The following is a 115,343-nucleotide window of genomic DNA, read 5'->3' on the forward strand; positions in this document are numbered from 1 at the left end:
GTGGTTGGCAAATGTCGACGTGCCCATGTAGTGGAAGATCGGCTTGCCGTCGATGGAAAAGCGCGAGGTGCCGTCCGGCATCAGGCCCTTGCCCTGCGTCGCGCGGATGGCCTGGCACAGGTTGGTCTTGCGCGACAGGCAGAACTTGCACTGGCGGCATTCCGGCGTGTAGAGCGGAATGACATGGTCGCCGGGCTTGAGCGAGGTCACGCCCGGGCCCACGTCGGTGACGATGCCCGCGCCCTCATGGCCCAGGATTGCGGGGAAGATGCCTTCCGGATCGGCGCCGGACAGCGTGTAGTAGTCGGTGTGGCAGATGCCGGTGGCCTTGATTTCCACCAGCACTTCACCGGCACGGGGGCCGTCCAGGTCCACGTCTTCGATGGTCAGCGGCTTTCCCGCACCCCAGGCAACTGCTGCGCGTGTTTTCATTGATCCTTCTCTCGATATAAGCTTTTGGCGCCAAACTATAGGCGGACCGACGATGGTCATGGTCCGTTGGGCGTGCACTTGTCCGAAGACAGAGGTAAGTTGGCCGACGACCGTCATGGCGATCAGGGGTACCGGAATGCCGAGACATGTCGTTTCATTATCATGAAACTACAAGTTCAACCCTCGCTTTCACTTTCAGTGAGCGCCAACACATCGCCGGCATCGCCATCGGGGAGCATTGACTCGGCCGGATCTGCGCCCTTGTCGCGGTAGGTTGCAGGCGGTACTCCAAACTGTTTGCGAAATTCACGGCCCAGGTGCGATGCGTCGGCAAAACCGCAGCTCAACGCGATGTCGGCGACCGTGCGGTCCGAGCTGGTCAACAACCACGCGGCGGTCCGCAGCCGCACATGCTTGGCGAATGCCTGCGGGCTCTTGCCGGTCTCCGCCTTGAACAGGCGCTCGAGCTGACGTGGCGACAGGTCGAGCTTGGAGGCGAGCGCCTCAAGCGGGAGCGCGCGGCCGACGTGCTGCTCCATCAGCAGAATCGCGCGCTTGACCTTTGGATGCGTCGCGGGCTCGAGGCCTGGCGGATGCGGCTGCGGCGCATTGCCCTTTTGCATCTCGCCGACGAGCAGGATCCGCAGCGCCTTCTGTACGGTGGCGTGATCGAAGTGGCGCAGCAGAATGGCGGCAGCGACGTCGATCGACGCGCGTCCGCCTGAGCAGGTGATGCGCCGGCGGTCAATCACGAACAGCCGGTCGGCAATCAGCAGGTCCGGATCCACCGACGGGAAACGCTCCATGAAATCCCAGTAATGGAACCAGCTGACGCAGGCGCGGTGCCCCTCGAGCACACCGGCGCGCATCAGCGCGAATACGCCGGTGCAGATGCCGACGATGGTCGCGCCGCCGCGCGCCGCGCGACGGATGAAGTCAATCGTCTCAGGTCCGGCCTGTGGTCCCGAGTGCAGTAGCCCGCCGACAACGACCACGTAATCGAACGGCTCCGCGTCGTCGAAAGTCTCCCATGGCGCGACCTGGATCCCGCAGCTCGCGCGTACCGGCGCGAGTGTGTTTCCGATCACGTTCCAGACGCACCGCACCGGCTTGCTGTAGTCGCCATCGTCCGCCGACAGCCGCAGCATGTCGACGAAACCCGAAAACGCGGTCAGCGTGAAGTTCGGCAGCAGCACGATGCCGAAGCGCACGCGCCGCGGCGCCGGCTCGGCGACAGGGGAAATGGGAACGTCGGGTGTCATGGCGGCATCCATCTTGACAGGCGCAAGCGCGCGGATCTGGGTTGCGGGGCGGCTGCGCTTCGGTGGCGATGCGGGTGATGCATACGGCATCCATGGAGCTCTCGCCGCCTATCCGCTCGACGCGGCTCCGTCACAGACAGCGTCGCCGATCAACCTGTCGCGGACTTGCACATTTCCGACGCGAATCATCGCCAAAGCGAATTTTCAGCCTGTTGGGACCCCCGCCTGACGGCGTCGTCCCACGTTGATGCCGCTTTTGTTCTATCAGCAAATTCTACGCTTTGATGTACTGACGTCCAACGACACCTACCAGCCAAGAGCAAAGAGGCAGCCAGATGAATGTCAGCGTTTTCGACCTGTTCAAAATCGGCATCGGTCCATCGAGTTCGCATACGGTCGGCCCAATGATCGCCGCATGCCGATTCGTATCGCATCTTGAAGACGCAAACCTGCTCGGCTTCGTGCGCCGTGTGCGGGCCGAATTGTACGGTTCGCTCGGCGCGACCGGCAAGGGCCATGGCAGCGACAAGGCGGTGCTGCTCGGCCTCGAGGGGAGCCTGCCCGACCGGATCGACCCGGACGGGATTGCGCCGCGCCTCGCGCAGATCCGCAAGGACAAGCGCCTGTTCCTGCTTGGCAAGCATGAGATCGCCTTCGACGAAAAGGAGCACATCGGCTTCTTTCGCCGTCTGATGAGCGGCACGGGCAACGTCGTGCATCCGAACGGCATGCGTTTCCAGGCGTTCGACGAGCAGGGGCAGTTGCTCGTCGAAAAGGAGTACTACTCGATCGGCGGCGGCTTCGTGGTCAATCGCGACGGCGATCGCGTGAACGGCGTGCGCGCGGCGGCCGAGGTGCCGTATCCGTTCCGCACCGGCGCCGACCTGATGCAAGCATGCGGCGACAGCGGGCTGTCGATCGCGGAGCTGATCTTTCGCAATGAATGCGCGCTGCGCCCCGCCGAAGACGTGCGCGCCGGGCTGCTGGCGATCTGGCAAACGATGGCCGCGTGCGTCGAGCGTGGCTGCAAGGTCGAGGGCGAGCTGCCCGGGCCGATGCGCGTGAAACGCCGCGCGGCCGAGCTCAACCACCGCTTGCGCACACGTTCCGAGGAGTCACTGCGTGATCCGCTGTCGATGCTTGACTGGGTCAACCTGTATGCGATGGCCGTCAACGAGGAGAACGCGGCGGGCGGCCGCGTCGTCACCGCGCCGACGAACGGCGCGGCTGGCGTGATCCCGGCGGTGCTCCACTACTACGTGAAGTTCGTGCCAGGTTCGAATGACGACGGCATCGTCGAGTTCCTGCTGACGGCAGCCGCGATCGGGATGATCTACAAGGAGACGGCCTCCATCTCCGGTGCCGAGGTCGGTTGCCAGGGAGAAGTCGGCGTCGCGTGCTCGATGGCCGCGGCCGCGCTCGCCGCCGTGATGGGCGGTACGCCCGATCAGGTCGAGAACGCCGCCGAAATCGGCATGGAGCACAACCTCGGAATGACCTGCGACCCGGTCGGCGGACTGGTGCAGATTCCGTGTATCGAGCGCAATGCGATGGGCGCGATCAAGGCGCTCAACGCATCCCGCATGGCGCTTAAGGGCGACGGCCAGCACTACGTGTCGCTCGACTCGGTGATCAAGACCATGCGCGAGACCGGCGCCGACATGAAGACGAAGTACAAGGAGACGTCGCGCGGCGGCCTGGCCGTGAACGTCATTGAATGCTAACGAGGGTCCATGAAATGAGCCGCTATTCGATATTCAGTCTGTTCCGCAACGGCCTGTCCTATCACGAGAACTGGGAGAAGCAATGGAAGAGCCCGGAGCCCAGGCGTGAGTATGACGTGGTGATCGTCGGCGGCGGCGGGCACGGTCTCGCGACCGCGTACTACCTTGCGAAGGAGCACGGGATCACGAACGTCGCGGTGCTCGAGAAGGGCTGGATCGGCGGCGGCAATACCGCGCGCAACACGACGATCGTCCGCTCGAACTATCTGTGGGATGAGTCCGCGGGGCTCTATGAAAAGGCGATGAAACTGTGGGAGGGGTTGTCGCAGGACCTGAACTACAACGTGATGTTCAGCCAGCGCGGCGTGATGAACCTGGCCCACACGCTGCAGGACGTGCGCGATACCGAGCGCAGGGTGAACGCGAACCGCCTGAACGGCGTCGACGCGGAGTTCCTGACGCCGCAGCAGATCAAGGAGATCGAACCGACGATCAACCTGAACAGCCGCTATCCCGTGCTTGGCGCGTCGATCCAGCGCCGTGCCGGCGTGGCCCGGCACGACGCGGTCGCGTGGGGCTTCGCGCGAGGCGCCGATCGCGCCGGCGTAGACATCATCCAGAACTGCCAGGTGACCGGCATCCGCCGCGACCGCGGCGCGGTCGTCGGCGTCGAGACGGTGAAGGGCTTCATCAAGGCGAAGAAGGTCGCGGTGGTCGCGGCCGGCAACACGTCGACACTCGCGGACATGGCCGGCGTGCGTCTGCCGATCGAGAGCCATCCGCTGCAGGCGCTGGTGTCGGAGCCGATCAAGCCAGTCGTCAATTCGGTGATCATGTCGAACGCGGTGCACGCGTACATCAGCCAGTCCGACAAGGGCGACCTGGTGATCGGCGCGGGCATCGACCAGTACACCGGCTTCGGCCAGCGTGGCAGCTTCCACATCATCGAGGGGACCTTGCAGGCAATCGTCGAAATGTTCCCGGTGTTCTCGCGTGTGCGGATGAACCGCCAGTGGGGCGGCATCGTCGACGTGTCGCCAGATGCCTGCCCGATCATCAGCAAGACCGACGTGAAGGGCCTCTATTTCAACTGCGGCTGGGGCACGGGCGGCTTCAAGGCGACGCCGGGATCGGGCTGGGTATTCGCGCACACGATCGCGCGCGACGAGCCGCATCCGCTGAACGCGCCATTCGCACTGGATCGCTTCTATACCGGCCACCTGATCGATGAGCACGGCGCTGCCGCCGTCGCGCACTGAACGCCCCGAGGAGAAAGAAATGTTGCTGATCGAATGTCCGTGGTGCGGCCCGCGCGCCGAATCAGAATTCTCGTGTGGCGGCGAGGCCGACATCGCGCGCCCGCTCGAAACCGACAAGCTGTCTGACCGCGAATGGGGAGACTACCTGTTCATGCGTACCAATACCCGCGGCATGCATCGCGAGCAATGGATCCATGCCCAAGGCTGCCGCCGGTGGTTCAAGGTCGAGCGCGACACCGTCACCTACGACATCAAGGGCTACGAAACCTTCGTCCAGCCCACCGCCAACGCACCGCAGAAAGGGGCCAAGCAATGAGCCAGAAAGACCGTCTCGGCACGGGCGGCCGCATCAATCGCGGCCAGCCGCTGGCCTTCACGTTCAACGGACGCGCATATCAGGGCTACCAGGGCGACACGCTGGCTTCGGCGCTGCTCGCCAACGGCGTGCGCTTCGTCGCGCGCAGCTTCAAGTACCATCGTCCGCGCGGCATTATGACCGCCGACGTCGCCGAGCCAAATGCCGTGGTGCAACTGGAACGCGGCGCGTACACCGTGCCGAATGCGCGCGCAACGGAGATTGAGTTGTATGAGGGACTCGTCGCGACGAGCGTGAACGCGGAGCCGGACCTGGAGCGCGACCGCATGGCGGTTAACCAGAAGTTTGCACGCTTCATGCCGGCTGGCTTCTACTACAAGACCTTCATGTGGCCGCGCAAGATGTGGCCGAAGTATGAGGAGAAGATCCGCGAGGCGGCGGGCCTGGGCAAGGCGCCCACGACGCTGGACGCCGATCGCTACGACAAATGCTACGCGCATTGCGACGTGCTCGTGGTCGGCGGCGGCCCTGCCGGCCTTGCGGCCGCGCATGCGGCGGCAGAGACAGGCGCGCGCGTGATCCTCGTCGACGACCAGCGGGAGCTCGGCGGCAGCCTGCTGTCCGGGCGGACCGAGATCAACGGCAAGGCCGCACTGCAGTGGGTTGGCGAGATCGAGAGCAAGCTGCGCAAGCTGCCGGACGTGACGATCCTGACGCGCAGCAACGCGTTCGGTTACCAGGACCACAATCTTGTCACCGTTACGCAACGCCTCACTGACCACTTGTCTGTATCGATGCGTCATGGCTCGCGCGAGTTACTGTGGAAAATCCGCGCAAAACGGGTGATCCTCGCGACCGGCGCACACGAGCGACCGATCGTCTTCGGTAACAACGACCTGCCGGGCGTAATGATGGCGTCTGCGGTGTCGACCTACGTCCATCGCTACGGCGTGCTGCCAGGGCGTGACGCGGTCGTGTTTACGAACAACGATCGCGGCTATCAGGCGGCGCTCGACCTGAAGGCGTGCGGCGCCAAGGTGACGGTCGTCGATCCGCGCACCGCGACCAATGGCGCGCTGCCCGCCTTCGCGAAGCGGCAGGGCGTGACCGTCATGAACGGAGCGGTCGTGATAGCCGCGTCCGGCAAGCGGCAGGTCACGTCGGTCAAGGTGACCTCCTATGCGAACGGACAGGCAGGCGGCAAGGTGTCGACGATCCCTTGCGATCTCGTCGCCATGTCGGGCGGCCTGAGCCCGGTGCTTCACCTGTTCGCGCAGTCGGGCGGCAAGGCGCAGTGGAGCGATGAGAAGGTGTGCTTTGTGCCGGGCAAGTCGCTGCAGGCCGAGGTGAGCGTTGGTGCGGCGGCGGGGGAGTTCGACCTTGCGCTGGCGCTGCCGCTCGCACTGGAAGCGGGGGCCGAAGCGGCGAAAGCCGCCGGCTTCAGTACCGCAAAGCGGCTGGCCGCGCCGAAGGTCACGCCGGTCGCCGAGGGTGCCCTGCTGCCACTTTGGCTCGTCGGCAGCCGCGCGGCCGCGGCGCGCGGGCCGAAGCAGTTCGTCGACTTCCAGAACGACGTCGCTGCGTCGGACATCCTGCTCGCCGCGCGCGAAGGCTTCGAGTCGGTCGAACATGTCAAGCGCTACACCGCGATGGGCTTCGGTACCGACCAGGGCAAGCTCGGCAACATCAACGGGATGGCGATCCTGGCACAGGCGCTCGGCAAGTCGATACCCGAGACCGGCACGACCACCTTCCGCCCGAACTACACGCCGGTCACGTTCGGCACGTTCGCCGGGCGGGAAGTCGGCGACTTCCTTGACCCGGTCCGCAAGACCTGCATCCACGAATGGCACGTCGAGCATGGCGCGCTGTTCGAAGACGTCGGCAACTGGAAGCGTCCATGGTACTTCCCGAAGAAGGGCGAGAACCTGCACGCGGCGGTGAAGCGCGAGTGCCTCGCGGTGCGCAACAGCGTCGGCATCCTCGATGCGTCGACGCTCGGCAAGATCGACATCCAGGGCCCGGACGCGGTGACGCTGCTGAACTGGATGTACACCAACCCGTGGAACAAGCTTGAAGTCGGCAAGTGCCGTTATGGCCTGATGCTTGACGAGAACGGCATGGTCTTCGACGACGGCGTGACGGTGCGGCTCGGCGAGCAGCATTTCATGATGACGACGACGACGGGCGGCGCCGCGCGCGTGCTGACCTGGCTGGAGCGCTGGCTGCAGACCGAATGGCCGCACATGAAGGTCCGGCTTTCATCGGTGACCGATCACTGGGCGACGTTCGCGGTGGTCGGGCCGAACAGCCGCAAGGTGCTGCGCAAGGTCTGCGATGACATCGACTTCGCCAACGACGCGTTCCCGTTCATGAGCTATCGGAACGGCACCGTCGCCGGCGCAAAGGCACGCGTGATGCGGATCAGCTTCTCGGGCGAGCTGGCGTACGAAGTGAACATTCCCGCGAACGCCGGCCGTGCCGTGTGGGAAGCGCTGATGGCCGCTGGCGCCGAGTTCGACATCACGCCGTACGGCACGGAAACGATGCACGTGCTGCGCGCGGAGAAGGGCTACATCATCGTCGGCCAGGACACAGACGGTTCGGTCACGCCGTATGACCTCGGGATGGGAGGCGTCGTCGCGAAGTCGAAGGACTTCCTCGGCAAGCGCTCGCTGACGCGCTCGGATACCGCGAAGGAAGGCCGCAAGCAGTTCGTCGGCCTGCTGACCGACGACGCGGAGTTCGTCCTGCCCGAGGGCGCTCAGATCCTCGCGCCGGGCACGCGCGTGTCGACGACCGAGCCAACGCCGATGATCGGCCATGTGACGTCGAGCTACTACAGTCCGATCCTGAAGCGTTCGATCGCGCTCGCCGTGGTGAAGGGCGGCCTGGGCAAGATGGGCCAGAGCGTTGCGATCCCGCTGGCCAATGGCCGGCGCGTGATGGCGAAGATCTCCAGCCCCGTTTTCTACGATACCGAAGGAGTGCGCCAGAATGTGGAATGAAACGGGTAATGCTACGCCGGTCGCAGACATGCCGGCGACGGATGCGCGCCAGCGCGGCGTCCGACTCGAGTCGCCGTTCATCGGCGCGACCGATCTGCTGAACGCGCAGCAGGCGCGCGCATCGAAGCACTTCGTGATGCGCGAGCGCGCCTTCCTTGATCTCGTCAACGTGCGCGGCGATCTGTCCGATCCTGTATTCGTCGACGCGTTTGAGGGCGTGGTCGGGTGCTGTCCGCCAGCCGCCCCTAACACAGTCGCGCGCAGTACCAACTATGACGTGCTGTGGCTCGGCCCCGACGAGTGGCTCGTGCGGTCGAACGGCCCCGTGCCGGCGGGCGTACTCGAGCCGAAGCTCGCTCAGGCGATCGCCGGAGCTTACGCGGCGGCGGTCGACGTCGGCAGCGGCTATACGGTCGTCGAGATCAGTGGGGGCCGCGTGCGCGACGTGCTGGCGCGCGGCTGCCCGCTCGATCTGCATCCGCGCGTGCTCAAGCCGGGGCAGTGTTTGCAGAGCCACTACTTCAAGGCCTCGATCGTGCTCGTGCCGACCGGCGTCGACCGCTTCGAGATCGTGGTGCGCCGCAGTTTTGCCGATTACTTCTGCCGCATCATGCTCGACGCGGCGCAGCCGCTGACATCATGAAGCTCGTCGATAACGCGTTCAACGGACCACTCGGTGCACTCGACGCGCCGCTCCTGCCGGGCAGGGGATGGAGCGTGTTCATCGATGCGTTGGCGGTGCCGGTGCGGATTGGCATCCATCCGCATGAGCACGACGCACCGCAGCCGCTCGTCATCGACGCACGACTCGGCTATCGTTGCGAGCCGCGCGAGGAAGGCGAGTGGATCGATTACGAGGGCTATTGTGCTCGCCTCGCCGCGTTTCTCGCGCACAAGCCGCATACTCGGCTGCTCGAGACGCTGGTGGCCGAAATCGCGGAGCTGTCGTTTCGCGAATGGCCGGCGCTCGACACGCTGACGCTTGCCGTGCACAAGCCGAAGATCCGGCCTGGCACGCAACGCGTCGGTGTCGCACTCGAGTGGACACGCGCCGATTACCTGAGGCGCAGCGGGAAGGCGGGATAGTCGTTGCCCGAGCCGTGTCGGCGTTGTTCAAACGCGTGTCGGTATTGGACATAGGCTTTCCCGTCTCGCGAACTACTCTCGAAGACGCTGCCGCACATGCCGCGCCGACCGGCGCGGCAGCGGCGCGAGTCACGATAATACAAGGAGAGAATCCAATGAAAATGGGAGCGACTGCGGGCCCGGCTCTGGCGCTGATGTTTTCCGCGTCCGCCTTTGCCCAAAGCGGCGTCACGCTGTACGGTGTGATCGACGAAGGCATCAACTATACGAATAACGTCGGCGGGCATAGCCTGACCGAACTGGCAAGCGGCTTTGCGCAAGGCAGCCGTTGGGGCCTGAAGGGGACGGAGGATCTGGGCGGCGGCCTCAAGGCGTTGTTTCAGCTCGAGAACGGTTTCAATGCAAGCAACGGCAAGGCGGCACAGGGCGGGCTGATGTTCGGTCGGCAGGCCTACGTCGGGCTTTCCGACAATCAATGGGGGAGCGTCACGCTCGGGCGCCAGTATGATTCGGTGATCGACTATCTCGCGCCGACGACCGTTGCCGGCAATTGGGGGGGAACCATGTTCGGCCACCCCTACGATAACGACAACCTGATCTACTCGTTCCGCGTCAACAACACCGTCAAGTACACGAGTCCCTCGCTTGGCGGGTTCCAGTTCGGCGGCACCTACAGTTTCAGCAACGACACCAACTTTGCCAACAACCGCCAGTACGGTGCGGGGATGCAGTACGCGAACGGAGGCTTGTTGCTGGCTGCAGCCTATCTCCAGGCGGACAACCCGTCGGCGACGGCGGGGGGCGCCATCAATAACGGCGGCGACCAGAACTTCCTTGCCAAGCGTTTGCGCATCTTCGGAGCCGGCATCAACTACACGTTCGGCGCGGCGACGGCAGGCTTCGCTTACTCCAACTCGAATCTGACCGAACCGCTGTCCACTTCGTACATCTCCGGCTCGATCCTGCCGGCCAGCGGCACGTTGAACTCGCTCCGGTTCCAGAACCTGGAAGTAAATTTCAAGTATCAGTTCACGCCCGCCTTCTACGCGGGCGGGGCGTATACGCTCACCCTGGAAAACTTCAACGCGTCGTCGGGCGAGGCGAAGCCGAAAGTTCATTCCGTCGGCCTGATGGCGGACTACAGCTTCTCGAAGCGCACGGACGTCTATATCCAGGGTGCCTACCAGCATGTCGCCGGCGGCAAGACCGGCACCGCATTGGACATGGCTGACTTGCCCGGGGCGTCGAACGCTTCATCGACGTCGAATCAGTTCCAGGTCCGTGCGGCGATTCGCCACAAGTTCTAAACCTGTTCCCTCCCGGCGGTCGCCACGAGTCGCGACAGCGACTCGTGGCAGGCGGCCTGGACCGGCACTTCTCGCGAGAACCGGACCTGCGCGTCAGGAGGACTTGTCCGCTACAGCGGGATAAAGCGCCGTCTCACCTGTTGCGTCCTCGGACGCCAGCGCTTCCAGTGCGACGCCACGGGTCTCGATACCCAGCACCCACACAGCGAGTGCCGCCACCGCGAACGACAGCGCGCCGAGCGTGAACACGCCGCCCTGTCCGAATACCGGTAACACCACGCCAACCACGTAGGGGCCGATCAGCGAGCCGATCCGCCCGACCGCCGAGGCGAAACCCGATCCCGTCGCACGCGAGCCGGTACCATACTGCTCCGGCGTGTAGGTGTATAGCACCGCCCACATGCCGAACAGGAAGAACTGCATCGCCAGGCCGGTGCCGACGAGCAGCGCGACACTGCCGCCATACAGCGCACTCTGGCCATACAGGTACGCCATCATGCCGCCGCCGAGCAGCGACGCGATGCAGGTTGGCTTGCGCCCCCAGCGCTCGACGAGCCACGCTGCGCACAGGAAGCCCGGTACGCCTCCGAGGGAGATCAGTACCGTGTAGTACACCGATTGCGTGACCGCAAAGCCGGCCTGCTGCAGCAGCGCGCCAAGCCAGGACGTCAGTCCGTAGAAGCCGAGCAGCGCGAAGAACCACAGTAGCCAGACCATCGTCGTGCGGCGGCGGTATGCGCCGCTCCAGATCTCGCGCAGCGCGCCGCGCCCGCGCACTGTCGCGGCCATTGGCTGCTGCGACGGTCGCGGCAGCATCGCGACGCCGGCCGAACGCATTACCCTGGCCTCGATGCCACGCATCACCGCGTCGGCCTCGGCGTGCCTGCCCGCATGCTCGAGCCAGCGCGGCGACTCGGGCACGATGCGGCGAACGATCAGCACGAACACGGCCGGGATCGCGAGCAGCGCGAACACGGTGCGCCAGCCGAACTGCGGCAGCACGAAGTAAGAGACAACCCCGCGGTGATAAAACCGAGCGGCCAGAAACCGTCCATCAGTGCGATCAGGCGGCCGCGATTCGCGGTGGGGACGAATTCGGACAACAGCGTTTGCGCGACCGGAAACTCCATGCCCATGCCGATGCCGAGCAATACGCGCCAGGCGATGAGCGCGTCGACGCTTTGCGCAGTCGAGCAAAGATACGACGCTATGCCCCACAGCACCATGCTCCACTGGAACACAGGTCGTCGTCCGAAGCGGTCCGCGAGCAGGCCGGCGAGCGCCGCGCCGACCACCATCCCGAAGAAGCTTGCGCTGGCGACGACGCCGGTCATTGCGGTGGACAGCCCGAACTCCTGCTTGATCGAGCCCAGTATGAACGTCATGGTGGCGAGATCGACCGAGTCGAAGAAGAAGGCAATCGCGACGATGACGAAGATCAGCTTGTGGTAGCCGGAAAACGGCAGACGTTCGAGCCGCGCGGCGGCGTTCGAGCGCGTGGGTGAGGTGGTGGGAGTTGGCATGGCGTCCTTGAAAAAATGAGGACCTCTTAGCGGGTTGCTTTCAGGCCCCAATCTTCAGTAGACGTGGTTATCGCCGCACGCTCTGGAGAATACCCGTCGCCGGTCTGTGCAAATCCGACATCGGCAGACCAGTGTCGGGGCGGTACCGCCCGGCTCGCGCGGTGGGCGCGCGCGGCGTACCCAATGCCGAGGTCGGAGCCGACGCTCACCGATGTCGGCGCTGTGCAAGCGCCTGTCGGGTTTTGGACATAGCGGCCTGGTGTCCCGGAATACGCTCGAAGACGCTGCCGCGCATGCCGCGCCGATCGGCGTGGCTGCGGCACGATTCAACGAGACATGGAGACAATGCGATGAGCAGCAACCGAGGTGTCGTATATCTTGGCCCGGGCCAGGTCGAGGTGCAGAAGATCGACTATCCGAAAATGGTCGATCCCAGCGGCCGGGCAATTGGCCACGGCGTGATCCTCAAGGTCGTCAGCACGAACATCTGCGGCTCGGACCAGCACATGGTGCGCGGCCGCACGACCGCACCGACCGGCCTCGTGCTCGGTCACGAGATCACCGGCGAGGTCATCGAAATCGGCCGCGACGTCGAGACATTGAGGATCGGTGATCTGGTGTCGGTGCCGTTCAACGTCGCGTGCGGCCGCTGCGCGATGTGCAAGGAGCAGCACACCGGCGTATGCCTGAGTGTCAACCCGTCGCGCGCGGGCGGGGCGTACGGCTATGTCGACATGGGCGGCTGGATCGGCGGGCAGTCCGAGTACGTGATGGTGCCGTATGCCGACTTCAACCTGCTGAGGTTCCCCGACCGCGACCAGGCGATGGCAAAGATCCGCGATCTCACCTGCCTGTCGGACATCCTGCCAACGGGCTATCACGGCGCCGTGACCGCGGGCGTGAAGCCGGGGTCGACGGTCTACATCGCCGGCGCGGGCCCGGTCGGCATGGCGGCTGCCGCTTCGGCGCGCCTGCTCGGCGCGGCCTGCACGATCGTCGGCGACATGAACCCGGCGCGTCTCGCGCATGCGAAGGCGATGGGCTTTGAGGTCGTCGATCTGTCGAAGGACGCGACCCTAGGCGAGCAGATCGCAGAGATTCTCGGCACGCCCGAGATCGACTCCGCTGTGGACTGCGTCGGCTTCGAAGCACACGGCCACGGCTCGTCAGGCTATGTGGAGGAGGCGCCCGCCACCGTGCTCAATTCGCTGATGGAAATCACGCGGCCAGCCGGTGCGATCGGGATTCCGGGTCTCTACGTGACCGACGATCCTGGCGCCAAGGAGGCTGCAGCGCAGCGCGGCAGCCTCAGTATCCGCTTTGGCCTCGGGTGGGCGAAGTCGCACTCTTTCCATACGGGTCAGACGCCCGTGCTTAAGTACAACCGCAACCTGATGCAGGCGATCCTGCACAATCGTTTGCCGATCGCGGAGATCGTCAATGTGTCGGTAATTTCGCTCGACCAGGCGCCGGAAGGCTACAAGCAGTTTGATGGCGGCGCGCCCCGCAAATTTGTCATCGATCCGCACGGGCTGATGGCGGCCTGACCGGCCAGTCGGAAACGACACGGGCGGCCTTTACCGGCCGCCCGTTTTTCGGTCCCTCGGCACAGCAGTGGTTCGCTGCCGCGCCGCCAGGCCGCTCACGCGTGCAGCACCGTCGATGGTGATGCGTACGCCGAGCCGCCTTTTCCCGACAACTTCGCCAGCGGCGCGCCCTGCGCCCTGCGCTCGCGCGTCGGGGCGACGCCGAACGCGTCGCGGTAGCTCTTGCTGAAATGGCACGCGGACTGGAAGCCGCATGCCATCGTGATGTGCATGATCGACATATCTGTTTGCAGCAGCAGCTCGCGCGCGCGGCGCAGGCGCAGCGTCAGGTAGTAATGGGTCGGCGTCATCCCAAGATGGTCGCGGAACAGGCGCTGCAATTGCCGTTGCGACAGGCTTGCCAGCCGTGCGAGCTCTTCGCGCGACAGCGGCTCCTCGATGTTGTTCTCCATCAGCGAGACCACCTCGAACAGCGACTTCTTCGCTGAGCCTAGCCGCGCAACCAATGGCATCTTCTGCTGCGCGGTCGTGTCGCGTACGTGCTCGACGATGAACTGCTCAGCGATCTGCGTGACGCGCGCGGTACCGACGCGACGTGTGATCAGGTTCAGCATCATGTCCAACGGCGCAACGCCGCCCGTGCACGTGACGCGGTCGCGGTCGATCACGAACAATTCCTTCAGGAAGCGCGTGTCGGGAAACTCCTCCTTGAGTGCGGACATGTTCTCCCAGTGGATCGCGCAGGCATAACCGGCCAGCAGCCCCGATTTCGCGAGCGCATACGTGCCGGTGCAGAGGCTCCCCAGCATGATGCCCTCGCGCGCCGCGCGGCGCAGCGTGGACAGGTGCTCCGCTGTCGTCGAACGCTGCACGTCGATGCCGCCGCAGACGAACATGATGTCCGGACGCCCGACGCTGTCCGCCCGGTGGGTGTCGATCGCCAGGCCATTGCTTGCCGTCACCAATCCGCCTTCCGGGCTGATGACGGTCCAGCGGTACAGCTCCTGGCCGCTCAGGTAATTGGCCATCCGCAGCACTTCTATCGCATTAGTGAACGCGATCATGGTGAAGTTGGGTAGCGGCATGAACGCGAAGTGAGATAACGACGCGGTGCGATCGATCGACATGGGGGGCGTCCTTCGGATTTTTAAGGTGCATTTCCAGCCCAGAGGGAAAGGCTGGATGCTGTTTTTATTTATTGTTAAGTTAGCCGCAACAAACATGCCATACGGCGAAACCCTAGCTCTTTAGTAGGGTGCCCGACTGGAGGCATGGCGGGCGCCGCTTTCGTTGCACCGCAATCGGGACACGCCGCACCTGTGATGCGCGTCGGGCACCGCCGCAGTGCCGTCCCAGGGCCACTTGTGCAAATCGGACGCAAATGGCGGAAATGGAAAAGAACGCGTCTGAATTCATCAATCGGGCCAAAACACGAACGACAAGAATAGAGCCGTCGGCAACGCTGCGCCGACCAGTCGGAAAGGCCTGGCGCAGCGGGCCTCTCGCCCCCAGTCAGGTATCTCCATCCCACACGGACCTCTATGTCGAACACCCAGTCTTTCTTCTCGCAGCCCCTGGCCGAGCGCGATGCGCTGGTTCGCGGCGCCCTTTCGAAGGAACTCGAACGTCAGCAGTCGCAAGTCGAGCTGATCGCCTCGGAAAACATCGTGTCGCGTGCGGTCCTCGAAGCACAAGGCTCGGTACTGACCAACAAGTACGCCGAGGGTTACCCGGGCAAGCGCTACTACGGCGGCTGCGAATTTGCGGACGAAGTCGAATCGCTCGCGATCGAGCGCGTGAAGCAGTTGTTCAACGCCGGCTTTGCCAACGTGCAGCCGCACTCGGGGGCGCAGGCGAACGGCTCGGTGATGCTCGCGCTGACCAAGCCAGGCGACACCGTGCTCGGCATGTCGCTCGACGCCGGCGGTCACCTGACCCATGGCGCGAAGCCGGCCCTGTCGGGCAAGTGGTTCAACGCCGTGCAGTATGGCGTGAACCGCGAGTCGATGCTGATCGACTACGACCAGGTCGAAGCGCTCGCGAAGGAGCACAAGCCAAGCCTGATCATCGCCGGCTTCTCCGCGTATCCGCGCCAGCTCGACTTCGCCCGCTTCCGCGCGATTGCCGACAGCGTAGGCGCCAAGCTGATGGTCGACATGGCGCACATCGCCGGCGTCATCGCTGCGGGCCGCCATTCGAATCCGGTCGAGCACGCCCACGTCGTCACCTCGACCACGCACAAGACCCTGCGCGGCCCGCGCGGCGGCTTCGTGCTGACCAACGACGAGGAGATCGCCAAGAAGATCAACTCGGCCGTGTTCCCCGGCCTGCAGGGCGGCCCTTTGATGCACGTGATCGCCGGCAAGGCGGTCGCGTTCGGCGAAGCCCTGACATCGGAGTTCAGGACCTACATCGACAACGTGCTCGCGAACGCGAAGGCGCTCGGCGAGGTGTTGAAGGAGGGCGGCGTCGACCTCGTGACCGGCGGCACCGACAACCACCTGCTGCTGGTCGATCTGCGTCCCAAGGGGCTCAAGGGCACGCAGGTCGAGCAGGCGCTCGAGCGCGCCGGCATCACCTGCAACAAGAACGGCATCCCGTTCGACACCGAGAAGCCGACGATCACGTCGGGGATCCGGCTCGGCACACCGGCTGCCACGACGCGCGGTTTCGGCGTTACGGAGTTTCGCGAGATCGGCCGCCTGATCCTCGAGGTGTTCGAAGCGCTACGCGCGAATCCGGACGGTGACGCCGCCACCGAGCAGCGCGTGCGCCGCCAGATCTTCGCGCTGTGCGACCGCTTCCCGATCTATTGATCTGACCGAACGAAAAGACTGGAGCCCCTATGAGCCCGCTGCATCAGGACAGCATCATCATCGACGGCCTGAACATCTCGAAGTTCGAGCGGTCGGTGTTCGAAGACATGAAGAAGGGCGGCGTCACGGCCGCGAACTGCACCGTCTCGGTCTGGGACAACTTCACCAGGACCGTCGACAACATTGCGCTGATGAAAAAGCAGATCCGCGACAATAGCGAACTGCTGACGCTGGTGCGCACCACCGACGACATACACCGCGCGAAGCATGAAGGCAAGACCGGCGTCATCCTCGGCTTCCAGAACGCCCACGCGTTCGAGGACAACCTCGGCTACGTCGAAGCCTTCGCCGATATGGGTGTGCGCGTCGTGCAACTCTGCTACAACACGCAGAACCTCGTGGGCACAGGGTGCTACGAGCGCGATGGCGGGCTGTCGGACTTCGGCCGCGAGGTGATCACCGAGATGAACCGCGTCGGGATCATGGTCGACCTGTCGCATGTCGGCGGCAACACCTCGTCCGAGGCGATCGCGTTTTCGAAGAAGCCGGTCTGCTACTCGCACTGTCTGCCATCGGGCCTCAAGGAGCACCCGCGCAACAAGAGCGACGCGCAGCTGAAGGAGATCGCCGATGCGGGCGGCTTCGTCGGCGTGACGATGTTCGCGCCGTTCCTCAAGCGCGGGATCGAGGCGACGGTCGAGGACTACATCGAGGCGATCGGCTATGTCGTCAACCTGATCGGCGAGGACGCGGTCGGCATTGGCACCGACTTCACGCAGGGCTACAGCACCGAGTTCTTCGACATGCTGACGCACGACAAGGGCCGCTATCGGCGCCTGACCAATTTTGGCAAGGTGATCAACCCGGAAGGCATCCGGACGATCGGCGATTTCCCCAACCTGACCGCGGCGATGGAGCGCGCAGGCTGGAAGCCGTCGCGCATCCGCAAGATCATGGGCGAGAACTGGGTGCGCGTCTTCAAGGAAGTCTGGGGCGCTTGATTCCAGCGCCATCTTTCACGCAAATCCCACAAACGGGACGGGCGCGCGCGATACGCGCGTGCTCGCGGGCGATGCCGCGTCCGCACAACGATTCAAGCGGCTTTCTTCTTTTTCGGAGTTACCACGTGCAACCACAACTGCCGATCGACGTTGATCCCGAAACCGGTGTCTGGACCACCGACGCGCTGCCCATGCTTTACGTGCCGCGCCATTTCTTCACCAACAACCATGTCGCTGTCGAAGAGGCGCTCGGCCGCGATGCGTACGAAGAGATCCTCTACAAGGCCGGCTACAAGTCGGCCTACCACTGGTGCGACAAGGAAGCGCAGTTGCACGGCATCAGCGGGATGGCCGTGTTCGAGCACTACCTGAAGCGCCTGTCGCAGCGCGGCTGGGGGCTGTTCTCGATCCTTGAGGCCGATCCGGCGACGGCGAGCGCGCGCATTGCGCTGCGCCACTCATCATTCGTGCTGCAGCAGCCGGAGAAGAGCGGCAAGCTTTGCTACATGTTCGCGGGCTGGTTCGCCGGCGCGATGGACTGGGTCAACGACACCGCACCCGCGGGCAAGGACGCGCCGCGCGCGCAGTCGAAGGAAGTGCAGTGCGCAGCCGATGGCCACGATCACTGCGTGTTCGCAGTGTCGCCGATCGCGCGCTGACACCGAAGCCCGTCCGCACTACGACAAATACGAGACACACCAACGCCAGAGGCCGTCCGCGATGCGTTATCCCCACTTGTTCAAACCTTTGCAGCTCAATCAGCTGACGCTGCGCAACCGCATCGTCAGCACGGCGCACGCGGAAGTGTATGCCGAACCGGGCGGCCTGCCCGGCGACCGCTACATTCGCTATTACGAAGAAAAAGCCAAGGGCGGCGTTGGCCTGGCGATTTGCGGCGGCTCGAGCCCGGTGTCGATCGACAGTCCCCAGGGCTGGTGGAAGTCGGTCAATCTCTCGACCGACAAGATCATTGATCCGCTGTCCCGTCTCGCCGAAACGATGCACCGGCACGGCGCCAAGATCATGATCCAGGCCACGCACATGGGACGCCGCTCGGCGTTCCACGGCGAACACTGGCCGCACCTGATGACGCCGTCGGGCGTGCGCGAGCCCGTGCACCGCGGCAACGCGAAGATCATCGAGGTCGAGGAGATCCGCCGCATCATCGCGGACTTCGCGGCCGCTGCCAGGCGCGTGAAGGACGCGGGCATGGACGGCATCGAGATCTCGGCGGCGCACCAGCATCTGATCGACCAGTTCTGGAGCCCGCGCACGAATTTCCGCACCGACGAGTGGGGCGGTAGCCTCGAGAACCGCATGCGCTTCGGCGTGGAGGTGCTCCAGGCGGTGCGAGAAGTGGTCGGCAAGGATTTCTGTGTTGGTCTGCGCATGTGCGGCGACGAGTTCCATGAAGACGGTCTCGATCACGAGCAACTGAAGGAGATCGCGCAGGCGATGTCCGAGTCGGGGCTTGTCGACTATATCGGCGTGGTGGGCTCCGGCGCCGATACGCACAACACGCTCGCAAACTGCATGCCGCCGATGGCGCTGCCACCCGAGCCGTTCGTGCATCTCGCGGCGGGCATCAAGTCGGTGATCAAGGTACCGTTGATGCACGCGCAGAGCATCCGCGACGCGGGCCAGGCCGAGCGCCTGCTCGCCAACGGCATGGTCGACCTGGTCGGCATGACGCGCGCTCAGATCGCCGACCCGCACATGGTCATCAAGATTCGCGACGGCCGCGAGGACGAGATCAAGCAATGCGTCGGCGCGAACTACTGCATCGACCGCCAGTACAACGGCCTCGACGTGCTGTGCGTGCAGAACGCCGCGACCTCGCGCGAGGCGACGATGCCGCACATCATCGAGAAGTCGCGCGGCCCGAAGCGCAAGGTCGTCGTGGTCGGTGCCGGGCCGGCGGGCCTGGAGGCGGCGCGAGTCGCGCGTTCGCGCGGCCATGACGTCGTGCTGTTCGAGAAGAACACCGAAGTGGGCGGGCAGATCCTGCTCGCCGCCAAGGCACCGCAGCGCGAGCAGATGCAGGGCATCGTGCGCTGGTTCGACATGGAGACCAAGCGCCTCGGCGTCGACCGGAGGCTGGGCGTCGAAGCGGATGCGAAGATGATCATGGCGGAGAAGCCGGACATTATCGTGCTCGCGACGGGCGGACGCGCATTCTCCGATCAGGTGCCCGGCTGGGCCGTCGCCGAAGGGCTCGCGGTCAGTTCGTGGGAAGTGCTGGCCGGCCGCGTCGAGGCGAAGGAGAACGTGCTCGTCTACGACGGCGTCAGCACGCACGCAGGCGCGGGCGTTGCCGACTACCTGGCGAGCCGCGGTGCGAAGGTCGAAATCGTGACGCCGGACGTCAAGGTGGCCGACGACTGCGGCGGCACCACCTTCCCGATCTTCTATCGCCGCCTGTACGCGCAGGGTGTGATTCATACGCCGAACTACTGGCTCGATCGCGTCTACGAGGAAGGCGGCAAGAAGATCGCGGTGCTGCGCAACGAGTACACGGAAGAGCTCGAGGAGCGCGCGGTCGACCAGGTCGTGATCGAGAACGGCTCGACGCCGAACGACGCGCTGTACTGGAAGCTCAAGCCGGAATCGGTCAACCGCGGCCAGGTCGACGTACACAAGCTGTTTGCGTCTGAGCCGCAGCCGAGTCTTTCGGAAACGCTTGGCAACGGCCGCTTCCTGTTGTTCCGCGTCGGCGACTGCATCTCGATGCACAACATCCACGGCGCCATCTATGACGCGCTGCGGCTCGTGAAGGATTTCTGACGATGAATCCGTCCCTCCTGATTACCGTTCTGCTCTGGCTGTCGGTGGCGGGGCTCGCGTTCGCGGTCGTGAAGCGCGCGTCTTACTGGCGGCTCGGCCGGGCGACCGCGCCCGGGTCGTTCGGCATCGCGAACCTGCTGGCAATCCCGAAGCGCTATTTCGTCGACCTGCACCACGTCGTCGCCCGCGATCCGTACATCGCCAGGACGCACGTCGCCACGGCTGGCGGCGCGATTGCCGCGCTGGCGCTCGTGTTCGTCAACTACGGTCTCGCAATCTACTCGCCATGGCTCGACCGGGCAATCTTCGCCGCGGCGGTCGCGATGCTGATTGGCGCGGTGTTCGTCTGGCGCCGGCGGGCCGCCAAGGACGTGCCCGCGCGCCTGTCGAAGGGACCATGGAACACGCTGCCGTGGCTGCTCGGTTCGTTCGCGCTCGGCCTCGTGCTGTTCGTGGTCGTGCCGGCTGGCGTCATGTCCGGTGCGTTCGCGGTGGTCTGCGCGCTGCTGATCGGCGCCGGCGCGTTCGCGATGACGTTCGGCGCGGCAAAAGGCGGGCCGATGAAGCACGCGATCGCGGGCCTCATGCATCTGGCGTTTCATCCGCGCCAGGAACGGTTTGCCGGCAAGCCTGACTCATACACCGGCAGCGGCACCGCCACGCCGCCGACCGCGCTCAAGCTGCCCGAGATCGAAAAGCAGGAGTACGGCGTCGCCCGGCCCGTGGAGTTCCGCTGGAACCAGTTGCTGAGCTTTGACGCCTGCGTGCAGTGCGGCAAGTGCGAGGCCGCGTGTCCCGCGTTCGCCTCGGGCCAGCCGCTCAATCCGAAGAAACTGATCCAGGATCTCGTTGTCGGCATGGCGGGCGGCACCGATGCCGCGTACGCCGGCAGCCCGACGCCGGGCATCCCCGTCGGCCGCCATCGCGGCGAGCCGAATGGCCCGATCGTGTCGGGCCTGATCGATGCGCAGACGCTGTGGTCGTGCACGACCTGCCGAGCCTGCGTGCAGGAGTGCCCGATGCTGATCGAGCACGTCGATGCGATCGTCGATATGCGCCGCAACCAGACGCTTGTGCACGGCACCGTGCCGGGCAAAGGCGCCGAAGTGCTCGCGAACCTGCGCGAGACCGGCACGATGGGCGGCTACGACACCGCGGCGCGCTATGACTGGTCGGTCGACCTCAGTGCACCGGTCGCGCAGCGTGGCAAGGCGGTGGACGTGCTGATCGTTGCCGGCGAGGGCGCCTTCGACATGCGCTATCAGCGCACGCTGCGGGCCTTCGTGAAGGTGCTGAACAAGGCTGGCGTCGATTATGCGGTGCTCGGTAGCGTGGAAACTGACACCGGCGATGTGGCCCGCCGTCTCGGCGACGAGGCGACGTTCCAGCAGATGGCCAAGCGCCTGATCGGCACGCTCGGCACGCTGTCCTTCGGGCAGATCGTGACAGCAGATCCGCATGTGATGCACAGCCTGCGCAACGAGTATCGCGCCCTGGGCCTGCGCGTCACGGTCAAGCATCACACGAGCTATCTTTCCGAGCTTGCCGACAGCGGCCGTATCGCGCCGAAGGCGGTCGAGGCGCTGCGCGAGAAGGTCACCACCTATCACGACCCGTGCTATCTCGGCCGCTATAACGGCGAGATAGAGGCGCCGCGCAAGCTGCTGAAGACGATCGGCATCAAGGTGGTCGAGATGGAGCGCCATGGCATGCGCGGCCGCTGTTGCGGCGGCGGGGGCGGCGCGCCGTTGACCGATATCCCGGGCAAGCAGCGCATCCCGGATATCCGCATCGCCGATGCGCGTGCCGTGGGCGCGGAAGTGGTCGCGGTCGGGTGTCCGAACTGCACGGCAATGCTCGAAGGCGTGGTCGGCCCGCGCCCGGACGTGCTCGATGTGGCCGAACTTGTTGCGGCCTCGCTGGAGTGAATCGATGAACAAGATCCCCCGTATCGATCCGCGCCGGCCGTTCGTGATAACGGCGGCGGGCCTGAGAAGGATCACGCTCGGCGAAACCGGCAGCGCGGATCCGAACGCCGCGCACTGGCCCGGGCAGGGCCACGGCGCGACGGTGGCGAGGCCGCGCCGGGCGGTCAGCGATCCGCGGCAGGTACTGCTCGTCGCCGCGCACAGCGAGCGCGGAGCGCTCGACGATCATGCGTGCCAGGCGCTCGCCGCGGCCGCGCTGCTTGCCGATGCGCAGACTGAGGTCGCGCTGCTGGTGTTCGGCGAGCTGAAGGACGACGCGGCGGCGCTCGGCGCCGACAAGGTCATCGCGCTGCCCGCATTCGATCGCCGCGCATTTGCGCCCGATGCCGAGCTGCGGGCGCTGCTGGCCTGCGCGGCCGCGCTGTCGCCGAAGCATCTCTTCCTGCCTGATAACGCCACCGGCGACGGCGATCTTGGCCGCCGCTACGTGGCTGCGACCGGCGCGAGCGTCGCGACGCACGTCGACGAGATCGACGCGCGCCACGTCGGCACCTATGCACAGGCGAAACGCGCGTTTGCGACCCGCTCGCTGCCCGACGTGATCCTGCTTGCACCCGGTGCGGTCGACACGAAGCTGCCGTTCACTGGCGCGGGACAGGCCCTGTCCGGCGATTTCCTGCTCGGGATCGGCGACAGCTCGCAGCCGTACCGCGACCTGGGCCTCGAGGAGATCGATGCCGCACAGGTCGCGCTCGAAGAGGCGGACTTCATCGTGTCTGCCGGCAACGGCGTGGCCGATATCAGCGCGTTCGGGCAGCTCGCCGGCGTGTTCGGCGCGGCGATCGCCGCGAGCCGCGTCGCCGTCGACAACGGCCATTTCACGCGCGACAAGCAGGTGGGGGCGACCGGCAAGACGGTCGAGGCGAGCGTCTATATCGCGTTCGGCATCTCGGGCGCCGTGCAGCACCTGCAGGGCATCAAGGACTGCCGTCACGTGATCGCCGTCAACCTGGACGGCAGTGCACCGATTGCCAAGCGCGCGAACCTGACCATCGTCGGCGACGCGAAAGAGACGATCGCGGCGCTGATCGAAGCGGTGCAGGCCGCGCGCCGCGCGAACGGAAAGGCGCCGGCCGCGGCCAGCGTCCGCGAACCCTTAGGAGCCGCAGCATGAACGCCCCCCAGCAAATCCGACGCATCGCGGTGCTGGTGTCGGTCGGACGTCATCCGCTCAGCGGCGCGAGGCGCTACAGCCGCAACGACGCGGCGGCGCTCGAAATCGGCCTGGCCCTCGCGGACAAGCATCGCGCGCAGCTGGCGGTGCTGCACGCGGGCGACGCCGCCGAGCCGGCGCTCGCCGAGTACCTGGCGCTCGGCGCACGCGAAGTCGAGGTGCTCGCATGCGGGGCTGCGGATGACGCCGGGCGCACATTGGCCGCGCGCGTGAAGGACTACGACCTCGTGCTGACCGGCACCCGCGCGGAAGGCGCGTACGACACCGGGATGCTGCCCTACCAGGTCGCTGCGGCGCTGGGCCGCCCGCTGCTCGGCGCGGCCGTCGATGTGGACATCGCGGACGGCCGCGCCACCGTGCGGCAGTTCCTGCCGAAGGGACTGCGCCGGCGCGTCGAGGCGCTGTTGCCGGCCGTGGTGGCCGTCCATCCACTCGCGAACGCGCAGCCGCGCTATGCGTACGCACGGCTGCGTGCGGGCGCGATCCGGACGGCGCCCGCGGCGCGATTCGAGGACGCCGGCGCCGCCGCATGGACGCTCGGCGCTCCCGAGCGCAAGCCAGTCAGGCTGGCCGCCGCCGAGAAGCGCTCCGGACACGCCCGGATGCTGTCGGCGACGACGACCGAGAGCCGCGGCGGAAACGTCGTAAACGGAGGGACTTCGGTCGAAAAAGCACAAGCCATCCTCGCGTACTTGCGCGAGCATCAACTCATCGACTACTGATATTGCCGATCGGTCGGCAAACAAACAGAAAACAAGGAATCCGGAGCCAAACGATGAAAGTATCGGCAGACATTCGTGCGCTGGTGGACCGGCGCAAGCAAGGCTACAGCCTCGAGGCGCCTTTCTATCAGAGTGAAGAGATTTTCGCGCTCGATATGGAAGCGATCTTCCGCAAGCACTGGATCCACGTGGCGGTCGAGCCGGACGTGCCCGAGCCGGGCGACTACGTGACCGTCGAGCTCGGCCACGACTCGATCCTGATCGTGCGCGACGACGACATGCAGGTGCGTGCCTTCCATAACGTGTGCCGCCATCGCGGGGCGCGCCTGTGCAACGAGGACAAGGGAACGGTCGGCAATATCGTCTGCCCATATCACAGCTGGACCTACAACCTGAACGGCGACCTGATGTTCGCCGAGCACATGGGCGAGAAGTTCGACCGGTGCAAGCACAGCCTCAAGTCTGTCCATGTGCAGAACCTCGCGGGCCTGATCTTCGTCTGCCTGGCGGACGAGCCGCCCGCCGACTTCGCGGCGATGCGCGCCGCGATGGAGCCGTACCTGCTCCCGCACGACCTGCCGAATACGAAGATCGCCGCGCAGGTCGACATCATCGAAAAGGGCAACTGGAAGCTCACGATGGAGAACAACCGCGAGTGCTATCACTGCGTGGCGAACCATCCCGAGCTGACCGTCTCGCTATACGAGTACGGATTCGGCTATCAGCACTCGCCGGCCAACGCCGAGGGCATGGCAGCGTTCGAGAGAACCTGCGTCGAGCGCGCGGCGCAGTGGGAAGCGCTGAATCTGCCGTCGTCCGAAATCGAGCGCCTGCTCGACACCACCGGCTTCCGTACGCAGCGCCTGCCGCTCGACCGCAGCGGCGAATCGCAGACGCTCGATGCGAAGGTCGCCTCGAAGAAGCTGCTCGGCAACTTCGCGCAGGCCGACCTGGGTGGGCTTTCGTTCTGGACGCAGCCGAACGCATGGCATCACTTCATGAGCGACCACATCGTCACGTTCTCGGTGATTCCGCTGTCGGCCGGCGAAACGCTGGTGCGCACGAAGTGGCTCGTCCACAAGGATGCGCAGGAAGGTGTCGACTACGACGTGGAGAACCTGACGGCGGTGTGGAACGCGACCAACGACCAGGACCGCGTGCTCGTCGAGTATTCGCAGCGCGGCGCGGCAAGCAGCGCGTACGAGCCCGGCCCGTACTCGCCGTTCACCGAAGGTCTCGTCGAGAAGTTCTCGGCCTGGTATATCCGCCGGCTCGCCGAGCAGATGGGCGCCTAGGCGAAAGCGAAGGAAGGGGAGATGGAGATGATGCGCGATGCGGTCCAATTCGAGCCCGCCGACAGCCGGGTGACGCGTGCGGCGTTCTGGAGTGCGCTCCCTGAACGCTGGACGAGCGACGTCGAGGAGACGCTTGTGTGCTGCCACGTGCGGCAGGAAACGCACGACGTGAAGAGTTTCTTCTTCCATTCGCCGGAGGGCCGCGCGTTCGTGTTTGAGCCGGGGCAGTTCATCACGCTGGAGCTCGAGATCGAGGGCGAGACGATCAACCGGTGCTACACGATTTCGTCGTCGCCCGCGCGGCCGCATACGCTCGCGATCACGGTCAAGCGGGTGCCGGGCGGCAAGGTGTCAAACTGGCTGCACGACAACTTGCGGCCGGGCGCACCGATCCGGGTGCTCGGCCCGGCCGGCGAGTTCACCTGCGCGCGGCATCCGGCGCGCAAGTATCTGTTCCTGTCCGCGGGCTCGGGTATCACGCCGTTGATGTCGATGAGCCGTGCACACCATGATCTCGGCGAGGATCGCGACATCGTGTTCGTGCACAGCGCGCGCACGCCGGACGACATCATCTTCGCGCGCGAGTTGGACCTGATCGCGTCAAACCACGCCAACTTCCGCACCTCTTTTGTGTGCGAGCGGGTTGGCGCGCGTACCAACTGGCCGGGCATAACGGGCTTTCTGTCGCTGCCGCTGCTGAAGCTGATCGCGCCGGACTTCATGGAGCGCCAGATCTTTACGTGTGGGCCGGCGCCATACATGAAGGCGGTACGCGACCTGCTCGACGAGGCCGGTTTTGATCGCATGCGCTACCACGAGGAAAGCTTCTCGTTCGAGACGCTGACGGCCGAGGCCTCGGCCGACGTGCCGGTAGCCGGCACCGCACCGGCGACAAACGGCGATGCCGACACGGCCCAGTTCAGCGTCAGCTTCGCCAAGAGCCACCGCGAGATCCTCTGCAATTCGGGGCAGCATGTACTCGACGCGGCGCGGCAATCGGGCGTGCGGCTGCCGGCGTCGTGCACCCAGGGCATGTGTGGCACCTGCAAGGTCAAGCTCGTGTCCGGCCAGGTCGAAATGAAGCACAACGGCGGCATCCGCCAGCGCGAGATCGACCAGGGGATGGTGTTGTTATGCTGCAGCAAGCCTCTGTCGGATCTCATCATCGATAAGTAGGGCAGGCGCCTGCCACGCGGCTGGAGGTCGATGACGACTGTCGGGCCGCTCTCTCGACGATTCTAAGTACACGGGGCGTTTCCGCTCCGGCCAATGGAGGTATGCCATGAAGCTGCTTGCAAAGCTGTTTTTTACCGGCGCGGCGTCGGTGATGATGACATGGAGCGCGTTCGCGCTCGGGGATGCCAAACCAACCTTGAAGATAGGCTACGTCGAGGGTTGGGATGACAGCGTCGCGACGACCAACGTCGCTGCACGGATCATCGAGAAGAAGCTGGGGTACCCGGTGCAGCTGGTGCCGCTCGCGGCGGGCGTCATGTGGCAGGGTGTCGCGCGCGGCGATCTCGATGCGACGCTGTCCGCCTGGCTGCCGGTTACGCAGGGCGCGTACTGGGACCAGTTCAAGACCAAGGTGGTCAATCTCGGCCCCAACTTCACCGAGGCAAGGATTGGCCTGATCGTGCCGGCGTCCGTGAACGCGAAGAGCATCGACGATCTGAACGCGCAGAAGGCGAAGTTCGAAGGCCGCATCGTCGGCATAGATGCCGGCGCCGGCGTAATGCGAAAGGCTTCTGAAGCGATCAAGAGCTACGGCCTCAGTTATTCGCTGATGCCCAGTTCGGGCAGTGCGATGACAGCGGAACTGGCGCGCGCGATGAACGCGAACAAGCCTGTGATCGTGACGGGCTGGGCGCCGCACTGGATGTTCGCCAAATGGAAGCTGCGTTTCCTCGACGATCCGAAGAAGGTGTTCGGCGATGCGGAGCACGTCGACAACATCGTGAACCCGGGTCTTGAGGCAAAGGCGAAGCCGGTCGTCGTCTTCCTGAAGAAATTCCAATGGAAGCTAGGCGAGATCGACAGCGTGATGCTGGCGATCCAGGGCGGCACGAAGCCAGACGCGGCCGCCGATGCGTGGATCGCCGCGAATGCGGAGCGCGTGAATGCGTGGATCGAGGGCGAGCGTTAATTCGTCAAACGACACAGGAGACACCAGGCACCGGCCACGCTCGCATTGCGCGCGTGGCCGGTGTGCTTTAGGGCTTACTGAAACACGACCGTCCGGTCTCCATTCAGGAACACCCGTCGCTCAATGAAGGCCTTGACGGCGCGCGCGAGCGTGATGCATTCGACGTCGCGTCCGACAGCGAGCAGTTGCTCTGGCCGGTACGAATGATCGACGCGCTCGACGGCCTGCTCGATGATCGGACCTTCGTCGAGATCGTCGGTGACGAAATGCGCGGTCGCGCCGATCAGCTTGACGCCGCGCGCATGCGCCTGGTGATACGGCTTCGCACCCTTGAAGCCAGGCAGGAAAGAGTGGTGAATGTTGATCGCGCGATGGGCGAGCCTTCCGCTGGTGTCGGGGGACAACACCTGCATGTAGCGGGCGAGGATCACCAGTTCCGCGCCGCTCGACTCGAACAGGTCGAGCCACTGCGCTTCCTGTTTTGCCTTCGTCTCTGGCGTGATCGGGAAATGCCGGAACGGGAGATCATGCTGCCGGGCGAGCGGTTCCAGGTCGGGATGGTTCGAGGCGATCCCGACGATGTCCATCTTCAACTCGCCCATTCGCCAGCGGAACAGCAGGTCCGCAAGGCAATGTTCGAGCTTCGACACCATGATCAGAACCTTCGGGCGCGCGAGCGCGTCATAGATCGCCCATTGCATGCCGAAGCGGTCCGCTATCGGCGTGAATTCCTGCCGCAGTACGTCGACGACAAGCGCTTCTGAATGCGTCGGATGAAATACACAGCGCAGGAAGAAGCGGTTGCTCAGGTCGTCATCGAAGACGGTCAGCTCGTCGATGTAGCAGCGGTGCCGCTCGAGCAAGCCGACGACCGCGGCCACCTGGCCTGGCGCGCTGGGGCACGCCAGCGTGAGAACGAATGGTTGTGAGCGGGGCATGGCGTCCATTGGATTCCTTTCTTGGGGTGGTGTGGCGGGCGGGCGCGTTGCGCGCCTGCGCGGGCCATGCGCGAAGTAAAGCAGGCTGCATGGCAGGCCGGATAGAACCGAAGCGCCGCGTGGCTGGTATCGGCGCGCCAACGCACGGTGCTACCCGATGCCGGTGTCTTCAGCAAGGTCGCGCGGGCGGGTCGCAATCGATCCATTCGGCGTCGCTTGCGCACAAGCCGGGCCGGACCATCGGTTGCCATGGTTGGCGGTGTCGCATTTATGCAAGCCCTTGTCGGAATTCATCGGCAGGAGAGGGCCTTTTCTGGCAACTATGTAGGTGATCGCACCGTTTCTGTTTGTGATGCGACGAACCGAATTTGCCAAGGTATTCCAGGGAAGAAGTAGCAATGCACCGCCAGCGCCTTTCGGATACAAGGAAGTCGCCGGTATGCCATATGACGTATGAGTCCCCGCAGGACCAGGAGAAGGTTTCGATGGATAGTCCCAAGGTCGTGGTCGAAGGTCTGTGCAAGGTATTTGGAAGCAATCCGCAACAGGCGCTCGACATGCTCGCCGCCGGTTCGACGAAGGACGAAGTGTTCAGGCGGACCGGCCAGGTCGTCGGCGTGCATAACGTGTCGTTCGACGTCAATGAGGGCGAGATTTTCGTGCTGATGGGCCTGTCCGGCTCCGGCAAGTCGACGTTGATCCGTCTCGTGAACCGGCTTGTCGAGCCGACAGCCGGGAAGGTGCTGATCGGTGGCCGCGATGTGGCCGCCGTGAGCCGCTCGGAACTGATCGCGCTTCGTCGCAAGGACATGAGCATGGTGTTCCAGTCGTTCGCGCTGATGCCACAGCGCACCGTGCTGTCAAACGCCGGGTTCGGGCTCGAGGTCGCCGGCGTCGGCCGGACCGAGCGTGAGCGCAGGGCGATGGATGTGCTTGAGCAGGTCGGGCTCTCGACGTTTGCGCAGAAGCTGCCGCGCGAGTTGTCGGGGGGCATGCAGCAGCGCGTCGGCCTTGCGCGGGCCCTTGCGGTCAACCCGTCGCTGATGATCATGGACGAAGCGTTTTCCGCGCTCGATCCGCTCAAGCGCAAGGAAATGCAGAACGTGCTGCTGCAGCTACAGAAGGAGTCTCGCCGCACGATCATGTTCGTGTCGCACGATCTGGAGGAAGCGTTGCGCATCGGCAGCCGGATCGCGATCATGGAAGGTGGCCGCCTGGTTCAGGTTGGGACGCCGCAGGAAATCATTGCGAAGCCAGCCGACGACTACGTCCGCACGTTCTTCGACGGCATCGACACCAGCCGCTACCTGACTGCCGGCGACCTGATGCAGACGGACGCCGTGCCGGTCGTGTCAAAGCTCGATACGCCAGACATTGCCGCGATGCTGAACGGCCAGGCCGGATGTGCCTTTGTGCTCGATGCCCAACGCAAGCTTCGAGGCTGCGTCATGCGCGATGCGGCGGCGAGCGTGCGGCCCATCGAAAGCATCCGGCGCGATGCGTCGCTTGAACACGTTGTCGAGCGTGTCGTGGCGAGCCCGAACGCGCTGCCAGTCGTCGACGACAACGGTTGCTACTGCGGCTCGGTCGACCGTGCCGTCATCCTGAAAGCCATCACGCACCTGCGAGGTCACCATGTCTGAAATCCTTCCGCTCGGCCACTGGGTCGACCAGTCCGTCCATTACCTTCTAGATCACGACGCGGCCACGTTCGACGCGGTCGGTCGAGCGATCGAGGGGCTCGCCGCAATGATCGAGCGGAGCCTGCAGGCGGTGCCGATGTGGCTGATGATGGCGTTCTTCATTGGCATCGGACTCTGGCGCGTCGGCTGGCGCTTTGCGATCTTCACGGCCGCATCGCTGTTCGTGATCTTCGCCACGGGATTCTGGGATCAGACCGTGATTACGCTGGGCCTCACGCTGTCGTCGACGATCATCAGTCTGATCCTTGGCGTTCCGCTCGGCATCTGGGCGGCGAAGAGCCGGGTGGTTGCGGCCATCGTGCGCCCGATCCTTGACCTCATGCAGACGATGCCGGCCTTTGTCTACCTGATTCCTGCCGCGATGCTGTTCGGACTGGGTCGCGTGCCGGGTATCCTGTCGACCGTGATATTTGCGATGCCGCCCGCGGTGCGCCTGACCAGCCTTGGGATTCGCCAGGTGAACATGGAGATCGTCGAAGCCGGCTATGCGTTTGGCTGCACGCCGTGGCAGTTGCTGTACAAGGTGCAGTTCCCCAACGCGCTGCCGTCGATCATGCAAGGCGTCAACCAGACCATCATGATGGCGCTGTCGATGGTGATCATTGCATCGATGGTAGGCGCGGGCGGCCTGGGCAACGAGGTGCTAGCGAGCATCCAGCGGCTCGACATCGGCCTGGGCTTCGAAAGCGGCCTGTCGGTGGTGCTGCTGGCGATTGTCCTGGACCGCATTACGGAGAGCTTTGGGCGTGCACCGGGTACCGCGAAGGCGCCGCTGTTCTCGGGGCTCAGGCAGCTGTTCAGTGCCAAGACGGCGACGGCCCACGCCTGATTCCGGCTCAGCCGTTCGCCAGGAGAGCGATGTGAGGTCCGTTGCCGCCGCGCTGGCTCACAGCGCTCCACCGCCGATGTCGACGCTCGCGCATTTCGGCTTCCTGACGTTGCCCGATTTCTCGATGATCGCATTCTCGAGCGCGGTCGAAGTGCTGCGGATGGCGAACTATGTCGGGCGAGCCGACCATTACACGTGGTCGATTTATTCCGCACAAGGCGAGCCGGTGCGGGCGAGCAATGGCATCGCGGTGCGGCCGACGCGAGCGCTCGATGCCTCGGAATTGCCCGACGTGATGATCGTCTGCGGCGGCATCCGCATCCGCGATGCCGTCGACGATGGCACGCGCATGATGCTTGCGCGACTCGCCGGGCAGAACATGCCGCTCGGCGGCATTTGCACGGGTGCCTACGCGCTGATGTCGAGCAGTCTGCTCGACGGTTACCGCTGCGCCGTGCATTGGGAGAACCGGTCCGCGCTGCACCACGAGTTTCCGCTGGTGCAATTCGCCGACGAACTGTTCGTCATCGACCGGGACCGGCTTACCTGCACGGGCGGCACAGCACCGATCGACATGATGCTGAATCTCGTCGGCCTGCGTTTTGGCCAGCAAATGGCCGCGCAGGTCTCCGAACAGTTTATTCTCGAGCGGATCCGTGGCGCGACCGATCCGCAGCCGATCCCGGTCGACGCACGGGTTGGCCTCTCGCGGGCGGAGCTGATCGAGGTCGTGCGGCTGATGGAGGCGAATATTGAGGAGCCGCTGTCGCTGGACGAGCTGGCGCGGCTCGTTCAGCTGTCGCAGCGGCATCTGCAGCGGATCTTCAAGTTCTATCTGAACGTGTCGCCGACCCACCACTACCTGACCCTGCGCCTGAAGCGCGCGCGCGAGCTGCTGCGCACGACCAACGCGTCAATTGCCCGTGTCACGGCCGTCTGCGGCTTCCATTCGCCTTGCCACTTCAGCAAGGCGTACCGCGCCCAGTTCGGTCATGCGCCCAGCCACGAACGCCGACCGACGCGATGATCGCCGGCGGGGCACGAAGCGCTCGCCAGGGGCCCAGGCCCGCACAATGCGCGATATTGCGCCAGCTTGACTACTGACCTTGACATCCCATGAGCCAGACGATCCTGCACCCATTGCGCACCCCACTGTATGAGCGTCACCGTTTCATCCGCGCCCGCATGGCAGATGTTGGTGACTGGAATATGCCGATTGCCTATGGATCCCAGATCGAGGAGCACCACACCGTGCGGGCGGATGCCGCCATGTTTGACTTCTCGCACATGTGCGTGATCGACATACACGGGGCGGATGCTCGAATGTTTCTCCGCAAGCTGCTTGCCAACGACATCGGCAAACTGCGATCGCCTGGAAAAGCGCTCTATTCATGCATGCTTAACAGGGAAGGCGGAGTGATCGATGACCTTGTCGTTTACTACCTGGACGATGAATGCTTCCGTATGGTCTTGAACGCGCACGCTGCCAGCCGCGACATTGAATGGATCCGGTCACAGATCGTTGAGACCCAAAGCTCGGTGACCCTGGTCGCGCGGCGCCAGGATATGGTTAGCGGCGATGTGGAGGCGCTGGCAATGATCGCCGTGCACGGTCCCAATGCTCGGGAAAAGGTATTTCGAGCCATTCCGTCAACGCGCGCCGCTGACAAGGTGAAGCCGTTCAACTCCATCATCGTGCACGACTCCGCAGTGGGCGAACTGATGCTGGCACGAACGGGGAAGACCGGCGAGGACGGCTTCGAAATGATGGTGCTGGCAAAGCATGCTGTTCAGGTATGGGACATGCTGAGGTCGGCCGGCATCTCTGCAGCAGGCCTCGACGCATGGGAGACCCTTCGGCTCGAAGCAGGCATGCACCTGAATGGGCTGGACATGGACCCACAGACCTCGCCCTTCGACGTCGGCTTGGGCTGGAGTGTTGATCTGGGGCTGGAGCGCGACTTTGTCGGCAAAGCAGCGCTACGTGCCCGCCGCCAAGATTGGCAGTTCGTCGGGCTCGCTTTCGAAGGAAGCGCCGCGGTCGCCCGCACGCAGAGTCCGGTGATGAGCCTCGAAGGGGAAAAGATTGGGAAGGTCACCAGCGGAACCTACAGTCCGACGCTTCAAATCGCCATCGCTTTGGCTCTGATTACCCCAGACATCAAGGTCGGCTCGTATGTGAGTGTTGAGGTCTACAACAAGAGAATCTCCGCGAAAGTCGTTCGTCCACCTTTCGTACGGGACGGAAGCCCAGTGCGGGAACAATAGGGCGGCTTTTGGCAACCTCTCTGGCAGAGGTCGTGCTGACGCATTCCACCAGGCCATTTGTCGCGGGCGGAATCTGCCTTCGGACAGTCCGGGTTGCCGGACCACCAGAAGCATCGCTTTGTCTGGAGTACGGCTAAAACAGCCACAGACCTGACCCGCCCGAGAATCACGTTACGAACGCTTATGCACGACAACTTGCCACAGCGCTTGCGCTCACTCCTTTTCGTCCCCGCTGACAGTGACCGGAAGCTTGCGTCCTCGCTGAAGTCAGCAGCGGATGGACTAGTGTTCGATCTGGAAGATGCCATCCCGGAGCCAGGGAAGGAGGACGCACGGCGCAAGCTGGTTGGCTTTCTCGAACAGCATCGTGCCTCGATGCATCAGGCCTTGCTGGTGCGTGTCAACGGGCTGGCATCCGGCCACATCCTGCGCGACCTGGCCGCCGTGATCCCGCACCGGCCCAACGCGATCGTGCTGCCAAAGTGTCGTAGTGTCGATGATGTGCATCGCCTTTGTGACTTCCTCGCGGCCTTTGAATGTGCGCTTTTGGAGGAAAGTTGGGAGGTGTCCATCATCGCGATGGCGACCGAATCATCCGAAGGTGTCTTCGGATTATCGTCGTATCGCAACGCGCCGATGCGGCTGCGGGCGCTGATGTGGGGCGTGGACGATCTTGCGGCCGACCTTGGCGCATTCTCGTCGCATACCGGCAAGGAGCTGACCACGCCGTTTTCCGTGGCTCGTACCATGTGCCTGCTGGCGGCCGCCCAGGCGGGTATCGAAGCCATCGATGCGGTCAGCACGAACCTGATCGATCCGGCGAGGATCGGGGAAGAAGCTGCACAGGCAAAACGAGACGGATTCTCGGCCAAAGCCGCGGCACATCCTTCTCAGATCGACGCCATCAACCAGGCTTTCATACCGCAGCAAGCGGAAATACGCTGGGCTAGTGAGGTGGTCGAGGCGTTTTCGCGGGTCGGCGCCTCTGGTGTTGCCAGATTGGGAAACGCAATGATAGATCGGCCACACCTTCGCCTCGCACATCGTATCTTGTGTCACATCGACGAGAGCTGAGATTAGCTATTGTGCAAGGGTGTCGACGCGATGATGCTTCGCGCCTTGAGGTTGGCGCGCTATGTTGCCGTATCAAGCTTCGCCGTAGAAAAGGAGGAAAGTCAATGATGACAAAGGAGATGGTAGGCACCCTCCTCACGGCATGCGTTGATTCTATTTGCATCCGTGATGGCTGTCGTCCATGCGGCCTGGAGGCGTAACAGGCTGATCCGGGATGCGCCGTTCCAGCGTCGGTTCAGAATCGCTGGCGCACTTGTGCAGGCAGGGGGACGCGTCGGCGGGGAACGGCATCGCAACAATCCACTTCGTCATATGGACCACACCACGGTTCTCGCGTCCGATCGACTTCGGTAAGACGGCGAGTCGTTGCACCGCCCACTGCCCCTGCCTCTGCCACCATGGCAAAATAGAAGCCGCCATTCAGGGTGCTATCAGAATCGGTGCGGGGTCGGTTTCGGCCGCTGATAGCACCGTCCCTTAGTCGCCGGAGTCGGCCAATGATCCATTTTACTCGACGGCTGCTCGTTACGAGTCTGAGCGCCCTGTTGCTGTCCTTTGCTTGCGACCAGTCGTATGGGCAGCTGGTTGTCAAGATCGGTGTTTCCGTTCCGCTGACAGGGATCAATGCCGCCAACGGGAAGGACATAGAGAATGGTGTTCGTCTCGCTGTTGAAGAAGCCAACGCGCAGCGCATCAGGCTGGATGGCCGGGACGCCCGCTTCGAGCTTGATTCGGTGGACGACCAAAGTGACCCGCGCATCGGCGTTCAGGTGGCCCAGAAGCTGGTCGATGACGGGGTGGCTGTCGTTGTCGGGTATTACAACTCTGGCGTTGCGCTTCCGTCCTCGCTGATTTTTGCCCGCGCAGGCATCCCGGTCATCCATCCGGCGGCAACCAATCCGGCTATCACGCATCAAGGTCTGAAGACGGTCTTCCGCATCATTGCGACCGATACGCAAAACTCCGGTACCGCTGGCAAGTACGCGGTCAATGTCATGAAGGGGCAGCGCATTGCCGTGATGGACGACCGGACCGCGTTCGGCCAGGGGGCAGTGGACGAGTTCAAGAAGGCCGTCACCCGTGCCGGCGGAAGAATCGCGATCGCTGAGTACACCAACGACAAGGCGGTCGAGTTCAGCGCGCAGCTCACGAGCATCCGGGCCGCCAATGCCGACATCCTGTTCTTCGGCGGCCTGGACAACCAAGGGGCGCTCATCACGAAGCGGATGAGGGAACTCGGCATGCGCACTCAGTTCGTCGGAAGCGGTGGCATCGCCGACAGTATCTTCCTGAACGTTGCCGGTCCCGCCGCGGATGGCGCGATGGCCTGGGAATACGGACGCCCTGTCGAAACGCTGCCACAAGGCAAGGCCTTCATGCAGAAATTCAGGAAGCGCTTCGGCACCGACAGTCTCAGCTATGCGCCCTTCGCGTATGACGCCACGTGGGTGGCTATACACGCGATCAGGCAGGCGAACTCTGCGACGTCGGCCGACTTCCTCGCGGCGCTGCGCGCAACGCAATACGAGGGTATCACCGGGAAGATTGCCTTCGATCCGAACGGCGACCTGAAGAATCCGACGTCGACGCTGTATCAGGTAAAAGCTGGCCGTTGGCTTCCGGTAACGACGATCGGGGCCGAATGACGTGCCGATGCTCGATTAACGTGACTTGGCGACTCTTAAGCAACGCGTTTTCGGGCCCTGTCATCGCCCCTGTCATCGTTATTCCCGCCAGTCAACGGCAGCGCGAGTGTCACGCAGAGGCTGGATTGCTGGACCAGCACGCTCACTTCACGGGCGTCAGAATCGGTGCGCCCTGGTTCTTGAGCAGGAACACAACAAATCTGGCCGGCTGTGTGGCACTGGCATTGCGCCCGACGGTATGGATGTCGTTGGTGCCCTCGTGGAAGGTATCCCCGGCCTTGAGTGTCACCTCCTTGCCACCCTTGACGGCCATGACAATGCTCCCCTCCAGCACGTAGACAAAGGCGTGTGCATCATGCCGATGCACAGGGTCGACCGAACCGGGCGGATACTCGACGATGATCATCTGAACTTCCTTGCCCGGATACTCGGGCAACGGTTCCGTCCGCAGCGGGGTGACCTTCGCTTCCGGTGCGGCGACCGCCGGCTGCGCCGCCGTCAGGCACGACAGCATCAGCGCGGCCGCGAACGACACGATTGGTTTCATGGCATTACTCCACATTGGCTTGCGAGAGCCACTGGTCGAGGCTGACGCGGCCGATCCGCGCGTCGCCGAGCGGTACCAGCGACAGTTTCTCGACGTGGCCGCCGTAATACAGGGCGTCGGGGTCCGTCACGACCGAGCGAGCGTCGCCTGCCGACTTCAGATAACGCGCAATGATCTCCGCGAAGGGGGCGCGGTCCGGGCCAGCAATATCGATGGTGCCGTTCCGCGGTGCTTCCAGCGCGACTTGCGCAAGGATTGCCGCGACGTCCTGCGCAGCGATCGGCTGAAACAGCCCATCGCCGATGCGCACGGTGGTGCCGTCCGTGCCGAAATCCGCAATACCGCCGAGGAACTCCATGAACTGTGTGGCGCGCACGATCGTGTATGGCACGCCGGCCGCTTCTACAGCCTCTTCCTGGGCGACCTTGGCGGTGAAATAGGCGTTCCCCGGCATGCGGTCGGTGCCGACGATGGACAGCGCGACGTGATGGCGCACCCCAGCAGCGACCTCGGCCTTGCCGAGATTGCGCGCCGAGGTGCGGAAGAAATCGAGTACTGCCTGCGGTTCCCAGGATGGTGCGTTCGCCACATCCACCACGACGTCTGCGTCCACGAGTGCCTGGTTCAATCCTTCGCCGGTCACGCTGTTCACGCCGGTACGCGGAGAGGCCGCCACCGCTGTATGGCCTGCCGCGTTAAGCAGCGCGACAAGTTGCGAGCCGATCAGGCCGGAACCACCGATTACAACGATCTTCATGGCAGGGTCTCCAGATGAGAGTGTTGAGTGCCCGGTGCGGGCGGGGGCCGTGGTTGCAGGTGCATGTCCCCGTCGCATCGTGTGGGATCATTGTGGAACAATCATGCCCTATGGATAAGGGCCAAGAATTGTCGAAATGACTAGGCCAAGTCCAGTCTGCGTCCCATTGCCGCGCCCATTGGCCACGAGATCATCATGACCGCACGCACTTCCCCCTTGGCCATCGAAATCGATCGGCAGAACCGCTCGCCGATCTATATGCAGATTTGCGAGCGGTTCAGGACGGCCATCGCGGCCGGGCACCTGCGTCCCGGCGATCGCGTGCCTGCGCTGCGCGGCCTCGCCACGCAATTGAATACGGCCCGGGGCACGGTCGAGATGGCCTATACCATCCTTGTCGATGAAGGGTATCTGCAGATGCGCGGTGCGGCCGGTACATTCGTCTCAGCTTCATTGCCGGCAGCGGTGACCCGTTCGGCACGTGGACGGGATCGGGAGGACCAGCACGCCACGGCGCAGCGCGCACCCATGGCGTCCGATGCATCGCGCAGTCGCCAGTCGGCACCGCGTCAGCTCCCAATCGCGGTCGCAATGAGCGGGGAGCCGAAGCCTTTACAACCAGGGCTGCCGGCACTCGACGCGTTTCCGCGCAAGCTCTGGAACCGGCTCGTTTCGCGTTGTGCGCGCAGCGGGGAACGCGCGATGCTCGCCTACCCGGACCCCGTTGGTTATCGGGCGTTGCGCGAACACATCGCCACCTATCTTGGCTTGTCGCGGGGCGTGGCGTGCCTGCCTGATCAGGTGTTCATTACCGCTGGTTACCGCGCGGCGCTGGAACTTGTATTGCGCAGTCTTGCGAGCCCCAGCGATCGCATGTGGTTCGAAGACCCCGGCTATCTGCTCGCGCGCGGCTTTCTGGCCGAAGCCGGAGTCCAGCTCGTACCGGTGCCGGTAGATAGCGAAGGCATCGATGTCGGGCGCGGCATCGCGCTGGACCCGCAGGCGCGCTTCGCACTGGTGACGCCGTCGCATCAGGCCCCGCTCGGGCACACATTGTCGCTCGCCAGGCGCATGGCGCTGCTGGATTGGGCAGGGAAGGGGTCTCGCTGGATCATCGAAGACGACTACGACAGCGAATTCCGTTATGTGGGCCGGCCTCTGCCGGCTTTGAAAAGCCTCGATCAGAACGATAGCGTGATCTATTGCGGCACCTTCAGCAAGGTGATGTTTCCCGGACTGCGGCTGGCGTATGCCGTGGTGCCGGAGCGCGCTGTTGAACGCGTGGGGCGCGTGGCATGCAGCATGAATGCCGGCTCTCCGATGCTATTGCAGGCGGCGGTGGCAGACTTTATCGAACAGGGGCATTTTGCGCGGCACGTAAAGCGGATGCGTGCGTTGTACGGACAGCGACGCATGCTGATTGCGCAGGCGCTGGACCAGGCGTTCGGGGAGCGCATGATTGTCGCTTTGCCGCACGGCGGAATCCAGTTTGCGGTCCAGTTTGCCGAAGGCCCTGATGGCCCCGTCGACGACGTGGCCTTTGCCTCGCGCGCACGCGCCGCGGGGCTTGCTGTGCTGCCACTGTCGATCTGGTACGCGAGCGGGCGCACGCGGCGCACGCCACGTGGCCTGGTAATGGGCTTCGCGAACGTCACCGATGCGAGGGAAGCGTCTCGCCTCGCGCGAACGTTGCGCGGATGCCTCGACGGCTAGGCCGGCGCCGGGCTGAAGAAGCGCTCGTGAAGGAAGTCTGCGCGGAACGGCCGGGGAGTGATCTCCAGATCATCGAGCAGAGCACCGGATATATTCCGCAAGGGCTGCTGACTGGCCATCTGGACATTGGCATGACGTTCGGCGGTACGCCCGAGCCAGGGTGAAGAGCGGATCGCGTGCTTGAAGAGCGGCTGCTGCTTGTTGGGCCGCCGGGCGAGCTGTCCGCGCCGGGGGGCAGTGGCCGGTTTACCGTTTCAATGCTGGAGGAGAAGGCACGGGTATCCAGCGGTGAGGGGCCTGCTTCAGGTCAAATCCGGGGTAAAGGACTTGAGGAGGAGGCATCCAGCACATCGAAATGCGCCCGTGGATCGGGTAACGATCCGCAGGCGCCTCCGGCAGATTGCTCCGCTTTGATTACTCTGGCTGGATCGCCGCTTCCTTGACCACTTTGCCCCACTTGGCCAGGTCCGACTTGATCAGCGCCGCGTACTCCTGCGGCGTACCGCCTTGCACGTCGATGCCGGCCGTTTCCAGCTTGGCGCGCACTTCAGGCAGCTTCAGCACCGCGTTGATCTCGGTGTTGAGCTTCGCCACGACCTCCTTCGGCGTGTTCGCCGGCGCCAGGAAGCCGCCGTTGGTGTTGGCGTCGTAACCCTTGAGGCCTTGTTCTTCGGCGGTGGGTGCATTGGGCAATGTCTTGGATCGCTTGCGTGTAGACACCGCTAGCGCGCGCACATTGCCCGACTTCACCTGTTCCTGAATGGCGCTGATCGTGTCGATGTAGAGCACGGTACGTCCGGCGATGAGGTCGGGATGCGCTGCGGACGACCCCTTGTAGGGCACCAGCAATACCGGCGCGCCGCTGACCATGCGGAACATCTCGGCGGCCATTTCCTGCGCACTGCCGCGGCCTGACGTGGCCACCTTGGCCTCGGCGGGGTTGGCCTTCATCCAAGTCACCAGTTCGGGCACGGTCTTGACCGGCAGCTTGGGATAGGCCGCGAACACCAACGGAATCTCGTGCGTATATACGATAGGCTCGAAGCTCTTTTCCGGATCCCAGCTCAGGTTCTTGAACAGGAACTTGTTGATGTTATGGCTGCCGCCGACGATGCCGATTGTATAACCATCGGGCCTGGCGTTGGCCAGCACGGCGGTGCCCAGGTTGTTAGATGCGCCCGGGCGATTCTCGACGATAAACGGCTGGCCGAGCTTGACCGATAGTTTTTCGGCTACCACACGGGCGATGAGGTCGATGCCGCCGCCCGCCGGTGCTGGCACAATGATCGTGACGGGGCGGGTGGGGTAGTTGCCTTGGGCCGAGGCCATGGCGGGCACCACCATCATGGCGGCGCAGGCAGTCATCGCGCCAATCAGGGTCGTGAGCGTTCGGGAGGGGATTTGCATGGTGTGTCTCCATCTGGATGCTGGTTAACTTGGGTCAACTCTGTGGGCGTCCCACGGATGCGAAGCCGTGGTGGCGCGGTAATTGGTACGTTCTGTATCAGCCGCGGCCGACGAACGGCATGGCGCTGGCCATGACGGTCATATTGAGCACGTTGGCGTCCAGCGGCAGCGACGCCATATGGCGCACGGCATTGGCCACGTGGTTGGCATCCATCATCGGCTCTGCCGCCGTGGTGCCATTGGCCTGCAGCACGCCGCGCGTCATGCGTTCGGACAACTCGGTGAGCGCATTGCCGATATCCACCTGGCCGGCAGCGATATGGAAGGCGCGGCCATCAAGCGCCAGCGCCTTGGTCAGGCCTGTGACAGCGTGCTTGCTGGCTGTGTACGGCGCGGTGAACGGGCGCGGCGTGTGGGCCGAGACCGAGCCGTTGTTGATGATGCGTCCGCCTTGCGGCGACTGACGGCGCATCAGCGCGAACGCGGCGCGCGCACACAAAAATACGCCGGTGACGTTGGTGTTAATGACGTTGAACCATTTGTCCAGCGGCAACTCGTCCATCGGCACCGCTGGCGCGTTCACACCCGCGTTGTTGAACAGCAGGTCGAGCCGGCCGAACTCGCGCTCGATGCTGTCGAACAGCGCCTGCACGCTCGCGGGATCGGTCACGTCGGTCGGCACGGCCAGCGCCGTCCTGCCACGCGCGGCGGCGTCGGCCACCAGCGTCTGCAGCGGATCGGCACGCCGGCCGGCCAGCACCACCGTCCAACCATCTTCCAGCAGAGCCAGGGCGGTCAGACGGCCGACGCCACTGCCGGCGCCCGTCACCAGCGCGATTTTTCGGGATAGGTTCAACATTGTCTCCATGAAGTGGTTGTGTCAGGTGCTATGCCTGGGTGACCGTCAGCATGATCTCGCCGATGCCGGCCACGCCTGCGTGGATCACGTCGCCCGGTTCCAATGGCGCGACGCCCGCCGGCGATAGTTGCCGCCGATGCAGAAAACGCGACGGATCGGGAAATACGCAGTGCTATGCGCCACGGGCAACGCGCTTGGCGCTGGCGGCGGCATGACGAAATCCATCATGGCGAACTCAGGTGGTCAGGCTCATTGTGGGGCGCTTGCCGGCCAGTGCTTCGGCCACGCTGCCCAGCACCATGCGCGCCATGGCACCGCGCGTTTCCCACGTGGCGCTCGCGCGGTGGGCTTGCAGCGTGGTGCGGTCCGACTGGCGCAGCGTCAGCGGCACGCGCGGTTCATCGACAAAGACGTCCAAGCCCGCGCCCGCAATGCTTCCGGCTTCAATGGCCGCAGCAAGGTCGGCCTCGTTGACCAGGCGGCCGCGCGCCACGTTGATCAGGAACCCGCGCGGGCCGAGCGCATCGAGCACGGCGGCATTGACGATGCCTTCGGCCTTGTCAGCGGCAGCGCAGAGCACCAGCGCATCGCTGTCGCGTGCCAGGTCGATCAAGTCGGCCACGAAGGTGTGCGTCACGTCGTCCATCGCGCGCATATCCGTATAGCAGATGGGGCAGCCAAACGCTGTAGCACGTGTGGCCACGGCACGGCCCACGCGGCCCATGCCCACGATTCCGACGCGCATGCCGCTGAAGCGGCGCGCGAGTGGAATAGCGGACGGCGACGGATGCATTTCCCACTGGCCGTCACGGACAAAACGGTCGCCCGCGCAGAGGTTTCGGCACGCCGCGATCAGCAGGCCGATGGCCAGATCGGCCACGTCCTCGGTCAGCGCACCCAACGTGGCGGTCACGGGCAGGTTGCGCTCGCGGCAATAAGCCAGGTCGACGGCATCGGTGCCCACGCCGTTGACCGCCACCACCTTCAGCGCCGGCAGTTGTTCCAGCATCTCGCGGGAGATCCCGGTGTGACCGCCAGTGATGACGGCTTCGACAGACGGGCCATGCTGCTGCAGAAAGGCGACTTGGTCCTCGATCTCGAAGTACTTGTGCACCTGGTAACGGGCGGCCAGTTCTTCGTTCGCGGCAGGAATCAGGATGGGGTTCAGTTGCAGGATCTGAGGCGTCATATGCATGGATGTGGTGGCTGAGTAGGTGGATGCATCGTAGGCAATAGTTGATTAACTACGCAATCTTGATATATAAAATCAATATAAATTGACGGAAGCGAGTAACGAGTGGGAACCTGGATATCCATGGATGAGGCGTGTTCGCACCTCGGGGTGCGGCCGCAGACCGTTTATGCCTATGTGAGCCGGGGCAAGATCGAGGTCATGTCCGACCCGGCCGATACGCGCCGCAGCCTGTACCGCGCAGAGGACGTGGCAACGCTGGCCAGGCGCAAGCAGGCCGGCCGCAAGCACGAGACACTGGCCGCCAACACGCTGTTCGGCGCAGAGCCCAGCATTCCCACGGCCATCTCCACGTTCGTGCGCGAGCGGCTTTACTACCGGGGACACGATGCGGTGACGCTGGCCGGATCGGCCACGCTGGAAGAGGCCGCGAATCTGCTCTGGGAGGCCGCGCAGCCCGTGGATTTTTCATCGTCGGCACGTGTCGGCCAGCCGGGCCGCGTAGCGGCGTTCAAGGCCCTGGCGGAGCTGGCGGCGACGGGACATTCCACGCATGGCCGCATGACGCGCGTGCTGCATGGCGAAGGGCAGGGGCTGGTGGGACTGCTGGCCAACGCATTCGGCGCGCAGCCAGGCACGCAGCCCTTGCATATGCGGCTGGCACAGGGCTGGGGTCAGCCTGCGGTGGCGGAGTTGTTGCGCACTGCCATGGTCCTGTTGCTCGATCACGAGTTGACCAGTTCGGCGTTTGCGTCGCGCATCGCCGCGTCAACGGGTGCATCGCTGCCGGCGTGCTTGCTGTCCGGGCTGACCACGCTGTCCGGGCCCTTGCATGGCGATGCATCGGGCCGCGTGAAGGCGCTTTTCAGTGAATTGGACCGGCAGGGCGAGGACGAGGTGCTCGCCCATCATCTGTCCACCGGTCAGCCGCTGGCTGGGTTTGGTCATCACCTGTATCCTGATGGCGATCCGCGCGCGACGGCGCTGCTGAGCCTGTTTGATCCGCCGCCCGTGATTGCGCGCTTTGTGGAAAAGGCAACGCGACTGACCGGTTTGCAGCCCAATATCGACGTGGCATTGGCGGCCCTTGTCACGCACTATGATTTGCCTGATGACGCGGCTTTCGGCATGTTTGCCACGGCGCGCAGCGTGGGCTTGCTTGCCCACAGCCTGGAGCAGTTGAACGTCGGTCAGGTGATCCGGCCGCGGGGCCGCTACGTGGGCAAGGTGCCCGAGCGAACCTGATGCTTGCTGATCAGCAATGACCGCCGCCACTTCATGCGACTCGCCCTAGCGGGCGGCGCAGCGCCTACGCTGTCGTGCCTGTCCCCGGCTCACGCGCGGCTGAGCCTGTCGCCGACACGGCCTATACCAACGCAAAAGTCCTGACGGTCGATGCTGCCAACGCCGTAGAACAGGGGTTTGCCGTCAAGGACGGAAAATTCCTGGCGACCGGATCGGCAATTGAATTAGATGGGATCAGTGCTTGGGGGAGGTCTTTATGGAAAAATCAAGAAACTCCTGCTTCGGAAGCTTTGGTGGCTTGAATTGTATAAATCCATAGCCCAACGCGGTATGGCAAGCATTGCAGCCGTTTACCGCTGCTGAGAAACGATGATTAAATTGTTGGATGTCTTGTTTTTCGATAGCTTGAGCCAGTGGTTCGAGGTAAGTTTTCTCATTAGCCTTTAGCATTGACGCATGCTGCGGCCTCGTTATCTCTCCCACTTCTTGCGCCTCAAGCAACTCCTTGAGCTGATACTGGGCCAATCCCCAATTTCCGCCATTTGCTGCCCAGTAGATATTAGTAAAACGGTAAGCCATCTCATGCATCACGGTTCCAAGTCCGGGCTGAATGGATGCAAGGGTCTTAACCCGATTCTCAAGCGGCCCCCGCTCGATGCTTTTTTCCGATTCTGCCGTTGTCTGTGCTGCCGACCAAGTTCCAAGGCCGAGAAATAGGATAGCGACTAGTCCGCGCAGCATAGTTTCCCTCACGCAGGTGCTCAATCATGCGTATTCATGGTCATGCCAACTTCATTGAGTTGGCGACATTAACGCCAATTTACAATAGATCATACTGACGAAAAGACAAGACACCACCAGCAGATGTCCGTTGCCGCGCAGAGAGGTCGGCCCGCTTGTCCATCTTGGCCGCATGAGCCGCGCTGCCTGTTCGAACAACCATGCCGTCAGACAGCGGCTTGGTCTCGTCGGTGGCCGGTATCAGCCGGGTCTTGTTGCCCTTGCCGATGACCGCCAGCCATCAGCGCTCAACGCCCTGCGCATCGAGCCGGAAGGGCGAGTGCGTCGACAGTGCGCACGCGCAGTTGAAACAGCAGCTTATCTCGAGGATCCGCTCAGGTTCGGAGCCTCGCGCCGGCGCTTCTCGGGCTCATGCACCGGCGAAGGCCGCGGCAGTTCGATCGATGGTGCGCAAATGAACAAAGCCATGAGCCTGCACAGTTGCGGGAGTGGGGCGCGGCAAAACGAACGAGGGCCTGCCTCGTCCTACTGAACACGCTTGATCGACAGCCCTCTTCTTATGCCCGTTTCACCACCCGACAGGGCAGCCCAACGGAGCCTCTGTGGCCGACACTATCGCCATCAATGCGATGACCGCCTGCCCCGCCTGAGTTTCGCGGGAGCCAGCGAAGGCGTTTGCTCACCCCACCAGCAGTTTCGCAAAACTCAGCTCATGGCCGTCGGGATCGCTGATATGGAAATACCGCTCGCCCCACTCGGCATCGCGCGGGGCGGCCTCGGGACGCAGCCCGTGTTCGAGCGCCCGTTGGTGGATGGCGTCGACATCGTCGACATGGAAAATGACGCGTCCCCACCACGACCATTGCCGGCTGGATGGCTGCGCAATCAGGTTGAGATAGCCCGTGCCTAAGTGGAAGCTGGTGAATTCCGCATTGGCGCCTCCATAGCGGATCTGGAATCCGAGCGCCTGGTAGAAGGCAACGGCTCGTGACATGTCGTGGGTGGCGAGTGTCACGGCATTGATCGAGGAAATCATAGGCATTGGCGTGTTTAACCGGACTAGATCAGACTAGATCCCGATTTGCACCGGAATCCGCCGCCGCCCGAACTGGCGCTCGAATTGTCCGAAGCGACCGGCAATCGGCGCAAAGCATTCAGGACAGGTTCCCGCAGCAGTCAGCCGATAGCTTTCGATCGCATGCCAGTCGCGCACAATGAGCAGTGCGTGGCATGCGGGGCAAAAGGTCGTGTCACCGGCGGTGTCATGGACATTGCCGGTGTACACGTAGTGCAGCCCCTCTGCCAGCGCGAGCTTGCGGGCACGCGCAAGCGTCGTGCAGGGCGTGGGCGGCACGTCGCGCATCTTGTAGTCGGGGTGGAATCCCGTGAAGTGCAGCGGTACGTCGGTGCCTAGTTCCCTGGCGATCCACTGGGCCTCGGCGCGAATCTCGTCATCGCTGTCGTTCTTGCCGGGAATGAGCAGTGTCGTGATCTCGAACCAGACCGCGGTTTCGTGCTTCAGGTACCGGAGCGTCTCCAGCACTGGCTCCAGGTGGGCCCCGGTGCACGCAAGATAGAACGCGTCGGTAAAGCCTTTCAGGTCGACGTTTGCCGCATCCATCTTGGCGTAGAAATCGCGCCGCGCCTCCGCGCCCATATAACCGGCTGTCACCGCCACCGCCATGATGCCCAGTTCATGGCAGGCATCGGCCACGTCCATCGCATATTCGGCAAAAATTACCGGGTCGTTGTAGGTGAAGGCGACGCTCTTGCACCGGTGGGACGCTGCGGCTTCGGCGATGGCTTCGGGCATGGCTGCATCGGCCAGCGTGTCCATCTCGCGCGATTTGCTGATGTCCCAGTTCTGGCAGAACTTGCATGCCAGGTTGCACCCCGCCGTGCCGAACGACAGGACCGCGCTGCCCGGGTAGAAGTGATTGAGCGGCTTCTTTTCGATGGGATCGATGCAGAATCCCGAGGAGCGGCCATACGCGGTCAGCACCATTTCCTTGCCGGCCCGCTGGCGCACAAAGCAGGCGCCGCGCTGCTCGTCATGCAGGCGGCAGTGGCGTGGGCAAAGGTCGCATTGCATGCGGCCGTCGTCCGCGAAATGCCAGTAGCGGCCCGGGTAAGGGCCGGAATGCCTGGGATAAGGGGTCTGCTTCATGGCTCCGTCCCGCACTGGAACTTGGGTGCACCGCGTGCCGCCCGCACGCTTAACGCTTAATCCTTATGTGCCTTGTGGACGGCCGTTACCGACAATACATCCAGGTCGAAGAAGGGGCTGTCCGGTGGCGGCGGTGGCACTCCCGCGCCCCAGTTGGCGATGGCGAGCTTGATGTACTCAGCCATCTGTTCGTCGGAGACATCCCTGGGTTGGTCGATCATGACGACATAGCGGCGATTGCTCATGGCAGGTCCTTCTCTGGCCCGTGACGGCATCCTTCCCCGGTACCGCGTGCGGATGCGCCAGTGCCCCCCGATGGTCGCCGCGGCGGGGCATGTCGGCTGAGTTCAGTATAGGCCCCTGCATGCGCCAATGGCGTGCCGGTCAGCGCTGCGCATCCTCGCCAAGCTGCGCCAGAAGCCCCGCAATAAACGTCCTGACTTTCATCATCCGTGGCGAATCGTTTCATCGACAGCGACATGGCGGCGCACGTGCACCTCTGCGACAAGCTTGCCGAGACAGGGAACGAACGGCTGGAGGTGTTCCGGCTCTTGCTTGCTTCGAGCGCGGGGCTTGAGTCAGTCCAATCCGCCGAGGCGAACCAGATTCGATGCTGTCGGGGGCGGGCCCTCATACCAATGGTGTGCGATGAAGCCGCCGTCGTTGATGGCGAAGGGACCGTCGTCGCCGTCGCGCCAGGCCAGCGCGGTGCTGCCGATCAGTTCCGGCCCGATCCCGGGCACCTCGGAGACGTGGCGCTCCGGCGTGATCTTCATTATCTCCTTGCGGTGCGTCGTGTAGTAGAGGTTGCCCCCGGGCGAGAACACGAAGTCGTCGGCGCGCACGGGTTCGGCAAAGACCTCTACGCCGCCGCTGGGCCTCAAGTCGTCGCCGATGCGGATGCGCAGCATGGTGGCGCGAGCGGTGTTCGACACGTAAAGGTGGCCTAGATGGATCTTAAGGCCGTTGGCTGCCGGCGTGGGCAACTGGAACCCCGCCGGCGCATCGAGCGCGTCGTCCCGGATGAAGGGCGAAACCCGCCTGGTCTTCACATCCAGGTGCCAGATCACGCCGCCGCGACCGTCGGCGATGAGCACGCGTCCCGGCGCGAGCAGCGTCATCCCGTTCAGGGCCCTTGCCTGGTCGACCTTGAGCAGCGGGCGCGGCACATCACCGGGCGCCTGGCGGTAGACCCATTGCGTGGGCGGCGAGGTCTTGCCAGTGATGCCAGCCTCAGCAGCGCCAAAGTACAGAGTCCCGTCGGTGTCGAAAACCATGCCCCACGGATGCACGTCGAGTTGTGCGTGGACCGAAAAACCCTTGTCGTCGACGTACTTCAGGATCTGACGGCCCCGGAAGTCCGTGACATAGAGTGCCCTGTCAGGCCCGACGGCGATACTCTCCAGGAAGGAGGGCGCCGATTGCTGGGCCACCACCACCGGTCGCACAGTGCGGTCGCTCGCCGCGGCGGACTGGGCACGAAGAGGAAGGCTGTGGCCAAGGAGCGCAACCAGGCAGGCCGCGCAAATTGTGCGTCGGTTCATCGTTTGTCTCTCATGGTTCTGGCGGGAGGCACTCATAGCGCCGGCGGCGCGCCGTCAAACGCGTCCTGCAGCAGTTGCCGCAAGGCCTTCGCTTCAAGCGGACGGGGGTTCGGGTAGTGGTTCTCCATCGCCAACGCGCAGACGCGGTCGAGGTCCTCCTCGCGCATGCCAATATCGCGCAGCGCCACGGCAGCACCCAACGAAGCAGCCAGGTCGAACACCGCCTGCGGGCCGCTAGCGTCAGGGCGGCCCAACGCGGCGGCAATCGCCGCCATCGCCTGGGGTGCCGCGGGCGCGTTGTAGGCCAGCGCGTGCGGCAGCACGATCGTGTGCGTCTCGGCATGGGGCAGGTTGTAGCTGCCGCCAAGCGTGTGGCACAGCTTGTGATGCAGGCCAACCGTGGCGCTGCCCAGCACGGCGCCGCAGAGCCAGGCGCCATATAGCGCATCGCCCCTGGCCGCGCGCAGCTCGGCGCTGTCCCGCTCGCCGCCGGCTGTCGCGATCACCGGAAGCGCACGCCCCAATGCCGCGATGCCTTCCCGGCACATCCAGTCGCTGACGGGCGTCCGATCGCCCGCGTAGAGCCCTTCGGCGGCGTGAGCAATGGCATTGATGCCGCTGGTCACGCTCATCGCCACCGGCAGGCCAAGGGTCAGGTCCGGATCGTAGACCACCGTGCGCGGCAGCACGCGTGGATCGCGCCCGGTACGCTTCAGGCCCCCTTCGGTCAGGCCATAGATCGGCGTCATCTCCGAGCCGGCGTAGGTCGTCGGGACGGCAAGGATGGGCAAGTCCGATTCGAGGGCGATGGCCTTGCCAAGCCCGATGGTCGAGCCGCCGCCGATCGCCACCACGGCATCGGCGCCGAGTTCCGCCGCGCGGGACCGCGCCAGTCGCGCCTGCTCCACTGGCACGTGCATGACCGCGCCGTCGAAGATGCCGGCGCAGCGCGCCCCCAGCACCGCAGCGGCGCGCTCGGCCAGGTCGCGTTGTTGCGGGGTGCAGAGCACCAGCAGCTTGCGTGCGCGCAAGTTGTCGGCCTCGTCGCCGAGCGTTGCGAGTGAGCCGGCCCGGAAAACGATGCGTTGCGGATGGGTCTGGTAGATAAAGGGTTGCATGATGCCGGACACCTATTCAAGGACGATGTGGCGCGCCTTGATCAGCCGGCCCCAGCGCGCGGATTCTTCCTGGATCAGCTTGTTGGCCTGGGCACCGTCGCCGGCGATCACATCGAAGCCACCGTCGCTCAGTACCTTGCCGATGGCCGGATCGCGCAGCGTGGCGTTGACCTCGGCGGCGAGCTTGCCAATGACGTTGGGCGGCGTGCGCGCCGGCGCGATCATCGCTACCCACGAATAGGCCTCGAAGCCCTTGTAGGCCTCGGCCACTGCCGGCACGCCCGGCAGGCGCGCATCGCGTTGCCGGGCCGTCACGGCCAGCGCGCGCAGCTTGCCGGCCTGCACATAGGGCATCACCAGCGGCAGGCTGGCGATCATCGAGTCGACATGGCCGCCCAGCAGGTCGTTGATGGCCGGGCCGCCGCCCTTGTAAGGGGTATGCGTGCCGCTGGTTCCCGCGGCTTCATGGAACAGTTCGGCCACCAGCTGGTTGGAACTGCCGGCGCCGACCGACGCGTACGACACGCCATCCTTCTTCTTCGCCGCGGCGACATAGTCCTGCAGCGTCTTGTACGGCGAACTGGCGGGAACGACCAGCACCATCGGCGAGCGGACCATGTATGAGACGCCGGTCAGGTCCTTCTGCGAGACATACGGCAGTTTTGGATAGATATGCGACTCGGTAGCGAAGCCATCGAACACCATGCCGATGGTGTAGCCGTCCGCCGCGCTGCGCGCGATCTGTGCGGTGCCGATGGTGCCGCCCGCGCCGGCGCGGTTGTCGATCATCACCGGCTGCGCCAGGCGCTTGCGCAGGCCCTCCTGGATCTGCCGCGCCACCTTGTCCACGGTGCCGCCGGCGGCATAAGGCACGATCAGCGTGACCGGCTTGGCCGGCCAGGTTTCGGCGCGGGCGCTGGCGGGGGACATCGACACGGCCGTTACCGTGACCAGCGCCGCTGCCGCCAGCCGTGGCAGCGCGAAGCGCCGGATCGTCTTTGCTGCGGTAGTCTCCATCGGGGTCTGCTCCTCTCTGTCATGGGGATGCCCGGCAACCTCCACTTTTGCTTTATTTGCTAAAAGCCGGCGCGCCGGGATCGGTCACTGGATGTTAGACTGGTCCGCATCGTGCGGGAAGCCGGTTCGCCTGCGCAAGGCCTTTGCGGAGAATGCAAAAATGGAGTTCAGCCGATTCGCGGAAAACCTGTCCATCTTCGTCGAGGTCGCCCAGTCGGGCAGCTTCTCGGCGGTAGCCCGCCAGCGTGGCCTCGTGGCCTCCTCGGTGGCACGGCAAATCGATACGCTGGAGCGCGAACTAGGGGTGCCGCTGTTCACGCGCTCGACCCGGGCACTGGTCCGCACCGATGCCGGGGAACTGCTGTTCGCGCGCGCCACGCGCATCCTGCATGAGCTGAGCGATACGCGCGATGCCGTGACGGCGCTGGAGCAGGGCGTCAGCGGGCTGATCCGGGTCGCGTGCCTGCCCGCGTTCGGCCGGCGCCACGTGGTACCGCACCTCGGCGCGCTGTACGCCCAGTATCCGCGGCTGACGGTGGAGCTGGCACTGACCGAGCGCATCGTCGATCCCGTGGTCGAACGGTTCGATGTCGTGATCCGCGTCGGCCAGCAGGCCGACAGCTCGCTGGTTGCCCGCTGCATCGCCAGCCAGCGCTACATCATCTGCGCGACGCCCGGCTATCTGGCCTTGCATGGGCGTCCGGCGCATGCCGACGAGATCGGCAGGCACCGCCTGATCGACCGTGGCCACAGCACCAGCATGCGCGGCTGGCGTGAGCTGCTGACGCCGGCGCACGCCGCCGAGGCGACGTTTGCGCTCGAGTGTGACGACTGCGATGCGCGCCGGCTGTCGGTGCTGCAGGGCCTTGGCATTGCGCTGATGCCCGATTGGTCGGTCGGGCCGGATATCGGCGCGGGCAGGCTGGTGGAGCTGACGCTTGAGGGCCTGTTGCCACAGGCGCCAGGCGGCATCTACCTGCTGCGCGCCACCCAGCATGCCAGCGCGAAAGTGAAGGCTTTCTGTACCCACCTGACAGCCAGCATGGGCAGTCCCCCGACCTGGCAACAGGCGATGGCTGGGGAAGCCGTTCTGGCGTAAGACGGCCCGGGGGGTGGCTTTCGCGATCTCCGCAAGATACTGTTCGGGAAGACCGCGTCAATGATGCACCCGAGCGATGTTGTCCCGGTGTGCCGCAGGGCATAGTAGCGGGGGATTGTAGAGCGAAGCGATTGTGCCACCTCAATTTTCGAGGACGGCTCGGGTTCGGCCTTGCAGCCATAGAACAATACAGTCGCATGAATGCTGAGCGTAAAAAGGCAACGCTCAACATCTGGCTCTTTTCGCGCTCGGTCGGAGGGCAAGGCGAGCACGCGGAAAATGCGGGCGTTCCGTGATCCCCTTGATGGACCTGCCCTTGCCGGCACCATCGCGCCAATGACTATGTCAACCGGTCATGCGGAGATTGGTATCGCGGAATCTCCTGCGAGCAGTAGCTGTGGCAACTGCGTGAAAGACCAGCCGCCGGGCGTTCGATCGAATATCCATACCATGTCATACCGGTCATCCGGCCATTGCGCAGGTACCGCGGGAGCATCGGGAAGACATCCCACGAGAGAGGGCAGAACCTTATGCTCCCAGGCGATCAAAACGACGCCCGGCTGTGCCAGCACCTCCGCCATCAGAGCCTCACGATCGTCCTTCAAATGGCTGTCGACGTAGTGGACCTGCGAGGTTGCCTTCAGCAGGGCAACCAATGGTGCAACGGTCTGCATGGATCTCTTGCTCTCGCTGCCTGGACCGCTCCCGGCCGCGAACACTGCAGCAGGCTTGCGTTGCGCCGACGAGGCTCCATCATCCGGACAAAAGAACCGGGCCAACGCACCCGCGCGCTGCCACCCGCGGACGGTCAGGCTCTCCGGGTCCGCCGCGCCGTTGGCTTCGATCCCGGCACCCGCACCATCACCAACCGGCTTTTCCGCGTGCCTGATAATCATGATCCGGTCGGGTGTCATACCTCACTCCCATGGCGGTGCGACGCGCTGCAATGTCCGCCGCATCTTTTTTTCATCGGTTTCACGCATTGCCTCCGGCGGAATCACCCCAGCTCCAGCCAAAGTGGCTGATGATCGGACGAGCGGCTGGTCAAATCCACCTCGCAGCCAACGATGCGTGGCCTCAGGTCCTCTGTCACGAAAACAAAATCGACCGTGGCAGCGCGCGGGGCGTTCCCGTGCGCACACGCCCACGCGTCGACAAACGACGGCGCGTTCGCAATCGGCTCCAGCATCCTGCAATAGGAGCCGATTGCATCGATCACAACGGCGTCTGGCAGCAGGCGGGCCAGTTCGGCAAACTGGTCGGGTGACGGGCCTCCTGCCAGTCCACCGGCCCCTTCGCTTTCATGAAATCCCCGGGTGATTTCCTGTACGCACAGGACGTCGAACACAGTGATTTTGCCTCGCGCACGATACGGGCGAGATCGACCCGGCCATCCACGCCACGTCCCCACTGGATGTTCCAATCAACGAGTCGCATGACGCTCTCCTTCGACAGCCGTACAGGCGGTCTACCTGTTCTCCTTCACCGGGGCGACCCTGGGCGCGATGTACTCTGGAACTGCTTCCACAGCTTCCGTTGATTGTCACGATCGTCGGAGACGCGTGCTGCCAGGAAGCCGCGCGCGTAGCTCGCACCATCGGAGGCCTTGCGATGGTGCTGCTGCAAATGCCCTAGCAGGCCGTCGGCCACCGCCATGTCGTTGCCCCATCCCAGGTCATCCTGCAGCTTTGCCAGCACGCGCCGATACGGCTTCAGATTCCTTGATCTGAAGAGATCAGCGAAGAATTCGGCCGCGTAGCGCAGTTTCTTGGCGGCGATCCGGGCCCGGTGACGGTGAGGCGCATCGAGCTTGTGCAGGCCCCGTCCACGGCGGACCAGCGTACGATGACGTTTGCGCAAGACGCGATCCGCAAGGACGCCCACACGTTGCTCAAGCAACTTGCACGTATCCTCGGACGTATCGCGCCATGGCGTCGTCGTGATCCAGTGATCGAGCGCAAGCGCCACGCGTGCATAACGCGGCGACTGTACCGCGGCTGTTGCCTTCGCCTGGCGGGCCTTCGCAATCTCTGCCGCCGCTGCCTTGGTTTCCGCCATCGAGTTGTGCTTGTCGTCGCCTGCGTCAACTTGCGAGAGTGTGGAGTGGGCCAGCACATACCAGTCCCGGGACTCACCTAGTTCGTCGGCGATCCACGTCACCTCATCGGCGAGGGCATCCGGCAGGGTGACCACATTGTCGAACATATCGAGCGCGGACCGGAAGCGGCGCAGTCCAACCCGCATCTGATGTACGCCATCGGGCGAATGTCCGGTGGCTACCAGCGGTGCATTAGCACGTACTTGGTCCAGGCAGTTGTGCAATATCTTGCAGAGGGCCTCTTCCACGGTGTCCTTCTTCCTCAGCGCGATGGGCTGGGCTCTGACCGCCGAGCGGTTTGCGGATCCGAGCAAGTCGTAGCCGCGATCGCTTTTGCTCTGCATGCTCAGGCTCATCGGTATCTTGTCGATAAGGCGGAGTCCGATTTCGCCAAGGCGGCGCGGATCGCCATACTTGAGTTCTAATTCAAGCTCGGAGAAGGAGCGGGCCTGCTCTGCGGCCGTGATTTTCCCAGTATCCAGTGCGAGTTCGATCTGCTCGCCGCTCGCCAGCTTCAGCGTCCACAATTTGCGTGTGACCGTGCTTCGGAAAATCGGGGCCAGTTGATCAGACAGTGAGCCGTCCTTGAGGACTTGAAAAAGCGCCGAAGACTTTGGCACAGCGGCGCGCAAGGCATCGAGATCGGGCTTCGCCTCTTTCAGTGCGGACTCGTACTCTTCGCGTTCGAAGACCCCACCGTGCTGCTCGCCGGACGACTTCAAGGTCTGCACGATCTGGTCGCCATTCCGCCGGACACGCAACGCTGCGCTGTTTCGCCGCAGGAAAAAGTCCGGAGTATCGAAGTATTCGCTTTCCAGAGCCTGCTCCTTTGGCGAATCAAATTCCACATTCAGAAGCATTGGCAATTCGCGCAGGGTGACATCCTGATCTGCCGCCAGTTCAAACTTAAGTTCCTTCTCCATGATGGTGCTCCTTCCCTGAGGACAGTAGGCGCAGCTTATCGCCTGGGCTTCGTCCAGTTCCTACATCGGGTGGCCGGATTTACGCATGCTGCCTGCGCAACCCGGTTCCTCGGCATGTGGCGGGTGCGATAGTCGTGGAGAGGCAAGAGACGTGCCGTCGCCGGGGAAGGTAGCAGGCCGGTGTCTCTTCCGCTCTTTCGCATTGTCTGATGAGCGGCTCCGCTGCCAGGCGCCCCCTGAGCGCCTTGAACGGGCATGGGCCTGTCTCTCGGCGGCATCGGCTTCGCGCGCCTTCCACTTCCTTTGCGCTCGGCTCGCTCTGCGTAAACGTAGCCCGGTAGCGGCCGGTCACCGCGGTATGCCGGTGTCTGGCCGCCTTCATCCAAGCCCGAGATGGAGTCCTATGGTAAGGTTGGCACGATCAGTTCAAGGACTTCGATAGGTGATCCATGGGCCGCACCTTTGTGGTGGGGATGCAGCGTGAGTGATGCGAAGCAAGAAGCGCAGCGCACGCTGCGGTCTGAGAGAGTTTCAATCAGCAGGGCTTTGCGCTTGAGCGTGCCGCCAGAGGCCAGGCCCGCTCCGGTCAACAGGAAAGACTGGCTGCGGCAGAGGAAAGAGCAATTGCAGACTGCCCGTGCCGCTGCCAAGCAAAAGCGCGATCGACTAAGAGCCGAAGTCATGTCGGCCGCGCAAGATGTTGCCCGAGAAGAACGCAAGGCTGCGCGGCTAGAATCTGAACGCCTGAAGACCGAAGCCAAGACCGCGCAGGCCTACGCGCGAGAGGACGCACGCGCCGCCGCCAAGTTCGAGCACGACCAACCAAGCCGCTCGGCGTCCAAGCGAAAGACGCTTGCTAATGGGAAACGCAAGCTGGTCTCTTTCGCTGATCTGCTGCGGATGCGTGAGTGATCTGGCAGAGGTTCGACAGGGCGGACTGCCGATCGATTTCGTGGAATGCGCGTCGATCTCGTATTCCGATTCAACGCGTTGTAGGACAAGCGGCTGAACTCGCGGCGGACCATGTCGTGGAGCCTGCATTGTCAGCGTTCGTACCGGTCGTTGAGGTGAGTAGAGGCAGGCGCTCCAGCGCCTCCGCCGATTCCGGGATGCGGGTCACGGCGCTAACCAAGCCTTTGACCCCGAAGCCGACCTCTCGATAAGAGGGCTTCCCCCATTGGCAGTGCAAGTCATGCTTACAAGGGTGCGAATAATTGCCGGTTCCGCCGTTGCTTGGCATGACGCTCCCGGCAGGTGCTTTCCGGCGTTCCACAGACGGTCGCCATTTGCTCTCGACGTTGTGCGTGCTTTGCGGGCTTTTTCAGGTCAGGCCCCGGCGCTGCGTATGAGGCATGCACAGCAGCATGGCCCAGCGCCGTGAGCCTGGCGCGGAACTTGCAAAACCAGTCAGAAAATCGACTGCGGATGCGGACATGGACAGCGTGGAAGTGATCGTCGATGTGATGCGCCAGCTGGTGGGCGAAGGTGACAACCTGGCGTGGTGGCAAGGCGCCGTGCGTGCCGCCATCATCTTCGTCGGCACTTGGGCGATGCTGCGGTTGGCCGGCAGGCGGGCCTTCGCGCAAAAGACATCGTTCGACCTGTGCATCATATTGCTGCTGGGCGCGGTGTTGTCGCGCGCCGTGGTCGGGGCCACTTCATTCGCGGTGGCGTTTTCCGCTGCGCTGGCACTGGTGCTTCTGCACCGAGTGGTGGGCTGGCTGTCCAGCCGTTCTCCGGCATTCGACCGCGCCACTGGCGGCCACGCGCTGGACCTGCTGCGCGAGGGGGAACTGGACCGGGAGCGCGTGATCCACGCAATGCTGACCGAGGAAGATCTCAAGGCCAACCTGCGTGCGACACTTCAGACCGACAGCTTCGACGACCTCAGCCGGGTGGTGCTTGAGCGCGACGGCAAGGTGACGTTCGTGAAGGGACGCGGCGGCGGTCGCGTACCGGCTGCATTGGCCACGCATGCTGTCTCGCGCCGCAACGGAGTGCCCGTCCACGCGTCGGGGCGCAGCGATGACGCTTAGGGAAAACGGCAGCGACAATGCCAGCATTGCGCGCTATTTGCTGCGCCACAATTTGCATGTGGTCACGGCGGAATCAGGCGCAGCGCGGGCAAGACCACTGCGGCCCGCGCGCATAAATCGCCGGAAGGCCGGGACGGCGCGCTGGCAATCCTGAGGTCCTGGGCCAGACTGCAATGAAGCACTACGCAACATACCAGCCCCAGAAAGAGACCCAGCCTTGGATAGTGCCCTCCCGACTAATGGTGCTGACAAAGCGCTGCGTACGGTATTGCGCGAGGCCGGCTTGCGTTATGTCGATGACAGCATGCCGGGCATCGGGCGCCGCCGCCAGGGCGACGGCTTTGCCTACATCGACGCCAACGGCAAACGCGTGCACGATGCCGCCACGCTGGCACGCATCGCTGCGCTGGCGATTCCTCCTGCCTACGAGGAAGTGTGGATCTGCGCGAACCCTGCGGGGCACCTGCAGGCGACCGGGCGTGATGCGCGGGGCCGCAAGCAGTATGTCTACCACGCTGATTGGGGCGCGCTGCGCGATTCGGACAAATACGCGCGGTTGCCGGCCTTCGGCAGCGTATTGCCCCGCTTGCGGGCGCGCGTCGCGCGCGACCTGCGCCGCAACGGCATGCCGCGCGAAAAAGTGGTCGCGGCGGTGGTGCAACTGCTCGACGCCACGCTTGTGCGCGTGGGCAGTCCGCAATATGCGAGGCAGAACCGCACCTACGGCCTCACCACGCTGCGCCGCCGGCATGTCACCGTGCGCGGCAGCCGGCTGCGGTTCCAGTTCACTGGCAAGAGCGGCATTACCCACGACGTATCGGTCAACGATCCGCGTCTGGCCCGCATCGTGCGCAATTGCGCCGACCTGCCAGGCCAGCGCCTGTTCAAGTATCGCGACAGCGACGGCGAGATCCGCGAGGTCGGATCCGCCGACGTCAACGCCTACCTGCAGCAGGCGACCGGCGGCGACTTCACTGCCAAGGACTTCCGCACGTGGGCGGGCAGCGTGCACGCGCTCGCGCTGCTGCGCGCGGCCGGGGCGGACGGCGAAGCAGCGCGCAGGAAGTGCGTGGCCGAGGTCATCAAGTCAGTGGCCCAGCGCCTGCGCAACACCGTGGCAGTGTGCCGCAAATGCTATGTCCATCCGGCGGTGATCGAGGCCTTCATCGACGACGGATTGCAGGACTGCGAGCGCGTCGCCATCGTCAGCCGCCTGCGTGCCGACGAAGCACGGCTCTTGAAGCTGCTTTCACAAGGGGCCAGGACTGCATAGGACGTCCCGCGGTGCTACCCTGTCGTCGTGTCCTACTGGGCTGCCCTTGCGCCTGAGCGGCGCACGATCTCAGCCCATTTCTTGGGCGGCGGGACTTGTATCCTGGAGCAGGGCCGCGGGCCAGTCTTCCCATTGAAGCGGGCGCGGGTTGTCATCGGACAAACGACTTCCCATGCAAGTCCAGCGGCACCGGCTGGGTCAGCGTCTCGGGGCGCAGGATGCGGTCGAGTTCCTCTTTAGACAGCAAGCCCTTGCGCAAGACGATTTCATAGACGCTGCCGCCGGTGGCGTGCGCTTCCTGCGCAACGGCGGTCGCGTTCGCATAGCCGATGTAGGGGTTGAGCGCCGTCACGACGCCGATCGAGTTCTCGACCGTGGCGCGCAGCCGGTCGGCATTCGCGGTGATGCCTTTGACGCAGCGCTCGGAGAGCGTCAGGCAGCCGTTGCGCAGATGGCTGACGCTCTTGAACAGACTGTGCGCGATGATCGGCTCGAACGCATTGAGCTGGAGCTGGCCGGCCTCGGCCGCAAAGCTGACGGTGATGTCATTGCCGATGACTTCGAAGGCGATCTGATTCACGACTTCGGGGATCACCGGATTCACCTTGCCGGGCATGATGCTGGAGCCGGCCTGCATCGGCGGCAGGTTGATCTCGCTCAGGCCAGCGCGCGGGCCGCTGGACAACAGCCTCAGGTCGTTACATGTCTTCGATAACTTCACGGCAACGCGCTTCAACACGCCGGAGAGTTGCACGAAGGAGCCGCAGTCCTGCGTGGCCTCGATCAGATTGGGTGCGGTCTCCAGCGGGATGCCGGTGATCTCGCGCAGGCGCCGCAGCACCACGGGCGCATACGATGGATGCGCGGTGATGCCGGTGCCGATCGCGGTGGCCCCAAGGTTGATCTCGCAGATCAGCATCGCGGCTTCGCGCAGGCGCGCCTCGTCCTCTCCGAGCATCACGGCGTAGGTGCTGAATTCCTGGCCGAGCGTCATCGGCACGGCGTCCTGCAGCTGAGTGCGGCCCATCTTGATAATGTGAGCGAACTCGTTGGCCTTCGCCTCGAAGGCCCGTCGCAGCACCGCCATGGCATCCACGAGACCGACGATGCCGAACCACGTAGCGACCTTCAGCGCGCTCGGGTAGACGTCGTTGGTGCTTTGGCCGATGTTGACGTGCTCGTTCGGGTGCAGGTGCTGGTACTCGCCCTTCTGATGGCCGAGCAGTTCGAGCGCGCGGTTGGCGATCACCTCATTGGCGTTCATGTTGGTCGAGGTGCCGGCGCCGCCCTGAATGACATCGACGACGAACTGGTCGTGCAGCTTCCCGGCAATCAACTCCTGGCAGGCGCCGACGATTGCGTCGCAGCGCGCCTTGTCGAGCAGGCCTAGCTCATGATTGGCCTGCGCCGCGGCCTGCTTGATCGCAGCCAGCGCCTTGATCAGCTCTGGGTAGATGGAGATCGGGGTGCCTGTGATAGGGAAATTCTCGACGGCGCGCAACGTATGCACGCCATAGTAGGCCTGGACAGGGACTTCACGGTCACCCAGGAGGTCATGTTCGGTTCTGAAGAGTCCGGCAGTCATGGTTACGCTCCTCGCGTAAATTGGTTTTAGCACTGCGGCCGAAGTCTAGGGAATCGGCCGTGCCCGTGGCACGTTCGATGCCAAGATTTCATGGAATGTCGCGGCGCAGCGCATGGTTATGCAGAAATCGCATAAACGGATCGATTCTGCCGGTCGCCTGCGCATGTTGGCCTGCCAGACTCGCTTGATCTCGGGACCCAGCAACTTATCGCGTTTGGATCGTAGCGCCGCGATGGATCGCGAAGCCGCGCGGCGTGGCGCCGATAGCCCGACGGCGTTGCAGAGCGGCTCGACCCCGAAGACGGCGCAGTCCTGATCGGCAAGAGCCTTGAGGACTTCAGGCGGTGGGGGGGCAGTTTCAACGCCGTTGGCGTTCCAAGCTATCGGCTCACTTCACCAAGTCCAGCAGCGACCCGTTTTGCTTCAGTGTCGCCAGCACGATATGTGAATTGATCGACATGACGCCGGGCGCCTTGTGCAGCCGGTTGATGACGAAGTCGGAATAGTGCTCAAGGTTCCGCGCCCGTACGGTCAGCACATAGTTGGAGGGGCCGGTCACCACGCGCGCGGTCACCACCTCGGGCCAGTCGTTCAGCGACTGTGCGAAGCTCTCGTGCCAGCGCTCGACATCGGTGCGCATCGATACCTGCACCAGCGCCTCGAATTCCACGCCGAGCGCCTTGGGGACAACTTCGCAGCGATAGCCGGCGATGATGCCGCCTTCTTCCAGCAGCCTGACCCGGCGGAAACACGCCGAGGCGGACAGGTTCACCGCCTCGGCCAGCTCATGGTTGGTTATCTTGCCGTCCTTCACCAGGTGATCCAGGATACGCACATCGATCAGGTCAAGCTGCATGTTGAAAATTTCACCAGGAATCTAGACTTCGCAGAAATATTTGCAGCGCAAATTGCAGCTTTATAGCAATAAATCGAAGCAATTTCAACGGTCTCTTCGATAATATTTGTGCCTCGAAACACGGGCGTGCAAGGCATGGAAACCGCACCGCCCGCTGACCTGATCATTCCCTGCACAAGAGGCCCGATGTTTGCGCATGTTCCTGTCTATCCTGGTGATCCGATCCTGTCGCTGCTGGAAGCATTCCAGGCCGACTCCCGTGCTACGCGGGCCAACCTGAGCATCGGGCTCTATTACGACGACGACAACAGCATCCCGGTGCTCGCCAGCGTGCGCGAAGCCGCGGCCACGGTGGCCGGTCAGTCCGCGCCGCATACCTACCTGCCGATGGAAGGCATGCCGCAATACCGGCAGGCGCTGCAGCGCGTGGTGTTCGGCGCGGACAGCGTGGCGCTGCGCGAGAACCGCGTGGCAACGATCCAGTCGGTGGGCGGTTCGGGGGCGCTGCGCATCGGCGCGGAGTTCCTGAAGGCCTACTTTCCCGGTAGCGAGGTCTGGGTCAGCGACCCGACCTGGGACAACCATGAAGTGCTATTCGCCGGCGCCGGCCTTGCGGTTCATGCCTACCCGCACTACGACCCGCAGACCAACGGCTTGCGCTTCGGCGACATGCTGGCGACCATCGATGCGCTGCCCGCGCGCAGTGTCGTGCTGCTGCAGCCCTGCTGCCACAACCCGACCGGCATCGACCTGAGCCGCGACCAGTGGCGGCAGCTGATCGCGGCGCTGCAACGGCGTGAACTGATTCCGTTTGTCGACATGGCTTACCAGGGCTTCGGCGACGGACTGGACAAGGACGCGTGGGCGATCCGCGCGATGGTCGATGCCGGGCTGTCGTTTATCGCCAGCAATTCCTTCTCGAAGAATTTCTCGCTGTATGGCGAGCGTTGCGGCGGTCTGTCCTTTGTCGCCGCCGATGCCGCACAGGCGGCCCTGGTGCTGGGCCAGTTGAAGGCGACCGTGCGCCGCATCTATTCCAGCCCGCCGCTGCATGGCGCCCGGCTGGTGTCGACCGTCCTCAATACGCCGCACCTGACGGCGCTGTGGGAGGAAGAAGTCGCCAGCATGCGCAAGCGTATCGCGCGGATGCGCGCCTCGCTGCGGCAGTCGCTGGAAGCGCTCGTGCCGGGCCTGTCAGCTGAGTACCTGACGATGCAGCGCGGCATGTTCAGCTACACCGGCCTGCGTGCCGAGGAAGTCGACCTGCTGCGTGAAAAGTACGGCGTCTACCTGCTGCGCTCTGGCCGCATGTGCGTGGCCGGGCTGAACGACGGCAATCTGGAGCACGTGGCTCAGTCGATGGCAACGGTATTGCGCGTGCGCGCGCAGTAAGCCGTCCGATCGCGGCCCCTGCCTACGGGGCCATCCGCTCCCGCCACCATCCGGCGGGTGCCCGACACAAGATCAGGATCCGAGACAAAATGGCCAATCCCATCCAGACGCGCTTGCCCGCGCCGTCACAGCCATTCTCCTGGGCGACGCATGCCGGCTCGCTGATGTTCACCGCCCACGGCGCGGTGGACAGCGCAGGCCAGATCGCCGGCGCCGATATCACGGCGCAGGCGCGGCTCACCTTCGACAACCTCGTCGCCGCCGTGGCCGCTGCGGGGGCCTCCATGACCGACGTGGCGCAGGTGCTGATCTACATGCGCGATGCGCGCGACATGGCGGCGATCGATGTCGTGTACCGCGAATATTTCACCGCACCGTATCCCAATCGCGCCTCGGTCGCGGTGGCGGGCTTCGTCCACCCGGCGATGCTGATCGAGGTCGTCGCCTACGTCCACATCCTGCCGAAGCCCGGCGTCTGACAGCACGAATACCCCCGGCGCCGTAGAGCACGGGACAAAAAAAATTGACTACCAACTGGAGGAGCAATCCAATGAGGAGAGCAGCAATCCCGCTGATGCTGGGAGCCCTGACCGTGGGCGACGCATCCGCGCAGGGCTCGGTGACGTTGTATGGCATTGTCGACCAGAGCCTGCGCTTCACCACCCATGCCAACACCGCCAACGACCACAAGGTCGAACTGACCAACGGCGCGGTGACCAACAGCCGCTTCGGCCTCAGGGGCGAGGAAGCGCTGGGCGGGGGGCTGAAGGCCACCTTCCGGCTGGAGAATGGCTTCGACCCCGACACCGGCAATGCCAACCAGAACGGCCGGCTGTTCGGGCGCTACGCATATGTCGGGCTGTCCGGCAGCCTGGGCACGATCCGGCTCGGGCGCCAGGCGACCGAAGGCTTCAATCTGTTCGGCGAATACGACCCGCTGACCATCGGCAACTACACCGCCAATGCGTGGCCGTACTTCATGACCATCGGCCGCCTCGACAACATGGTCAGCTATGACGGCAGCTTTGGCGGCCTCAGCGTCGGCGCGAGCTACGCGCTCGGGGAGCAGCCTGGCAGCCTGGGCCGCAATGCCTACTGGGGTGCGCGCGCGGCCTACGCCATCGGCAACTTCAGCGTCGGCGCCGTGTACCAGGAAACGCGCGACCAATCTGATCAGGCCCAGCGCATGTGGGGTGCGGCCGCGCGCTACGCTGCCGGACCGGCAAAGCTGTTCGTCGGCTACCTTGGCGGCAAGGATGCCACCGGGTTTATCGACGGCGCACTGAACGATGCCTCCGGCACCGTCAGCTACGGCTCGTACACGGCAAATCCGCGCAAGGACAGCACCTTCTACGCCGGTGCCACCTATCAGGCCACCGCCGCGCTGGCGCTGACGGGCGCGTTCTATTACGACGACATCCGCAACGTGAACGGCATCGGCGGCAATCGTGGCAAGCGCTATGCTGGCGTGCTGCTGGCTGAGTACGCGCTGTCCAGGCGCACGCAGCTGTACGGTACGGTGGACCACAACGTCGTCAGTGGCGGCGCGGCGACCGAACTGCCGGGCCGTGGCAACCAGACTGGCGCTTCCGTCGGCATCCGACACATCTTCTGAGCATCGATCAAACATTATCCAACGAGGGAACGGCGCGTCTGCCGTCCCCGAGGAGTGGTTCATGACAAATTCCACGCAGCAATTCCAGCAGATCGTCGAGCGGGAGAAGGGCCTACGGCGTACCCTAAGCGCCTCGCAGATGGCTATGATCGCCATCGGCGGAGCCATCGGCACGGGCCTCTTTCTTGGCAGCGGGTTCGCCATCGGCTTTGCCGGTCCTGGCGTGCTGGTGAGCTATGCGATTGGCGCGTTCATCGCACTGATCCTGATGGGCTGCCTTGCCGAGATGACGGTGGCGCACCCGACTTCCGGATCGTTCGGCGCCTATGCCGAGCATTACATCAGCCCGCTGGCAGGATTCTTGGTGCGCTATAGCTACTGGGCCTGCATCGTGCTGGCGGTCGGCGCCGAGGTAACGGCGACCGCGTTGTATATGAAGTACTGGTTTCCGGCCGTGCCCGGCTGGTTCTGGATCGTGTCGTTCTCGGGTGCGCTGGTGCTGGTCAATGCGCTGAGCGTCAATATCTTCGGCGCGGTCGAGTACTGGTTCTCTGTGATCAAGATCGCCGCGATCGTCGGCTTTATCGTGCTGGCGGCGTATGTCGTCTTTGGTGCGCCAGAGCTCGTGTCCGGCGGCGCGCAGCGCGCAGGCTTCCATCACTACACGGCACACGGCGGGTTCTTCCCGAAAGGGCTGTGGGGCATGTGGGTGGCAGTGATCATCTCCATCTTCAGCTACCTGAGCATCGAGATGATCGCCGTGGCCGCCGGCGAAGCCGAGGACCCCGAGCGCGCCGTGACGCGTGCCTTCCGCTCGACCATGCTGCGGCTGGTGCTGTTCTACCTGCTGACACTGGCGCTGATGCTGGCGATCATACCGTGGACCGCTGCCGGCCATGACCAGAGCCCCTTCGTTAAGGTGATGGCGGCGATCGGCATTCCCGGCGCCGGCGGCGTGATCAACTTCGTGGTTCTGGTGGCGGCGCTGTCGTCGATGAACAGCCAGCTCTACATCACTACGCGCATGATGTTCAGCCTGTCGCGCGCCGGCTATGCGCCCGTGCGCCTCGGCCAGGTCAACGCGCGCGGCGTGCCGCTGTCGGCGCTGCTACTGTCGACCGGCGGCATTGCGGTCGCAACGCTGCTGAGCATCGTGTATCCGGAGTCATCGTTTACCATCATGATGGCGATCTCGATGTTCGGCGCCATGTTCACGTGGATGATGATCTTCGTCACCCACTTCTTCTTCCGGCGCGCGTGGCAGGCGCGCGGAAACGCGCCGCTGCGCTTTCGCATGTGGGGTTTCCCGATGCTGACGCTCTTGGGCGCGGGCCTGATGCTCGCCATCATGCTGACGACGCTGGCCACCGACGAGTTCCGTATGACGCTTGTCTTCGGCGCGACCTTCCTGGTTTTCCTGACTGCCGCATACTTCGGCTGGTATCGCAGTCGCCGTGCCGGCACGACGATAGCCGAAAGAAAGGCGGTCTGAGGGCCGGGGTGCGCGAGGAGCGCCGACCTTGGGAAGCGAGCCGACTTTGCATGACGTCATTGTCGGCGCGTTCAAGAAGGCGCGCTTCGCTTCCATTGCCGGCCAGGAAGCGCCGCAACTCTCCTCGGTTGTGAATCTCGTTGCAGCGCGGCCACGCGGCACGTTTTCTGCAGGCGGTCTTCCGTCGTATGGCGGTAGTCGATGCCGAAGGTCACGCTGTGGGCAGGCCCCGTGAACGCGAAGGTCCGCTGCACATTAGTGTCGACCGCGCCCCGGAGCTCTTGGTCCATTCCGGGCGCGTCTCAGGGTTGAGAGGGAAGGTACAAGATTGAGTCATCCGGGTATTGCGCAGATGATGAACACGGGCTATAGTTCGGCCTCTTGCAGCAGGGCACGGTCGGCAAGGGAAGGTTGGTAGGCGTTGTAGGCTTATGATTTGTAAGGAAATCCGGTTCCCTTACAAGGCATAGGTCGGGGGTTCGAACCCCTCAGCACCCGCCACTCTCCATCGCAAGGACATGTGCATCGCCGCCAGCAAGCACCGACACAGGAGTGGTAGTTCAGTCGGTTAGAATACCGGCCTGTCACGCCGGGGGTCGCGGGTTCGAGTCCCGTCCACTCCGCCAGTTTTAAGGAAACGCCCGCGTTAGCGGGCGTTTTTTCATTTGTGCGGAGTGGAGGAAGCCGCCTGCGCGGCTTCCGGCGGGAATCGAAGGGCTGCGCTTGCAAGCGCAGCCGCGGCCCGCGGGACGTGGGCGAGTCCCGTCCACTCCGCCAGTTTTGTTGAAAACGCCCGCATCAGCGGGCGTTTTCATTTGCTCCCCCATGTTTCCCACCCTGCACAAAGGGTGCGTGCCCAGCGGCTCCTGATAGAATTGCGGAGTTTGTCTTTCGTGCCAATCCACTACCCGAATCCGCATGCTTGATTTCGTACGCAACAACCGGCGCCTGATGCTCTTGCTGCTGCTGGTGCTTGTTTTCCCGTCGTTCGTGTTCTTCGGCGTGGAAAGCTATTCGCGCTTCATGGACAGTTCGCACGATGCCGCCAAGGTCGACGGCCGCGCCATCAGCGTGCAGGAAATCGACAACGTCGTGCGCGACCAGAGCGAACGCGCGCGCCAGATCCTGGGCGCGAGCTATGACCCGCGCCAGTTCGAGGGCCCGGGCGCACGCAAGGCCGTGCTGGACCAGCTGATCCTGCAACGCGTGATGGCCAGTGCCGTGGCGCGTGAGCACCTGACCGTGTCCGACGCCAAGCTGCTCGAGGAAATCAGCAACCTGCCGGCGATCGCGCAACTGCCGCGCACCAAGGACGGCAAGGTCGACGACAAGGCCTACCTGCAGCTGCTGCAGTCGCAGGGCATGACGCCCGAGCAGTTCGATGCCCGCATGCGCTTCGAGCTTGCCACGCAGCAGTTGGGCGCATCGATCGCCGCGACGGCCTTCGTGCCCAAGTCGCTGCTCGAGCGCCTGATCGCCGTGCGCGACCAGCAGCGCGACGTGCAGGCGCTGCTGTTCAAGCCGGCCGGCTACACTGCCAAGGTGCAGCCCGATGCGGCCGCGCTGAAGGCCTACTATGACAGCCACCAGCAGGCCTTCTCGGTGCCGGAGCAAGCCAAGGTCGAGTACCTGTTGCTGTCGGGCGAGGCCCTGGCCGCGACGCAGGCGGTCACGCCCGAAGAGCTGAAGTCCTACTACGACAGCAATATCGCGCGCTTCCGCATCGACGAGCAGCGCCGCGCCAGCCATATCCTGATCAGCGCGCCGAAGGATGCGCCGGCCGCCCAGCGCCAGGCCGCGAAGGACAAGGCCACCAAGCTGCTGGAGGACCTGCGCAAGCACCCTGACACCTTCGCCGACGTGGCGCGCAAGAACTCGCAGGACCCGGGCTCGGCCGAGAAGGGCGGCGACCTGGGCTTCATGGGCCGCGGCGCGCTGGTCAAGCCGTTTGAGGACGCCATGTATGCGCTCAAGGATGGCCAGGTCAGCGACGTGGTGGAAACCGACTACGGCTACCACATCATCAAGCTGACCGGCATCAAGCCCGCCGAGACCAAGCCGCTGGAAGCCGTGCGCACGGAACTGGAAGCGGAGTTGCGCAAGCAGTTCGCCGACAAGAAGTTTGCCGAGCAGGCCGATGCCTTCGGCAATACCGTCTATGAGCAGGCAGACAGTCTCAAGGCCGCCGCCGACAAGTTCAAGCTGACTATCCAGACCGCTGACAACGTCACGCGCCAGCCGAACCCGGCGCTTGGCGCGCAGAGCCCGCTCAACAACGACAAGCTGCTCAAGGCGCTGTTCAGCGACGACGCGATCAAGAACAAGCGCAACACCGAGGCCGTCCAGGTGGCCCCGAACACGCTGGTGGCCGCGCGCATCGTCGAATACCGCCCGGCGGCCGTGCGCAAGTTCGAGGAAGTCGAAGCCAAGGTGCGCGAGGGCTATATCGCCCAGCAGGCGGCCGAACTGGCGCGCAAGGACGGCGAGGCTCGTCTTGCTGCGCTGAAGAAGGCAGACAGCGCCGACGGCTTTGGCGCGGTGCAGACCGTCTCGCGCGCCAAGGCCGAGGGCATCGCGCCGCAGGCCGTGGAGGCTGTGATGCGCGCCGATGCCGCGAAGCTGCCGGCGGTCGTGGGTGTCGACCTGGGCGCCCAGGGCTATGCGGTCTATCGCATTACCAAGGTCAGCCAGCCTGCTCAGGCCAATCCGGCCCAGCGCCAGGCCGAAGCGCAGCAGCTGTCGCAACTGGCCGGCCAGACCGACCTGCAGGCCTTCTATGAAAGCCTGAAGGCCCGCGCCAAGGTCAAGATGCTGGCGCCGGTGGGTGCCACGCAGGCGCAAGGCGCCGAGTAAGCGCCCAATCAGCCCGGGCAGCACCGCTGCAAGCAAGAACCCCTGCCAGGCGGCAGGGGTTTTTTTGTTTATTCTTACTTCGCGCCGCTGCGCTTGAGCATCGGCTTGAGCTGCGGCCACACCGTATCGAGCAGCGCTGGCTGTGCCGCGGCGGTCGGGTGGATGCGGTCGGGCTGGAACCAGTCCTGCTGCGTGATGACCTGGTCGAGGAAGAACGGCACCAGCCGCACCTTGTACTCGCCGGCCAGCTTCGGATACAGCGAGACGAACTTCTCGGTATAGTCCTGACCGTAGTTGGGCGGGATGCGCATGCCGATCAGCAGCACGCCCGCGCCCGCCTTCTGTGCCGTGCTGACGATGTTGCGCAGGTTGGCCTCGGTGGTCTGCAGCGGCAATCCGCGCAGCGCGTCATTGGCGCCGAGCTCCACCACCACGATGGCCGGGCGGTGCCGCGACAGCAGTTCCGGCAGCCGCGTCTTGCCGCCGATGGTGGTCTCGCCGCTGATGCTGGCGTTGACAACGCTATAATCGAAGCGCTCCTGCCGCAGGCGGTCCTGCAGCAGCGTGACCCAGCCCGCGCCGCGCGCGATGCCGTACTCGGCAGAGAGGCTGTCGCCAAGCACCAGCAGTGCCGGCGCCGCAGCCTGGGCTGGCGCCACGGCCGATATCGTCAGTGCCATGCCGGTTGCCAGCACCAGCCGGCGCCATTTGCCTCGGATCCCAATATCCATGTCTTCTTCCATTCTCGCTGTCGAGTCCCTCGGAAAGACCGTTGCCGACACGACCGGTTCGCTGACGATTTTGCACGACGTGACCTTTTCCGTCACGCCGGGCGAAACGCTCGCCATCGTGGGGGCGTCCGGATCGGGCAAGTCGACGCTGCTCGGGCTGCTGGCGGGGCTGGACCTGCCCACCACGGGCACGGTACGGCTGCAGGGCCAGGACCTGTTCGCACTGGACGAGGACCAGCGCGCCGCCGTGCGGGGCCGCCATGTCGGCTTCGTGTTCCAGTCGTTCCAGCTGGTCGGCCACCTGAACGCGCTGGAAAACGTGATGCTGCCGCTGGAGTTGCGCGGCGAAACGTCGCAGGTGCGCGAGCGCGCCCTGGACATGCTGCAGCGCGTGGGCCTGGGCGCGCGGCTGGGGCACTATCCGCGCACGCTGTCGGGCGGCGAGCAGCAGCGCGTGGCGCTGGCGCGCGCGTTCGTGGCGCGCCCGGACATCCTGTTTGCCGACGAGCCCACCGGCAGCCTCGATACCGCCACTGGCGAAGCCGTGATCGCGTTGATGTTCGAGCTTAACCGCGATGCCGGCTCCACGCTGGTGCTGGTCACGCATGACCGCTCGGTGGCGGCGCGCTGTGGCCGCATCCTGACCATCGACGCCGGCCGCGTGGCCAGCGATGAATGGATGGGCGCGGAAGTCTAGCGGACTAGCTGGCGGCGCCCGCCTTCAGCACCGCGCGGGCACGCTCGATCAGCGATGTGGTGGAGGCATCGTGCTGGCCAACAGCATTCCCGGTCAGCTCGGCCTCGATCGGGCGGGCCAGGATCTTGCCCAGCTCCACGCCCCACTGGTCGAAGGAATTGATCTTCCAGACCACGCCCTGCACGAAGGTGCGGTGCTCGTACAGCGCAATCAGCGCACCCAGCACATGTGGCGTCAGGTCTTCCATCAGCAAGGTGTTGCTGGGGCGGTTGCCCTCGAACACCATATGGGCGATGCGGACTTCGTCCTTCAGGCCGGCAGCACGCAGCTCATCGGCGGTACGCCCGCGCATCAGCGCCTCGGCCTGCGCGAAGCAGTTGGCCAGCAGCTTGGCGTGATGGCCTGCCAGCCGGCGCGGCGGCACCAGCGGCGCGACAAAGTCCACCGGCACCACCAGCGAGCCCTGGTGGATCTGCTGGAAATAGGCATGCTGGCCGTTGGTGCCGGCCGTGCCCCATACCACCGGCGAGGTATGCGTGCGCACGCGCTGCCCGTCAAGCTGCACTGACTTGCCGTTGCTCTCCATCTCCAGTTGCTGCAGGAAGGCGGGAAACAGCTCCAGCGAGGTGGAGTAGGGCGCCATGCAACTGGTCGGCAGGTGCCAGAAATTGCGGTACCAGATGCCCAGCATGCCCAGGATCACCGGCATATTGCGCTCCAGCGGCGCGTTGCGGAAGTGCTCGTCCATGGCGCGCGCGCCGGCCAGCAGGTCGGCGAAGGCATTGAAGCCTACCGCCAGCGTGATCGACAGGCCGACCGACGACCACAGCGAGAAGCGTCCCCCGATCCAGTCCCAGAACTCGAACATATTGGCCGGGTCGATGCCGAACTCGCGCACCGCTTCGGTATGGGTCGAGACTGCGACGAAATGCTTGGCAAGATCATGCTCGGCCACACCGTTGGCGACAAACCACGCGCGCGCGCTGCGCGCGTTGGCCATGGTTTCCAGCGTGGTGAAGGTCTTGGAGCAGACGATTACGAGCGTGCGCCGCGGGTCGAGCCGCACCAGCGTCTCGGCCAGGTCGGTGCCGTCGACATTGGAAACAAAGTGCATGCGCGGCGCGGCACCATCGGCATCGGCCAGGTGCGACAGCGCGCGGCACACCATGCGCGGCCCCAGGTCAGAGCCGCCGATGCCGATATTGATGACATCGGTGATGCGCTCGCCGGTGGCACCCTTCCAGGCGCCGCTGCGCACGCGCGCCGAGAAATCGCGCATGCGATCCAGCACCCGCTGGATCGCCGGCATAACCTGCTCGCCGTCAACCTTGTAGCCGGCGCCGGCGGTCGCGCGCAGCGCTACGTGCAGGGCCGCGCGGTCTTCAGTCGTATTGATATGCTCGCCCGCAAACATCGCGTCGCGGCGCCTGGGCACGCCGGCCTCGGCTGCCAGCTGCACCAGCAGGCGCATGGTTTCGGGCGTGATCCGGTTCTTCGAGTAGTCGAGATAGAGGCCGGCGGCTTCCAGCGAGAATTGCGCGACGCGCTGCGCGCCTTCGCGATCGAACCCGTCGCGCATCTGTGCGTCGCGAAGGGTGTCGTGGTGCCGCAGCAGGGCGTTCCAGGCGTGAAGGTCAGTGGGCATGCAGGACAATCGATGGTTGCGCAAGCCGCGTGGCGTTGCCGGCTCACAAGACAGAGTTGCAAGTATATCGTCAGCGCTACCGGGATCCGGGCTGGCAGCGGCGTCATATCGTTACCACTTGCAACATACCAGCCCGGGCGCAGGCTAAGTATCGGACATTGTCTGACGGCGCGCGCCGCCGAGCCGGCCGGCGATCGCGCGCAGCACCGGTTCGCCGCCTGCGACGCAAAGGCCGCCCAGGCAGATGATGCCGATGCCGGCCGCGGTGGTCCAGTCGGGCAGTTGGCCGAAGGCCAGGTAGCCGATCACGGTGGCGGACAGGATCTGCAGGTACAGAAAGGGGCTCAGGAACGAGGCATCCGCGTACTGGAAGGCCCGGATGACGAAATAGTGGCCCAGGGACCCGGTGATTCCCGCAGAAAGCAACAGCGCACATTGCATCGGCGTGGGCCACGCGCTGAACCAGAAGAAGGGCACGATCAGCGTGGTCAGGCAGGCGCCGGTGACACCGCTCTGGATCAGCGTGGTCATGGGCGCGTCATGCGCGGCAATGCGGCGTGTCAGCATCTGCAGCAGCGCGAACACCAGCGCCGACACCAGGCCCAGGCCGACACCGAGCGGACTGAGCTGGCCACCCGGGCGCACCACCACCAGCATGCCGGCAAAGCCGACCACCACGCCGGTCCAGCGCATCCAGCGGGCATGGCGCCCGGGGCGCTCGCCCAGCAGCCACGGCGACAGCGCCACCACGAACAGCGGCGCGCAGAAATTCAGTGCCGTGGCCTGCGCCAGCGGCATCAGCATCAGCACGCTGAAGAACACCAGCGTCGAGACCAGCATCAGCCCGCCCCGCAGCCACTGCAGCCCGGGCTTTGCCGGCCGCCACTGGCGCCGCCAGCCGGCGGGGCCGAGCAGCAGGAAGATCGCGACCACATGCCCGACATAGCGCACCCATGCCACGGCCACCAGCGGCAGTCCTTGCTGCGTCAGGGTCTTGCTGGTGGCGTCGAGCAGGCTGAGGATCCATTGCCCGATGACCAGCAGGGCGATGCCGGTGAGCAGGTGGCGGCGGTCGGCGGGATCGCGCAGCAGCACGCCGCGCGTCATGCGCGTGCCCCGGCCAGCAGCTGGTTGAAGACGATGCGCGCCGGCGCGTACAGCTCGCTTGCGGTGACGCCGGCCGGCCCGGTGCCCTGGGCGACGAGGGCATCAGCGGCACGGCCGTGGATCCACACCGCCGCCCGGGCCGCGGCCAGAGGCGCCATGCCCTGTGCGAGCAGCGCGCCCAGCATGCCGGCCAGCACGTCGCCGGTGCCGGCACTGGCAAGTGCGGCATTGCCGGTCGGGTTGAGCGTGCATGGGCTGCCGTCAGGTGCCGCGATCACGGTGCCCGATCCCTTCAGCACGACTACGGCCTGCCATTGCGCAGCCAGTGCTGCGGCCGCAGCGGGCCGGTCGCGCTGCACGTCGGCGACGGGAACGCCCATCAGCCGGGCGGCTTCGAGCGGGTGCGGTGTCATCACGCAAGCCGCGCCGCTGGCGGCCAGTGCCCCGGCCAGCGCCGGATCGGCGGCCAGCAGGTTCAGGGCATCGGCATCCAGCACAAGCGGCAACGGTGCGGCTTGCAGCAGCCGCGCAAACTGCTTGTGTGCGTTGGCATCCGTGCCCATGCCCGGACCGATCACCAGTGCCGACATCGCAGCGAGGGCCAGTGCGTCCACGGCATGCAGCATCAGCTCCGGATGCAGCGGATCGAACCGCGGCGCGGGCTGCGCCAGGAAGCCGATATGCACCTTGCCCGCGCCGAGGAATTGCGCGGCCCTGGCGCCCAGCAGCGGCGCGCCGGTCATGCCCAGGTTGCCGCCGATGAGTGCCAGCGACCCATGCGTGCCCTTGTTGCTGGCATGGCGGCGGCGCGGCAGCGCGGCACTGAACAGCGCCGGGCCGTTTGCCAGGCAATGGGGCGCGTCGTCCGGCGGATAGCCAAGCCCGATCGGCGCGATATCGACCTCGCCGGCGCAGTCGCGCCCGTCCAGCGTCAGCAGCCCGGGCTTGGCGGCGATAAAGGTCAGCGTGCGCTGCGCGCGCACGGCCGGCGCGCCCGCGCCAGTGTCGGCGAACAGGCCGCTGGGGATGTCCAGCGCAAACACCGGCAGCGCGCTGCGGTTGATTTGTCCGATCCACCACCCCATGGCGCCGTCGGCGGGGCGGTTCAGGCCGATGCCGAGCAGGCCGTCGACGATCGCAGCGGTGCCGGCGGGCCAGTCTGCGTCATGCGAGGCAGCCATGCCCGCGACCATGCTGACCGGCACGCCGGCTGCATGCGCTTGCTGCAAGGCGGTCGCGGCATCTGCGGGCAGGCGCTGCGGGTCCGCGGCCAGCCATACCTGCACCGCGCGGCCTGCGCCGTGCAGCTGCGTGGCGGCGACCAGCGCATCGCCGCCGTTATTGCCGGGACCCGCCAGGAACAGCAGCGGGCCGGCGGGTGCGTGGCAGGCCAGCCAGCGCGCGGCCGCGGCGCCGGCGCGCGACATCAGCGTAAAGGCGGGCAGTTGCGTGAAGGCGGCGTTCTCGATGCGGCGGATGGCGGCGACGTCGTACAGCGGAACCGGTGTGGATGCCGCTGCATCGAGTGCGAACCAGCCGTCGCCGCTTGCGGGCGAGGTGGCGGTAGAGGCAGTAGAGGCAGAGTGTGTCATGTCTGGTTATCTGGCGGGCCCCAACCCGCAGCGCTCGGGCAGCAGGCCCTCCATGTCGATGTCGGGACCGCCATGGGTGCCGGCGCTGGCGGCGATCTGATCAGCCGCAATCTTGCCCGATCCGCAGCTCATCGCCCAGCCCGTCGAGCCATGGCCGAGATTGAGGAACAGGCCCGGCACGGCCGTAGGCCCGATCAGCGGCGGCCCGTCCGGCAGCATCGGCCGCGCCCCCACCCATTGCGTGGCTTCCTGGTAGTTGCCGGCCACCGGGAACCAGTCGCGCGCGACCTTTACCAGGGTGTTCAGGGCGGCCGGCCGCAAATCGAGCTTGCGCGAGCCCAGCTCGGCCGTGCCCGCCACGCGCAGGCGGTTGCCCATGCGCGTGATCGCGACCTTGTAGGACTCATCCATCAGCGCGCCCAGCGGCGCCTGCAGTTCGTCGCGGACCATCACCGTCAACGAATAGCCCTTGACCGGATACAGCGGCACGTGCAGGCCCAGCGGGCGCAGCAAGCCGGCGCTGTCGGCGCCGGCCGCGACCAGCACGCGGTCGGCGCCCAGCACCTGGCCAGGGCGCTTCTTGTCGGGGTGCGACAGCTCGGCCTGCAGTTTGCCCGCGTGGTCGGGCCTGACGCGCGCCACCTGGGTGTCGAAGCGAAACGATACGCCTGCGGCCTCGGCATGCCGGTGCAGCGCGCGCACGAACATCGGGCAGTTGCCGGACTCATCCTCCGGCAGGTGCAGCCCGCCAGCCAGCGGCGTATCGGCCGCCAGGCCCGGTTCGATCCGGCGGCATTCCTGCGCGCTCACCAGCCGGTGCGGCACGTTGTTCTCGCGCAGCAGGGCCACGGCGGGCGCGGCCAGGTCGAGGTCGCGCGCGGTGCGGAACAGCTGCAGGTAGCCTTGCGACTGCTCGTAGTCGATCTCCAGTTCGCTGCGCAGCCGGTGCAGGCACCCGCGGCTGTAGAACGCCAGCCGCTGCATGCGCAGCTTGTTGGCGCGGTAGCGTTCCAGCCGGCATTCGCGCAGCCAGCGTGCGATCCAGCGCCACATGGCCGGGTCGGCACAAGGGCGGAACAGGACCGGCGCCTCGCGCGCAAAGAGCGTGCGCAGGATCTTGCCGGGCATGCCCGGCGCGGCCCATGGCGTGACGTAGCCGGGCGCGATCACGCCGGCATTGCCGAAGCTGGCTTCCTGCGCCGGCGCGGCGCGGCGTTCGAGCACGGTCACGTCGAAACCGGCCTGCCGCAGGTACCAGGCGGAACTGACGCCGATCGCGCCGGCGCCGATGACGATCACATGCATCGGACTGGAAACCTCCCTATTGCCGCGCCGGCGGGAAATGGCGGGGCCGGGCGGGCCGGCCAATGCTATTTGACTTCCTGCTGCATGACAATGTCCGGCAGCCAGGTCGCCACCCCGGGCCAGATCGTGATGATGGCGATGGCCACCACCATCATCATGAAGAAGGGCAGCGAGACCCGCGCTATGTAGTTGCTGTCCTTGCCGGTCATGCTCTGCAGCACGAACAGGTTGAAGCCCACCGGCGGCGTCACTTCGGCGATCTCCACCAGCAGCACGATGAAGATGCCGAACCAGACCAGGTCGAAGCCGGCCGCCTGCACCATCGGCAGCACCGTCGCGGTGGTCAGCGCGATCATCGAGATGCCGTCCAGCGCCGTGCCGAGCACGATGTAGATTACCGTCAGCACAGCGATCAGCGCCCACGGCGACAGGTGCATCGCCGCCACCCATTCCGCCAGCGCGCGCGGGATGCCGGTAAAGCTCATGGTCACCGACAGGAACGAAGTGGCGCCCAGCACGAACATGATCATCGCGGTCAGCCGCGTGGCCGACATCAGGCTGTCCCAGAACGCCGCGCGCGTAAGCGAGCCGCCCGCCCACGCCAGCGCCAGCGAGGCCACCACGCCATAGGCTGCGGCCTCGGTCGCGGTGGAGTAGCCGGTCACCATGATCCAGGCGATAAAGGCGATCAGCACGATGCACGGCAGCAGCTGGCGGATCGATGCCAGCCGCGCGCGCCAGTTGAAGTGCTCCGACGCCGGGGTCTTGTCGGGGTTGGCCAGCGCCCAGGCCATGATATAGCCGGAGAACAGCAGCATCAGCAGCAGCCCCGGTATGAAGCCGGCCAGGAACACGCGGATGATCGACACGTCCGCCGACACCGCGTACACCACCATGGTGATCGACGGCGGGATCAGGATGCCGAGCGTGCCCGCGCAGGACAGCGAGCCGAGCGTGATGCGCTCGTCGTAGCCGCGCCGCGTCAGTTCCGGCAGCGCCGACTTGGCGATGGTGGCGCAGGTGGCCGCCGACGACCCCGACACCGAGCCAAAGATGCCGCAGCCCAGGATATTGACGTGCATCAGCCGCCCCGGCAGCCAGTTCAGCCACGGCGAGAGCCCGTTGAACATCTGCTCGGACAGCTTGGTGCGGAACAGGATCTCGCCCATCCAGACAAAGAGGGGCAGCGATGCCAGCGTGTATGAGGCGCTCGACGACCACCATGCGTTGGCCAGGCTGACCAGCGCCTCGCGGTCTGAGAACACCACCAGGCCGACCCATGAGGTGACCGCAATGGCCACGGGGATCCACGCGCCGAGCGCCAGGAAGACGATCATCACCAGCAGCAGGATCAGTGCAACGACGACTGTGCTCATCAGACCGTCTCCCCGAAATCGCCGGCGGCGAGCTTTTCTTCCTGGGCCACCTGGTAGCGCGGCTTCTGTCCGCGCACCACGCGCAGCCATTCATCGCCGACCGCCAGCAGGAAGCCGATGCAGCCAAGCACAGCGAAGCTCTGCGGCATCCACAACGGAATCACGATCTGTCCTTGCGAGACATCACCGATGTCCCAGCTCTGCCAGGCGAAGGTGCCCAGCGCCCAGGCCGCGTAGGCGGCAAACGCCAGGCAGATGGTCAGCGAGACCAGTTCCAGCACCCGGCGCCGGCGTGGGCCCACGGCGCCCAGCAGCATCTCGACGCGCACGATGCCGCCATGCTGGAAGGTCTGGCCAAGGATCAGGAAGGCGGACGCCGCGCACAGCCAGGCGACGATGTCATCGCCACCCTTGAAGATCACCGAGGTCTCCCGGGACAGCGACATCAGGATCATGATCACGCAGACGGCGAGGATGCACAGCGCGCCGAGCATGGCAAAGAGGTCAAGCAGGCGGTCGAGCCAGCGCTTGGAGGAGGGGGCAGTTGGCATGATGGACGGCGTCAGGGAGGGAAGGGGCTCCCCGCCATGCCAGCCTGCGCGGCAAGGGTGGGGAGTTCATGGATGCGGGCAGGCCCGCAGCCTACTTGTGGTAGGCGTCCAGGATGGACTTGCCGTCCTCGCCCGCGCCCCTGGACCAGTCATCCACCATGGTCTGGCCCACCTTCTGCATATCGGACTTGAGTTGCGGCGAAGGCGGCTGCACCGTCATGCCGTTGCGCGACAAGGTCGCCAGGTACTCCCTGGTCTTCTGCTCGGAGACCTGCCAGCCGCGCTTCTCGGCATCGGCGACGGCCTTGAGCAGGGCCTCCTGGGTCGGCTTGTCCAGCGCCGCGAACGCCTTCTTGCTGACCACCAGCATGTTCTTGGGCAGCCAGGCGTCCACCGTGTAGAAGTACTTCACGCTCTCCCACACCTTGGTGTCGACGCCGGTCGCGCCCGACGACATAAAGGAGTTGACCGTGCCCGTGGCCAGCGCCTGCGCCAGGTCGGCGGCCTGGATGGTCACCGGCTGGGCGCTGACCAGCTCGGCGATGCGCGAGGTGGCCGGGTTGTACGCGCGCCATTTCAGGCCCTTCATGTCCGCGGCTGAATTGATCGGCTTGTTGGCATAGATGCCCTGCGGCGGCCAGGCCACCGCGTACAGCAGCTTCATGCCCTGCTTGTCGAGCACCTTCTCGGTGACCGGGCGCGAGGCCTGCCACAGCTTGTAGGCATCGACATAGCTGGTGGCCAGGAATGGCACCGCATCGACGCCGAACACCGGATTCTCGTTGGCCAGCAAGGACATCAGGATCTCGCCCATCTGCACCTGGCCGGTCTGCACGCCGCGCTTGATCTCGTTGGCCTTGAGCAGCGATCCATTGGGATGCAGCACGATCCTGAGCTTGCCGCCGGTGGCCTTGTCCACGTCGTTGGCCATCCGCTGCAGGTTCTCGGTGTGCAGGTTGCTGACCGGATAACCGGTCGGCAGGTCCCACTTGGTATCCGCCTGTGCCGCCACGGCGGCCAGCATCAGGCCGGCTGCAACGATTGCCTTGACTCGCATCTCGATCTCTCCTGGTGTGCGCGCGGGGGCGCGGTTGTACTGCATGCTGCGTATTCGCTGGTGCGTACTACCTGGTGCCCGCCGCACGCGCCTGGTCGGGGGCGTGCGGCCGGCGCAAGATCAACGGCGCGGCGGGCTCAGTCGTCGCGCTGTGAAGGTTGCACGATGCGTTCCAACGCAAGGGCCGTGCCCAGCAGGTCGGCATCGCGCATCGGGCCGTGCGACAGCATCAGGCCCACGGGCAGCTCGTCCGGCGCGTGGCAGGGCATCGAGATCGAGCAACCGTCAAGGAAATTGAAGGCCGAGGTATTGCGCAGCAGCAGGGCATTGACGCGGAAGAACTGCGCATCATCGGTGCGCAGCGGCGCAATCTCGGGCGCGACCATCGGCACGGTCGGGCAGACCACGGCGTCGAAGCGGGCCAGGCGCGCTTCCATGCGGGCGATCCAGTCCAGGCGGGCGCGGCCCAGGTCGATATAGTCGGCGGCGCTGACATTGGCGCCGCGGTCGATGCGCGAGGCCACGCGCGGGTCATACAGGTCGCGCCGGGCGGCCAGCATGTGGCGGTGGATTGCATAGGCTTCGGCTGAACTGAAGCCGCCCTGGGCGTTCAGGCCGGCCAGTTCGCCGAGCTCGGGCAGATCGACATGCTCCAGTTGCACGCCGGCGGCCGACAGCCGGCCCAGCGCGCGGTCAAAGGCGCGCGCCACCACCGGGTCGAGGTCGTCCAGCAGGACCTGGCGCGGGATCGCCAGCCGCGTGGCGGCGGGGTTGGCGACGCGCGGGATCACTGCGCCGTCCGCGATCACGGTGTCCACGGCAATGCAGTCGCTGACCGTGCGCGCCATCGCGCAGGCGGTGTCGAGCGTGTAGGACAGCGGAAACGCGCCGGTCAGCGGCACGCGCCGCGTGGTGGGCTTGAAGCCGGTGATGCCGCACAGCGCGGCGGGGATGCGGATGGAACCGCCGGTGTCGCTGCCAAGCGCCGCGACCGCCAGCCCCAGCGCCACCGAAACGGCTGCACCCGACGACGATCCGCCCGGGATGCGTGCCACGCCATCCGTGCCGGCCGGGTTGACCGGCGTGCCGTAGTGTGGATTGATGCCCACGCCCGAGAACGCGAACTCCGTCATGTTGGTGCGCCCGACCAGGGCTGCCCCTGCCGCGCGCAGGCGGGCGACCACGGTGGCATCCGCCGTAGCCGGCGCGGCATCCTTGCGCACCAGCGAGGCCGCGCTGGTGACTTCGCCGGCGACGTCGTACAGGTCCTTGACCGAAACCGGCAGCCCCGCCAGCGGATGCAGTGCCTTGCCGGCGCGGCCGGCGGCATCGGCTGCGCGTGCGATCTGGGCCGCGGCCTCGAAGGTGCTGCGCAGGAATACGGCCTTGGCAGCCGGTGTGGCTGCCAGCGCGGTCGCCTGCTTGATGATCTGCGCACGGCTGGTGGCGCCGTCGCGCAGGCGGGTGTTCAGGGTGTCGAGGTCGGGAAGCATGGAGGGCATGGGGTCTGCAAACGGGTGCGAGGGCGGGGCGGGCACCGCCATGGTGGCGGCCGCCTGCCAGCACGGGGAAGGGCGCGTTGCACCGCGCAGGGCCAGTCATGGCCGGCGTCCTTCCTCATGCTTTACCTGTATTTATTAGGTGTTCATGCTCATGATTCGCCAATGACCGGACCTTCCCGGTCGATCCGCATCTATCCGCTTGTTTTTATAAATCAACAGGTTGCTGCAAATCATGATGCCTTGTGCATCGCTGTCAATCGGCTGAAATCACCTCTTGGTGACGGTAAATTCGACGGTGGAATCCGAGCTGCTGGATCTACCGTCACGCCGCGCCGATGCTGACTGACACGAAGCTCAAGAACCTCAAGGGTAGCAAGAAGCTCTACAAGGTGACAGATAGGGATGGCCTCTATGCGGCGGTTAGCCCGAAAGGGACGGTCACCTTCCGACTTGACTACCGCCTCAATGGCCGGCGCGAGACCCTGACTGAAGTCTTATCCAGGGCGCTACCTCGCGGCAGGCGTGGCCGGCGGCGCGTGCCTCGATGGCGTTCGACTGATTGATGAGCTGCCCGGTGAATAGCGGGGAACCGGGTTGTGCTGGCGTGGTGATATCGAGCGGTGGGCTCGACGATGCCATGTGGAAGCATTGCGGGCACCTGAACCATCAGGGGTGCCAGGTCGACGGCCTTTCCACCTGCATCGCAGGCCGCTGGCTTCCTGCCATGGCATAAGAAAGCTTGTTCGCCGCGTCGACGACAGTCTGTGCCAACTCCAGCAAACGCGCTTCGTTTAGCCGGGAGGTCGGTCCCGAAATGCACATGGAGCCCAAGAGCCGCCAGTGCAATCCGAACACCGGCGCAGACACGCTCGAGACTTCGGGCTCGCGCTCACCGAGCGACAGATGAAAACCACGGCGGCGGATCATTTCATACAGCTCGCCGGACTCTCCCGAGAACGCCAGTATGACGCGGCCCGGCGAACCGCTGTCCAGCGGCAGTGCCGCCCCGATCCGGACGTGATGGCGGATGGCCTGCGGTCCTTCGACGCGCACCAGGCACGTTCGCTGTTGCCCCTCGCGGACGTAGAACGACGCGCTTTCCCCGGTCTTGATCGTCAGTTCGCGCAGGACTGGCTCTACCACTTCCTGCACGTTGAAGGTTGCCTGGTAGCACGCGCCAAGCCATCCCGCTGCCCGCCCCAGCCTCCAGCTTCCGTCTTCCTTCTGCACCAGATAGTCGTCCACCGCCAGCGTGCGGGCCAACCGGAGCACGGTGGTCTTGTGGATGCCAGTTCGCCGACTCAGTTCCGCGAGTGACAGCTGAGGGTCATTGACGCCGAACGCCTCAAGGACGCGCAGGGCGCGGGTTACCGCAATCACAGAGCCGGGGGCGTCGCCGCCAGAAGCGCCTTTAGATTCACTCCTACGGTTCATAGAACGGACTTGGTTGCACGGTATGAAACGGCATTGTATGCCTTGAAACGACAGACCACAATCCGAACCACAATGAAACGAGATTCGGAGACAGTCATGAAGGCAATTTCCCGTCGCTGCTTAATAGTGCTTGCCACAGGCATGCTGGCGGCATCCGCGCTTACTCATGCCGCGCCGCAGTACCCCGCCAAGCCCATCCGGGTCATCGTCCCTTTTCCCGCCGGCGGGGGCACGGACATCATTGCGCGAGAAGTGACCAATACGGTTGCCAAGTCGACTGGCTGGGTGTTTGTGGTGGAGGACAAGCCAGGCTCGGGCGGCAACCTCGGCGTGGACGCGGCGGCCAAGGCGCCTGCCGACGGCTACACCATCGTCATGGGGCAGACCAGTAACCTGGCCATCAATCCCTCACTGTACGAACGGCTGCCCTATGACCCGTTGAAGGACCTCACGCCCATCGGGCTGGTCGCCTCGGCGCCGCTGGTGCTGGTGACGCACGTCAACTCGCCCTACAAGACGCTGAAGGACGTCATCCAGTCTGCCAAGGCAAAGCCCGGGACGATCAATTTTGCGTCGCCCGGCAACGGCACGGTGGCGCACCTGGGTGGCGAGCAACTCCAGGCTACCGCGAAGGTGAAGTTCACCCACGTGCCGTACAAGGGCGCCGCGCAGGCGGTCAACGACCTGATGGGCGGTCAGGTCGATCTCTACATGGCATCCGTGCCAACGTTGCTCGGGCATATCAAGAACAACAGACTGCGGCCGCTCGCGGTGACGTCGCCGAAGCGCGTGCAAGACCTGCCTCAGGTGCCGACAGTCGCCGAACTGGGCTACCCCGGCTTTGATACCGCGACCTGGTTTGGCTTTGTCGCGCCTGCCGCGACACCGAAGGACATCGTGGCGCGCCTGAATACCGAGTTCAACAAGGCGCTCAAGTCCCCGGCGCTCGCCAGCAAGCTGAATGAACAAGGTGCATCGGTGCTGGCTGGCACGCCGGAAGCCTTCACTGCACTGATCAAGCAGGACACCGGACGCTGGGCGTCGGTCATCAAGGCCTCCGGCACCAAGCTGGATTAATGCCCGCATCTACCCATCCATTTCATATTGCCTGGAGTCCATCATGACTTTGCCCAACATCATCAAATCGTTTGAGCGCGTGCCCGCAGACATCGTGGCAAGGGCCGCCAGGTTCCAGCCGGCGATCCTCTCCGATGTCGGCGGACGCCGCGGTGCGCTGCATGGCCGGATCCGGGCCTTGCGCCCGGCGATGAAAGTGGCCGGGCCCGCCTTCACAGTCGAGGTCCGTCCCGGCGACAATCTGATGATCCATGCAGCACTGGCGCTGGCGCAGCCGGGCGATGTCCTGGTCGTCGACGGCAAGGGGGATCAGACTTCTGCGCTGATGGGAACCATCATGATGCATGCCGCCCGCCAGCGCGGCCTTGCCGGTGTGGTCATCGACGGCGCGGTGCGGGACAGCCTCGAGCTGGACGACATGCAGTTTCCGGTCTTTTCGGTGGGCACGAACCCTAACGGCCCGACCAAGGAAGTCGGCGGCCGCATTGGTCACCCTATTTCCGTTGGCGGCGTCACGGTGAATCCTGGCGACTTCATCTGCGGCGACGCCGATGGCCTGGTCGTGGTAGAGCGCGAAAAGATCGAAGCCTTGCTTGATGCCGCGGCAAAGAAGGAGGCAGCGGAAGCCGTGCGCATTGCCCAGATCAAGGAAGGCAATACCACCGCGCCCTGGCTGCTGGCATCGCTGGTGACGGCGGGCGTCCTGAAGCAGGGAGAAGCACTGTGACAAGCAAGCCGGTCATCATCGTCACGGGTGCAGACCTCGCGCCGGAAGCGCTCGCGCTGCTGGGCGACTACGAGGTCGCATTCGCGGGAAGAACGCCACAGGCCGCCGATCTGGTGGCACTGGCCCGGAAGCACAACCCGGTCGGCATGATCGTGCGCTACGGCAGCGTAACCGCCGAAGTCATGGATGCGGCACCCGCGCTGAAGGTGATTTCGAAACACGGCACCGGCACTGACACCATCGACAAAGCTGCCGCGCAGGCGCGCGGCATCACGGTGACCGCCGCCGCCGGGGCGAATGCCGCCGCCGTTGCCGAACATGCGCTGGCGCTGATGCTGGCGTGCGCCAAGTCGGTGGTGAAGCTGGATGCGCGCATGCATGCCGGGCACTGGGACAAAGCGACGCACAAGAGCCTGGAACTGAATGGCCTGACGGTCGGACTGATCGGCCTGGGTGCCATCGGCCGACGCTTCGCCAGGATGTGCGACGCCATCGGCATGCGGGTGATTGGTTTCGATCCGTTCGCCGCCGACCTGCCCGACTATATCGAGGCCGTCCCACTGGACAAAATCTGGGAGGCCTCGGATGTCATCTCGCTGCAATGCCCGTTGACGGCGGACAACAAGGAGATGGTCAACGCCGCCACGCTCGCGCGTTGCAAGCCTGGCGTGATCCTCATCAACACCGCACGGGGCGGACTGATCGACGAAGCGGCGCTGTTCCAGGCAGTCCAGTCGGGCCGCGTGGCGGCCGCCGGCCTGGATAGCTTTGCGCGCGAACCGATGTCCGCGCCCCATATCTTCCAGCGGCAGCCTGGCTTCGTGCTGAGCCCGCATATCGGGGGCGTAACAAGTGCGGCCTACGTCAATATGGGTGTCGCGGCCGCGACCAACACCGTCGCGGTCCTGAACTCGGTTCGCGAGCCGGCAGTCGGACAGCAGTAGCCGCGCTGGTGCCGGACTGGCGGCATGCCGCGCGCGTTGCGCCAATGGCGCACGCGCCGTACCGCTAAGCCAGCCCGCGCGGTATAAGAACTCTCGTCTGCATTGGAGACAACATGAAAAAGAAGGAAAGCGCGGCATGGAAGCGCCGAGGCCTGGCGTTCGCCATCCTTGCCGCCATGTCGATGATCGCGCAAGCGCAAGGCTGGCCTGGCAAGCCCGTCAAGATCGTCGTTCCCTATCCGCCCGGCGGCGCCGTGGACGCAGTCACCCGCAAAATGGCGCAGCGCCTCTCGGAGCAGACGGGCCAGAGCTTCTATGTGGAAAACAAGGTCGGCGCGACGGGAACGATCGGCGCGGCCCAGGTCGCCCGCGCAGCGCCGGACGGCTACACGCTGCTGGCCAACGATACGACCTACGCGCTGTTGCCCCACATCTTCAAGACGTTGCCTTTTGATCCTGCCAAAGACCTGCAGCCCGTTGCGGCATACGTCTTTGCGCCCATGGGCGTGGTCGTCAAGGCTGGAGGAAAGTACAAGACGCTGGCCGACCTGATTGCCGCGGCCAAGGTCGATGACAAGGTTTCATATGGATCTGGCGGACCCGGCTCAACCCCTCACTTCGCCAGCGAAGCCTTCGGTGTCGCCGCGGGCACGCACTTCATGCATGTGCCGTTCAAAGGCGCAGGCGAGGCTACCGTCGCGGTGCTGAGCGGCACCGTCGACTTCCAGATGGCGTCCATTCCGGGCGTCATCGGACAGGTCAAGGGCAACAAGCTGACCGTGCTGGCCGTCAGCGGCACGAAACGCCTGCCTGCGCTGGCGAACGTGCCTACCTTCGCCGAGGCTGGCGTCAATGGTTACGGTGTGACGAATTTCACCGGGTTGTGGGCACCCAGGGGCACGCCCGCCGAGGTGCTGGACCGCCTGCAGAAAGAGGTGGGCAAGGCGATGGCGACGCCGGACATGCAAGCCTATGCTGAGAGCATCGGCGCCGAGCCGGGCTATTGGGATGCCGGGACCTTCAGTACCGAAGTGGCCAACAGAACCGCATTCTGGGGGAAGGTTGCACGCGGTACGGGGTTCCAGAAGCAATAGTGGCCGGTTGCCTGCAGCGGGGCGGCGGCGCATGGCCTCCCGGGCCTGTACTGCCGGCGAGACAATCAACAGGTGTCAGCGCATGTTTCTACTGAACTCACCGACCATCCGGGAAGCGCAGCCGTTTTCCAGTCTTCCGGCCCGCTACCGCCAGCCACGACGAAGCGAATGGTCCAGGGCGAACCTGGGCGGCCGTGAAATCGACTCCTTTCTGGAGGGCCCCGTGGCAGACGGCGAGGGCAACCTGTACGTTACCGATATCCCGAATGGGCGCATCTTCAGGATCGACCCCAAGGGCGATTGGGACCTGGTTGCCAAGTGGGACGGCGAGCCCAATGGCATGAAGTTCCTTGGCCCTGAGTCCTTGCTTGTGACGGACTACCGTAACGGCCTGATGGAAGTCGATCTGCGCACCGGCCAGGTCCGGCCATACCTGCCGCGCCGCAATACGGAAAGCTTCAAAGGCGTCAATGACCTGACGCTGGATGCGCGCGGGAACATCTATTTCACCGATCAGGGCCAGACCGGCCTGCACGACCCCACAGGCAGGGTCTATCGGCTGACCCGCGAAGGCCGGCTCGAGCTGCTGCTCGCCAACGTGCCAAGCCCGAATGGCATCGTGCTGTCGCCGGACGAGCGTTTCCTGTTCGTTGCCGTCACGCGCGGCAACTGCGTCTGGCGCATGCCTTTGCAGGAGGACGGCAGCGTGTCGAAGGCCGGGCAGTTCTTCACGTCATATGGCCCCAGCGGGCCGGACGGGCTCGCGATGGACGTCGACGGCCGCCTGGTGGTGGCCAACCCCGGCCTCGCCTACGTATGGGTGCTGAATCACCGTGCAGAGCCAGTCGAGGTCATCCGTGGCACGCCCGGCCACTCGCTGACCAATGTGGCGTTTGGCGGACCGGATCGAAAGACGCTTTACATGACCGACTCAACGGCGGGCGAGATTCTGCAGATTGGTATGTCGGCGCCAGGTGTGACCATTCAGCGGGCCTTTCAGGAGATCTGAGCGGTCCTTATCGAGAGACGCCCCCAGGTAAAAGGCTTGCGGTGCTCCCCGCTTGAGAGGGGCCTCTTCCGGGATTTCGACGGTAATCAGCGGATCCGCTGCAAGGCGCCACTGATCGATTTCCGGGGCATTCCTTTCAGCACCACCATGCGGTGGCACCTGTCCACGCCGGAGATCCCGGTATATCCGAAGCGCCGATAGCGCACCACTGTTCTGCATGGGGCGAATGCGCGGCATAATCCCCGATGGGCATTGGTGTGCCATAAAGCACGTTCTGCCCGGTAAAAATGTCGGTAAAAAATATGATGACGACCCATAAAGTCAGGCAGGGCAAGGCCTGGTGGGGAGGATTGTTCATCATAATTCGCCAATAAACTGTCAAGCTAAAATTGCCGGGGCGCGCTCCGTGCTTATAACTGGCACCGAGGCGCCAGCGCCGCCCCCATCAAAAGGAGTCTCCCGCATGCCACGCAAGCCAGCCGAGGGCGGGCACACCGCCGCCGCCGTGGCCGACGCCCCAGCCGTTGCCGATCAGGCAAGGCCAGCCACCGCGCTGTCGCGCGCGGCCGGGGCCAATATCGTGTCGTCCTCGCACCTGGTGTCGGTGCGCAGCCCCGAGCTGTCCGAGTTCGAGTTCGGGCTGAACACTGCCTACAACGCCTACAGCCGCTGGGTGGTGCGCTGCATGGGCGCGGCCGGCGTGCGCGACCTGACCTTCCTGGACGTGCTGGTGCTGCATCACGTGAACCATCGCGGCCGGCCCAAGCGGCTGGCCGATATCTGCTTCGTGCTGAACGTGGAAGACACGCACCTGGTGACCTACGCCTTGAAGAAGCTGCAGGGGCTGGGGCTGGTGAGCGGGGAGCGGGTCGGCAAGGAGGCCACTTATTCGACCACCCCGGCCGGTGCCGAGGCCTGCGCGCGCTACCGCGAGATCCGCGAACAATGCCTGACCAGCAACTTTACCGAAGGCAGCGAAGAGAATGCCGAGATCGGCGAACTTGCCCGGCTGATGCGGGTGCTGACCGGCCTGTACGAGCAGGCCGCGCGCTCGGCGACGTCACTCTGAGCCTGCTATTCTGTAAAAGTGACGCATAGTCATTATCAGTATGGGCGGTAACACGATCCCGCCGTGATGTCGCAGTGCAAAATCCGGGTGCCGGCAAGGTACAATAGCGGTTTCCCGCCAGTCGGCACCCCATGCAGCGGTGCCGGCTAAGCAGCAGCCCCTACCTCACCGCCTCCCGACCGCTACGATCATGGCGCATTTCTCGTGCTTCCCCGGCGCTTTGGCGCTTTCCGCCTTCCGTCAGCAACGCCTGCTCACCGCCCTGCGGCAGATCGACGCCGATATTGAATCGGTGCATGGCCAGTTCCTGCACTTTGTTGACGCACAGACGCCGCTGTCGGCCGAAGAGCAGTCCCGCGTGGCGGCGCTGCTGACCTACGGCGCGCCGTTCGACGAGCCGTCCGACGGCGACCGCTTCGTGGTGATCCCTCGCTTCGGCACGATCTCGCCGTGGGCCAGCAAGGCCACCGACATCGCCCATAACTGCGGCCTCTCGCATATCCACCGCATCGAGCGCGGCATCGAGATCACCGTAATCTGCAAGAAGGGCCTGCTGCGCGGGCGCAAGTCGCTGGACGCGGATACCCGCGCGGCCGTTGCCGCGCACCTGTTCGACCGCATGACCGAGACCGTGGTCGCCACGCGCGATGACGCCGCCGGCCTGTTCCAGGAACTGCCGGCCAAGCCGCTGCGCTTTATCGACATCTCGGCCGGGCGCAACGCGCTGGCCGCGGCCAACGTCGAGATGGGCCTGGCGCTGTCCGAGGACGAGATCGACTACCTGGTCGATGCCTATGCCAAGCTGGAGCGCAACCCGACCGACGTCGAGCTGATGATGTTCGCGCAGGCCAACAGCGAACACTGCCGCCACAAGATCTTCAACGCCACCTGGACCATCGACGGCGTGCAGCAGGACAAGTCGCTGTTCGCGATGATCCGCAATACGCACCAGCTCAATCCACAGGGCTCGATCGTGGCCTACTCGGACAACTCGGCGGTGATGGAAGGCGACGTGGCCGAACGCTGGTTCCCGCGCGGCGACGACCACAAGTACGGCCGCCACGAGGCGCTGACCCACACGCTGATGAAGGTGGAGACGCACAACCACCCGACCGCGATCTCGCCGTTCCCGGGCGCCTCCACCGGCGCCGGCGGTGAAATCCGCGACGAAGGCGCGACCGGCCGCGGCGCCAAGCCCAAGGCCGGCCTGACCGGCTTCACGGTGTCCAACCTGATGCTGCCCGAAGCGGTCGAATCCTGGGAAAACGACCGCGACGCCGCCCAGCCGGTGGCGCACCGCAACCCCGACGACAAGCCTGGCGTGACCGGCAAGCCGGATCGCATCGCCTCGCCGCTGCAGATCATGATCGACGGCCCGCTCGGCGGCGCCGCCTTCAACAACGAGTTCGGCCGCGCCAACCTGGGCGGCTACTTCCGTGTCTACGAGCAGAACGTGGGCGGCACCGTGCGCGGCTACCACAAGCCGATCATGATCGCCGGCGGCATCGGCAACATCGATGCCGCGCACACGCACAAGAACCCGCTGCCGGCCGGCACGCTGCTGATCCAGCTGGGCGGCCCGGGCATGCGCATCGGCATGGGCGGCGGCGCCGCCAGCTCGATGGCGACCGGCACCAACACCGCCGACCTGGACTTCGATTCGGTCCAACGCGGCAACCCCGAGATGGAGCGCCGCGCGCAGGAGGTGATCAACGCCTGCTGGCAGCTGGGCGACGCCAACCCGATCCTGTCGATCCACGACGTCGGCGCGGGCGGCATCTCCAACGCTTTCCCGGAACTGGTGGACGGCGCCGACCGCGGCGCGCGCTTCGACCTGCGCCAGGTGCACCTGGAAGAGTCCGGCCTGTCGCCGGCCGAGATCTGGTGCAACGAGTCGCAGGAGCGTTATGTGCTGGCGATCGCGCCGGACAGCTTCCCGCAGTTCCAGGCCATGTGCCAGCGCGAGCGCTCGCCGTTCGCCGTGGTGGGCATCGCTACCGAAGAAAAGCAGCTGCAACTGGTCGACGCCAGCGTCGACGCCGCGCTCAAGGACCATTACGCCGTCAACATGCCAATGGACGTGCTGCTGGGCAAGCCGCCGCGCATGCACCGCGACGTCAAGCGCGTGGAAGAGGCACTGCCCGCCGTTGACGTCACCGGCATCAGCCTGGAGCAGGCCGTGCGCGACGTGCTGCGCCACCCGACCGTGGCCAGCAAATCGTTCCTGATCAGCATTGGCGACCGCACCGTGGGCGGCATGAACGCGCGCGACCAGATGGTCGGCCCGTGGCAGGTGCCGGTGGCCGACGTGGCCGTGACCACGCTCGACTACCAGGGCAACGCCGGCGAGGCCATGACCATGGGCGAGCGTACGCCGCTGGCCGTGATCAACGCGCCTGCCTCAGGCCGCATGGCGATCGGCGAAGCCCTGACCAACCTGGCCGCCGCGCCGGTCAAGGACCTGGGCAAGGTCAAGCTGTCGGCCAACTGGATGGCGGCTTGCGGCGTGGAAGGCGAGGACGCCAGGCTGTATGACACCGTGCACGCCGTCGGCATGGAGCTGTGCCCCGCACTGGGCATCAGCATCCCGGTCGGCAAGGATTCGCTGTCGATGCGCACCAAGTGGCAGGACGACGGCGTCAACAAGGAAGTGGTGGCGCCGGTGTCGCTGATCATCTCGGCCTTTGCCGCGGTGGACGACGTCAACCGTACGCTGACTCCGCAGCTGCGCACCGATGCCGGCGACACCGTGCTGATCGCCGTCGACCTGGGCCGCGGCAAGAACCGCATGGCCGGCAGCATCCTGGCGCAGGTGATGCAGCAGGTGGGCGACAGCGCCCCCGACGTCGACAACGCCGAAGACCTGAAGAACTTCTTCAACGTGATCCAGCGCCTGAACCGCGAAGGCAAGCTGCTGGCCTACCACGACCGTTCCGACGGCGGCTTCCTGGCCACGCTGGCCGAGATGGCCTTTGCCGGCCACTGCGGCGTTTCGCTCAACGTCGACATGCTGGCGCTGGACCCGCAGCAGGAGCAGGACTACGGCGACGCCAAGAACTGGGCGCAGCAGATCGCCGAGCGCCGCAACGACCAGACCCTGCGCGCGCTGTTCGCGGAAGAGCTGGGCGCGGTGGTGCAGGTGCGCATGGAAGACCGCGACACGGTCTTCGCGGTGCTGCGCGAAGCCGGCCTGTCGGCCTGCAGCCACGTGGTGGGCAAGCTCAACGCGACCGACCAGATCGAGGTCTACCGCGATGCCAAGAAAGTCTTCGGTGCCTCGCGCACCGACCTGCAGCGCAACTGGAGCGAAGTCAGCTGGCGCATCGCGCGCCTGCGCGACAATCCGGCCTGCGCCGACAGCGAATATGACCGCCTGCTGGACGCCGCCGACCCCGGCATCAGCCCGGTGCTGACCTTCGATGCGGCCGAAGACATCGCCGCACCGTTCATTGCCACCGGCGCCCGTCCGCGCGTGGCGATCCTGCGCGAGCAGGGCGTCAACTCGCAGATCGAGATGGCGTACAGCATGGACCGCGCCGGCTTTGACACGCACGACGTGCACATGAGCGACCTGATCGCCGGCCGCGCCAACCTGGCCGACTTCAGCGGTTTCGTTGCCTGCGGCGGCTTCAGCTACGGCGACGTGCTGGGCGCGGGCGAGGGCTGGGCCAAGACCATCCTGTTCAACGGGCAGATGGCCGAGCAGTTTGCTGCCTTCTTCAACCGCCAGGACACCTTTGCGCTGGGCGTGTGCAACGGCTGCCAGATGATGAGCAACCTGGCCCCGATCATTCCGGGAGCCGGTGCGTGGCCCAAGTTCACGCGCAACCAGTCGGAACAGTACGAAGCGCGCTACGTGACCGTGGAAGTGCAGTCCTCACCGTCGATCTTCTTCGCCGGCATGGAAGGCAGCCGCATTCCGATCGTTGTCGCCCACGGTGAAGGGTTTGCCGACTTCTCGCAGCAGGGCAATATCGACCAGGCCCACGTGGCGCTGCGCTTTGTCGACAACTACGGTGCGGTCACGCAGACCTATCCGCTCAACCCGAACGGCTCGCCCGACGGCATCACCTCGGTGACGACCGTGGACGGCCGCTTCACCGTGCTGATGCCGCACCCGGAGCGCGTGTTCCGTGCCGCGACCATGAGCTGGGCGCCGGACGCCTGGAAGCAGGTTGCCGATGGTGGCAGCCCGTGGATGCGGATGTTCCGGAATGCGAGGAAGTGGGTGGGGTGAAGGGGGTTTTGGGGCTCCGGCACTGCGGTTGGGTGTCGGGCTTGACGGGCGTGGGCTGTTCCGCCGGCGTAGCCGGCGGGTCACTTTTTGTCCGAGCGACAAAAAGTAACCAAAAAACGCGTCGCCTATGCGGCTGGCAATCCATTCCTCGGCGTTGGTAGTTCGGGCGGCGGTGATTTCCGTTCGATGTGGGTGCCCGTTCGACCCGGCTACGCCCCCTGTCCGGTGCCTGCGTCCACGGACTATTGGACGAACCCGACTTTAGGGGATTGGCAGCCTGCTAAGACCGCCATCGGGGGGACGCCTACGGCTGCGCTGCGCGCCGGCCCTAAGCAGAGCGACCGACCAGGTCCTAACAGCGTTGGGTTCGGCGTCATCCGCGACCACGCGGTGCAAGCGCAGCGATGCACTCCGTGCCCGGGCCTCCGACCTGAGATGCTGCGTGCGCGCAGCGCAGCCGAAGGCGTCCCACCGATAACCTGGTTAGCAGGCTGCCAACAACCTAAAGTCGGGTTCGTCCAATAGTCCGTGGACGGAGGCACCAGACAGGGAGCGTAGCTGGCTCGAACCACCACACAAATCGGCGGAAATCACCACCGCCCGAACCACCAACGCCGTGCAATTTATTGCCAGCCGCATAGGCGACGCGTTTTTTGGTTACTTTTTGTCGCTCGGACAAAAAGTGACTCGCCGGCTACGCCGGCGAAACAGCCCACGCCAGTCAAGCCCGACACCCAACCGCAGCGCCAAAAACCAACCCTCACCCAGATACACCCCCCCTAAGCCGCGAACTCCACGACGCATACGCATAAGTCAGCATCCTCCCAGCTTCAAAACCAGGAGGCGGCCTGATCTCGCCGCGAGCCTCCTTGTACGCCACCACGGCGTGCAGGATCTTCTCGGGCGCGTAACGGTCACGCAAGGGGAGATAGGGATGGAGCTGGCGCCAGCCGGGGACGGCGCCGTCCAGGGTCGCCCAGGCCAGTGCGCAATAGCACATGCCCCGGGACGAGAGATGCCAGAGTTGCCAGTAACGGCCAGTCGACTCCACGCGCTGCATCCTTGAATCTTGCAGGACCGGCGGGGGGCGACCGGACCGTGCCTTACTGGATCTTGGCCTTGTCCTTCAGTGACTTCATCATGGCCTGGAACTGCTCGCGCTGCCAGTTCTGGTCCCCCATCAGCATCTGCGTCAGCTGCGGCTTGACCTCTTCGAACGACGGGATCTTGGCGTCGCGCATGTCGACCAGTTCGATGATATGCCAGCCGAACTGGGTCTTGACCGGGGTATCGGTCAGCTGGCCCTTCTTCAGGCCGGTCATGGCTGCCGAGAACTCAGGCACGTAGCTGCCGCTGTTGGCCCAGTCCAGGTCGCCGCCGTTGGCGGCCGAGCCCGGGTCCTTGGACGAGGCCTTGGCCATGTCCTCGAACTTGGCGCCGCCCTTGATCTTGGCGATGATGGCCTTGGCGTCGGCTTCCTTTTCCACCAGGATATGGCGGGCGTGGTATTCCTTGCCGTTGCCGAACTGCGACTTGATCTTGTCGTACTGCTTGCGCAACTCGGCGTCGCTGGCGCCGTGGGTCTTCACGTAGTCTTCGAACACTGCGCCGGCCAGCACGTTCAGGCGGGCCTGTTCCAGTTGTTCCTGCACGTCGTCGCGCTGGGTCAGGCCGCGCTTGTTGGCTTCCTGCGCGAGCAGTTCGCGGTCGATCAGCATGTTGCGGGCGCGCGAGCGCAGCTCCGGGTTGTCGGGCTGGCCGGTGCCGGCGATCAACTTGTCCAGCTTTGCCGATGAAATGGCCTTGCCATTCACGACGGCGGCATTCTGGGCGATGGCCGGCAGGCTGCCGGCAGCAAGCACAGCCGCCAGGCTGAACGAGAGGACGGTGGTCTTCATGGAATCAGGTCTGAGAGTTGCTGGAAGAATCGCGTGGTGCGCGGGATTGGTACTCTTGGTCGGTGAACGCAGTCACGGCAAGTGCGTGGATCTGCGAGGGGAACAAACCGCGCAGCGCATCATACACCATGCGGTGTCGTGCAACCCGGCTGTGACCCGTAAAGCGCTCGCTGACGATTGTCACGTCGTAATGTCCGCCGCCGGATGCGGCGCCGGCATGTCCGGCGTGCAGCGCGCTGTCGTCGCGCACGGCCAGGTGGCTGGGGGCGAGCGCTTCGCGCAGCATCGCCTCGATAGTGGCGGGATCGGCTGCCATCAATGGTTTCCTTCGGTTCGGGGGATGCAGGGGCAGGGCCGTCAGTCCTGGCTGTTCTCGGGCATGTGGCGCGACAGCCAGACACTCTGGGCGACGATGAACACCAGCATCAGCCCCATGCTGCCGAACAGCTTGAAGTTGACCCAGGTTTCGGTCGAGAACTGGTAGGCCACGTACAGGTTCAGCACGCCCATGGCGGCAAAGAAGCCGGCCCAGGCGGCGTTCAGGCGCGCCCACACCGGGTCGGGCAGGGTCACCTGTTTTTCCATCATGGCGCGGATCAGGTTCTTGCGCCAGCCGATCACCGAGCCCAGCAGCGCCACCGCGAACATCCAGTAGAGCACGGTCGGCTTCCACTTGATGAAGGTCTCGTTGTGCAGCACCAGCGTGGCGCCGCCGAAGACCGCGATGATCAGCAGGCTGACCCACTGCATCGGCTCGACCTTGCGGTGGCGGAACCAGACCCAGCCGATCTGCAATACCGTGGCGCCAATGGCCACGGCGGTGGCGGTGTAGATGTCAGCCAGCTTGAAGGCGGCAAAAAACAGGATGACCGGGAACAGGTCGAACAGGAATTTCATGCGGTACCAGGTTGTGTCCGGCGTCCTTGCCGGGGCATTAGCGCTGCGGGTCGCGCCGGGGTTCGTCGCCGCTGCCGGCGGCGTGGGCATCATCCGCCGCACGCTGTGCCGGGTCGCGATCATCGAATTTTAGCGCAGCCGAGTTGATGCAATAGCGCAGGCCGGTCGGCGCGGGGCCATCCTCGAAGACATGGCCCAGATGGCTGCCGCATTCCTTGCAGCGTACCTCCACCCGCGTCATGCCGTGGCTGTGGTCCACGTGCTCGGCAATCACCTCGCCATTGATGGCGCGGAAATAGCTGGGCCAGCCGCATCCGGCGTCGAATTTGGTGGCGGATTCGAACAGCGGCGTGCCGCAGCCCACGCAGTGGTAGATGCCGTTGTCCCAGTGGTCCCAGTAGCGTCCGGTGAAGGGGCGCTCGGTGGCGGCCTCGCGGGTCACGCGGTATTCGATGTCGGAGAGTTGTTCACGCCACTCGGCGTCGGTCTTGGTGGTGGTCATGGTTTGTCCTTGCAGGGCTTCCTCGGATGGGTTCCTCAGTTAAGGCATTGGTCGTGCGAACTCCGCGAACCTTACACCGGCTGGCGCCGGCATGCAGGGCGCGGATCAGATGGCGTCACGACGAGCAACTGACCTCCAGGCCGGAAGCCCAGTCCGGCGGCAGCGCCGCGTAGTGCTCCGCTTCCGGCTGTTCGTCGAAGGGGCGCGACAGCACCGCCAGCAGCCGGTCCGCTTCGGTGAAGTCCTTGTCGCGGGCGTGCCGGATGGCGGTTTCGGCCAGGTGGTTGCGCAGCACGTACTTGGGGTTGACCGCCAGCATTTCCAGTTCGCGGGCGGCATCGTGCGACTGGTCGGCGCGCAGGCGCACGCGGTAGTCGGCCACCCAGGTGTCAAAGGCGGCGCGGTCCAGGAACAGGTCGCGCACCGGCGCATCGCGCGAGGCATCGGTCGACGAGATGCCGCACAGCTTGCGCCAGAACAGCGTGTAGTCCACGCGTTGGCCGTGCAGCAGCTGGAACAGGCTGGTCAGCAGCGGCTCATCGCTCTTGTCATCGCCGCCGGCGGGCGGGCGCAGGCCCAGCTTGGCGCGGTAGTGGCGGAAGAACGCCGCCGCATAGCGGTCGCGGAACGGGTCCAGCGCCGCGCGCGCGGCTTCCACGGCGGCATCGCGCGCGCCTTCTTTGTCGGCATTCTCCGGTGCCAGCCACAGCGGCAGCAGCGCCTGCGCCAGGCAGTGCAGGTTCCAGAACGCCACCTGCGGCTGCTGGCTGTAGGCGTAGCGGCCCTGCGTATCGGAGTGGTTGCAGATGTGGTTGGCGTCGAATGCGTCCAGGAAGCCAAATGGGCCGTAGTCGATGGTCAGGCCCAGGATCGACATATTGTCGGTGTTCATCACGCCGTGGCAGAAGCCCACCGCCTGCCAGTGCGCGATCAGGTCGGCGGTGCGCAGCGAGACCTCGCGCAGCAGCGCCTGGTAGGGCTGGGCATCGTCGCGGCAGGCCGGCATGAAGGTGTCGATGACGAAATCCGCCAGCTTGCGCAGCGCGGCCACGTCGTCGTGCGCGGCGAAATGCTCGAAGTGCCCGAAGCGGACAAAGGTCGGCGCCAGCCTGGTCACCACCGCGGCGGTCTCGATGGTCTCGCGCCGCACCGGCGCGTCCGAGCCGACGATCGACAGCGCGCGCGTGGTCGGCACGCCCAGCGCGGCCATGGCCTCGGAGCACAGGTATTCACGGATCGACGAGCGCAGCACCGCGCGGCCGTCGGCCATGCGCGAGTAGGGCGTGAGGCCAGCCCCCTTGAGCTGGATTTCCCACGGGCCGGTCTCGGTCTGCGCCTGCGCCAGGCGGATCGCGCGGCCGTCGCCGAGCTGGCCGGCCCAGACCCCGAACTGGTGCCCGGAATAGACGGTGGCGAGCGGGTCGGCCCAGTCCGGCACCTGGTTGCCGATAAAGGTTTCGATGAAGTCCTGCTGGCTGCCGATGCCGGCATCCCAGCCGAGCAGGGCCGCCGCGGCCGGCGCCACCCCCACCAGGTAGGGCGATGGCAGCGGCGTCGGGCGCAGCCGCGTGAAGAACTGCGCGCCGAGTTCGGCGAAACCGGGCGCGGTGCGCCAGGGCACGGACAGCGTGGCCAGAGCGGCCGCGTCGGAGGGCTGTGGGGTTAGTGACTGGGGCGTGTCTGGCATCGCGTAAGGGCGCCGGGGCGCAAGGGGGCGGTGCGAAATCCGTGTGGTCATCCATGTGCCCGCGAACCGCGTAAAAGGCGGCGCAGCGCGGCATGCCGGGGGCACGGAAATGCGATGGTGGCTAGGGAAAACGACATGTTGAGGTGCAACATGCCACGCAGTATTGTACGTCCTCAACGGCACTCGACCGCGCTCCACCGGTCATGCCGCCATGCACCGCACGGTTATTTTCTTCCTTCAGTGCGCACATGAATCCGGTGCATGGACTTCCGCAGAATTGCGGCCCCGAATCCGATGGCAATACCGACGGCAACCCCGACGGCAACGCAACGACAGTATGGCAGTGCACAACGAGATCGGCCGGAGGCCGATTTGGTGCATGGAAGCGACCGCCAAAAAATAGTACGGTTGTTCGTTTTCAGGCGGATTACACAAGACTTTCAGGAGGCAGGTTCATGGCATTGATGGGTCAAATGATGAGCGCGCCGCTGCTCATTTCCTCCATCATCAAACACGCCGCGCGTTACTACGGCAGCACCGAGATCGTCTCGCGGCGCACGGAGGGCGACCTGCATCGCTATACGTACCGCGATTGCGAACTGCGCGCCCGCAAGCTGGCGCAGGCGCTGGGCGCACTGGGCGTGAAGCAGGGCGAGCGCGTCGGCACGCTGGCCTGGAACGGCTACCGCCACCTGGAGATCTACTACGGCGTGTCCGGCATGGGCGCCGTCTGCCACACCATCAACCCGCGCCTGTTCCCCGAGCAGATTGCCTATATCGTCAACCATGCGGAAGATGGCTATATCTTCTTCGATCTGACCTTCCTGCCGCTGGTGGAGGGCGTGGCGCCGCACTGCCCCAACGTCAAGGGCTGGGTGGCGATGACCGACCGCGCGCATATGCCGGCCGAATCCAGGGTTCCGCTGCTGTGCTACGAGGAGCTGGTCGAGGCGCAGGACGGCAACTACGAATGGTCCCAGTTCGACGAGAACCAGGCGTCGAGCCTGTGCTACACCTCGGGCACCACCGGCAACCCCAAGGGCGCGCTGTATTCGCACCGCTCGACGGTGCTGCACTCGTATGCGTCGGCACTCCCCGACGCGCTGGGCTGCTCCGCCAGCGACGTGATCCTGCCCGTGGTGCCGATGTTTCACGTCAATGCCTGGGGCCTGCCGTACTCGGTGCCGCTGGTCGGCGCCAAGCTGGTGCTGCCGGGTGCCAAGCTGGACGGGGCCTCGATCTATGAACTGTTCGAACAGGAAAAGGTGACCTTCTCCGCCGGCGTGCCGACGGTGTGGCTCGGCCTGCTCCAGCACGTGCAATCGAACAAGCTCAAATTCTCCACCTTCCGCCGCACCGTGATCGGCGGCTCGGCCGCGCCGCCGGCGATGATCCGCGCGCTCGAGGCGCTGGATGTGGAGGTGATCCACGCCTGGGGCATGACCGAGATGTCGCCGCTGGGCACGTCGTGCAAGCTGCTGGCCAAGCACCAGGGCCTGTCCGACGCCGACCGCCACAAGATCCAGGAAAAGCAGGGCCGCGTGATCTTCGGCGTCGACATGAAGATCGTCGATGGCGACGGCAAAGAGCTGCCGTGGGACGGCCAGGCCTTCGGCGACCTGATGGTGCGCGGGCCGTGGATCATCGAGCGCTACTTCCGCAACGATGCCAACCCGCTGGCCGACGGCTGGTTCCCGACCGGCGACGTGGCCACCATCGACGCCGATGGCTTCATGCAGATCACCGACCGCAGCAAGGACGTGATCAAGTCCGGCGGCGAATGGATCTCGTCGATCGATATCGAGAACGTCGCCGCCGCGCACCCCGCGGTGCATATGGCGGCCTGCATCTCGGCCTACCACCCCAAGTGGGATGAACGCCCGCTGCTGGTGGTGGTGAAGAAGCCCGGCGCCGAAGTCACCCGCGAAGAACTGCTGCAGTTCTTCGATGGCAAGGTCGCCAAATGGTGGATCCCGGACGACGTGGCCTTTGTCACCGAGATCCCGCTGACCGCCACCGGCAAGATGCAGAAGCTCAAGCTGCGCGAGCAGTTCAAGGACTACAAGCTGCCGACCGCCTGACGCCGGCACGCGCTTTCCGGTGCGCCATGCCTGCTTGCGGCATGGCGTGTTCGGGGCCGACTGCAAGGCGTGGCAAGGAGGACGCCGCGCAGCCAGCCAAATCCGACGACAAGCCAACGACAAGAGTGAAGGAGACAGGTATGACCAAAATGCGTCCGCTGGTGGCCGGTGTGGCCGTGTTTGCCGCACTGGGTTCTGCGCTGGTTTCAGGTACCGCACTCGCGGATACGGTGAAGATCGCCTTCATTGACCCGCTATCGGGGCTGATGGCTCCCGTTGGGCAGAACCAGCTCAAGAGCTGGCAGTATGTCGCCGACATTGCCAACCAGAAGAACTGGGCCGGCGCGCACAAGTTCGAGGTAGTAGGTTTTGACAACAAGCTATCGCCGCAGGAAAGCCTGACCATCCTCAAGCAGGCGGTCGATCAGAACATCCGCTATATCGTGCAGGGCAACGGCTCGTCGGTCGGGCTGGCGTTGCAGGACGCGGTGGCCAAGCACAATGAGCGCAACCCGGGCAAGGAGATCGTCTACCTGAACTACGCCGCGGTGGACCCGGACATGACCAATGCCAAGTGCAATTTCTGGCATTTCCGGCTGGACGCCAACTCGGACATGAAGATGGAGGCGCTGACGACCTACCTGGCCAAGGACCCGAACGTCAAGAAGGTCTACCTGATCAATCAGAACTACTCGTTCGGCCATCAGGTGGCGCGCGCCGCCAAGGACTACCTGAAGCGCAAGCGCCCGGACATCCAGATCGTGGGTGAAGACCTGCACCCGCTGGCGCAGGTCAAGGACTTTGCCCCGTACGCGGCCAAGATCAAGGCTTCTGGCGCCGATACCGTGATCACCGGCAACTGGGGCAGCGACCTGGCGCTGCTGATCAAGGCGGGCAAGGATGCCGGCCTGACCGCCAACTATTACACCTACTACGCCGGCACCACCGGCGTGCCCACGGCGATGGGCGCCGCCGGCGCCGAGCACGTCAAGTATGTCGGCTACTACAACCCCAACAACAAGGGGTTCAAGGGGGCTGATGTCATCGAGGGCTTCAAGAAGAAGTACAACGATGACTTCTACGTGATGGCCTCCTACACCGGCATTGCCATGCTGTCCAAGGCCTTCAAGGACACCGGCTCGACCGATCCGATCAAGGTTGCCAAGGCGCTCGAGGGCATCAAGGTCGACAGCATGAACGGCACGGTCGAGATGCGCAACTCGGATCACCAGGCGCAGCAGCCGCTGGTGGTCGCCACCTGGAGCAAGGTGGATGGCAAGGAAATCAAGTACGACCAGGAAAACACCGGCTACGGCTGGAAGACCAACGCGCTGATGGACCAGTACGTGTCGGCCCAGCCGACCTCCTGCCAGATGAAGCGGCCGAGCTGATCCTGTTCGTGACGGACCGGCCACGCTGACAAAGTGGCTGCCCGATCCTGCATACTTTCGGTCTTTTTCGGTCGATACCGGGGAGCGTCCGGGGCGGGCATCCGCCCCCGGAGGGGGACGCTCACCCTCAATCCAACCGGACGGATGCCGGCATGCCCACGCATGGCGGCGCCAGCTTGAAGGACACGCTGTGGAATTCTTCGTCATCTCACTGCTGAACGGCATCAGCTACGGGCTGCTGCTGTTCATGCTGTCATCGGGCCTTACGCTGATCTTCAGCATGATGGGCGTGCTCAACTTTGCCCACGCCAGCTTCTACATGCTGGGCGCCTACTTTGCCTACACCATCGCCAGCAAGGTCGGGTTCTGGCCGGCGCTGATCTTCGCGCCGCTGCTGGTGGCGGGCGCGGGCGCGCTGGTGGAGCGCTTCGGCCTGCGCACGGTGCACAAGTACGGACACGTGGCCGAGCTGCTGTTCACCTTCGGCCTGGCCTATCTGATGGAGGAGGGCGTCAAGCTGGTGTGGGGCCTGGCGGCGGTGCCGTACCGGATTCCCGCGGAGCTGGACGGGCCGCTGTTCACGGTGTTCACCTCGTCCTTCCCCAAGTACCGCGCCTTCATGATGCTGGTGTCGCTGGGCATGCTGGTGGCGATCTACCTGGTGCTGACGCGTACCCGCATCGGGCTGGTGATCCAGGCCGCGCTGACGCACCCGGAAATGGTCGAGGCGCTCGGCCACAACGTGCCGCGCGTGTTCATGATGGTGTTTGGCGGCGGCGCCGCGCTGGCCGGGCTGGCCGGGGTGATCGGCGGCAATGCCTTTGTCACCGAGCCGTCGATGGCCGCGGCGGTCGGGTCGATCGTGTTCGTGGTGGCGGTGGTGGGCGGCATGGGGTCGCTGGTGGGCGCGTTCATTGCGTCGATCCTGATCGGCGTGCTGCAGACCTTCGCGGTCACCATCGACGCCTCGCTGGCGGGCCTGATGACCAGCCTCGGGCTGGCCGTCAGCGAGGCCACGCCGTTCTATTCCTTGTGGAAGCTCACGGTGGCCCAGGTGGCGCCGGTGCTGCCGTACCTGCTGCTGGTGGTGATGCTGATCTTCCGCCCGCGTGGACTGATGGGAACCCGGGAGAGCTGACACCATGGAGCAAGCGATGCAACAACCCCGCGAGCCGGTGGTGACCGGCCGCACCCTGCGCTACCGCCCGCTGAACCTGGCGCGCTGGATCATCTGGAGCCTGACCGTGCTGGTCATGCTGGTGCTGCCGCTGATCTTCACCGGGGGCTTCGCCATCACGCTGATGTCGCAGATGGGCATCATGATCATCTTCGCGCTGTCATACAACATGCTGCTCGGGCAGACCGGCATGCTGTCGTTCGGCCACGCGGTCTACTCCGGTCTGGGCGCGTTTATCGCCGTGCATGTGCTGAATATGGTCGGGGCGGGCAAGGTCTGGCTGCCGGTGTCGATGCTGCCGCTGGTGGGCGGCCTGGCGGGTGCCTTCTTTGGCGTGATCTTTGGCTACGTCACCACCAAGAAGTCCGGCACCACCTTTGCCATGATCACCATGGGCATCGGCGAGATGGTGTTCGCCAGTTCGCTGATGTTCCCGGAGTTCTTCGGCGGCGAGGGCGGCATCTCCACCAACCGCGTGGTCGGCGACCCGTTCCTGGGCATCACCTTCGGGCCGGGGCGCCAGGTGTACTACCTGATCGCGGCGTGGTGCCTGCTGTCGATGGTGGCGATGTACGCCTGGACGCAGACGCCGCTGGGCCGCATCGCCAACGCCGTGCGCGACAACCCCGAGCGGGTCGAGTTCATCGGCTACAACACCCAGCGCGTGCGCTACCTGGTGCTGATCCTGTCGGCATTCTTCGCGGGTATCGCCGGGGCGCTGGGCGCCATCAACTTCGAGATCGTCTCGGCCGAGAACGTCAGCGCGGTGCGCTCTGGCGGCGTGCTGCTGGCGGTGTTCATCGGCGGCGCAGGCGTGTTCTTCGGGCCCATCATCGGCGCGGTGGTGTTCGTGCTGTTCGCGGTGGCGCTGTCGGACCTGACCAAGGCCTGGCTGCTGTACCTGGGCCTGTTCTTCGTGCTGATGGTGATGTTCGTGCCGGGCGGGCTGGCCAGCCTGCTACTGATGCAGATGCCGCTGCTGGGCAAGGGCAAGCTGGGCCGCATGCTGCCGTCCTACGCGCGTGCCGGCGGCGCCGGCGTGGTGCTGCTGCTGGCCTTGATCCTGACGGTCGAGCTGGTTTACAAGGTGCAGGTCGACAGCGCCAACGGCACCGCGATGTCGCTGTTCGGCGTCGGCTTCGATGCCGCAACCTGGACGCCATGGCTGGTGGCGGCCGCGCTGTGGGCGGCTGGCCTGTTCGCGTGGCGCCTGGCGGCGGCGCGGGTGCGCAGCGCGTGGGACAAGGTACAGATGGAAATCGTAGGAGGCAGGGCATGACAGCGGCACTGGAACTGACCGATGTACGCAAGAAGTTCGGCCAGACGGAGATCATCCGCGGCGTGAACCTGAGCATCCCGAAGGGTGAGCGCCATGCGCTGATCGGGCCGAACGGGGCGGGCAAGTCGACCACCTTCAACCTGATCTCGGGGCGCTTTGCGCCGACCAGCGGCACGGTGCGCCTGAACGGCGAGGAGATCGGCGGGCTGCAGCCGTTCGTGATCAACCGCATGGGGCTGTCGCGCAGCTTCCAGATCACCAACATCTTCCATCGGCTGTCGGTGTTCGAGAACCTGCGCTGCGCGGTGCTGTGGTCGCTCGGCTACAGGTATTCGTTCTGGCACCGGCTCACGGGCCTGCGCGACACGCGCGAGCGCGCCGACGAGGTGCTGGAGCTGATTGGCATGCAGCACCGCCGCGATAGCCAGGCGGGCCTGCTGACCTATGCCGAGCAGCGTGCGCTGGAGATCGGCATCACCATCGCGGGTGGCGCCGAGGTGATCCTGCTGGACGAGCCCACCGCGGGCATGAGCCGCTCCGAGTCCGATCACGCGGTCGAACTGATCCGCAAGGTCACCGTCGGCAAGACGCTGGTGATGGTGGAGCACGACATGAGCGTGGTGTTCGGCCTGGCCGACCGGATTTCAGTGCTGGTCTACGGCGAAGTGATCGCCACGGACACCCCGCAGGCCATCCGCAACAACCGCAAGGTCAAGGAGGCTTACCTGGGCACCACCCTCGACGAAGACGCCACCGAAGGAGCGCACTGATGGGCAAGCGCATGCTGAATGTCGGGGGCCTGCACGCCTACTACGGCAAGAGCCACATCCTCCATGGCGTGGACGCGCATATCGACGAAGGCGAGATCGTCGCGCTGCTGGGCCGCAACGGGGTGGGGCGCTCGACCATGGCGAAGGCCATCCTCGGGATGGTCAAGGCCGAGGGCTCGGTGCGGTTTCGCGACGAAGAGATCCTGGGGCGGCGTACCTTCGAAATCGCGCACCTTGGGATTGGCTATGTGCCTGAGAACCGGGATATCTTTCCGACGCTGACGGTGCGGCAGAATTTGCTGCTGGGGGAGAAGCGCAACCCACGGCAGGCCAAGCCGCGCTGGACCGTCGAAGACATGTTCAATATGTTCCCGCGGCTGAAGGAGCGCGAGAACACCTCGGCCGGCGTGCTCTCCGGCGGCGAGCAGCAGATGCTGACGCTGTGCCGCACCCTGATGGGCGATCCCGACCTGGTGCTGATCGACGAACCGACCGAAGGCCTGGCGCCGATGATCGTGGCATTGGTCGGGGACTACCTGAAGACGCTGAAAGAGCGGGGTATTTCCGTGCTGCTGATCGAGCAGAAGCTGGCGATCGCACTGGACATTTCCCAGCGCGTCTACGTGATGGGGCACGGGCACATCGTGTTCGAAGGCACGCCCGCCGAACTGAAGGCCAACTCGCAGGTGAGAAAGGAGTGGCTGGAGGTCTGATCCGGCGCTCACCATGGAGTACTACACCAAGGCGCACAACCACTACGGCGCGCTGGGCGCGGGGCGCTTCGGCATGCTGACGGCGAACTTCAGGTTCTGAGGATTGCCCTGCTGCCGGCCGGCCGGCCGGGCTGAGCTGGCCTGGGCCATGGACTGCGGGTTCCGGCTGGATGCCGGACCCGCGGTTTTTTTATTTCCAGCGGTTGGCCGGGGCCGGCGCCTGGCGGCTGCCGTTCAGGCCGCCCGCCGTTCCTTCTGCGCTTCAACCTCGGGCGGAAACTCGAACGGCATATCCTCATAGTCGATCAGCCGCGACTTCTTCACGGCCCGGTACCCCCACCACAGCGCCAGGAACGCCGGCACGCCGATATAAGTCGCCACGATCTCCGGCCACCGGTTCGGAATATCCGCAAACGCCTGGTAGTTCTGCCCGGCCACGATCACCAGGCACAGCACCACGGTAAAGACGGGGCCGAAGGGATAGAGCGGCGAGCGGTACGCCAGCATGCTCACGTCATAGCCCTGGTGCACCAGCCCGCGACGGAAGCGGTAATGGCTGATGGCAATACCCAGCCAGGCAAAGAAGCCGGTCATGGCCGAAGTGTTGAGCAGCCACAGGTAGACCGCCTTGTCCCCGAACAGCGAACTGAAGAAGCACAGCGCGCCCACGGCGGTGGTGGCCAGCAGCGCATTGAACGGCACGCCGCTCACGGTCAGCTTGCCGAAGGCGCGTGGCGCGCGGCCGCTGACGGCCAGGCCGTAGAGGATCCGGGTCGATACATACATGCTGGAGGTGCCGGCCGAGAGCAGCGCGGTCAGCACCACCGCGTTCATCAGCCCCGCGGCAAAGGCCAGGCCGGCGTGGCGGAATACCAGCGCAAACGGGCTCACGCCCACGTCGGTGACATCGTTGCGCAGCAGGCTGGGATCGGTATAGGGAATCAGCACCCCGATGATCAGGATCGCGATCACATAGAACAGCAGGATGCGCCAGAAGGTCTGCCGGATCGCGCGCGGGAGGGTCGTGGCCGGGTTCTCCGCTTCGCCGGCGGCCACGCCCACGGTTTCCGTGCCCTGGAAGGAGAAGCCCGCGATCATCGCCACGCCGATCATGGCCGGGATGCCGCCGACGAAGGGCGCGTCGCCAATGGTGAAGTTGTGCCAGCCAGACTGCGGGCCACCTTTCATGATGCCGAAGATCATCAGCAGGCCCACGCCCAGGAACACGATCACGGTCACCACCTTGATCAGCGCGAACCAGTACTCGGCCTCGCCGAAGCCGCGCACCGAGAACGCATTGAGCCCGAACATCAGCAGCAGGAACGCGGCGCTCCAGACCACGCCGGGCATTTCGGGGAACCAGTACTGCATCACCAGCTGCGCCGCGGTCAGTTCCACGGCGATGGTCACAGCCAGGCTGAACCAGTAGTTCCAGCCCAGCGCGAAGCCAAAGCCTTCGTCGACATAGAGTGCGCTGTAGGTGACAAAGGAGCCGGCCACCGGCATATGCACCGCCAGCTCGCCCAGGCTGGTCATCAGGCAATAGACCATCAGGCCGAGCAGGATATACATCAGCAGCGCGCCGCCGGGGCCGGCCTGCGCGATCGAGGCGCCCGAGGCCACGAACAGCCCGGTGCCGACCGCGCCGCCGATGGCGATCATGGTCAGGTGGCGGGCCTTGAGCTTGCGCTTGAGGTGGTCGTGCTCGACCACCGGGTGCTGGTGCTGGTGCTCGTGAGCGTGGGAGTGTGAGGGGGAAGACATCAGGGTCACTGGACCTTCCGCCGATCCGGCATCTTGTGGAGCCCGGGCGGCAAAAAATGAAAAGCCGCGAGTCTACCGTGTCGGCTCGCGCGATTTGTCCGTGTCGGTCAAATAAAGTCCGATACTGGTTTAGAGGCGGCACTCAGTCGCACTCCGCAAGTGCGCTATCCGGCATGGCAGGGCAATTTGGCGCTGGGTTAAGCGGCCCCTCCATGCATCGCGATCACGGGCGGCATTCGCGCCGCGCATGTCGCCGGATAAGTCCGAAAATTAAAATTGAACGACCGTGCTATTTTGTGTATGCTTGTTTCGCTCAAGCGCCGGAAGGCGTTACGGGGCGCGGGAAAGCGGCAGGTCGGGGCGGAGGGTTTACCCGCCCATGACGGCCACCTCCCGCAGCAGTCGCCGGCCGCCGCTGGCCGCGCCGTGTAGTGGAAAATGCATTCGAGAATTCGAATCCCGAGACAACTTTTGACACCAAAGGAACCAGCATGACAGCGCAGTATCAGGTTCAGGACGGCGTAGCCGTCATCACGCTCGACAATCCCCCTGTCAACGGCCTGGGTCACAGCACCCGGCTTGGCATCGTCGAAGGCATGACCCGTGCGCTGGACGATGCCGCCGTCAAGGCCATCGTCATCACCGGCGCTGGCAAGGCTTTCTCGGGCGGCGCCGACATCCGTGAATTCAATACGCCCAAGGCCATGCAGGAGCCGACGCTGCACTCGGTGATCCGCGTGCTGGAAGGCTCGTCCAAGCCGGTCGTGGCCGCCGTGCACTCGGTCGCCATGGGTGGCGGCCTGGAACTGGCGCTTGGCTGCAACTACCGCGTGGCGTCCAAGGGTGCGCAGATCGCGCTGCCGGAAGTGAAGCTGGGCCTGCTGCCCGGCGCCGGCGGCACGCAGCGCCTGCCGCGCGTGATCGGCCTGGAGGCCGCGGCCAACATGATCGTGTCGGGCACCCCGGTGCTGTCCGAGAAGTTCGCCGGCACCAAACTGTTCGACGAGATCGTCGACGGTGACGTGCTGCCCGCGGCGGTCAAGTTCGCGCAGAACGTCGGTGCCGCCACCGGCCCGCACCCCAAGGTGCGCGACCTGAAGGTGCGCCACGAGAACCCCGAAGGCTACCTGGGCTTTGCCCGCAACACCGTGGCCGCGATGGCCAAGAACTTCCCGGCACCGCTGAAGTGCCTGGAAGCGGTGGCCGGCTCGCTCAAGCCGTTCGAGCAAGGTCTCAAGGAAGAGCGCGAGGGCTTCCTGTTCCTGGTGACCACCCCGGAATCGCGCGCGCTGCGCCACGCCTTCTTTGGCGAGCGTGCCGCCAGCAAGATTCCCGATGTGCCTGAAGGCACCGCGACCCGCAAGATCGAGAAGGTCGCCGTGATCGGCGCCGGCACCATGGGTGGCGGCATCAGCATGAACTTCCTGAACGCGGGCATCCCGGTCACCATCCTGGAAACCAAGCAGGAAGCGCTGGACCGCGGCGTCGGCATCATCCGCAAGAATTATGAGAACAGCGCGAAGAAGGGCAAGCTGACCCAGGAGAAGGTGGAGCAGCGCATGGGCCTGCTGTCGACCACGCTGTCCTATGACGAGATCAAGGACGCCGACCTGGTTATCGAAGCCGTCTTCGAAGAAATGGGCGTCAAGGAAATCGTCTTCAAGAAGCTGGACGAAGTGATGAAGCAAGGCGCGATCCTGGCTTCGAACACCTCCACGCTGGACGTCAACAAGATCGCCTCGTTCACCAAGCGTCCGCAGGACGTGGTCGGCATGCACTTCTTCAGCCCGGCCAACGTGATGAAGCTGCTGGAAGTGGTTCGCGGCGAGAAGACCGGCAAGGACGTGCTGGCCACGGTCATGCAGCTCGGCAAGAAGATCAAGAAGACTGCGGTGGTGTCGGGTGTGTGCGACGGCTTTATCGGCAACCGCATGATCGAGCAGTACAGCCGCCAGGCCGGTTACCTGCTGGACGAAGGCGCGCTGCCCGAGCAAGTGGACAAGGCCATCGAGAAGTTCGGTTTTGCCATGGGCCCGTTCCGCATGGGCGACCTGGCCGGCAACGACATCGGCTGGGCCATCCGCAAGCGCCGCGCCGTGGACAAGCCTGACATCCAGTACTCCAAGACCGCCGACCTGCTGTGCGAAATGGGCCGCTACGGCCAGAAGACCGGCGCGGGCTGGTACGACTACAAGGCGGGCGACCGCAAGCCGTACCCGAACCAGCAGGTCAACGACATGATCGTGCAGCACTCGAAGGACCTGGGCATCACCCGCCGCAAGATCTCTGATGAAGAGATCGTCGAGCGCTTGGTGTTCGCGCTGGTCAACGAAGGCGCCAAGATCCTGGAGGAAGGCATTGCCTCCAAGGCCTCGGATATCGACATGGTGTACCTGACCGGCTACGGCTTCCCGCTGTTCCGCGGCGGCCCGATGCTGTACGCGGACCAGGTCGGCCTGTACAACGTGGCGCTGGCCATGAAGCGCTACGCCAAGGGCTACCACGGCGAAGCCTGGCAGGTCGCGCCGCTGCTGCAGAAGCTGGCGGACGAAGGCAAGGGCTTCAACGGTTAATACCGTCAAGCAAGGTTCAGCCTGGAGCTGAGATGAACACCGTCATCGGACCGGACGATTGCCTGCTGGTGATCGACGTGCAGAACGACTTCATGCCGGGCGGCGCGCTTGCCGTGCCTCACGGCGATGAAGTGGTGCCCGTCATTAACCGGCTGGCGCGCGCGTTCGGTCATGTGGTGCTGACGCAGGACTGGCATCCCGCCGCGCATGTTTCCTTTGCGGCCAACCATGCCGGCACGCAGCCGTTCCAGTCGCTGACGCTGCCGTACGGGCCGCAGGTGCTGTGGCCGGTGCATTGCGTGCAGGGCACGCCCGGCGCCGCGCTGCATGCGGGGCTCAGCGTGCCGCACGCGCGGCTGGTGATCCGCAAGGGCCACCACGCCGACGTGGACAGCTACTCCGCCTTCCTGGAGGCGGACCGCACCACGCGCACCGGACTGGCTGGCTACCTGCGCGAGCATGGCGTGAAGCGCGTGTTCTGCGCGGGCCTGGCGACGGACTATTGCGTGGCCTGGAGTGCGCTCGATGCGCGCGCCGCGGGCTTTGCCGCCGCGGTGATCGAGGATGCCTGCCGCGCCATCGACCTGGACGGGTCGCTGGCCAGGGCATGGCAGGACCTCGGCGCCGCCGGCGTTGCGCGCGTCACGTCCGCTGAACTGCTGAAGGGCCAGGGCTGAACCGAACCACCGAACTGAACGACACAAGAGATTCCGAGGAGCAAGACATGAACGAAGCAGTCATCGTATCCACCGCACGGACCCCCCTGGCCAAGAGCTGGAAGGGCGCCTTCAACATGACCCACGGCGCCACGCTCGGTGGTCATGCCGTCCAGCACGCCATTGCCCGCGCCAAGATCGAGGCCGCCGAAGTGGAAGACGTGCTGATGGGCTGCGCCAACCCGGAAGGCGCCACCGGCGCCAACATCGCTCGCCAGATCGCACTGCGCGCCGGCTGCCCGGTGACCGTGCCCGGCGCCACCGTCAACCGCTTCTGCTCGTCTGGCCTGCAGACCATCGCCATGGCCGCGCAGCGCGTGATCGCCGATGAGGGTGACATCTTCGTCGCCGGCGGCGTGGAAAGCATCTCGTGCGTGCAGCAGGAGATGAACCGCCATATGGTCCAGGAAAGCTGGCTGCTGAAGAACAAGCCGGAAATCTACTGGAACATGCTGCAGACCGCTGAGAACGTGGCCAAGCGCTACAACATCTCGAAGGAGCGCCAGGACGAGTACGGCGTGCGCAGCCAGCAACGCGCCGCCGCCGGGCTGGAAGCCGGCAAGTTCAAGGACGAGATCGTGCCGATGACGGTGCTGGCGGGCGTGGCCGACAAGTCGACCGGCCAGCTGGTGACCAAGGAAGTCACCATCTCTGCCGACGAAGGCATCCGCGCCGATACCACGCTGGAAGGCGTGGCCAAGATCCGCAGCGCCGTGCCGGGTGGCGTGATCACCGCCGGCAATGCCTCGCAGTTCTCGGACGGCGCTTCGGCGGCCGTGGTCATGAACGCACGCGTGGCCGAGGCCCGCGGCCTGCAGCCGCTGGGCGTGTTCCGCGGCTTCGCCGTGGCTGGCTGCGAGCCGGACGAGATGGGCATCGGCCCGGTCTTTGCCGTGCCCAAGCTGCTGAAGAAGGCTGGCCTGAAGGTCGACGACATCGGCCTGTGGGAGCTGAACGAAGCTTTCGCGGTGCAGGTGCTGTACTGCGCCGATACGCTGGGCATCCCGATGGACCGCCTCAACGTCAACGGCGGCGCCATCGCCGTGGGCCACCCCTACGGTGTCTCGGGCGCGCGCCTGGTCGGCCATGCGCTGATCGAAGGCAAGCGCCGCGGCGTCAAGTACGTGGTCGTGACCATGTGCATCGGCGGTGGCCAGGGTGCGGCCGGCCTGTTCGAAGTCCTGTAACGGCTGACAACCCGGACAGACTGCCGGTTTGCGCCCCTCTCCCGTTTGGGGAGAGGGGCAGGGGGTGAGGGCAGGCGCTGGCATACCACCGGCCTGTACTTCGTAGTACCGTCCGGCCCTCACCCCAACCCTCTCCCGCATGCGGGAGAGGGAGCACCCACACGGTGATTCAAAACCCCGGCGGCTCGCACCAAAAGACAAAAGAACTCGCGGCACGCCACGCAGTGCGCCGCATGGAGACACCATGTCGATGATCCTTTCCCGCCGCGACCTGAACTTCGTGCTGTACGAATGGCTAAAGGTCGACGAGCTCACGCGCATCCCGCGCTATGCCGACCACTCGCGCGAGACCTTCGACGCCGCGCTGGACACCTGCGAAAAGATCGCCACCGACCTGTTCGCGCCGCACAACAAGAAGAACGACCAGCAGGAACCGCATTTCGACGGCGAGACCGTCAGCATCATCCCCGAGGTCAGCACCGCGCTGAAGGCCTTCTGCGAGGCCGGGCTGATGGCCGCCGGCCAGGACTATGAGCTGGGCGGCATGCAGCTGCCGGTGGTGGTCGAGAAGGCCGGCTTTGCCTACTTCAAGGGTGCCAACGTCGGCACCAGCTCATACCCGTTCCTGACCATCGGCAACGCCAACTTGCTGCTCGCGCACGGCACGCCGGCGCAGGTCGAGACCTTCGTCAAGCCGGAGATGGAAGGGCGCTTCTTCGGCACCATGTGCCTGTCCGAGCCGCAGGCGGGATCGTCGCTGTCGGACATCACCACGCGCGCCGAGTACGAGGGCGAGTCGCCGCTGGGCGCGCAGTACCGGCTGCGCGGCAACAAGATGTGGATCTCCGCCGGCGAACACGAGCTGTCGGACAATATCGTCCACCTGGTGCTGGCCAAGATCCCGGGCCCGGACGGCAAGCTGATCCCGGGCGTGAAGGGCATCTCGCTCTTCATCGTGCCCAAGTACCTGGTCAACAAGGACGGCTCGCTGGGCGAGCACAACGACGTGGTGCTGGCCGGCCTGAACCACAAGATGGGCTACCGCGGCACCACCAACTGCCTGCTGAACTTCGGCGAAGGCATGAAGTACCAGCCGGGCGGAAAGGCCGGTGCGGTCGGCTACCTGGTGGGCGAGCCGCACAAGGGCCTGGCCTGCATGTTCCACATGATGAACGAGGCGCGCATCGGCGTGGGCCTGGGCGCGGTGATGCTGGGCTATACCGGCTACCTGCATGCGCTGGACTACGCGCGCAACCGCCCGCAAGGCCGCCCGGTCGGCCCCGGCGGCAAGGATGCGGCCAGCCCGCAGGTAAAGCTGGTCGAGCACGCCGACATCCGCCGCATGCTGCTGGCGCAGAAGAGCTATGTCGAAGGCGGCCTGGCGCTGAACCTGTATTGCGCGCGCCTGGTCGACGAGGAAGAGGCCGCGGCGGCCGCCGGCGACGAGGCCGCGCATGCGCGCCTGGCGCTGCTGCTCGACATCCTGACGCCGATCGCCAAGAGCTGGCCGTCGCAATGGTGCCTGGAGGCCAACAACCTGGCGATCCAGGTGCATGGCGGCTACGGCTACACGCGCGAGTACAACGTCGAGCAGTTCTACCGCGACAACCGCCTCAACCCGATCCACGAAGGCACGCACGGCATCCAGGGCCTGGACCTGCTGGGCCGCAAGGTGGTGATGAAGGATGGCGCGGCCTTCAAGCTGCTGGGCGAGCGCATGCAGGACACCATCGGCCGCGCGCTCGCCGCCGGCGATGCCGAGCTGTCGCAGCAGGCAGGCGCCCTCGGCGCCGCCGCCAAACGCCTGGCCGAGGTCACGCAGGCGCTGTGGAGCGCGGGCGACCCCAACGTGACGCTGGCCAATGCCTCGGTCTACCTGGAGGCTTTCGGGCACGTGGTGGTGGCGTGGATCTGGCTGGAGCAGGCGCTGCTGGCACAAGCCGCGCTGCCGCGTGCGAACGGCAAGGAAGACGAGGACTTCTACCGCGGCAAGCTGGCCGCGGCGGCGTACTTCTTCCGCTGGGAGCTGCCCAAGGCCGGCCCGCAGCTGGCGCTGCTTGAGTCGCTCGACCGCACCACGCTCGACATGCAGGACGCGTGGTTCTGAGCAGCGCTCGCCCATCCCCGAACACTACAGAACGAAGGAAGACAATATGCGTACCATCCAGCAACTGTTTGACCTGAAGGGCAAGACCGCGCTGATCACCGGCGGCTCGCGCGGGCTTGGCCTGCAGATTGCCGAGGCGCTGGGCGAGCAGGGCGCGCGCGTGGTGCTGTCGGCGCGCAAGGCCGATGAGCTGCAGGCGGCGCAGGCGCACCTGAAATCGCTTGGCATCGAGGCCGACTGGATCGCCGCCGACGGCTCGCAGGAGTCGGAGATCGCCCGCCTGGCCGACGAGGCCATCGCGAAGCTGGGCCACGTCGACATCCTGGTCAACAACGCCGGCGCCACCTGGGGCGCCCCGGCCGAGGACCATCCGGTCGAGGCCTGGGACAAGGTGATGAACCTGAACATCCGCGGCCTGTTCCTGCTGTGCCAGCGCATCGGCAAGCTGTCGATGATCCCGCGCCGCCAAGGCCGCATCATCAACGTGGCGTCGATCGCGGGCCTGGCCGGCAACCCGCCGGGCAGCATGGAGACCATTGCCTACAACACTTCCAAAGGTGCGGTGGTCAACTTCACGCGCACGCTGGCGGGCGAGTGGGGCGAGCACAACATCACCGTCAACGCGCTGGCGCCGGGCTTCTTCCCGTCGAAGATGACCAAGGGCTCGCTCGAGCGCATGGGCGTCGAGGCCATGTGCGCCGGCGTGCCGCTGCACCGCCTGGGCGACGACGAAGACCTGAAGGGCGCCGCGCTGCTGTTCGCCAGCGATGCCGGCAAGCACATCACCGGCCAGATCCTCGCGGTGGACGGCGGCGTCAGCGCGGTCTGAGTCAGGCAAGGGCAATCCGGCGCCGCTTGGCGGAATGCCGGATTGCCCTCAAACTTGGGGCCTGCGCGAGGCCAGTCCTCGCTGGCACCCCATTTCCGGACTTGCATTTGCCATGAACCAGTTCAAAGGCCCCCTGACTCACATCCCCTTCCTTGCCGATCTCGGCGTGACCTGCAACTTCGCCGAAGGCGGGCGCAGCGAGATTGCGCTGCCGATCGAGAAGCGCCATCAGAACAGCTGGGACATGGCCCACGGCGGCGTGATCATGACGCTGCTCGACGTGGCCATGGCGGTGGCCGGCCGCAGCAGCGACGCAGACGGCCGGGGCGTGGTCACCATCGAGATGAAGACCAGCTTCATGGCACCGGGGCGCGGCGCGCTGAGCGCGCGCGGCACCACCGTGCACCGCACCACCACCATGGTGTTCTGCGAAGGCGAGATCGTCGATGCCGACGGCAAGACCGTGGCGCGCGGCTCGGGCACCTTCAAGTACATCCGGCGCATGCCGCCGCAGCGCCCGGGTGAAACCGATACCGGTGCCGACGGCTGAGCGCCGGCACCGACGCAGCAGACGGGGCAGTGCGGCTGTCCCTCCCGACGCAGTCTTCAAGCTGTTCCATATTCTTACTGAAAGGCATCGATCATGTCCAAAACGTTCAAGCGCATCGTCCTGGCCTCGCGTCCCGAAGGCGCGGTGACGCCGGCCAATTTCCGCCTGGAAGAAGTGCCCGTGCCGCAGATCGCAGACGGCCAGGTGCTGGTGCGCAACCACTACCTGTCGCTGGATCCGTACATGCGCGGCCGCATGAACGAGAGCAAGTCCTATGCCGCGCCGCAGCCGCTCGATGAGGTCATGATCGGCGGCACCGTGGGCGAAGTGGTGGAAAGCAAGAACAGCAAGTTCAAGCCGGGCGACAAGGTGGTCGGCATGTTCGGCTGGCAGGAGATGGGCGTCAGCGACGGCACCGGCCTGCAGCCGGTCGACACCACGCATATCCCGCTGTCGGCCTACCTGGGCTCGGTCGGCATGCCGGGCGTGACCGCCTGGTATGGCCTGAACAAGATCATCCTGCCCAAGCCGGGCAAGACCATTGCGGTCAGCGCGGCCTCCGGCGCGGTGGGCAGCGTGGTCGGGCAGCTGGCCAGGCTGGCCGGCTGCCGCGCGGTCGGCTTTGCCGGCGGCAAGGACAAGTGCGACTACGTGGTCAATGAGCTGGGCTTCGATGCCTGCATCGACTACAAGGCGGCCAAGGATCCCAAGGACCTTTACCGCATGCTCAAGGAAGCCACCCCGGACGGCATCGACGGCTATTTCGAGAACGTCGGCGGCGATATCCTGGACGCGGTGCTGACGCGCATGAACGCCTTCGGCCGCATCGCCATGTGCGGCATGATCGCGGGCTATGACGGCCAGCCGCTGCCGCTGAAGAACCCGCAGCTGATCCTGGTGTCGCGCCTGACCATTGAGGGCTTTATCGTCTCTGAGCATATGGAAGTCTGGCCGCAGGCGCTGAAGGAACTGGGCACCGCCGTCGCACAAGGCAAGCTCAAGTTCCGCGAGAGCATTGCCGAAGGCCTGGCCAGCGCGCCGGAAGCCTTTATCGGCCTGCTCAAGGGCAAGAACTTCGGCAAGCAGCTGGTCAAGCTGGTCTGAGCGGCGCATGCAGGGCCGCGGCGCGCCTGCCGGGCGCGCCGCGGGCAACGGATTTCACCAACAAAATGGAGACACCGATGAATGCCCCGCAAGCCCCGCAAAACCAGAGTGCCGACGAGATCGGCGCCGGCCTGCCTGAAGAGGTCAAGGCGCGCTACCGCAACCTGCCGCAGCCGCCGCAGTTCGCCACCGCCGCCGAAGAGCGCCTGCACCGCAAGCAGCGCCTGGCCGCGGCCTTCCGGCTGTTTTCCAGATTCGGTTTCGACGAAGGCGTGGCCGGCCATATCACCGCGCGCGACCCGGAGTTTCCCGATACCTTCTGGGTCAATCCCTTCGGTGTGCATTTCAGCCAGGTCAAGGTTTCCAACCTGATCCGCTGCGACCACCACGGCGACGTGGTGGAGGGCGACTACCTGGTCAATGCCGCGGCCTTCGCCATCCATTCGCGCGTGCACCAGACCCGCCCCGACGCGGTCGCGGCCGCGCACTCGCACAGCACCCATGGCCGTGCGTGGTCCACGCTGGGCCGCCCGCTCGATCCGCTGACGCAGGACGTGTGCGCGTTCTATCAGGACCATGCGGTCTATGACGATTTCGGCGGCGTGGTGGTGGAGCTCGACGAGGGCCAGCGCATCGCCAATGCGCTGGGCCCGAACAAGGCCGCCATCCTGCAGAACCATGGCCTGCTGACGGTCGGCAAGACCGTGGACGAAGCCGCCTGGTGGTTCATCACCATGGAGCGCTCCTGCCAGGTCCAGTTGCTGGCCGAAGCCGCCGCGGCGCGCACCCAGGCGCCGCTCAAGCTGATCTCCGATGCGGCCGCGCGCCAGGCCTATTCGATCGTCGGCACCGCGCAGGCGGGCTGGTTCCAGTTCCAGCCGCTGTATGCCCGCATCGTCAAGGAACAGCCGGACCTGCTGGACTGAATCCGCGCGGAACTAGCCGCAATATGGAGGTGGATCGCATGGCCGAGATCATTCTTCACCAGTACGCAACTTCGCCATTCTCCGAGAAGGTGCGCCTGCTGCTGGGCGCCAAGGGACTGGCGTGGCAGGCGGTGGAAATCCCCGCCATCCTGCCCAAGCCCGACCTGCTTGCGCTGACGGGCGGCTACCGCCGCACGCCGGTGATGCAGGTCGGTGCCGATATCTACTGCGATACCGCGCTGATCTGCGAGGTGCTGGACGCGCTGGTGCCCACGCCGGCGCTGTATCCGCCGGCCCAGGCCGCGGCGGCGCGGGTCGCGGCAGCCTGGTTCGATGCGGCGCTGTTTACGGCGTCGGTGACCTATGTGTTCCAGCCAGCCGGCGTTGCCAGCATGCTGGGCCACCTGTCGCCGGCGCAGGTCCAGGCCTTTACCGCCGACCGCAAGGCCATGCGCGGCGACACCCATGCACTGCGCATGCCGTTGCCCGAAGCCACCGCGCTGCTGCATGAAACCTTCGGGCAACTGGAAACGCAGTTCGCGGCCGGGATCGAGCATGTGGCCGGGCCGGCGCTGTCGGTTGCCGACTTCTCGCTGTACCACAACCTTTGGTTTATCCGCCGCGCCGGTGCGCTGGCGCAGTTGCTGGAGGCTTATCCGCG

At 65.1% G+C, this 115,343-nt stretch carries 96 protein-coding genes, 1 tRNA gene and 6 pseudogenes (1 of these 103 running past the window's edge); 63 read left to right on the forward strand and 40 right to left on the reverse strand.

From position 1 onward, the window contains the following. Together A3A5_RS0136075 and A3A5_RS40070 are read right to left on the reverse strand one after the other, a co-directional pair. The coding region (locus A3A5_RS0136075) for an alcohol dehydrogenase catalytic domain-containing protein (protein WP_018315290.1) at positions 1–432 on the reverse strand (432 nt) is incomplete at its 3' end. 176 nt (positions 433–608) lie between these two features. Then, a complete protein-coding gene (locus A3A5_RS40070) occupies positions 609–1,694 on the reverse strand; it encodes a GlxA family transcriptional regulator (protein WP_051108616.1) in 1,086 nt (361 codons plus the stop codon). 335 nt (positions 1,695–2,029) lie between these two features. Between A3A5_RS40070 and A3A5_RS0136085 the strand changes: the two genes are divergently transcribed. The 7 genes from A3A5_RS0136085 (at position 2,030) to A3A5_RS0136115 (ending at position 10,394) form a co-directional block, all read left to right on the forward strand. After that, positions 2,030–3,418, forward strand: coding sequence for an L-serine ammonia-lyase (locus A3A5_RS0136085; protein WP_018315292.1), 1,389 nt, complete (start codon positions 2,030–2,032; stop codon positions 3,416–3,418). Between the two features lie 14 nt (positions 3,419–3,432). Further along, positions 3,433–4,677: a sarcosine oxidase subunit beta family protein gene (locus tag A3A5_RS0136090; protein ID WP_018315293.1), complete on the forward strand. Its 1,245-nt coding sequence runs from the start codon at positions 3,433–3,435 to the stop codon at positions 4,675–4,677. 19 nt (positions 4,678–4,696) lie between these two features. Beyond that, the gene (locus A3A5_RS0136095; protein ID WP_026201470.1) at positions 4,697–4,993 is read left to right on the forward strand and encodes a sarcosine oxidase subunit delta; all 297 of its coding nucleotides are present in this window, start codon (positions 4,697–4,699) and stop codon (positions 4,991–4,993) included. Continuing rightward, positions 4,990–8,001 carry a sarcosine oxidase subunit alpha family protein gene (locus A3A5_RS0136100; protein ID WP_018315295.1) on the forward strand — a complete coding sequence of 1,004 codons (3,012 nt, stop codon included), beginning with the start codon at positions 4,990–4,992 and terminating at the stop codon, positions 7,999–8,001. The genes A3A5_RS0136095 and A3A5_RS0136100 overlap by 4 nt, the downstream gene beginning before the upstream one ends. Then, complete coding sequence (locus tag A3A5_RS0136105; protein ID WP_026201471.1) at positions 7,991–8,644, forward strand: sarcosine oxidase subunit gamma; 654 nt, start codon at positions 7,991–7,993, stop codon at positions 8,642–8,644. Before A3A5_RS0136100 ends, A3A5_RS0136105 begins: the two co-directional genes overlap by 11 nt. After that, positions 8,641–9,087 carry a dihydroneopterin aldolase gene (locus A3A5_RS0136110; protein ID WP_018315297.1) on the forward strand — a complete coding sequence of 149 codons (447 nt, stop codon included), beginning with the start codon at positions 8,641–8,643 and terminating at the stop codon, positions 9,085–9,087. The genes A3A5_RS0136105 and A3A5_RS0136110 overlap by 4 nt, the downstream gene beginning before the upstream one ends. 155 nt (positions 9,088–9,242) lie before the next feature. Next, entirely contained in the window at positions 9,243–10,394 is a 1,152-nt protein-coding gene (locus tag A3A5_RS0136115; RefSeq protein WP_018315298.1) for a porin, read from the forward strand. Positions 10,395–10,487: 93 nt separating this feature from the next. Here A3A5_RS0136115 and A3A5_RS40075 read toward each other — a convergent pair. After that, a pseudogene (locus A3A5_RS40075) lies at positions 10,488–11,917 on the reverse strand (MFS transporter). 350 nt (positions 11,918–12,267) lie between these two features. Here A3A5_RS40075 and fdhA point away from each other — a divergent pair. Next, complete coding sequence (fdhA, locus tag A3A5_RS0136125) at positions 12,268–13,464, forward strand: formaldehyde dehydrogenase, glutathione-independent (protein ID WP_018315300.1); 1,197 nt, start codon at positions 12,268–12,270, stop codon at positions 13,462–13,464. 95 nt (positions 13,465–13,559) lie between these two features. Here the strand turns inward: fdhA and A3A5_RS0136130 are convergent, their stop codons facing one another. Then, positions 13,560–14,591 carry a GlxA family transcriptional regulator gene (locus A3A5_RS0136130; RefSeq protein ID WP_018315301.1) on the reverse strand — a complete coding sequence of 344 codons (1,032 nt, stop codon included), beginning with the start codon at positions 14,589–14,591 and terminating at the stop codon, positions 13,560–13,562. A gap of 414 nt (positions 14,592–15,005) precedes the next feature. Between A3A5_RS0136130 and A3A5_RS0136135 the strand changes: the two genes are divergently transcribed. The 10 genes from A3A5_RS0136135 to A3A5_RS0136180 all read left to right on the forward strand — a co-directional run bounded on the left by A3A5_RS0136135 (position 15,006) and on the right by A3A5_RS0136180 (position 27,390). After that, positions 15,006–16,280, forward strand: coding sequence for a serine hydroxymethyltransferase (locus tag A3A5_RS0136135; protein WP_018315302.1), 1,275 nt, complete (start codon positions 15,006–15,008; stop codon positions 16,278–16,280). A gap of 29 nt (positions 16,281–16,309) precedes the next feature. After that, positions 16,310–17,281 (forward strand): dipeptidase, encoded by a 972-nt coding sequence (locus tag A3A5_RS0136140; protein WP_018315303.1) that lies wholly within the window; start codon positions 16,310–16,312, stop codon positions 17,279–17,281. A 125-nt stretch (positions 17,282–17,406) separates the two neighbouring features. Continuing rightward, positions 17,407–17,940, forward strand: a complete 534-nt coding sequence (locus tag A3A5_RS0136145; RefSeq protein ID WP_018315304.1) for a DUF5943 domain-containing protein — start codon at positions 17,407–17,409, stop codon at positions 17,938–17,940. A gap of 61 nt (positions 17,941–18,001) precedes the next feature. After that, the gene (locus A3A5_RS0136150) at positions 18,002–20,065 is read left to right on the forward strand and encodes an NADH:flavin oxidoreductase (protein ID WP_026201472.1); all 2,064 of its coding nucleotides are present in this window, start codon (positions 18,002–18,004) and stop codon (positions 20,063–20,065) included. Positions 20,066–20,067: 2 nt separating this feature from the next. Continuing rightward, complete coding sequence (locus tag A3A5_RS0136155; RefSeq protein ID WP_018315306.1) at positions 20,068–21,993, forward strand: (Fe-S)-binding protein; 1,926 nt, start codon at positions 20,068–20,070, stop codon at positions 21,991–21,993. Between the two features lie 4 nt (positions 21,994–21,997). Beyond that, complete coding sequence (locus tag A3A5_RS0136160) at positions 21,998–23,167, forward strand: electron transfer flavoprotein subunit alpha/FixB family protein (RefSeq protein ID WP_018315307.1); 1,170 nt, start codon at positions 21,998–22,000, stop codon at positions 23,165–23,167. Further along, positions 23,164–23,949 (forward strand): drug:proton antiporter, encoded by a 786-nt coding sequence (locus tag A3A5_RS0136165; RefSeq protein WP_018315308.1) that lies wholly within the window; start codon positions 23,164–23,166, stop codon positions 23,947–23,949. Before A3A5_RS0136160 ends, A3A5_RS0136165 begins: the two co-directional genes overlap by 4 nt. 53 nt (positions 23,950–24,002) lie before the next feature. Then, positions 24,003–25,244: an SRPBCC family protein gene (locus A3A5_RS0136170; protein WP_018315309.1), complete on the forward strand. Its 1,242-nt coding sequence runs from the start codon at positions 24,003–24,005 to the stop codon at positions 25,242–25,244. A 27-nt stretch (positions 25,245–25,271) separates the two neighbouring features. Further along, positions 25,272–26,420, forward strand: coding sequence for a hybrid-cluster NAD(P)-dependent oxidoreductase (locus A3A5_RS0136175; RefSeq protein WP_026201473.1), 1,149 nt, complete (start codon positions 25,272–25,274; stop codon positions 26,418–26,420). Positions 26,421–26,526: 106 nt separating this feature from the next. Further along, complete coding sequence (locus A3A5_RS0136180) at positions 26,527–27,390, forward strand: glycine betaine ABC transporter substrate-binding protein (RefSeq protein WP_018315311.1); 864 nt, start codon at positions 26,527–26,529, stop codon at positions 27,388–27,390. A gap of 74 nt (positions 27,391–27,464) precedes the next feature. Here A3A5_RS0136180 and purU read toward each other — a convergent pair whose 3' ends face one another. Further along, positions 27,465–28,337, reverse strand: a complete 873-nt coding sequence (gene purU, locus A3A5_RS0136185) for a formyltetrahydrofolate deformylase (protein WP_018315312.1) — start codon at positions 28,335–28,337, stop codon at positions 27,465–27,467. Positions 28,338–28,478: 141 nt separating this feature from the next. After that, positions 28,479–28,754: a hypothetical protein gene (locus A3A5_RS43890; protein WP_157637405.1), complete on the reverse strand. Its 276-nt coding sequence runs from the start codon at positions 28,752–28,754 to the stop codon at positions 28,479–28,481. 53 nt (positions 28,755–28,807) lie between these two features. On the opposite strand from A3A5_RS43890, the pseudogene A3A5_RS0136190 reads away from it, so the two are divergent. The 6 genes and pseudogenes from A3A5_RS0136190 to A3A5_RS0136215 form a co-directional block, all read left to right on the forward strand. Continuing rightward, a pseudogene (locus A3A5_RS0136190) lies at positions 28,808–29,971 on the forward strand (glycine betaine/L-proline ABC transporter ATP-binding protein); the annotation flags it as partial. Continuing rightward, positions 29,964–30,860: a choline ABC transporter permease subunit gene (choW, locus tag A3A5_RS0136195; RefSeq protein ID WP_018315314.1), complete on the forward strand. Its 897-nt coding sequence runs from the start codon at positions 29,964–29,966 to the stop codon at positions 30,858–30,860. The pseudogene A3A5_RS0136190 and the gene choW, both read left to right, overlap by 8 nt. Before the next feature lie 76 nt (positions 30,861–30,936). Further along, the gene (locus A3A5_RS0136200) at positions 30,937–31,887 is read left to right on the forward strand and encodes a GlxA family transcriptional regulator (protein WP_018315315.1); all 951 of its coding nucleotides are present in this window, start codon (positions 30,937–30,939) and stop codon (positions 31,885–31,887) included. Between the two features lie 89 nt (positions 31,888–31,976). Then, the gene (gene gcvT / locus A3A5_RS0136205) at positions 31,977–33,128 is read left to right on the forward strand and encodes a glycine cleavage system aminomethyltransferase GcvT (protein ID WP_018315316.1); all 1,152 of its coding nucleotides are present in this window, start codon (positions 31,977–31,979) and stop codon (positions 33,126–33,128) included. A 183-nt stretch (positions 33,129–33,311) separates the two neighbouring features. After that, positions 33,312–34,202 carry a CoA ester lyase gene (locus A3A5_RS0136210; protein WP_018315317.1) on the forward strand — a complete coding sequence of 297 codons (891 nt, stop codon included), beginning with the start codon at positions 33,312–33,314 and terminating at the stop codon, positions 34,200–34,202. 497 nt (positions 34,203–34,699) lie between these two features. Continuing rightward, positions 34,700–35,848 (forward strand): branched-chain amino acid ABC transporter substrate-binding protein, encoded by a 1,149-nt coding sequence (locus A3A5_RS0136215; RefSeq protein WP_018315318.1) that lies wholly within the window; start codon positions 34,700–34,702, stop codon positions 35,846–35,848. A gap of 142 nt (positions 35,849–35,990) precedes the next feature. Here A3A5_RS0136215 and A3A5_RS0136220 read toward each other — a convergent pair whose 3' ends face one another. After that, on the reverse strand, positions 35,991–36,395 hold the full coding sequence (locus A3A5_RS0136220; RefSeq protein ID WP_018315319.1) for a cupin domain-containing protein: 405 nt from the start codon (positions 36,393–36,395) through the stop codon (positions 35,991–35,993). A gap of 4 nt (positions 36,396–36,399) precedes the next feature. Further along, positions 36,400–37,152 carry an SDR family oxidoreductase gene (locus tag A3A5_RS0136225; protein ID WP_018315320.1) on the reverse strand — a complete coding sequence of 251 codons (753 nt, stop codon included), beginning with the start codon at positions 37,150–37,152 and terminating at the stop codon, positions 36,400–36,402. Positions 37,153–37,347: 195 nt separating this feature from the next. Between A3A5_RS0136225 and A3A5_RS0136230 the strand changes: the two genes are divergently transcribed. Then, the gene (locus A3A5_RS0136230; RefSeq protein WP_018315321.1) at positions 37,348–38,865 is read left to right on the forward strand and encodes a PLP-dependent aminotransferase family protein; all 1,518 of its coding nucleotides are present in this window, start codon (positions 37,348–37,350) and stop codon (positions 38,863–38,865) included. Between the two features lie 26 nt (positions 38,866–38,891). Continuing rightward, positions 38,892–39,029, forward strand: a complete 138-nt coding sequence (locus tag A3A5_RS43895) for a hypothetical protein (RefSeq protein ID WP_157637406.1) — start codon at positions 38,892–38,894, stop codon at positions 39,027–39,029. Positions 39,030–39,279: 250 nt separating this feature from the next. On the opposite strand, the gene A3A5_RS0136240 is transcribed toward A3A5_RS43895, so the two are convergent. The 3 genes from A3A5_RS0136240 to A3A5_RS0136250 all read right to left on the reverse strand — a co-directional run bounded on the left by A3A5_RS0136240 (position 39,280) and on the right by A3A5_RS0136250 (position 42,320). Further along, entirely contained in the window at positions 39,280–40,272 is a 993-nt protein-coding gene (locus tag A3A5_RS0136240; RefSeq protein WP_018315323.1) for a tripartite tricarboxylate transporter substrate binding protein, read from the reverse strand. Positions 40,273–40,369: 97 nt separating this feature from the next. Next, positions 40,370–41,131 (reverse strand): SDR family oxidoreductase, encoded by a 762-nt coding sequence (locus tag A3A5_RS0136245; RefSeq protein ID WP_018315324.1) that lies wholly within the window; start codon positions 41,129–41,131, stop codon positions 40,370–40,372. A 235-nt stretch (positions 41,132–41,366) separates the two neighbouring features. Beyond that, on the reverse strand, positions 41,367–42,320 hold the full coding sequence (locus A3A5_RS0136250) for a 2-hydroxyacid dehydrogenase (protein ID WP_026201476.1): 954 nt from the start codon (positions 42,318–42,320) through the stop codon (positions 41,367–41,369). Between the two features lie 126 nt (positions 42,321–42,446). On the opposite strand from A3A5_RS0136250, the gene A3A5_RS0136255 reads away from it, so the two are divergent. After that, on the forward strand, positions 42,447–43,568 hold the full coding sequence (locus tag A3A5_RS0136255) for a citrate/2-methylcitrate synthase (RefSeq protein WP_018315326.1): 1,122 nt from the start codon (positions 42,447–42,449) through the stop codon (positions 43,566–43,568). A 234-nt stretch (positions 43,569–43,802) separates the two neighbouring features. Here A3A5_RS0136255 and A3A5_RS45335 read toward each other — a convergent pair whose 3' ends face one another. The 7 genes from A3A5_RS45335 to A3A5_RS0136290 form a co-directional block, all read right to left on the reverse strand. Next, positions 43,803–44,309, reverse strand: coding sequence for a hypothetical protein (locus A3A5_RS45335; RefSeq protein WP_026201478.1), 507 nt, complete (start codon positions 44,307–44,309; stop codon positions 43,803–43,805). A gap of 679 nt (positions 44,310–44,988) precedes the next feature. Next, positions 44,989–45,345 carry a VOC family protein gene (locus tag A3A5_RS0136265; RefSeq protein WP_018315328.1) on the reverse strand — a complete coding sequence of 119 codons (357 nt, stop codon included), beginning with the start codon at positions 45,343–45,345 and terminating at the stop codon, positions 44,989–44,991. 33 nt (positions 45,346–45,378) lie between these two features. Continuing rightward, positions 45,379–46,476, reverse strand: a complete 1,098-nt coding sequence (gene amrS, locus A3A5_RS0136270; protein WP_018315329.1) for an AmmeMemoRadiSam system radical SAM enzyme — start codon at positions 46,474–46,476, stop codon at positions 45,379–45,381. Between the two features lie 56 nt (positions 46,477–46,532). After that, positions 46,533–46,721 carry a hypothetical protein gene (locus tag A3A5_RS0136275; protein ID WP_018315330.1) on the reverse strand — a complete coding sequence of 63 codons (189 nt, stop codon included), beginning with the start codon at positions 46,719–46,721 and terminating at the stop codon, positions 46,533–46,535. A gap of 333 nt (positions 46,722–47,054) precedes the next feature. Continuing rightward, positions 47,055–48,020 (reverse strand): SMP-30/gluconolactonase/LRE family protein, encoded by a 966-nt coding sequence (locus A3A5_RS0136280; RefSeq protein WP_018315331.1) that lies wholly within the window; start codon positions 48,018–48,020, stop codon positions 47,055–47,057. Positions 48,021–48,052: 32 nt separating this feature from the next. Continuing rightward, positions 48,053–49,138: a maleylacetate reductase gene (locus A3A5_RS0136285; RefSeq protein WP_026201479.1), complete on the reverse strand. Its 1,086-nt coding sequence runs from the start codon at positions 49,136–49,138 to the stop codon at positions 48,053–48,055. 12 nt (positions 49,139–49,150) lie between these two features. Then, complete coding sequence (locus tag A3A5_RS0136290) at positions 49,151–50,155, reverse strand: tripartite tricarboxylate transporter substrate binding protein (RefSeq protein ID WP_018315333.1); 1,005 nt, start codon at positions 50,153–50,155, stop codon at positions 49,151–49,153. Positions 50,156–50,315: 160 nt separating this feature from the next. Here A3A5_RS0136290 and A3A5_RS0136295 point away from each other — a divergent pair, with 160 nt between their 5' ends. Beyond that, positions 50,316–51,254, forward strand: a complete 939-nt coding sequence (locus tag A3A5_RS0136295) for a LysR family transcriptional regulator (RefSeq protein WP_018315334.1) — start codon at positions 50,316–50,318, stop codon at positions 51,252–51,254. A gap of 353 nt (positions 51,255–51,607) precedes the next feature. On the opposite strand, the gene A3A5_RS0136300 is transcribed toward A3A5_RS0136295, so the two are convergent. From A3A5_RS0136300 to A3A5_RS0136310, 3 genes and pseudogenes are all read right to left on the reverse strand, one after another. Next, a complete protein-coding gene (locus tag A3A5_RS0136300) occupies positions 51,608–52,168 on the reverse strand; it encodes a hypothetical protein (RefSeq protein ID WP_018315335.1) in 561 nt (186 codons plus the stop codon). Positions 52,169–52,251: 83 nt separating this feature from the next. Then, a pseudogene (locus A3A5_RS0136305) lies at positions 52,252–52,691 on the reverse strand (hypothetical protein). A 45-nt stretch (positions 52,692–52,736) separates the two neighbouring features. Continuing rightward, the gene (locus A3A5_RS0136310; RefSeq protein ID WP_018315337.1) at positions 52,737–54,275 is read right to left on the reverse strand and encodes a CHAD domain-containing protein; all 1,539 of its coding nucleotides are present in this window, start codon (positions 54,273–54,275) and stop codon (positions 52,737–52,739) included. A 480-nt stretch (positions 54,276–54,755) separates the two neighbouring features. Between A3A5_RS0136310 and A3A5_RS0136315 the strand changes: the two genes are divergently transcribed. From A3A5_RS0136315 to A3A5_RS0136325, 3 genes are all read left to right on the forward strand, one after another. Beyond that, on the forward strand, positions 54,756–55,187 hold the full coding sequence (locus A3A5_RS0136315; protein ID WP_026201480.1) for a hypothetical protein: 432 nt from the start codon (positions 54,756–54,758) through the stop codon (positions 55,185–55,187). 521 nt (positions 55,188–55,708) lie between these two features. Then, positions 55,709–56,311, forward strand: a complete 603-nt coding sequence (locus A3A5_RS0136320; protein ID WP_018315339.1) for a DUF421 domain-containing protein — start codon at positions 55,709–55,711, stop codon at positions 56,309–56,311. 217 nt (positions 56,312–56,528) lie between these two features. Next, entirely contained in the window at positions 56,529–57,584 is a 1,056-nt protein-coding gene (locus tag A3A5_RS0136325) for a DNA topoisomerase IB (RefSeq protein ID WP_026201481.1), read from the forward strand. Positions 57,585–57,735: 151 nt separating this feature from the next. Here the strand turns inward: A3A5_RS0136325 and aspA are convergent, their stop codons facing one another. The 3 genes and pseudogenes from aspA to A3A5_RS0136335 form a co-directional block, all read right to left on the reverse strand. After that, positions 57,736–59,169, reverse strand: coding sequence for an aspartate ammonia-lyase (aspA, locus tag A3A5_RS0136330; RefSeq protein WP_018315341.1), 1,434 nt, complete (start codon positions 59,167–59,169; stop codon positions 57,736–57,738). 159 nt (positions 59,170–59,328) lie between these two features. Then, positions 59,329–59,523: pseudogene (locus A3A5_RS44285) on the reverse strand (IS3 family transposase); the annotation flags it as partial. A 34-nt stretch (positions 59,524–59,557) separates the two neighbouring features. Beyond that, complete coding sequence (locus tag A3A5_RS0136335) at positions 59,558–60,025, reverse strand: Lrp/AsnC family transcriptional regulator (RefSeq protein ID WP_018315342.1); 468 nt, start codon at positions 60,023–60,025, stop codon at positions 59,558–59,560. Between the two features lie 186 nt (positions 60,026–60,211). Between A3A5_RS0136335 and A3A5_RS0136340 the strand changes: the two genes are divergently transcribed. The 7 genes and pseudogenes from A3A5_RS0136340 (at position 60,212) to A3A5_RS0136370 (ending at position 67,377) form a co-directional block, all read left to right on the forward strand. Next, positions 60,212–61,417, forward strand: a complete 1,206-nt coding sequence (locus A3A5_RS0136340) for an amino acid aminotransferase (protein WP_018315343.1) — start codon at positions 60,212–60,214, stop codon at positions 61,415–61,417. 89 nt (positions 61,418–61,506) lie between these two features. Then, on the forward strand, positions 61,507–61,896 hold the full coding sequence (locus A3A5_RS0136345; protein ID WP_018315344.1) for a RidA family protein: 390 nt from the start codon (positions 61,507–61,509) through the stop codon (positions 61,894–61,896). A gap of 71 nt (positions 61,897–61,967) precedes the next feature. Next, positions 61,968–63,032 (forward strand): porin, encoded by a 1,065-nt coding sequence (locus A3A5_RS0136350; RefSeq protein WP_026201482.1) that lies wholly within the window; start codon positions 61,968–61,970, stop codon positions 63,030–63,032. Positions 63,033–63,093: 61 nt separating this feature from the next. Continuing rightward, the gene (locus A3A5_RS40080) at positions 63,094–64,524 is read left to right on the forward strand and encodes an amino acid permease (RefSeq protein ID WP_035814496.1); all 1,431 of its coding nucleotides are present in this window, start codon (positions 63,094–63,096) and stop codon (positions 64,522–64,524) included. A gap of 34 nt (positions 64,525–64,558) precedes the next feature. Further along, positions 64,559–64,672: pseudogene (locus A3A5_RS45930) on the forward strand (LysR family transcriptional regulator); the annotation flags it as partial. Between the two features lie 401 nt (positions 64,673–65,073). After that, positions 65,074–65,150, forward strand: a tRNA-Asp gene (locus A3A5_RS0136365). Positions 65,151–65,442: 292 nt separating this feature from the next. Then, positions 65,443–67,377 (forward strand): SurA N-terminal domain-containing protein, encoded by a 1,935-nt coding sequence (locus A3A5_RS0136370; RefSeq protein ID WP_018315348.1) that lies wholly within the window; start codon positions 65,443–65,445, stop codon positions 67,375–67,377. 74 nt (positions 67,378–67,451) lie between these two features. On the opposite strand, the gene A3A5_RS0136375 is transcribed toward A3A5_RS0136370, so the two are convergent. Continuing rightward, positions 67,452–68,108, reverse strand: coding sequence for an arylesterase (locus A3A5_RS0136375; protein ID WP_026201483.1), 657 nt, complete (start codon positions 68,106–68,108; stop codon positions 67,452–67,454). Here A3A5_RS0136375 and A3A5_RS0136380 point away from each other — a divergent pair. After that, a complete protein-coding gene (locus tag A3A5_RS0136380; RefSeq protein ID WP_026201484.1) occupies positions 68,107–68,805 on the forward strand; it encodes an ABC transporter ATP-binding protein in 699 nt (232 codons plus the stop codon). The genes A3A5_RS0136375 and A3A5_RS0136380 overlap by 2 nt on opposite strands. Before the next feature lie 4 nt (positions 68,806–68,809). On the opposite strand, the gene pgi is transcribed toward A3A5_RS0136380, so the two are convergent. The 8 genes from pgi to A3A5_RS0136420 all read right to left on the reverse strand — a co-directional run bounded on the left by pgi (position 68,810) and on the right by A3A5_RS0136420 (position 78,940). After that, entirely contained in the window at positions 68,810–70,450 is a 1,641-nt protein-coding gene (gene pgi / locus A3A5_RS0136385) for a glucose-6-phosphate isomerase (RefSeq protein ID WP_018315351.1), read from the reverse strand. Between the two features lie 144 nt (positions 70,451–70,594). Continuing rightward, a complete protein-coding gene (locus A3A5_RS0136390) occupies positions 70,595–71,557 on the reverse strand; it encodes a DMT family transporter (protein ID WP_018315352.1) in 963 nt (320 codons plus the stop codon). Continuing rightward, positions 71,554–73,149, reverse strand: coding sequence for a bifunctional ADP-dependent NAD(P)H-hydrate dehydratase/NAD(P)H-hydrate epimerase (locus A3A5_RS0136395; protein ID WP_018315353.1), 1,596 nt, complete (start codon positions 73,147–73,149; stop codon positions 71,554–71,556). The genes A3A5_RS0136390 and A3A5_RS0136395 overlap by 4 nt, the downstream gene beginning before the upstream one ends. Before the next feature lie 6 nt (positions 73,150–73,155). Beyond that, on the reverse strand, positions 73,156–74,454 hold the full coding sequence (locus A3A5_RS0136400; RefSeq protein ID WP_018315354.1) for a D-amino acid dehydrogenase: 1,299 nt from the start codon (positions 74,452–74,454) through the stop codon (positions 73,156–73,158). Between the two features lie 65 nt (positions 74,455–74,519). Next, the gene (locus A3A5_RS0136405) at positions 74,520–75,830 is read right to left on the reverse strand and encodes a TRAP transporter large permease (RefSeq protein ID WP_018315355.1); all 1,311 of its coding nucleotides are present in this window, start codon (positions 75,828–75,830) and stop codon (positions 74,520–74,522) included. Beyond that, positions 75,830–76,381, reverse strand: coding sequence for a TRAP transporter small permease subunit (locus A3A5_RS0136410; RefSeq protein ID WP_018315356.1), 552 nt, complete (start codon positions 76,379–76,381; stop codon positions 75,830–75,832). Before A3A5_RS0136410 ends, A3A5_RS0136405 begins: the two co-directional genes overlap by 1 nt. Before the next feature lie 91 nt (positions 76,382–76,472). Next, the gene (locus A3A5_RS0136415) at positions 76,473–77,438 is read right to left on the reverse strand and encodes a TRAP transporter substrate-binding protein (RefSeq protein ID WP_018315357.1); all 966 of its coding nucleotides are present in this window, start codon (positions 77,436–77,438) and stop codon (positions 76,473–76,475) included. A gap of 137 nt (positions 77,439–77,575) precedes the next feature. Continuing rightward, complete coding sequence (locus tag A3A5_RS0136420; RefSeq protein WP_018315358.1) at positions 77,576–78,940, reverse strand: amidase; 1,365 nt, start codon at positions 78,938–78,940, stop codon at positions 77,576–77,578. A 117-nt stretch (positions 78,941–79,057) separates the two neighbouring features. Here A3A5_RS0136420 and A3A5_RS43900 point away from each other — a divergent pair, with 117 nt between their 5' ends. Both A3A5_RS43900 and A3A5_RS42755 read left to right on the forward strand, forming a co-directional pair. After that, positions 79,058–79,282 (forward strand): hypothetical protein, encoded by a 225-nt coding sequence (locus tag A3A5_RS43900; RefSeq protein ID WP_157637408.1) that lies wholly within the window; start codon positions 79,058–79,060, stop codon positions 79,280–79,282. Then, positions 79,276–79,428: pseudogene (locus tag A3A5_RS42755) on the forward strand (Arm DNA-binding domain-containing protein); the annotation flags it as partial. The gene A3A5_RS43900 and the pseudogene A3A5_RS42755, both read left to right, overlap by 7 nt. Before the next feature lie 178 nt (positions 79,429–79,606). On the opposite strand, the gene A3A5_RS0136425 reads toward A3A5_RS42755, so the two are convergent. After that, complete coding sequence (locus A3A5_RS0136425) at positions 79,607–80,374, reverse strand: IclR family transcriptional regulator (RefSeq protein WP_026201485.1); 768 nt, start codon at positions 80,372–80,374, stop codon at positions 79,607–79,609. A 96-nt stretch (positions 80,375–80,470) separates the two neighbouring features. Here A3A5_RS0136425 and A3A5_RS0136430 point away from each other — a divergent pair, with 96 nt between their 5' ends. From A3A5_RS0136430 to purL, 7 genes are all read left to right on the forward strand, one after another. Further along, the gene (locus A3A5_RS0136430; protein ID WP_026201486.1) at positions 80,471–81,451 is read left to right on the forward strand and encodes a tripartite tricarboxylate transporter substrate binding protein; all 981 of its coding nucleotides are present in this window, start codon (positions 80,471–80,473) and stop codon (positions 81,449–81,451) included. Between the two features lie 43 nt (positions 81,452–81,494). After that, positions 81,495–82,178, forward strand: coding sequence for an RraA family protein (locus A3A5_RS0136435; RefSeq protein WP_018315361.1), 684 nt, complete (start codon positions 81,495–81,497; stop codon positions 82,176–82,178). Beyond that, positions 82,175–83,122: an NAD(P)-dependent oxidoreductase gene (locus A3A5_RS0136440; RefSeq protein WP_018315362.1), complete on the forward strand. Its 948-nt coding sequence runs from the start codon at positions 82,175–82,177 to the stop codon at positions 83,120–83,122. The genes A3A5_RS0136435 and A3A5_RS0136440 overlap by 4 nt, the downstream gene beginning before the upstream one ends. A gap of 113 nt (positions 83,123–83,235) precedes the next feature. After that, positions 83,236–84,216 (forward strand): tripartite tricarboxylate transporter substrate binding protein, encoded by a 981-nt coding sequence (locus A3A5_RS0136445; RefSeq protein WP_018315363.1) that lies wholly within the window; start codon positions 83,236–83,238, stop codon positions 84,214–84,216. 82 nt (positions 84,217–84,298) lie between these two features. Further along, on the forward strand, positions 84,299–85,225 hold the full coding sequence (locus A3A5_RS0136450) for an SMP-30/gluconolactonase/LRE family protein (protein ID WP_026201487.1): 927 nt from the start codon (positions 84,299–84,301) through the stop codon (positions 85,223–85,225). Between the two features lie 463 nt (positions 85,226–85,688). Further along, positions 85,689–86,294, forward strand: coding sequence for a winged helix DNA-binding protein (locus A3A5_RS0136455; protein WP_018315365.1), 606 nt, complete (start codon positions 85,689–85,691; stop codon positions 86,292–86,294). Between the two features lie 190 nt (positions 86,295–86,484). Continuing rightward, a complete protein-coding gene (gene purL / locus A3A5_RS0136460) occupies positions 86,485–90,531 on the forward strand; it encodes a phosphoribosylformylglycinamidine synthase (RefSeq protein ID WP_018315366.1) in 4,047 nt (1,348 codons plus the stop codon). Between the two features lie 1,103 nt (positions 90,532–91,634). On the opposite strand, the gene A3A5_RS0136470 is transcribed toward purL, so the two are convergent. From A3A5_RS0136470 to A3A5_RS0136490, 5 genes are all read right to left on the reverse strand, one after another. Beyond that, positions 91,635–92,429, reverse strand: a complete 795-nt coding sequence (locus A3A5_RS0136470) for a peptidylprolyl isomerase (RefSeq protein ID WP_018315368.1) — start codon at positions 92,427–92,429, stop codon at positions 91,635–91,637. A 4-nt stretch (positions 92,430–92,433) separates the two neighbouring features. Beyond that, complete coding sequence (locus tag A3A5_RS0136475) at positions 92,434–92,745, reverse strand: BolA family transcriptional regulator (protein WP_018315369.1); 312 nt, start codon at positions 92,743–92,745, stop codon at positions 92,434–92,436. A gap of 41 nt (positions 92,746–92,786) precedes the next feature. Then, a complete protein-coding gene (locus A3A5_RS0136480) occupies positions 92,787–93,326 on the reverse strand; it encodes a septation protein A (protein WP_018315370.1) in 540 nt (179 codons plus the stop codon). A 37-nt stretch (positions 93,327–93,363) separates the two neighbouring features. Continuing rightward, positions 93,364–93,828: a peptide-methionine (R)-S-oxide reductase MsrB gene (gene msrB / locus A3A5_RS0136485; protein ID WP_018315371.1), complete on the reverse strand. Its 465-nt coding sequence runs from the start codon at positions 93,826–93,828 to the stop codon at positions 93,364–93,366. A 115-nt stretch (positions 93,829–93,943) separates the two neighbouring features. Then, positions 93,944–95,515, reverse strand: a complete 1,572-nt coding sequence (locus A3A5_RS0136490; RefSeq protein WP_026201488.1) for a YdiU family protein — start codon at positions 95,513–95,515, stop codon at positions 93,944–93,946. Between the two features lie 455 nt (positions 95,516–95,970). Here A3A5_RS0136490 and A3A5_RS0136495 point away from each other — a divergent pair, with 455 nt between their 5' ends. The 6 genes from A3A5_RS0136495 (at position 95,971) to A3A5_RS0136520 (ending at position 102,926) form a co-directional block, all read left to right on the forward strand. Then, positions 95,971–97,596 carry a 3-(methylthio)propionyl-CoA ligase gene (locus A3A5_RS0136495; protein ID WP_026201489.1) on the forward strand — a complete coding sequence of 542 codons (1,626 nt, stop codon included), beginning with the start codon at positions 95,971–95,973 and terminating at the stop codon, positions 97,594–97,596. Between the two features lie 140 nt (positions 97,597–97,736). Continuing rightward, a complete protein-coding gene (locus A3A5_RS0136500; RefSeq protein WP_018315374.1) occupies positions 97,737–98,987 on the forward strand; it encodes a branched-chain amino acid ABC transporter substrate-binding protein in 1,251 nt (416 codons plus the stop codon). Positions 98,988–99,177: 190 nt separating this feature from the next. Continuing rightward, positions 99,178–100,125 carry a branched-chain amino acid ABC transporter permease gene (locus tag A3A5_RS0136505; RefSeq protein ID WP_010810051.1) on the forward strand — a complete coding sequence of 316 codons (948 nt, stop codon included), beginning with the start codon at positions 99,178–99,180 and terminating at the stop codon, positions 100,123–100,125. A 4-nt stretch (positions 100,126–100,129) separates the two neighbouring features. Beyond that, positions 100,130–101,443: a branched-chain amino acid ABC transporter permease gene (locus A3A5_RS0136510; RefSeq protein WP_026201490.1), complete on the forward strand. Its 1,314-nt coding sequence runs from the start codon at positions 100,130–100,132 to the stop codon at positions 101,441–101,443. Then, positions 101,440–102,213, forward strand: a complete 774-nt coding sequence (locus A3A5_RS0136515) for an ABC transporter ATP-binding protein (protein ID WP_018315376.1) — start codon at positions 101,440–101,442, stop codon at positions 102,211–102,213. Before A3A5_RS0136510 ends, A3A5_RS0136515 begins: the two co-directional genes overlap by 4 nt. Further along, positions 102,213–102,926 carry an ABC transporter ATP-binding protein gene (locus A3A5_RS0136520; protein ID WP_018315377.1) on the forward strand — a complete coding sequence of 238 codons (714 nt, stop codon included), beginning with the start codon at positions 102,213–102,215 and terminating at the stop codon, positions 102,924–102,926. Before A3A5_RS0136515 ends, A3A5_RS0136520 begins: the two co-directional genes overlap by 1 nt. A gap of 234 nt (positions 102,927–103,160) precedes the next feature. On the opposite strand, the gene A3A5_RS0136530 is transcribed toward A3A5_RS0136520, so the two are convergent. After that, entirely contained in the window at positions 103,161–104,690 is a 1,530-nt protein-coding gene (locus A3A5_RS0136530) for an amino acid permease (protein ID WP_232431574.1), read from the reverse strand. A 491-nt stretch (positions 104,691–105,181) separates the two neighbouring features. Between A3A5_RS0136530 and A3A5_RS0136535 the strand changes: the two genes are divergently transcribed. The 9 genes from A3A5_RS0136535 to A3A5_RS0136575 form a co-directional block, all read left to right on the forward strand. Further along, positions 105,182–107,263, forward strand: a complete 2,082-nt coding sequence (locus tag A3A5_RS0136535) for a 3-hydroxyacyl-CoA dehydrogenase NAD-binding domain-containing protein (protein WP_018315379.1) — start codon at positions 105,182–105,184, stop codon at positions 107,261–107,263. Positions 107,264–107,295: 32 nt separating this feature from the next. Next, entirely contained in the window at positions 107,296–107,940 is a 645-nt protein-coding gene (pncA, locus tag A3A5_RS0136540) for a bifunctional nicotinamidase/pyrazinamidase (protein ID WP_018315380.1), read from the forward strand. Positions 107,941–107,987: 47 nt separating this feature from the next. Continuing rightward, complete coding sequence (locus tag A3A5_RS0136545; RefSeq protein ID WP_018315381.1) at positions 107,988–109,166, forward strand: acetyl-CoA C-acyltransferase; 1,179 nt, start codon at positions 107,988–107,990, stop codon at positions 109,164–109,166. 244 nt (positions 109,167–109,410) lie between these two features. After that, a complete protein-coding gene (locus A3A5_RS0136550; protein WP_018315382.1) occupies positions 109,411–111,273 on the forward strand; it encodes an acyl-CoA dehydrogenase in 1,863 nt (620 codons plus the stop codon). A gap of 46 nt (positions 111,274–111,319) precedes the next feature. Next, positions 111,320–112,102: an SDR family oxidoreductase gene (locus A3A5_RS0136555; protein WP_018315383.1), complete on the forward strand. Its 783-nt coding sequence runs from the start codon at positions 111,320–111,322 to the stop codon at positions 112,100–112,102. Between the two features lie 112 nt (positions 112,103–112,214). After that, positions 112,215–112,652 (forward strand): PaaI family thioesterase, encoded by a 438-nt coding sequence (locus tag A3A5_RS0136560; RefSeq protein ID WP_018315384.1) that lies wholly within the window; start codon positions 112,215–112,217, stop codon positions 112,650–112,652. A 93-nt stretch (positions 112,653–112,745) separates the two neighbouring features. After that, the gene (locus A3A5_RS0136565; protein WP_018315385.1) at positions 112,746–113,756 is read left to right on the forward strand and encodes an NADP-dependent oxidoreductase; all 1,011 of its coding nucleotides are present in this window, start codon (positions 112,746–112,748) and stop codon (positions 113,754–113,756) included. 77 nt (positions 113,757–113,833) lie between these two features. After that, positions 113,834–114,682, forward strand: a complete 849-nt coding sequence (locus tag A3A5_RS0136570; RefSeq protein ID WP_018315386.1) for a class II aldolase/adducin family protein — start codon at positions 113,834–113,836, stop codon at positions 114,680–114,682. Between the two features lie 38 nt (positions 114,683–114,720). Then, positions 114,721–115,343, forward strand: the 5' portion of a protein-coding gene (locus A3A5_RS0136575) for a glutathione S-transferase family protein (protein ID WP_026201491.1). Its footprint extends 313 nt past the window's final position; the window shows 623 of its 936 coding nt (coding positions 1–623); the start codon lies at positions 114,721–114,723; its stop codon lies beyond the right edge, outside the window.

The sequence above is a fragment of the Cupriavidus sp. UYPR2.512 genome (assembly GCF_000379565.1).
Lineage (GTDB): Bacteria > Pseudomonadota > Gammaproteobacteria > Burkholderiales > Burkholderiaceae > Cupriavidus.

Excerpts from the sequence above, each read along its gene's own strand:
- A3A5_RS40070 (WP_051108616.1), bottom strand. The coding sequence starts at position 1,694 with ATGACACCCGACGTTCCCATTTCCCCTGTCGCCGAGCCGGCGCCGCGG.
- A3A5_RS0136085 (WP_018315292.1), top strand. The coding sequence starts at position 2,030 with ATGAATGTCAGCGTTTTCGACCTGTTCAAAATCGGCATCGGTCCATCG.
- A3A5_RS0136090 (WP_018315293.1), top strand. The coding sequence starts at position 3,433 with ATGAGCCGCTATTCGATATTCAGTCTGTTCCGCAACGGCCTGTCCTAT.
- A3A5_RS0136095 (WP_026201470.1), top strand. The coding sequence starts at position 4,697 with ATGTTGCTGATCGAATGTCCGTGGTGCGGCCCGCGCGCCGAATCAGAA.
- A3A5_RS0136100 (WP_018315295.1), top strand. The coding sequence starts at position 4,990 with ATGAGCCAGAAAGACCGTCTCGGCACGGGCGGCCGCATCAATCGCGGC.
- A3A5_RS0136105 (WP_026201471.1), top strand. The coding sequence starts at position 7,991 with ATGTGGAATGAAACGGGTAATGCTACGCCGGTCGCAGACATGCCGGCG.
- A3A5_RS0136110 (WP_018315297.1), top strand. The coding sequence starts at position 8,641 with ATGAAGCTCGTCGATAACGCGTTCAACGGACCACTCGGTGCACTCGAC.
- A3A5_RS0136115 (WP_018315298.1), top strand. The coding sequence starts at position 9,243 with ATGAAAATGGGAGCGACTGCGGGCCCGGCTCTGGCGCTGATGTTTTCC.
- fdhA (WP_018315300.1), top strand. The coding sequence starts at position 12,268 with ATGAGCAGCAACCGAGGTGTCGTATATCTTGGCCCGGGCCAGGTCGAG.
- A3A5_RS0136130 (WP_018315301.1), bottom strand. The coding sequence starts at position 14,591 with ATGTCGATCGATCGCACCGCGTCGTTATCTCACTTCGCGTTCATGCCG.
- A3A5_RS0136135 (WP_018315302.1), top strand. The coding sequence starts at position 15,006 with ATGTCGAACACCCAGTCTTTCTTCTCGCAGCCCCTGGCCGAGCGCGAT.
- A3A5_RS0136140 (WP_018315303.1), top strand. The coding sequence starts at position 16,310 with ATGAGCCCGCTGCATCAGGACAGCATCATCATCGACGGCCTGAACATC.
- A3A5_RS0136150 (WP_026201472.1), top strand. The coding sequence starts at position 18,002 with ATGCGTTATCCCCACTTGTTCAAACCTTTGCAGCTCAATCAGCTGACG.
- A3A5_RS0136155 (WP_018315306.1), top strand. The coding sequence starts at position 20,068 with ATGAATCCGTCCCTCCTGATTACCGTTCTGCTCTGGCTGTCGGTGGCG.
- A3A5_RS0136160 (WP_018315307.1), top strand. The coding sequence starts at position 21,998 with ATGAACAAGATCCCCCGTATCGATCCGCGCCGGCCGTTCGTGATAACG.
- A3A5_RS0136165 (WP_018315308.1), top strand. The coding sequence starts at position 23,164 with ATGAACGCCCCCCAGCAAATCCGACGCATCGCGGTGCTGGTGTCGGTC.
- A3A5_RS0136170 (WP_018315309.1), top strand. The coding sequence starts at position 24,003 with ATGAAAGTATCGGCAGACATTCGTGCGCTGGTGGACCGGCGCAAGCAA.
- A3A5_RS0136175 (WP_026201473.1), top strand. The coding sequence starts at position 25,272 with ATGATGCGCGATGCGGTCCAATTCGAGCCCGCCGACAGCCGGGTGACG.
- A3A5_RS0136180 (WP_018315311.1), top strand. The coding sequence starts at position 26,527 with ATGAAGCTGCTTGCAAAGCTGTTTTTTACCGGCGCGGCGTCGGTGATG.
- purU (WP_018315312.1), bottom strand. The coding sequence starts at position 28,337 with ATGGACGCCATGCCCCGCTCACAACCATTCGTTCTCACGCTGGCGTGC.
- choW (WP_018315314.1), top strand. The coding sequence starts at position 29,964 with ATGTCTGAAATCCTTCCGCTCGGCCACTGGGTCGACCAGTCCGTCCAT.
- A3A5_RS0136200 (WP_018315315.1), top strand. The coding sequence starts at position 30,937 with ATGTCGACGCTCGCGCATTTCGGCTTCCTGACGTTGCCCGATTTCTCG.
- gcvT (WP_018315316.1), top strand. The coding sequence starts at position 31,977 with ATGAGCCAGACGATCCTGCACCCATTGCGCACCCCACTGTATGAGCGT.
- A3A5_RS0136210 (WP_018315317.1), top strand. The coding sequence starts at position 33,312 with ATGCACGACAACTTGCCACAGCGCTTGCGCTCACTCCTTTTCGTCCCC.
- A3A5_RS0136215 (WP_018315318.1), top strand. The coding sequence starts at position 34,700 with ATGATCCATTTTACTCGACGGCTGCTCGTTACGAGTCTGAGCGCCCTG.
- A3A5_RS0136220 (WP_018315319.1), bottom strand. The coding sequence starts at position 36,395 with ATGAAACCAATCGTGTCGTTCGCGGCCGCGCTGATGCTGTCGTGCCTG.
- A3A5_RS0136225 (WP_018315320.1), bottom strand. The coding sequence starts at position 37,152 with ATGAAGATCGTTGTAATCGGTGGTTCCGGCCTGATCGGCTCGCAACTT.
- A3A5_RS0136230 (WP_018315321.1), top strand. The coding sequence starts at position 37,348 with ATGACCGCACGCACTTCCCCCTTGGCCATCGAAATCGATCGGCAGAAC.
- A3A5_RS0136240 (WP_018315323.1), bottom strand. The coding sequence starts at position 40,272 with ATGCAAATCCCCTCCCGAACGCTCACGACCCTGATTGGCGCGATGACT.
- A3A5_RS0136245 (WP_018315324.1), bottom strand. The coding sequence starts at position 41,131 with ATGTTGAACCTATCCCGAAAAATCGCGCTGGTGACGGGCGCCGGCAGT.
- A3A5_RS0136250 (WP_026201476.1), bottom strand. The coding sequence starts at position 42,320 with ATGACGCCTCAGATCCTGCAACTGAACCCCATCCTGATTCCTGCCGCG.
- A3A5_RS0136255 (WP_018315326.1), top strand. The coding sequence starts at position 42,447 with ATGGATGAGGCGTGTTCGCACCTCGGGGTGCGGCCGCAGACCGTTTAT.
- A3A5_RS45335 (WP_026201478.1), bottom strand. The coding sequence starts at position 44,309 with ATGCTGCGCGGACTAGTCGCTATCCTATTTCTCGGCCTTGGAACTTGG.
- A3A5_RS0136265 (WP_018315328.1), bottom strand. The coding sequence starts at position 45,345 with ATGATTTCCTCGATCAATGCCGTGACACTCGCCACCCACGACATGTCA.
- amrS (WP_018315329.1), bottom strand. The coding sequence starts at position 46,476 with ATGAAGCAGACCCCTTATCCCAGGCATTCCGGCCCTTACCCGGGCCGC.
- A3A5_RS0136275 (WP_018315330.1), bottom strand. The coding sequence starts at position 46,721 with ATGAGCAATCGCCGCTATGTCGTCATGATCGACCAACCCAGGGATGTC.
- A3A5_RS0136280 (WP_018315331.1), bottom strand. The coding sequence starts at position 48,020 with ATGAACCGACGCACAATTTGCGCGGCCTGCCTGGTTGCGCTCCTTGGC.
- A3A5_RS0136285 (WP_026201479.1), bottom strand. The coding sequence starts at position 49,138 with ATGCAACCCTTTATCTACCAGACCCATCCGCAACGCATCGTTTTCCGG.
- A3A5_RS0136290 (WP_018315333.1), bottom strand. The coding sequence starts at position 50,155 with ATGGAGACTACCGCAGCAAAGACGATCCGGCGCTTCGCGCTGCCACGG.
- A3A5_RS0136295 (WP_018315334.1), top strand. The coding sequence starts at position 50,316 with ATGGAGTTCAGCCGATTCGCGGAAAACCTGTCCATCTTCGTCGAGGTC.
- A3A5_RS0136300 (WP_018315335.1), bottom strand. The coding sequence starts at position 52,168 with ATGACACCCGACCGGATCATGATTATCAGGCACGCGGAAAAGCCGGTT.
- A3A5_RS0136310 (WP_018315337.1), bottom strand. The coding sequence starts at position 54,275 with ATGGAGAAGGAACTTAAGTTTGAACTGGCGGCAGATCAGGATGTCACC.
- A3A5_RS0136320 (WP_018315339.1), top strand. The coding sequence starts at position 55,709 with ATGGACAGCGTGGAAGTGATCGTCGATGTGATGCGCCAGCTGGTGGGC.
- aspA (WP_018315341.1), bottom strand. The coding sequence starts at position 59,169 with ATGACTGCCGGACTCTTCAGAACCGAACATGACCTCCTGGGTGACCGT.
- A3A5_RS0136335 (WP_018315342.1), bottom strand. The coding sequence starts at position 60,025 with ATGCAGCTTGACCTGATCGATGTGCGTATCCTGGATCACCTGGTGAAG.
- A3A5_RS0136340 (WP_018315343.1), top strand. The coding sequence starts at position 60,212 with ATGTTTGCGCATGTTCCTGTCTATCCTGGTGATCCGATCCTGTCGCTG.
- A3A5_RS0136345 (WP_018315344.1), top strand. The coding sequence starts at position 61,507 with ATGGCCAATCCCATCCAGACGCGCTTGCCCGCGCCGTCACAGCCATTC.
- A3A5_RS0136350 (WP_026201482.1), top strand. The coding sequence starts at position 61,968 with ATGAGGAGAGCAGCAATCCCGCTGATGCTGGGAGCCCTGACCGTGGGC.
- A3A5_RS40080 (WP_035814496.1), top strand. The coding sequence starts at position 63,094 with ATGACAAATTCCACGCAGCAATTCCAGCAGATCGTCGAGCGGGAGAAG.
- A3A5_RS0136370 (WP_018315348.1), top strand. The coding sequence starts at position 65,443 with ATGCTTGATTTCGTACGCAACAACCGGCGCCTGATGCTCTTGCTGCTG.
- A3A5_RS0136380 (WP_026201484.1), top strand. The coding sequence starts at position 68,107 with ATGTCTTCTTCCATTCTCGCTGTCGAGTCCCTCGGAAAGACCGTTGCC.
- A3A5_RS0136375 (WP_026201483.1), bottom strand. The coding sequence starts at position 68,108 with ATGGATATTGGGATCCGAGGCAAATGGCGCCGGCTGGTGCTGGCAACC.
- pgi (WP_018315351.1), bottom strand. The coding sequence starts at position 70,450 with ATGCCCACTGACCTTCACGCCTGGAACGCCCTGCTGCGGCACCACGAC.
- A3A5_RS0136390 (WP_018315352.1), bottom strand. The coding sequence starts at position 71,557 with ATGACGCGCGGCGTGCTGCTGCGCGATCCCGCCGACCGCCGCCACCTG.
- A3A5_RS0136395 (WP_018315353.1), bottom strand. The coding sequence starts at position 73,149 with ATGACACACTCTGCCTCTACTGCCTCTACCGCCACCTCGCCCGCAAGC.
- A3A5_RS0136400 (WP_018315354.1), bottom strand. The coding sequence starts at position 74,454 with ATGCATGTGATCGTCATCGGCGCCGGCGCGATCGGCGTCAGTTCCGCC.
- A3A5_RS0136405 (WP_018315355.1), bottom strand. The coding sequence starts at position 75,830 with ATGAGCACAGTCGTCGTTGCACTGATCCTGCTGCTGGTGATGATCGTC.
- A3A5_RS0136410 (WP_018315356.1), bottom strand. The coding sequence starts at position 76,381 with ATGCCAACTGCCCCCTCCTCCAAGCGCTGGCTCGACCGCCTGCTTGAC.
- A3A5_RS0136415 (WP_018315357.1), bottom strand. The coding sequence starts at position 77,438 with ATGCGAGTCAAGGCAATCGTTGCAGCCGGCCTGATGCTGGCCGCCGTG.
- A3A5_RS0136420 (WP_018315358.1), bottom strand. The coding sequence starts at position 78,940 with ATGCCCTCCATGCTTCCCGACCTCGACACCCTGAACACCCGCCTGCGC.
- A3A5_RS43900 (WP_157637408.1), top strand. The coding sequence starts at position 79,058 with ATGCTTTACCTGTATTTATTAGGTGTTCATGCTCATGATTCGCCAATG.
- A3A5_RS0136425 (WP_026201485.1), bottom strand. The coding sequence starts at position 80,374 with ATGAACCGTAGGAGTGAATCTAAAGGCGCTTCTGGCGGCGACGCCCCC.
- A3A5_RS0136430 (WP_026201486.1), top strand. The coding sequence starts at position 80,471 with ATGAAGGCAATTTCCCGTCGCTGCTTAATAGTGCTTGCCACAGGCATG.
- A3A5_RS0136435 (WP_018315361.1), top strand. The coding sequence starts at position 81,495 with ATGACTTTGCCCAACATCATCAAATCGTTTGAGCGCGTGCCCGCAGAC.
- A3A5_RS0136445 (WP_018315363.1), top strand. The coding sequence starts at position 83,236 with ATGAAAAAGAAGGAAAGCGCGGCATGGAAGCGCCGAGGCCTGGCGTTC.
- A3A5_RS0136450 (WP_026201487.1), top strand. The coding sequence starts at position 84,299 with ATGTTTCTACTGAACTCACCGACCATCCGGGAAGCGCAGCCGTTTTCC.
- A3A5_RS0136455 (WP_018315365.1), top strand. The coding sequence starts at position 85,689 with ATGCCACGCAAGCCAGCCGAGGGCGGGCACACCGCCGCCGCCGTGGCC.
- purL (WP_018315366.1), top strand. The coding sequence starts at position 86,485 with ATGGCGCATTTCTCGTGCTTCCCCGGCGCTTTGGCGCTTTCCGCCTTC.
- A3A5_RS0136470 (WP_018315368.1), bottom strand. The coding sequence starts at position 92,429 with ATGAAGACCACCGTCCTCTCGTTCAGCCTGGCGGCTGTGCTTGCTGCC.
- A3A5_RS0136475 (WP_018315369.1), bottom strand. The coding sequence starts at position 92,745 with ATGGCAGCCGATCCCGCCACTATCGAGGCGATGCTGCGCGAAGCGCTC.
- A3A5_RS0136480 (WP_018315370.1), bottom strand. The coding sequence starts at position 93,326 with ATGAAATTCCTGTTCGACCTGTTCCCGGTCATCCTGTTTTTTGCCGCC.
- msrB (WP_018315371.1), bottom strand. The coding sequence starts at position 93,828 with ATGACCACCACCAAGACCGACGCCGAGTGGCGTGAACAACTCTCCGAC.
- A3A5_RS0136490 (WP_026201488.1), bottom strand. The coding sequence starts at position 95,515 with ATGCCAGACACGCCCCAGTCACTAACCCCACAGCCCTCCGACGCGGCC.
- A3A5_RS0136495 (WP_026201489.1), top strand. The coding sequence starts at position 95,971 with ATGGCATTGATGGGTCAAATGATGAGCGCGCCGCTGCTCATTTCCTCC.
- A3A5_RS0136500 (WP_018315374.1), top strand. The coding sequence starts at position 97,737 with ATGACCAAAATGCGTCCGCTGGTGGCCGGTGTGGCCGTGTTTGCCGCA.
- A3A5_RS0136510 (WP_026201490.1), top strand. The coding sequence starts at position 100,130 with ATGGAGCAAGCGATGCAACAACCCCGCGAGCCGGTGGTGACCGGCCGC.
- A3A5_RS0136515 (WP_018315376.1), top strand. The coding sequence starts at position 101,440 with ATGACAGCGGCACTGGAACTGACCGATGTACGCAAGAAGTTCGGCCAG.
- A3A5_RS0136520 (WP_018315377.1), top strand. The coding sequence starts at position 102,213 with ATGGGCAAGCGCATGCTGAATGTCGGGGGCCTGCACGCCTACTACGGC.
- A3A5_RS0136530 (WP_232431574.1), bottom strand. The coding sequence starts at position 104,690 with ATGTCTTCCCCCTCACACTCCCACGCTCACGAGCACCAGCACCAGCAC.
- A3A5_RS0136535 (WP_018315379.1), top strand. The coding sequence starts at position 105,182 with ATGACAGCGCAGTATCAGGTTCAGGACGGCGTAGCCGTCATCACGCTC.
- pncA (WP_018315380.1), top strand. The coding sequence starts at position 107,296 with ATGAACACCGTCATCGGACCGGACGATTGCCTGCTGGTGATCGACGTG.
- A3A5_RS0136545 (WP_018315381.1), top strand. The coding sequence starts at position 107,988 with ATGAACGAAGCAGTCATCGTATCCACCGCACGGACCCCCCTGGCCAAG.
- A3A5_RS0136550 (WP_018315382.1), top strand. The coding sequence starts at position 109,411 with ATGTCGATGATCCTTTCCCGCCGCGACCTGAACTTCGTGCTGTACGAA.
- A3A5_RS0136555 (WP_018315383.1), top strand. The coding sequence starts at position 111,320 with ATGCGTACCATCCAGCAACTGTTTGACCTGAAGGGCAAGACCGCGCTG.
- A3A5_RS0136560 (WP_018315384.1), top strand. The coding sequence starts at position 112,215 with ATGAACCAGTTCAAAGGCCCCCTGACTCACATCCCCTTCCTTGCCGAT.
- A3A5_RS0136565 (WP_018315385.1), top strand. The coding sequence starts at position 112,746 with ATGTCCAAAACGTTCAAGCGCATCGTCCTGGCCTCGCGTCCCGAAGGC.
- A3A5_RS0136570 (WP_018315386.1), top strand. The coding sequence starts at position 113,834 with ATGAATGCCCCGCAAGCCCCGCAAAACCAGAGTGCCGACGAGATCGGC.